Origin of the sequence: Streptomyces sp. NPDC051133 (genome assembly GCF_040682635.1) — a bacterium.
In the GTDB taxonomy this organism is placed as follows: Bacteria; Actinomycetota; Actinomycetes; order Streptomycetales; family Streptomycetaceae; genus Streptomyces.
Genome location: NZ_JBFBBK010000037.1, coordinates 1 through 83,117, shown reverse-complemented (window position 1 = coordinate 83,117; position 83,117 = coordinate 1). Strand labels below are relative to the sequence as shown.

General features: G+C 71.2%; 65 protein-coding genes, 1 tRNA gene and 3 pseudogenes. 34 read left to right on the top strand and 35 right to left on the bottom strand.

Features of this window, described 5'->3' with window-relative positions:
* From AB0N17_RS31685 to AB0N17_RS31665, 5 genes and pseudogenes are all read right to left on the bottom strand, one after another.
* A pseudogene (locus AB0N17_RS31685) lies at positions 1-100 on the bottom strand (diacylglycerol kinase family lipid kinase); the annotation flags it as partial.
* A gap of 213 nt (positions 101-313) precedes the next feature.
* A complete protein-coding gene (locus AB0N17_RS31680) occupies positions 314-1,453 on the bottom strand; it encodes an alpha/beta fold hydrolase (RefSeq protein ID WP_366015010.1) in 1,140 nt (379 codons plus the stop codon).
* Complete coding sequence (locus tag AB0N17_RS31675) at positions 1,450-3,948, bottom strand: thioester reductase domain-containing protein (protein ID WP_366015009.1); 2,499 nt, start codon at positions 3,946-3,948, stop codon at positions 1,450-1,452. Before AB0N17_RS31675 ends, AB0N17_RS31680 begins: the two co-directional genes overlap by 4 nt.
* A gap of 66 nt (positions 3,949-4,014) precedes the next feature.
* On the bottom strand, positions 4,015-17,718 hold the full coding sequence (locus AB0N17_RS31670) for an SDR family NAD(P)-dependent oxidoreductase (RefSeq protein ID WP_366015008.1): 13,704 nt from the start codon (positions 17,716-17,718) through the stop codon (positions 4,015-4,017).
* A 186-nt stretch (positions 17,719-17,904) separates the two neighbouring features.
* On the bottom strand, positions 17,905-19,632 hold the full coding sequence (locus tag AB0N17_RS31665) for a fatty acyl-AMP ligase (RefSeq protein WP_366015007.1): 1,728 nt from the start codon (positions 19,630-19,632) through the stop codon (positions 17,905-17,907).
* 728 nt (positions 19,633-20,360) lie between these two features.
* Between AB0N17_RS31665 and AB0N17_RS31660 the strand changes: the two genes are divergently transcribed.
* The 6 genes from AB0N17_RS31660 to AB0N17_RS31635 are packed head-to-tail and all read left to right on the top strand — an operon-like array spanning position 20,361 to position 29,792.
* Positions 20,361-21,977 (top strand): amino acid permease, encoded by a 1,617-nt coding sequence (locus AB0N17_RS31660; protein ID WP_366015006.1) that lies wholly within the window; start codon positions 20,361-20,363, stop codon positions 21,975-21,977.
* 50 nt (positions 21,978-22,027) lie between these two features.
* Complete coding sequence (locus tag AB0N17_RS31655; RefSeq protein ID WP_366015005.1) at positions 22,028-22,939, top strand: urea amidolyase associated protein UAAP1; 912 nt, start codon at positions 22,028-22,030, stop codon at positions 22,937-22,939.
* 1 nt (position 22,940) lies between these two features.
* Entirely contained in the window at positions 22,941-23,744 is an 804-nt protein-coding gene (locus tag AB0N17_RS31650; protein WP_366015004.1) for an urea amidolyase associated protein UAAP2, read from the top strand.
* Positions 23,741-27,334 (top strand): urea carboxylase, encoded by a 3,594-nt coding sequence (gene uca / locus AB0N17_RS31645; RefSeq protein ID WP_366015003.1) that lies wholly within the window; start codon positions 23,741-23,743, stop codon positions 27,332-27,334. The genes AB0N17_RS31650 and uca overlap by 4 nt, the downstream gene beginning before the upstream one ends.
* Positions 27,335-27,339: 5 nt before the next feature.
* Positions 27,340-29,043 (top strand): allophanate hydrolase, encoded by a 1,704-nt coding sequence (locus tag AB0N17_RS31640; protein ID WP_366015014.1) that lies wholly within the window; start codon positions 27,340-27,342, stop codon positions 29,041-29,043.
* A gap of 41 nt (positions 29,044-29,084) precedes the next feature.
* Positions 29,085-29,792, top strand: a complete 708-nt coding sequence (locus tag AB0N17_RS31635) for a helix-turn-helix domain-containing protein (RefSeq protein ID WP_366015002.1) — start codon at positions 29,085-29,087, stop codon at positions 29,790-29,792.
* Between the two features lie 210 nt (positions 29,793-30,002).
* Here AB0N17_RS31635 and AB0N17_RS31630 read toward each other — a convergent pair whose 3' ends face one another.
* The 5 genes from AB0N17_RS31630 to AB0N17_RS31610 all read right to left on the bottom strand — a co-directional run bounded on the left by AB0N17_RS31630 (position 30,003) and on the right by AB0N17_RS31610 (position 33,506).
* Positions 30,003-30,617 carry a GAF domain-containing protein gene (locus tag AB0N17_RS31630; RefSeq protein WP_366015001.1) on the bottom strand — a complete coding sequence of 205 codons (615 nt, stop codon included), beginning with the start codon at positions 30,615-30,617 and terminating at the stop codon, positions 30,003-30,005.
* On the bottom strand, positions 30,580-31,203 hold the full coding sequence (locus tag AB0N17_RS31625) for an ATP/GTP-binding protein (RefSeq protein WP_366015000.1): 624 nt from the start codon (positions 31,201-31,203) through the stop codon (positions 30,580-30,582). The genes AB0N17_RS31630 and AB0N17_RS31625 overlap by 38 nt, the downstream gene beginning before the upstream one ends.
* Positions 31,181-31,567 carry a DUF742 domain-containing protein gene (locus tag AB0N17_RS31620; protein WP_366014999.1) on the bottom strand — a complete coding sequence of 129 codons (387 nt, stop codon included), beginning with the start codon at positions 31,565-31,567 and terminating at the stop codon, positions 31,181-31,183. Before AB0N17_RS31620 ends, AB0N17_RS31625 begins: the two co-directional genes overlap by 23 nt.
* A 3-nt stretch (positions 31,568-31,570) precedes the next feature.
* Positions 31,571-31,963 (bottom strand): roadblock/LC7 domain-containing protein, encoded by a 393-nt coding sequence (locus AB0N17_RS31615; protein WP_366014998.1) that lies wholly within the window; start codon positions 31,961-31,963, stop codon positions 31,571-31,573.
* A 76-nt stretch (positions 31,964-32,039) separates the two neighbouring features.
* Positions 32,040-33,506, bottom strand: a complete 1,467-nt coding sequence (locus AB0N17_RS31610) for an ATP-binding protein (protein ID WP_366014997.1) — start codon at positions 33,504-33,506, stop codon at positions 32,040-32,042.
* 562 nt (positions 33,507-34,068) lie between these two features.
* On the opposite strand from AB0N17_RS31610, the gene AB0N17_RS31605 reads away from it, so the two are divergent.
* From AB0N17_RS31605 to AB0N17_RS31545, 13 genes are all read left to right on the top strand, one after another.
* Positions 34,069-35,160: a lytic transglycosylase domain-containing protein gene (locus AB0N17_RS31605; RefSeq protein ID WP_366014996.1), complete on the top strand. Its 1,092-nt coding sequence runs from the start codon at positions 34,069-34,071 to the stop codon at positions 35,158-35,160.
* A gap of 53 nt (positions 35,161-35,213) precedes the next feature.
* Complete coding sequence (locus AB0N17_RS31600; protein WP_366014995.1) at positions 35,214-36,257, top strand: sigma-70 family RNA polymerase sigma factor; 1,044 nt, start codon at positions 35,214-35,216, stop codon at positions 36,255-36,257.
* 108 nt (positions 36,258-36,365) lie between these two features.
* On the top strand, positions 36,366-37,295 hold the full coding sequence (locus AB0N17_RS31595; RefSeq protein ID WP_366014994.1) for an ABC transporter ATP-binding protein: 930 nt from the start codon (positions 36,366-36,368) through the stop codon (positions 37,293-37,295).
* Complete coding sequence (locus AB0N17_RS31590; RefSeq protein ID WP_366014993.1) at positions 37,292-38,062, top strand: ABC transporter permease; 771 nt, start codon at positions 37,292-37,294, stop codon at positions 38,060-38,062. Before AB0N17_RS31595 ends, AB0N17_RS31590 begins: the two co-directional genes overlap by 4 nt.
* Before the next feature lie 3 nt (positions 38,063-38,065).
* Positions 38,066-38,890: an ABC transporter permease gene (locus AB0N17_RS31585; protein WP_366014991.1), complete on the top strand. Its 825-nt coding sequence runs from the start codon at positions 38,066-38,068 to the stop codon at positions 38,888-38,890.
* Positions 38,891-38,895: 5 nt separating this feature from the next.
* Positions 38,896-40,158, top strand: coding sequence for an MCE family protein (locus tag AB0N17_RS31580; protein WP_366014990.1), 1,263 nt, complete (start codon positions 38,896-38,898; stop codon positions 40,156-40,158).
* A complete protein-coding gene (locus AB0N17_RS31575; RefSeq protein WP_366014989.1) occupies positions 40,155-41,195 on the top strand; it encodes an MCE family protein in 1,041 nt (346 codons plus the stop codon). The genes AB0N17_RS31580 and AB0N17_RS31575 overlap by 4 nt, the downstream gene beginning before the upstream one ends.
* A 260-nt stretch (positions 41,196-41,455) precedes the next feature.
* Positions 41,456-42,436 (top strand): MCE family protein, encoded by a 981-nt coding sequence (locus AB0N17_RS31570; RefSeq protein ID WP_366015013.1) that lies wholly within the window; start codon positions 41,456-41,458, stop codon positions 42,434-42,436.
* Entirely contained in the window at positions 42,433-43,542 is a 1,110-nt protein-coding gene (locus AB0N17_RS31565; RefSeq protein WP_366014988.1) for an MCE family protein, read from the top strand. The genes AB0N17_RS31570 and AB0N17_RS31565 overlap by 4 nt, the downstream gene beginning before the upstream one ends.
* Complete coding sequence (locus tag AB0N17_RS31560) at positions 43,539-44,822, top strand: MCE family protein (RefSeq protein WP_366014987.1); 1,284 nt, start codon at positions 43,539-43,541, stop codon at positions 44,820-44,822. Before AB0N17_RS31565 ends, AB0N17_RS31560 begins: the two co-directional genes overlap by 4 nt.
* Positions 44,819-46,093 (top strand): MlaD family protein, encoded by a 1,275-nt coding sequence (locus tag AB0N17_RS31555; RefSeq protein WP_366014986.1) that lies wholly within the window; start codon positions 44,819-44,821, stop codon positions 46,091-46,093. The genes AB0N17_RS31560 and AB0N17_RS31555 overlap by 4 nt, the downstream gene beginning before the upstream one ends.
* On the top strand, positions 46,066-46,578 hold the full coding sequence (locus AB0N17_RS31550; protein WP_366014985.1) for a hypothetical protein: 513 nt from the start codon (positions 46,066-46,068) through the stop codon (positions 46,576-46,578). Before AB0N17_RS31555 ends, AB0N17_RS31550 begins: the two co-directional genes overlap by 28 nt.
* A gap of 34 nt (positions 46,579-46,612) precedes the next feature.
* The gene (locus AB0N17_RS31545) at positions 46,613-47,368 is read left to right on the top strand and encodes a hypothetical protein (protein ID WP_366014984.1); all 756 of its coding nucleotides are present in this window, start codon (positions 46,613-46,615) and stop codon (positions 47,366-47,368) included.
* 633 nt (positions 47,369-48,001) lie between these two features.
* On the opposite strand, the gene AB0N17_RS31540 is transcribed toward AB0N17_RS31545, so the two are convergent.
* Genes AB0N17_RS31540 through AB0N17_RS31525 form a run of 4 tightly spaced genes read right to left on the bottom strand, consistent with a single transcriptional unit; the run spans position 48,002 to position 49,964 of the window.
* A complete protein-coding gene (locus AB0N17_RS31540) occupies positions 48,002-48,187 on the bottom strand; it encodes a DUF397 domain-containing protein (protein ID WP_366014983.1) in 186 nt (61 codons plus the stop codon).
* Positions 48,188-48,198: 11 nt separating this feature from the next.
* Positions 48,199-49,053 carry a helix-turn-helix transcriptional regulator gene (locus AB0N17_RS31535; protein ID WP_366014982.1) on the bottom strand — a complete coding sequence of 285 codons (855 nt, stop codon included), beginning with the start codon at positions 49,051-49,053 and terminating at the stop codon, positions 48,199-48,201.
* A gap of 7 nt (positions 49,054-49,060) precedes the next feature.
* A complete protein-coding gene (locus AB0N17_RS31530; protein WP_366014980.1) occupies positions 49,061-49,585 on the bottom strand; it encodes a DUF6879 family protein in 525 nt (174 codons plus the stop codon).
* On the bottom strand, positions 49,557-49,964 hold the full coding sequence (locus AB0N17_RS31525; RefSeq protein WP_366014979.1) for a hypothetical protein: 408 nt from the start codon (positions 49,962-49,964) through the stop codon (positions 49,557-49,559). Before AB0N17_RS31525 ends, AB0N17_RS31530 begins: the two co-directional genes overlap by 29 nt.
* Before the next feature lie 182 nt (positions 49,965-50,146).
* On the opposite strand from AB0N17_RS31525, the gene AB0N17_RS31520 reads away from it, so the two are divergent.
* From AB0N17_RS31520 to AB0N17_RS31505, 4 genes are all read left to right on the top strand, one after another.
* Entirely contained in the window at positions 50,147-50,509 is a 363-nt protein-coding gene (locus AB0N17_RS31520) for a hypothetical protein (protein WP_366014978.1), read from the top strand.
* Complete coding sequence (locus AB0N17_RS31515; RefSeq protein ID WP_366014977.1) at positions 50,506-50,745, top strand: hypothetical protein; 240 nt, start codon at positions 50,506-50,508, stop codon at positions 50,743-50,745. The genes AB0N17_RS31520 and AB0N17_RS31515 overlap by 4 nt, the downstream gene beginning before the upstream one ends.
* Positions 50,746-51,072: 327 nt before the next feature.
* Positions 51,073-51,510 (top strand): hypothetical protein, encoded by a 438-nt coding sequence (locus AB0N17_RS31510; RefSeq protein WP_366014976.1) that lies wholly within the window; start codon positions 51,073-51,075, stop codon positions 51,508-51,510.
* Positions 51,511-51,587: 77 nt separating this feature from the next.
* Positions 51,588-52,016, top strand: coding sequence for a hypothetical protein (locus tag AB0N17_RS31505; protein WP_366014975.1), 429 nt, complete (start codon positions 51,588-51,590; stop codon positions 52,014-52,016).
* Positions 52,017-52,352: 336 nt separating this feature from the next.
* Here AB0N17_RS31505 and AB0N17_RS31500 read toward each other — a convergent pair whose 3' ends face one another.
* From AB0N17_RS31500 to AB0N17_RS31465, 8 genes are all read right to left on the bottom strand, one after another.
* A complete protein-coding gene (locus AB0N17_RS31500; protein WP_366014974.1) occupies positions 52,353-53,762 on the bottom strand; it encodes a DUF3987 domain-containing protein in 1,410 nt (469 codons plus the stop codon).
* A gap of 397 nt (positions 53,763-54,159) precedes the next feature.
* Positions 54,160-54,924: a histone-like nucleoid-structuring protein Lsr2 gene (locus AB0N17_RS31495; protein ID WP_366014973.1), complete on the bottom strand. Its 765-nt coding sequence runs from the start codon at positions 54,922-54,924 to the stop codon at positions 54,160-54,162.
* Between the two features lie 553 nt (positions 54,925-55,477).
* A complete protein-coding gene (locus AB0N17_RS31490; RefSeq protein ID WP_366014972.1) occupies positions 55,478-55,810 on the bottom strand; it encodes a hypothetical protein in 333 nt (110 codons plus the stop codon).
* Between the two features lie 150 nt (positions 55,811-55,960).
* Complete coding sequence (locus AB0N17_RS31485; protein WP_366014971.1) at positions 55,961-56,671, bottom strand: hypothetical protein; 711 nt, start codon at positions 56,669-56,671, stop codon at positions 55,961-55,963.
* Positions 56,672-56,686: 15 nt separating this feature from the next.
* Positions 56,687-56,857, bottom strand: coding sequence for a hypothetical protein (locus tag AB0N17_RS31480; RefSeq protein WP_366014970.1), 171 nt, complete (start codon positions 56,855-56,857; stop codon positions 56,687-56,689).
* Positions 56,850-57,122 (bottom strand): helix-turn-helix transcriptional regulator, encoded by a 273-nt coding sequence (locus AB0N17_RS31475; RefSeq protein ID WP_366014969.1) that lies wholly within the window; start codon positions 57,120-57,122, stop codon positions 56,850-56,852. Before AB0N17_RS31475 ends, AB0N17_RS31480 begins: the two co-directional genes overlap by 8 nt.
* Before the next feature lie 447 nt (positions 57,123-57,569).
* Complete coding sequence (locus tag AB0N17_RS31470) at positions 57,570-58,199, bottom strand: hypothetical protein (RefSeq protein WP_366014968.1); 630 nt, start codon at positions 58,197-58,199, stop codon at positions 57,570-57,572.
* A gap of 489 nt (positions 58,200-58,688) precedes the next feature.
* Positions 58,689-58,847, bottom strand: coding sequence for a helix-turn-helix domain-containing protein (locus AB0N17_RS31465; protein WP_366015012.1), 159 nt, complete (start codon positions 58,845-58,847; stop codon positions 58,689-58,691).
* Between the two features lie 181 nt (positions 58,848-59,028).
* Between AB0N17_RS31465 and AB0N17_RS31460 the strand changes: the two genes are divergently transcribed.
* The gene (locus AB0N17_RS31460) at positions 59,029-59,598 is read left to right on the top strand and encodes a hypothetical protein (protein WP_366014967.1); all 570 of its coding nucleotides are present in this window, start codon (positions 59,029-59,031) and stop codon (positions 59,596-59,598) included.
* A gap of 5 nt (positions 59,599-59,603) precedes the next feature.
* Entirely contained in the window at positions 59,604-60,875 is a 1,272-nt protein-coding gene (locus tag AB0N17_RS31455; RefSeq protein ID WP_366014966.1) for a tyrosine-type recombinase/integrase, read from the top strand.
* 88 nt (positions 60,876-60,963) lie between these two features.
* Here AB0N17_RS31455 and AB0N17_RS31450 read toward each other — a convergent pair.
* From AB0N17_RS31450 to AB0N17_RS31440, 3 genes and pseudogenes are all read right to left on the bottom strand, one after another.
* A tRNA-Leu gene (locus AB0N17_RS31450) sits at positions 60,964-61,051 on the bottom strand.
* Positions 61,052-61,232: 181 nt separating this feature from the next.
* A complete protein-coding gene (locus AB0N17_RS31445) occupies positions 61,233-62,774 on the bottom strand; it encodes an aldehyde dehydrogenase family protein (RefSeq protein WP_366014965.1) in 1,542 nt (513 codons plus the stop codon).
* Between the two features lie 176 nt (positions 62,775-62,950).
* Positions 62,951-63,473: pseudogene (locus tag AB0N17_RS31440) on the bottom strand (succinate--CoA ligase subunit alpha); the annotation flags it as partial.
* 154 nt (positions 63,474-63,627) lie between these two features.
* Between AB0N17_RS31440 and AB0N17_RS31435 the strand changes: the two are divergent.
* Positions 63,628-64,827 (top strand): low temperature requirement protein A, encoded by a 1,200-nt coding sequence (locus tag AB0N17_RS31435; protein WP_366014964.1) that lies wholly within the window; start codon positions 63,628-63,630, stop codon positions 64,825-64,827.
* A gap of 55 nt (positions 64,828-64,882) precedes the next feature.
* Here the strand turns inward: AB0N17_RS31435 and AB0N17_RS31430 are convergent, their stop codons facing one another.
* Both AB0N17_RS31430 and AB0N17_RS31425 read right to left on the bottom strand, forming a co-directional pair.
* Positions 64,883-65,560, bottom strand: coding sequence for a GntR family transcriptional regulator (locus AB0N17_RS31430; RefSeq protein ID WP_366015011.1), 678 nt, complete (start codon positions 65,558-65,560; stop codon positions 64,883-64,885).
* Positions 65,561-65,770: 210 nt separating this feature from the next.
* Positions 65,771-66,718, bottom strand: coding sequence for a beta-ketoacyl-ACP synthase III (locus AB0N17_RS31425; RefSeq protein WP_366014963.1), 948 nt, complete (start codon positions 66,716-66,718; stop codon positions 65,771-65,773).
* Positions 66,719-67,007: 289 nt separating this feature from the next.
* On the opposite strand from AB0N17_RS31425, the pseudogene AB0N17_RS31420 reads away from it, so the two are divergent.
* Positions 67,008-67,153: pseudogene (locus AB0N17_RS31420) on the top strand (Fe-S-binding domain-containing protein); the annotation flags it as partial.
* A gap of 7 nt (positions 67,154-67,160) precedes the next feature.
* Positions 67,161-68,009: a formate dehydrogenase accessory sulfurtransferase FdhD gene (fdhD, locus tag AB0N17_RS31415; protein ID WP_366014962.1), complete on the top strand. Its 849-nt coding sequence runs from the start codon at positions 67,161-67,163 to the stop codon at positions 68,007-68,009.
* A gap of 69 nt (positions 68,010-68,078) precedes the next feature.
* Here fdhD and AB0N17_RS31410 read toward each other — a convergent pair whose 3' ends face one another.
* Together AB0N17_RS31410 and AB0N17_RS31405 are read right to left on the bottom strand one after the other, a co-directional pair.
* Positions 68,079-68,603, bottom strand: a complete 525-nt coding sequence (locus AB0N17_RS31410; RefSeq protein ID WP_366014961.1) for an isochorismatase family protein — start codon at positions 68,601-68,603, stop codon at positions 68,079-68,081.
* Positions 68,604-68,622: 19 nt separating this feature from the next.
* Positions 68,623-69,060, bottom strand: a complete 438-nt coding sequence (locus AB0N17_RS31405) for a MarR family winged helix-turn-helix transcriptional regulator (protein WP_366014960.1) — start codon at positions 69,058-69,060, stop codon at positions 68,623-68,625.
* A 139-nt stretch (positions 69,061-69,199) separates the two neighbouring features.
* Here AB0N17_RS31405 and AB0N17_RS31400 point away from each other — a divergent pair, with 139 nt between their 5' ends.
* Complete coding sequence (locus AB0N17_RS31400; protein WP_366014959.1) at positions 69,200-70,117, top strand: zinc-binding dehydrogenase; 918 nt, start codon at positions 69,200-69,202, stop codon at positions 70,115-70,117.
* A 115-nt stretch (positions 70,118-70,232) separates the two neighbouring features.
* Complete coding sequence (locus AB0N17_RS31395; protein ID WP_366014958.1) at positions 70,233-72,215, top strand: exo-alpha-sialidase; 1,983 nt, start codon at positions 70,233-70,235, stop codon at positions 72,213-72,215.
* Here AB0N17_RS31395 and AB0N17_RS31390 read toward each other — a convergent pair.
* Complete coding sequence (locus tag AB0N17_RS31390; RefSeq protein ID WP_366014957.1) at positions 72,165-73,181, bottom strand: bile acid:sodium symporter family protein; 1,017 nt, start codon at positions 73,179-73,181, stop codon at positions 72,165-72,167. The two genes, AB0N17_RS31395 and AB0N17_RS31390, sit on opposite strands and share 51 nt — an antisense overlap.
* A gap of 259 nt (positions 73,182-73,440) precedes the next feature.
* Between AB0N17_RS31390 and AB0N17_RS31385 the strand changes: the two genes are divergently transcribed.
* The 3 genes from AB0N17_RS31385 (at position 73,441) to AB0N17_RS31375 (ending at position 77,718) form a co-directional block, all read left to right on the top strand.
* Positions 73,441-74,310: a LysR substrate-binding domain-containing protein gene (locus AB0N17_RS31385; protein ID WP_366014956.1), complete on the top strand. Its 870-nt coding sequence runs from the start codon at positions 73,441-73,443 to the stop codon at positions 74,308-74,310.
* A 614-nt stretch (positions 74,311-74,924) separates the two neighbouring features.
* Complete coding sequence (locus tag AB0N17_RS31380) at positions 74,925-76,751, top strand: AMP-dependent synthetase/ligase (protein ID WP_366014955.1); 1,827 nt, start codon at positions 74,925-74,927, stop codon at positions 76,749-76,751.
* Between the two features lie 130 nt (positions 76,752-76,881).
* On the top strand, positions 76,882-77,718 hold the full coding sequence (locus tag AB0N17_RS31375; protein WP_366014954.1) for an aldo/keto reductase: 837 nt from the start codon (positions 76,882-76,884) through the stop codon (positions 77,716-77,718).
* Positions 77,719-77,945: 227 nt separating this feature from the next.
* On the opposite strand, the gene AB0N17_RS31370 is transcribed toward AB0N17_RS31375, so the two are convergent.
* The gene (locus AB0N17_RS31370; RefSeq protein WP_366014953.1) at positions 77,946-78,557 is read right to left on the bottom strand and encodes a hypothetical protein; all 612 of its coding nucleotides are present in this window, start codon (positions 78,555-78,557) and stop codon (positions 77,946-77,948) included.
* 179 nt (positions 78,558-78,736) lie between these two features.
* Between AB0N17_RS31370 and AB0N17_RS31365 the strand changes: the two genes are divergently transcribed.
* Positions 78,737-79,432, top strand: a complete 696-nt coding sequence (locus AB0N17_RS31365; RefSeq protein WP_366014952.1) for a glycoside hydrolase family 75 protein — start codon at positions 78,737-78,739, stop codon at positions 79,430-79,432.
* A 164-nt stretch (positions 79,433-79,596) separates the two neighbouring features.
* Here AB0N17_RS31365 and AB0N17_RS31360 read toward each other — a convergent pair whose 3' ends face one another.
* The 4 genes from AB0N17_RS31360 to AB0N17_RS31345 all read right to left on the bottom strand — a co-directional run bounded on the left by AB0N17_RS31360 (position 79,597) and on the right by AB0N17_RS31345 (position 83,029).
* On the bottom strand, positions 79,597-80,520 hold the full coding sequence (locus AB0N17_RS31360) for a class I SAM-dependent methyltransferase (protein WP_366014951.1): 924 nt from the start codon (positions 80,518-80,520) through the stop codon (positions 79,597-79,599).
* Between the two features lie 123 nt (positions 80,521-80,643).
* Complete coding sequence (locus AB0N17_RS31355) at positions 80,644-81,411, bottom strand: class I SAM-dependent methyltransferase (protein ID WP_366014950.1); 768 nt, start codon at positions 81,409-81,411, stop codon at positions 80,644-80,646.
* Between the two features lie 5 nt (positions 81,412-81,416).
* Complete coding sequence (locus AB0N17_RS31350) at positions 81,417-81,722, bottom strand: 4a-hydroxytetrahydrobiopterin dehydratase (RefSeq protein ID WP_366014949.1); 306 nt, start codon at positions 81,720-81,722, stop codon at positions 81,417-81,419.
* A gap of 137 nt (positions 81,723-81,859) precedes the next feature.
* Complete coding sequence (locus tag AB0N17_RS31345; RefSeq protein ID WP_366014948.1) at positions 81,860-83,029, bottom strand: ADP-ribosylglycohydrolase family protein; 1,170 nt, start codon at positions 83,027-83,029, stop codon at positions 81,860-81,862.
* Positions 83,030-83,117: the final 88 nt, after the last annotated feature.

The window sequence follows — 83,117 nt, the reverse complement described above, 5'->3', positions numbered from 1 at the left end:
TGCGCAGCTCCCGGCCCCGCAGGACGCGGACTTCCGGACGGCGGACGTGCGCGCCGGTCTTCAGTTCGTTCATGAGGGCGAAGAACAGCCGGCGGCCCGCCGATGCGAGGTTCATGCCGGTTCCACTCCTCAGCAGTTCCGGTCCCGGGGGGAACACGCGTCACGGCTGCTCGCCGAGGTCAGCTTCGGGCGCGGGGGCGGGGGCCACGTCGTACGTCGTCGCGCACCCTCGGCGGCGAGCTGCGGCATGCGGCGCTTCCCGGAGCGTGGTTCGTTCACCGGCGGGTTCGGTGGTCGGCCGACCAGCCGTCCGTCACCGCCGTCCGTCGAGAAAATCGAGGATGTGCCCGAAGACGTCCACGGCGGCGCCCCGGCCGAGGAATGTGTCCAGGTGGCCGTAGCCGGGGATCTCGGTGTAGGACACGTCCAACTGGGGCTGGCGGTCGGCGAGTACGTCGTGGCAGAGCCGCTGGGAGTCCAGCCACAGCCCGTTGTCGCTGCCGGCGAGCAGCAGCACGGGGGTGTCGATGCGGCCGGCCGCGTCCAGCGCATTGGGCGGCAGGTCACGGTAGCGGTGGTCGGTTTCGTGCCAGCGGACCACGCTGCGGGCCAGCTCGATGCGGCGCAGGTGGGGCAGGATCCACAGCGGCGCGGGGCCGAGGAGGTCGGCGAGGCGGTCGTGGGTGGCCCCGGACAGGTTCTCGTGCACGAAGAGCGAGGCGCCCGTGCCCCAGGCGGAGTTGTGCAGGATCTGGCAGGTCGGGTCCGGGCAGCTCGCCTTCCGTGACGCCAGTGCGAACAGGGGGGTGTACTTCGACCACAGGCCCACCTTGCGGAAGTCGACCGGGATGTGGTCGATCCGTGTCTTCAGCAGCTCCCCCGCCAGCGACATCCGCAGCGATGTCCGGCCGGCGAGCTTCGGCGTCAGGAACACACCCTGGGACACCACGCCGGCGAGGCCCGGCACCAGTCCCGCCGCCATGCTCAGGGACAGCGTGAGCGAGCCGATGCAGTGGGCGACCACGAACAGCGGGCGGTCGCCCGTGCGCTCGCGGACGTACTTGACGGCCGCGGGGACGTCGTACAGGGCCACGTCGTCGTACGTGTACCTCTGGCCGGTCTCGTTGTACGGCAACCGGCAGCTGCCCCGCCAGTCCAGCAGCCAGGGCTCGTAACCGTCGTCGAGGAGGACGTCGACCAGATTGCGGGTCTCCGGCAGCAGGAACATGTCGGCGGACGCGGTGTGTCCGTGCAGGAGCAGCACGGCGGGACGGTCCGCGGCACCGGTGTGGATGCGGGTCAGGCCGAGGCGGACGCCGTCGTCCGCCCGGAAGGGGATCTCCTCGACGCGGGCCGGGTCGAGGCGGTGGCGGAGCGGGCGCAGGGCCGCGGTGGTCCTGACCCGGCGCGGTGCCGGCCCGCCGGCGCGGGAGGTGGTCGTCCTGAAGATCATCGGTGGTGCTCCGTGAGGGTCGGGGTGCGGCGCAGGTCGAGCAGGTCCGCGGCGGCGCGGGCGAAGGGGCCGAGCAGGCCGCGGCCCATCTCCAGGCCGAACCAGGCGAGCCAGGTCAGCTTGGCGGCCCGCTTCTCCTGACCGGTCAGACGCGGGTCGACCTTGATGCCGTCGATCTGGTCGCGGACGTAGGAGTCCGCGGGCACGACGACCTCGCCGGCCACACTCGCCGGTTCGCCCTCGCGGCCGATCCGCACGGTCAGCGTGCGGGTCTGCCGCCACAGGTCGCGGCGGGCCCGGGCGTACTTGTGGCCCTCCAGCCACCAGTGGCCGCCTTCGGCGTCACGCAACCGCAACCGGTAGCGCAGCAGCTGGTGCCTGAGCCCGTGCTGCTGCGGGATCCCTTCCTCGGGGCGGATCCACAGGTCGCCGCGCTCGACGGTCAGCGGCTCGGGATGTACGGCGGCACAGACGACCTCGCCGGTCACGTCCACCCGGCGCTCCTTCACCAGCTGGTACATGCTCGCGATGGAGAGGGTCAGCGCCATGGAGCAGGGGCTGTCGGCGGGGGCGCCGACCGGTCCCACGCTGCCCTGTGTCGTTTCCGGGAACCACAGATAGGGCTGATCGTCCTTGTGCGGCAGCCGGGCGAGGCCGTCCTGGGCGAGCCGCTCGAAGGTCCTCAGCTGGGCCTGCGCGTCGTAGCGGGCCGCTGGCGGCAGCCCGAGAGCCTCGGCCAGCGCGGCGGTGCGTGCGCCTTCGGCCGCCGGACCCTTCAGCGTCGCCTCGCACAGCTTGAGAGCCGTGGGGCTCTGCAGCACGCGCGTGAGGAAGGCCAGTTCGGGCACGGGGTCGGCCGCCAGGCGGGCCAGGGCGTGGGTGCGCCACTCGTCCCAGTCCTGGACGCGCACGTGCATGCCGCCGAGCGCCATGTCACGGACGACGTCGTCGAGGGTGTTGGGCACGCCGGTGAGGTTGTAGTCGTAGCCCCAGGCGTCGGGCTCGCAGATCGCGGCGACGGCGACCCGGCTCACCCAGTCCACCGGAGCCGCGTTGAGGTAGCGGAAGGCGGGTACGGTGCGGAGGCGGCCGAAGGCCGAGATCAGGCCGCTGCTGAGGTCCTGCGGGTTGCAGGCGCCGGTCTTCGTGTGGCCGCCGATGCCGCCGGGGCGCAGCGCGGTGACGACCAGGCCGTGGTCGCGGGCACGGCGCAGGGCGACCTCGGCGGCCCACTTGGACTGGTCGTAGCCCGACACGAGCCGGTCGACGTGGGCGAGTGGGTCGTCCTCGCCCATGGAGGTGATGCCGACCTCGTTGAAGACGGCGATCGAGGAGATGTGGTGCAGCGGCTTGGGCCGCCCGGTGGCCGCGAGTTCGGCGAGGGTGAGCGCGCCGAGGACGTTGCTCGCCCGCAGCGACTGGTAGCCGCGCAGGAAGTCCACGGCCGCGGCGACGCCGACGACGCAGTCCAGTTCGTGGGCGAGCGTGTGCCACAGTTCGTCGGACAGGCCGAGCCGCGGCCGCCGGATGTCGCCGGGCAGCACGGTCACCCGGCGCCGCACCTCCGACGACCAGGGCAGCCGGTGACTCTTCAGCGCCTCGCCGAGCCGGGCGACGGCCGCCTCCTGGTCGGCCGCGCGCACCAGGCAATGGATGTGCGCGTCGCTGTGCCGGAGCAGGTCGAGCAGCATGTGGCTGCCGAGGAAGCCGGTGGCGCCGGTCAGCAGGATACGGCGGGGCGGCAGCGGCTCGGGCACGTCGGTGAACGGCAGGCGGTCGGCGAGGCTCAGATCGGCGAGGATCTGCCCGAGGTCGTCGTGGCGGGCCCTGGTGTACCGTTCGTCGCCACTGCCGACACGGGGGCGAGGTGCCGGCAGCGTGCCGGAGGCCGGAACCCGTACAGCATCCGCATCGCGAAGCGCCGGCGTGTCAACGGCCAAGGCCGGAGCAGCGTGCGCGGCGGAAGGCGGCAGCATGCCGGCGGCGGGAACCGCGACAGCATCCGCGCCGGAGGCCGGCAGTGTACCGGCGGCCGGGGCCTGCGAAGTGGCCTGGGCGGTGGGCGCCGGGGTGCCTGCGTGCACGGTCGGCGGGGCGGCCTCGCTCGACGCTTCGGCCCCGGTCGCCCGCAGCCAGCGCCGGGCGAGGCTGATCGGACGGGCGTCGGCGAACACCTCGTCCAGGTCCAAGTCGATGCCCAGCTCGCCCTCCAGCTCCGCGACGAGTTCCACGGCGTGCACGGACGTTCCCCCCGCGTCGAAGAAGTCGGCGTCGGGCGACAGGTCTCCCGCGGGCAGGTAGCCGCCCGCCGCGGCGGCGATGGCGGCGGCCACGTCGTCCACGTTCCGGGGCGGGGCGGGGGCGGCAGCGCAGTCCGCACCGGGGGGAGCCTGCATCACCCTGGTCAGCAGTTCGTCCACGCCCAGCCCGCCGCCACCGCGCTCGATCGCCTCGGCGGTCGCCCGCTGCCCGGAGTCCTTGGTCACGTCACGCATGAGAGCCCTTCATCGATGTGCGCGTCTTTCCGTTGCCTTTGACAAGGTCCGTGCCGCGGGACGTCCTCACCGCTGCTCCCAGGACCGGAACGCCCTCAGGTGGTCCGGTGTGACCACGGCCTCCAGGCGCTCGTCGTCCTGGTCACCGCCGCCGAGCGCGGCCACCAGTCGCCGTGCCGGTACGTTGCGCTCCGTGCGCTCCGCCGTCAGCCGGACCTTCGCGCAGCCCAGTTCCCCGGCACGGTCGGCCAGCCACTGCAACAAGCGTTCCTCGACCCCTCGGCCGAGCGCCCGGCAGCTCATCAGCCAGCCCAGGACGTCCAGTTGATCGCCGTCAGCGCACAGCGCGAGAAGCGCGATCTGGCCGTAGTCGCCGAACCGATCCCGGGCCGCCGCCGTCCACACCTCGCCCCGCTGCCGCCACCGGGCGACGTCGCCGCCGTCGGCCGACCGGTGGCGGAGCGTGAACTGGTTGGTGCGGCGGACGAGTTGTTCGGCCCGCCGCACGTCCGCTTCGGACAACGCCCGGATGTCGACCTCCAACTGCAGTTGCCCGAGGAACTCCTCGAATCCGGCGGCTTCGCGGACGGCCTCCCGCTCCCGCTCGTGCGCGTAGAACCGGGATCGCAGCGCGTCCTCGGCGGTCGCCGCGGCGGGGACCAGCGGCCACAACCGGCCGAGGAACTCCTCCAGTTCGTCCGCGGACGGGCAGGTCACCGACAGCACCTGCGGCAGCGCGGAGCGCACCTTGGCGATCTCGGCCGGGTTGTCGTCCAGGAACAGGAAGCTGTCCAGGCCGAGGTCGAGCGTGCGTGCGGCCTCGGCCAGGCGGCCCGGCTTCGGTCCCCAGGCGGCCGACAGGACGCTGAAGTGCTCCGCCTTCAGGAGGCTGTCCGGGCGGTCCAGGACGGCGCGGACCACGGCCTCGTCGTTGTTGCTGACGAGCGTCAGCAGCGCGCCCGCCTCGCGCCACTGCAGCAGCCTGCGCGCGAGCAGAGCACGTGGACCGGTCAGGTCCACGGCCTCGGGGCCGATCTCGCCGGCGACCCCGCCCCACAGGGTCTCGTCGCCGTCCACCGCGATCACCTTGGGCGCGGGGCGCAGCACCGCCGTGACGACCTCGGCGAGCCGCAGTGCCACAGCCGCCTGGAAGGGCGGGGTGAAGGGCAGGTGGGCCAGCCGCTCGGTCCGCTCGTCGAAGCGTTCCCCGACGGGATGGCGCCGGGTCCACTCGTCGGGGCCGAGCACCGCGATGCCCGGCAGGAGGTCCAGGCCGGCGGCGACCTCGTGCTCCCACCGCCGCAGACGGTCGTCCTGACGGGCGGCGGGGAGGAAACCGACGATCAGCGGCTTGCCGGTGCGTTCGGACAGGTCCTTCAGTGCGGCCGGGTAGGCGGTGCGCAGCTCGGCGAGCAGTGCGTCGTCGACCGGGCCGAAGCGCTCCAGGTCCACCGCCCGTAGCAGCACCGCACCCACCACCGTCGAGGGGTCGGCGAAGACGCCCGAGGGGTCCTGGAGGCTCGCGAGCACGTGGTGGTACGGCGCCTGGGTGATCGCCGGTCCGCCGCCCTCGGCCCCGTTCTCGACAGCCGCCTCGCACATCAGCGGGAGGTTGCCGAGGGCGAAGGTGGCGGCGAGGGCCAGGGACCGGCGAGGTGCGGGCCCCGTACCGGCGGGAGACCGGGTGCCGGCGCGCGCCGGCACCGCCGGATCCTCAGCCGCCTCCCCCAGCAACCGCAGGAACTCCTCCCCCAGTTCGGCGGTCGTCGCGGCGTCCAGGATGTCCAGGTTGTGGTCGAGCCGGACGCGTGCCGCGTCCGGTGTCATGGTGATCATCAGGTCGAGGTCGGAGTAGCCGGTGCCGGCCGGCAGCACCTCCAGCCGGGTGAGACGACGCGAGGACCGTACGTAGTTGAAGTAGACCTCGACGAGCGGCGCGTTCTCCCGGTGCAGGCCCTGCCGGGCCAGGGTGGCCAGGACGTCGGAGAACACGGCGCCCTTGGCCAGGACCCGCTGCAGGTGCGCGTCGGTGCGGCGCACCACCTCGGCCACCTGTTCGCCCGCGCGGGCCTCGGCCGGGAACGGCACCGGCACACCGAAGAAGCCCACCGCGTCGTACGCGTCGGCGTGGATGCGGGTGTCCACGGGCACGGCGAGCACGAACCGCTCCCGTTGCCGCTTTCTCGCCAGCATCACCGTCAGGGTGCCGAGGCAGAAGGCGGCGGGAGTGACGGCCAGCCTGCTCGCGGCCGCGGCGACCCGTTCCATCAGCCCGTCGGGAATCGTCACGGTCACGCTGCCGGCCCGGTACGACCGGGTCGCCGGGCGCGGCCGGGCCGGCTCCAGGTCGAGCCGTTCGCTGCCGTGGAAGTGCTCGCGCCACTCGGCGCCCGCCCCCTCACCGCCCTGCTGGGCCTCGATGAGCAGGGCGATGTCGCGGTTGGTGACGGCGGCGTCGAGGGGGGTGCCGGACAGTTCCGCGTCGATCTCCCCGGCCACGAGCAGCAGCGACTGCAGGTCGCTGACCGCGTGGTGGGCGCCGAACACCAGAATCTGGCCGTGTGCACCGCCGTCCAGCAGCTCGAACCGCCACAGTGGTGTCGTCGCCAGGTCGAACGGCGGCTCCAGCAGGGTGCGCAGGCGCTCGGCGGCGTCGAGTGGGCCTTCGACGGCCGTGCAGCGCAGCACCGGCTCCGCCGGCTCCCGGTCCACGCGCAGCTGCCGGAGGCCTTCCTCACCGGTGACGATGGCGGTGCGCAGGGCCGCGTGTCGCGCGACGAGTCGGGCGAGGATGCCGGTGAGCGTCTCCGGGGTGGTCGGGGCGGTCAGCCGTACGGCGAGGCCGATGCCGTGTGCCGCGGGCGGCATGCCGGGCCGGGCGCTGCGCAGCAGTCGTATGACGTCGCGCGTCGCGGGCCGCCGTTCGGTCTCCGGGACCTCCCCGGCGAGGTCGCCGGAGTGCTGCTGCGCCACGGCGACCTCGCCGGGGAGGCCCTCGGTCAGGGCCTGGGCGAGGCCACGGATGTCGGGCGCCGCGAACACGTCCGCGGCCGGGAGCTCCACGCCCAGATCGCGGACGAAGGCGTTGCGCAGCCGCACCAGCATCAGGGAGTCCAGGCCCAGTTCCTTCAGGGCCGTGGTGGCCGGCACGACGACCGTTCCTCCGGAGACCTCGCCGACCCGGGCTCGCACGTACGCCTCCAGCCAGGTGGCGCGGTCCTGGTCGGTCGTCGCCGCGAAGACCTTCTTGACGAGGTCGTCCGAGGCGGCCGTGCCCGTCGGGACGGTGACCAGGTCGCCCAGGATCGGGCGGGTGCGCGCGGCGTCGGGGACGAGCGTCAGCATCTCCCGGTCCAGGGCGATCGGCGCGAGCTGGCGACGGGCGGTGGCCAGGACACGCTCGAACAGCTCGCCCCCCTCCTGCGGCGAGAAGGCGACCAGGCCCGAGCGGCTGGTCTCGGCGGCCCGGGTGCCCGACCCGGCGACCATGCCGACTCCGGCCCAGGCACCCCAGTCCAGGCTCAGCGCCCGGCGGCCGGAGCGGGAGAGGTGGTGTGCCCAGGCGTCGAGGAAGGCGTTCGCCGCCGAGTACGGGCTCTGCCCGGCCGACCCGAGGAGCCCGGCCGCGGAGGCGAACAGGACCAGGTTCCGGGCCTCCGGGATCAGCTCGGTGAGGAGAGTGGTGCCCAGGACCTTCGGGGCGAGGACACGCAGGACTCGTTCGTCGGTCAGGTTCGCCACCGTGGCGTCGTCGAGCACACCGGCGGCGTGCACGACCGTGGCGATCGGGCCAGAGGTGTGCCGTACGGCGTCCAGGGCGGCCGTGAGACTCTCCCGGTCGGCGACGTCGGCGCGGGCCAGGTGCACGGTGACGCCCCGTTCTTCCAGACCTGTGATCCAGTTGCGGGCCTCCGCGTCGGGCGTGCCCCGGCTCATGAGGGCCAGCCGGCGGGCCCCGCGGCCGACCAGCCGCTCGGCGACGACGCGGCCGAGGCCGCCCAGACCGCCGGTGATCAGATGCACACCGTCCACGGAGGTCTCGCCGGCGTCGTCGTCCGGGCGGGTGCGGGCGAGGCGTGGCACCAGGCGGCCGGTCCCGCGCAGCGCGACGAGCCGTTCGTCGTCGGCGTGCCTGAGCTGGGTCCACAGGGCGTCGACGCCGCCGGTGGGCGGCAGGTCGACCAGCGTGGTCGACAGCTCCGGGTACTCCTGCGCCACTGCCAGCCCGAAGCCCCAGGCGAGCGCCTGCTGCGGGTTGGTCACCCCGGTGCTGTCACCGGCGGCCTGGCTGCCGCGTAGGACCACGAACAGGCGCGGAGCCCGGCCCTGCGGACGGCCGGCGAGGGCGCGCACCAGGTGCAGGGTGGTCAGGCAGCACAGCCGCGCCGCCTGCTCGGCCGATCCGGCGTCGCCGATCGGCGGGGCGTCGAGCGCGGTCAGCTGGACCACCCGCTCGGGCTGCCCGCCCGCGAAGGCCTCCTCCAGCAGCCGGGCCAGGTGGTCGGGGTCGGCCGGATCGAGGACGTAGTGGCCGGGCCCTTCGGCGGCGAAGGCGCTGCCCGGGCGGGCGATGACGTGCGGCACCGAGGAGCCGAGCCGCTCGCCGAGCGCGTCCGCCATCCCCGTGTCGTCGGCCAGGATCAGCCAGCTGCCCTGGACCGGCGGCTCCTGCGCCACCGGGCGCGGGTGCCAGCGGGTCTCGAAGAGGGCGCCGTCCAGCGGCGAGAGTGCGGCCAGCCTGAACTCTTCGATCTCGAGCAGGAGTTGCTCGTCCTCGTCCCAGATCCTGATGTGCAGGGTGGCGGTGTCGCCGGACACGGAGCGCAGGTCACAGCCGGCCCAGGCAGGCGTGGTGCGCAGGCCGGTGAACCGCAACCGTCCCGCCCCGGCGGGCACGAACGCCCTTCCCTCGGGCGCGTCCCCGGGCAGGGCCGCGGTGTGGAACGCGGCGTCGAGGACCGCGGGGTGCAGCAGGTGACCCGCGGCCGGCCTGGCAGCCAGTCGGGCCAGGGCCGCCGAGCGCCCGCGGCGGCCCTGCTCCAGGCCCCGAAAGGCAGGGCCGTAGTCGATGCCGAGGGCGGTCAGCCCGGCGTACACCGCCGGCAGGTCCACGTCGTCCGCGCACTGCTCACGGACGGCGGCGAGCCGGACAGCGTCGGGCCGCGCGTCGGCCGGGGGCTGCTCGCCGGACACCGCGATGCGTCCGCTGACATGACGCTCCCACCGCGGGCGCCGCTCACCCGCGGCCGCGGAGGCGACGGTGAAGGACCTGAACCCGTCCCGGGCGGGCCGCAGCACCAGCTGCACCCGTACGGGCCGTTCGGGATCCATCCGCAACGGCTGAACGAACTCGACGTCGCTCAGCTGGACTCGGCGACCGTCCTGCACCGCAGTGGCGGCCTCCAGCACCATGGCGAGGAAGGCGGCGCCAGGCAGCCAGACCTCGTTGTCCACCCGGTGGTCGTTCAGATGGGCGAAGCGGCTGTCCCGCAGGTCGATGTCGCTCTCGAAGAGGTGCCGGTCGGGCTCGTCGCTGGACTGGACGTGCGTGCCGAGGAGCGGTGAGGAGCCCCTGACGGTGGCCGGGGCGGGCGTGAGCCAGTGGCGTTCGCGGGCGAAGGCGTACGTCGGCAGATCGACGCGACGGCCCTGGGGGAACAGCGCCGGCCAGTCGGGGGTGTGCCCCGCGACGTACAACTCGCCGACCCCGCGGAGCAGGGCGCCTGGTCCGCCCTGCTGACGGCGCAACGAGCCTACGCCGACCGCGTCGATCCCGGCCTCGGCCGCCACCGCCTCGATGGCCGACAGCAGCGACGGGTGCGGGCTGAGTTCGACGAAGTAGCGGTAGCCGTCGTCCAGCATCCGCCGGACGGTGTCGGCGAAACGGACGGGCTGCCTGAGGTTGGCGTACCAGTAGTCGGCGTCCAGCCGGTCGCCGGAGACGGGTTCGGCCAGCACCGTCGAGTACAGCGGGGTCGACGCCTGGGCGCCTCGGACACCGGAAAAGCGGTCCAGCAGCTTTGTGCGCAGAGGTTCCATCAGCGGGGTGTGCGAGGCGAACGGCGTGGACAGCGGTCGTACGGTGATCCCCCGTTCTTCGAGGTGGCGGCGCAGCTCTGCCAGTGCGTCGGCGGCGCCGGAGACGGCCGTGGCGCCCGCGCTGTTGACCGCGGCCACGAACAGCCGGTCCGCGTAGGGGGCGAGCAGTTCCTCGACCTGCGTCCGCGGCAGCTCCACCGCGGCCATGCCGCCCTGCCCGACCAGCGGGACGACGGCCTGGGCCCGGCCGGTCACCACGGCCACGGCGTCGTCCAGGCCGAGGGCTCCCACGCTGTACGCGGCGGCGATCTCGCCCAGGCTGTGCCCGACCACGGCGTCCGGGGTCACACCGAGGGCCCGCCAGGCGGCGGCCAGTGCCGCGTTGACGGCGAACAGCACCGGTTGCAGGCACTCGGTCCGGTGGAGCGGGGAGAACTCCTCCGGCGCCCGCAGCGCGTTGAGCACCGACCAGCCGACGTGCCGCTGCACCGCCTCGTCGGTCCGGGTCAGCTCCTCGCGGAAGGCCTCCGAACCTGCCAGCAACTCCATTCCCATGCCGGGCCATTGGCCGCCGTGCCCGGAGAAGACGAAGGCCACCTTGCCCATGTCCTCCTCGCGCGGCGGGGTCAGCTGCGCCCGTCCGCTGCCCAGCGCCTCGAGCACGGCGCGCAGTTCGTCCCGGCCGCCCGCGGTGACCGCCGCCCGCCAGGCGAAGTGACTGCGGTGCCGGGCCAGGGTGTGGGCGACGTCCGGCAGCGCGGTGTCCCCGGTCAGGTGCCGGGCCAGCCGTGCGGCCTGGCCGCGCAGCGCGGCCTCGCTCCGCCCGGACAGGACGAACAGTCGCTCGCCCGGCGGTAGTTGCCCTGCGGGCTCGGGTTCGGAATCCGGCGCGGACGGCGGAGCCTCCTCGACGATCACATGGGCGTTGGTCCCGCTGATCCCGAAGGCGCTGACCCCGGCCCGCCGGACCCGCTCCCCCGCCGCCGGCCAGGGCACGGCCTCCTGCAACAGGTGCAGGCCGCTGCCGTCCCAGTCGACGTACCGGCTGGGTGTGCCGGCATGCAGGGTGGCCGGCAGCATCTGGTGGCGCAGCGACTGCACCACCTTGATCAGCCCGGCGACGCCCGAGGCGGCCTGCGTGTGCCCGAGGTTGGACTTGAGCGAGCCCAGGTGCAGCGGGCGGTGCCGGGGGCGGGAGGCACCGAAGACCTGCGCCAGGGCGTTCGCCTCGATCGGGTCGCCCAGCGTCGTACCCGTGCCGTGCGCCTCCACGTAGTCGAGGTCGGCGGGTTCGAGGCCGGACAACTCCAGGGCCCGCCGGATCACCTGTTCCTGCGCCGGGCCGTTGGGCGCGGACAGGCCCTGGCTGCGGCCGTCCTGGTTGACGGCCGTGCCGCGCAGTACCGCAAGCACCTCGTCGCCGTCCCGCCGCGCGTCACTCAGCCGCTTCAGTACGAGCATGCCGGCGCCCTCGGCCCAGACGGCGCCGTCGGCGTCGTCGGAGAAGGAGCGGCAGCGGCCGGTCGGGGACAGGCCCCGCAGCCGGCTGAACTCCACGAAGGTCTGCGGGGTCACCATGAGGGTCACACCGCCGGCCAGCGCCAAGTCGCACTCGCCCGACCGCAGCGCCTGAGCCGCCAGGTGCACCGCGACCAGCGACGACGAACACGCCGTGTCCACCGTCAGCGCCGGGCCGTGCAGTCCGAGCGCGTACGCCAGCCGGCCCGAGGCCACGCTGAGCGCCGACCCGGTTCCGACGTAGCCGTCCAGCTGGTCGAGCCGGGAGCCCGACAGGTAGTCGCTGCCGAACATGCCGACGTACACGCCGGTGGTGCTGCCCGCCAGGTCGGCCGGCACGATCCCGGCACGCTCCAGCGCCTCCCACGCGGTCTCCAGCAGCAGCCGCTGCTGCGGGTCCATGGCGGCGGCCTCTTTCGGGGTGATGCCGAAGAAGCCCGCGTCGAAGGACTCGATGTCGTCCAGGAAGCCGCCTTCCCGGGCGTACGACTTGCCAGGCGCCTCCGGGTCGGGGTCGTACAGCGACTCGACGTCCCAGCGCCCGGCCGGGAACGGGCCGACCGCGTCGCGGCCCGCGGCGACCAGCCGCCACAGTTCCTCCGGGTCGCCCACGCCGCCCGGCAGGCGGCAGGCCATGGCCACCAGGACGACCGGCTCGTCGTGCGCCGCGGTGCGGGTGTGCGGCGCGGTGGCGGGGCGGCGGGCGGCGGGGCCGCTCGTCGCGATCACGGTGGCCAGCAGGTGCTCGGCCAGGCGGGCCGCGGTGGGGTGGTCGAACAGCAGGGTGGCCGGGAGGCGTGTGCCGAGGCGGGCACCGATGCGGTGACGGAGCTCCAGCGCCGTCACCGAGTCCATGCCGAGGTCGCGCAGCGGCCGGTCGTGGCCGACGGACTCGGCCGAGCGCAGGCCGAGGGTGCGGGAGGCCTCCTCGCGGACCAGGGCCAGGACACGGTCGGCGCGCTCGGCCTGCGGCAGCCGGGCCAGCCGGTCCGCCAGGCCGTCCGCGCCGTCCTGCCCGGTGCGGGGCGCGGGCAGCAGCGAGCGCCACAGGGCGGCCGCACCGCCGCCCGCGCCGGCCGTGGTCTCGCGCAGGCGGGGCAGGTCGAGCGCCCAGGCGACCAGGTGCGGGGCGCCCCGGCGCAGGGCGAGTTCGACGAGGTCTCGGCCCTGTTCCGGGGTGAGCGCGCGGTGGCCGAGGCGGCCCATCCGCTCCAGGTCGGCGTGTTCGGCGGCGAGGCCCTCGCCCGCCCAGGCGCCGAAGGAGACCGACACCGCGGTCAGGCCCAGAGCGCGCCGGTGGTGGGCGAGTTGGTCGAGGAAGGCGTTGGCGGCGGCGTAGTTGGCCTGACCCGCGTTGCCGACGACACCGGCGGCGGAGGAGACCAGCAGGAACAGGTCGAGTTGCGCGTCCGCGGTGAGCCGGTGCAGGTGGACGGCGCCGTCGGCCTTGGGGCGCAGCACCCGCGCGAGGCGTTCGGGGCTCAGCTCGGCGACCACCCCGTCGTCCAGGACGCCGGCGCAGTGCACGACGCCGCGCAGTTCGCCGGCGACACCACCGACGATGTCGGCCAGGGCCGCGGCGTCGGCGACGTCGCACGCCGCCACCTCGGCCTCGGCGCCTAGCGCTGCCAGTTCCGCGGTGACCTCGGCCGCGCGCGGATCGTCGGGTCCGCGCCGGGACGTCAGAAGCAGGCGGGGCACGCCCCGTTCGGCGAGGAGCCGGGCGATGTGGCGTCCGACGGCGCCGAGGCCTCCGGTGATCAGTACGGTGCCGTCGACGGGTGTCCGTGCGCGGTCCGTGTCGGCGGCGCGGGCGCGCACGAGCCGGGGTATGAGCAAGGTACCCGTGCGCCCGGCGAATTCGGGCTCGTCGCGGTGGGCGACGGCGGCGAGCAGGGCGGCCGCGGGATCGCCGTCTTCGAGGTCGAGCAGTATCAGCCCGAGGTCCGGATGCTCGGCTCGGGCGCTGCGGGCCAGGCCCCACAGCGCCGACTGGGCGAGGCCCGGCACGGTGTCCCGGTCGTCGGCCGCTACGGCGCCGCGGGTCACCCAGACGGTTCGGGTGGGTGCCTTCTCCTGTGCGGCGAGTGTCTGCAGTTCGGCCAGCGCGGCTTCCGTCACCTCCCGCGCGGCGGCGGCCGTTTCGGCGTCCTCGGCCGGTTGTGGCCAGAACCGTACGAGCACGTCGCCACCCGTGTCGCGGCACCGGATCCCCGCGGCTTTCAGGCCGCGCAGGGCCGCGGCGACGGCGGGGTCGGACGGGTCGCCGACGACGGTCCAGTCACCGGCCGGTGCCTCGACGGGCGGTTCGGGCGCGGCCGTCCACGCCACCTCGTACAGGTGCCGCCCGTTGCCCGAGCCGGCTGCGAGGTCCGCCGGGCTCGCGGCCCGCAGCCGTACTCCCTCCAGCCGGCCGGCGGGGCAGCCGTCGCCGTCCCACAGCGTCACGTCCAGCGTGATGTCGCTGTCGGCGGCGCCGGTGCGGCGCACGGACACGATGAGGTCGTCGCCGCCCGGCCAAAGCGCGGCGCGACCCACGGAGACCGGAAGGAACACCCGGCCGTCGGAGGCGGCACCCCCTTCGAGGGCCGCGGCCACGTGCAGCCCGGCATCCAGCAGCGCGGGGTGGACCGGGTAGGGGCCGGCCAGGTCGTGGGCCGCGGACGGCAACGACAGCCGGGCCAGCAGCTCCCCGGCGCCGGTCGCCACCGCCTCCCGTACGCCCTGGAAGGCCGGACCGTAGCCGAGGCCCAGCCCGGCCAGCCGCTCGTAGGCGTCCGGGCCCCAGGCGGGCTCCGCCGCCCGAGGCCACACCGGCGGCCGCCCCGCCACCGGGGTCGCCCCGGCCGCCGACGCGGTGGCGTGCAGGGTCCAGGCGGTGGCCTCCTGGCCGCGTGGGCGGCTGTGCACGGTGAGCTCGGGTGCCGGGCCGGCGGTGACCACCTCGACGGACACCTCCACCGTGCCGGTGGCGGGCAGCACGAGGGGTGCGAGCAGCAGCAGGTCGGTCACGTCGGCCGGGTCGTCCGGGCGGGCCACGGCGAGGGCGGCCCGGCACAGCTCCAGCAGGGTCGTGCCGGACACCACGGTCCGGCCGAACACGGTGTGGTCGCACAGCCAGTCGGCGGTGGCCGGGGACCACTCGTTGCGGAAGGTCCAGCGGGTCTCGTCGGCCGACTGCAACTGGACGCCGAGCAACGGGTGCGCGGCGCGGTCGAACAGGCCGGCCCCGCCCGAAGCGGACTCGGGTGCGATCCAGTGACGCCGGGTGTCCCAGGCGTAGGTCGGCAGGTCCGTCCAGACGGTGCCGGGGACCAGGCGCCGCCAGTCCATCCGCCGCCCGTGGACGTGCAGTTCGGCGGCGGCGCGGTCCAGGCAGGCGGGTCCGTCCTCGTCGCGGCGCAGGGAGCCGACGGCGACCAGCTCGAGGCCGGATTCCTCGCCGATCGTGTGCAGGGCGGTGAGCAGGGACGGATGGGGGCCGAGTTCGACGAAGTGGCGGTAGCCGTCTGCCGCCATGCGCTCCACCGCGGGCCCGAAGCGGACGGGTTCGCGCAGGTTGGCGTACCAGTAGTCGGCCGCCAGCTCCTCGGTGACCGGCTCACCGGTGACGGTGGAGTACCAGGCGACCGACGTGGGGTACGTGGTCACGCCGTCGAGCTCGTCGAGGATCGTCGCGCGGACCGGCTCGACCCGGGCGCTGTGGGAGGCGTAGTCGACGTCGAGGCGGCGGACGAAGACCTGTTCCCGGTCGAGGTCGGCGAGCAGGCCCTCCAGCGGCTCCACGTCACCGGCGATCACGGTCGCCCGGTCGCTGTTCACGGCGGCGACCGAGACCCGGCCGCCGAGACCCTCGAGGCGGGTGACGACCTCGGAGTGCGGCAGGGCGACCACGGCCATGGCGCCGGTGCCGGACAGCTCGGTCAGGGCGCGGCTGCGCAGGGCAACCACCGCGGCCGCGTCGTTGAGGCTGAGCGCGCCGGCGACGCAGGCCGCGGCCACTTCGCCCTGGCTGTGCCCGATCACGGCGTCCGGCCGGACGCCACGGGCCCGCCATACCGCGGCCAGGGACACCATCACCGCGAAGAGCACCGGCTGGACGACATCCACGCGGTCCAGGGACGGGGCCCCCGCCGCGCCGCGCAGAACCGCCGCCGCGGACCAGACGGTGAACGGCCGCAGGGCGGCGTCGCAGCGGTCGAGTTCGTCGGCGAACACGGGATCGCGTTCGAGCAGGTCACGTGCCATGCCGGTCCACTGGGCGCCCTGGCCGGGGAAAACGAAGGCCACCTTGCCCGCGGGCAGCGTCCGCCGTGGACCGGCGGTCGGGCCGGGGTCGGGCCGGCCCTCCGCGAGGGCCCGCAGCGCGGTCAGCAGTTCGTCCCGGTCGGCCGCCTGGACGACGGCACGGTGCTCGAAGTGGGTGCGGTGGTGGGCGAGCGTCGCGGCCACGGCGGGCAGCGGCGACTCGGGCCGGGCAACGAGACGTGCGTGCAGTCGATCGGCTTGTCCCCGGAGCGCGGGGAGTGTGCGGGCCGAGAGCGGGAAGAGCGTCGGGCCGGGCAGCCCCGCCTCCGCCGGGGCCGGTGCGACGACGTCCCGCGGTGCCTCTTCCAGCACGACGTGGGCGTTGGTGCCGCTGATGCCGAACGCGCTGACCCCGGCCCGCCGCACGCGGTCGCCGTCGCGCGGCCACGCCCGGGCGCTGCCGTGCACGGCCAGGCCGCTGAGCGCCCAGTCGATGTGCTCCGTGAGGGTCTCGGCGTGCAGGGACGGCGGTATGAGCTCGTGCCCGAGGGCGAGCACCGTCTTGATCACGCCGCCGATGCCCGCGGCGGCCTGGGTGTGACCGATGTTGGACTTCAGCGAGCCGAGACCGAGAGGCCGGTCGGCGGGGCGGCCCGGTCCGAAGACGGCGGCCAGTGCGCGGCCCTCGATGGGGTCGCCGAGCCGGGTGCCGGTGCCGTGCGCCTCGACGTGGTCCACGTCGTCCGGTGCGAGTCCGGCGGCGTCGAGGGCGGCACGCAGCACTCGTTCCTGCGCCGGGCCGTTGGGGGCGCTCAGCCCCTGGCTTCGGCCGTCCTGGTTGACGGCCGAGCCCTTGACCACGGCGAGCACCCGGTCGCCGTCGCGGCGGGCGTCGGCGAGCCGCTTGAGCAGCACCACACCGCAGCCCTCGGCCCACACCACGCCGTCCGCGTCGGCCGAGAAGGGGCTGCACCTCCCGGACGGCGAGAGCCCGCGCAGCCTGCTGAACTCCACGTGTGCCCGCGGGGTCACCAGCAGGCTCGCTCCGCCCGCGAGCGCGAGGTCGCACTCCCCTGCCGCCAGCGCGCGGGCCGCCAGGTGCAGGGCGACGAGGGAGGAGGAACAGGCGGTGTCGACGGTGACCGCCGGGCCCTGCAGACCGAGGGTGTAGGCGATGCGCCCGGAGGCGACGCTGGTCGCCGAGCCCGTGCCGACGTGCCCGTCGAGCCGGGCCAGCGAGGCGGAGGCGAGGTATCCGCTGTCGTACAGGCCGATGTAGACGCCTGTGGGGCTGCCGTGCAGGGTCTCGGGGACGATCCCGGCCCGCTCGATCGCCTCCCAGCTGGTCTGCAGCAGCAGCCGCTGCTGCGGGTCCATGGCGTCGGCCTCGCGGGGCGAGATTCCGAAGAAGGCGGCGTCGAAGCGGTCGATGCCGTCGAGGAAGCCGCCGCGCAGCGTGTACGCCTTGCCGGGGGCCTCGGGGTCGGGGTCGTAGAGGTTCTGGGTGTCCCAACGGCTGGCCGGTGCCTCGGAGATGGCGTCCTCGCCGGCGGCGAGCAGCCGCCACAGCCCTTCGGGGTCGTCGGCGCCGCCGGGGAAGCGGCAGGCCATGGAGACGATGGCGATGCCGTCGTCCGCCGCCCGCGGCGGAGCCGCGGCGGAGACCGGGCCGGCCGCCGGGGCGGGCGGCTCGCCGAGGGCCGCTCGGGCCAGCGCGGCGATCGTGGGGTGGTCGAAGACCAGCGATGGCTCCAGTGGCCGGCCGGTCCGTGCGGAGACTTCGGCGGCCAGCGTCACCAACTGGCGTGACCCCAGCCCGAATTCCGCGATCGGCCGGTCCGGGTCGACGGCCAGCGGGTCGAGTCCGGCGGCCTCGGCGACGGCCGACCCCAGCCAGGCCCGTACGTCCTCGGCGGTGGTGAGGGGCGTGATGGCGGACTGCTTCCGGGGCTCGTTCGCAGGCATCTGGGCAGGTGTCCTCAAGCAACGGTGATGCGGGCGGATTCCGCACGACCGCATGCGGCAGCGGCGTACGGCTGACATCGGGTGACGTACGGCCGACGTCGACGGACGTGCGGCCGCGGAGGGGCGGACATGCGGCCCCGGAGGGCGGACGCGGCCGGCGCGGGTGGGCGCGCCGACGGCGGTGGGTCATCCCGTGCGGGGCACGTCCACCAGGGCGAGGGTGCCGTCGAGGTAGGCCGCCCGGGAGTCGCGGCGCTGGATCTTCCCGCTGGACGTCTTCGGGATGGTGCCGGGGCGGACCAGCACCACGTCCCGCACCGACAGGCCATGGGCCTGGCCGATCGCGCTGCGCACCAGGTCGTTGATCTTCTCCGCCTCGCCGGCCGTCTCGGGCGCCACCTCGGCCACCACGACGACCTGTTCGCCCGCCATGCCGTCGGCGTCGACGGAGAACGCCGCGGTGCAGCCGGGCCGCAGTGCAGGGTGGGACAACTCCGCGGACAGCTCCAGGTCCTGTGGGTAGTGGTTGCGCCCGTCGATGACGACGAGGTCCTTCAGGCGGCCGGTGACGAACAGTTCGCCGTCACGCAGGAACCCGAGGTCGCCCGTGCGCAGGAAGCGGCCCTCGCGGCCGGACAGGGTGGCGCGGAAGGTCTCGCGGGTGGCAAGGGTGTTGCGCCAGTAGCCCCGGGCCACGCTCGCGCCGGCGACCCATATCTCGCCGACCTCGCCCTCTGGCAGTTCCTCCTGCTGTTCGGGGTCGGCGATCACCACGGTGATCCCGGTCCCGGGCCGGCCGCAGCCCACGGCGGCCGCGTCGGCCTCGCCGGCGTGCGGGCCGGTCTCGGCGGCCTCCAGCAGGGTGGGCGGGGCGTCCACCGCACCGCCGGTGACCATCAAGGTGGCCTCGGCCAGGCCGTAGCAGGGATAGAACGCCTGATGGCGGAAGCCGGCCGCGCGGAAGGTCTCGCTGAACCGTCGCAGCGTGGCCGCGCGCACCGGTTCGGCGCCGTTGAAGGCGACCTTCCACGCGCTCAGGTCGAGGCTGTCGACCAGGTCGGCGGTGGCGTGCTTCAGACACAGCTCGTAGGCGAAGTTGGGGCCGCCGCTGGTGTGCGGCCGGTAACGGCTGATCGCGGTCAGCCAGCGATCGGGGCTCTGCAGGAAGTGCAGCGGCGAGAAGAGCGTGGCCGTGGCGCCCAGGTACAGCGTGTTCAGCACCGGGCCCATGAGGCCCATGTCGTGGTAGACGGGGAGCCAGCTGAGGATCAGTTCCCGGCCGTGTTCCGCGAGGGCGTCCGGGGTGTGCCCCATCCGCTCGGTGATGATCCGCTCGTTGTCCAGCAGGTTGCCGTGGGTGACCACCACACCGCGCGGGGCGGAGGTGGAGCCGGAGGTGTACTGGAGGAAGGCCACCGAGTCGGCGGTGAGGCCGGGGGCGCGCCAGGAGCCGGCCGCGTCGTCGGGAATGTCCTCGGTGACGACGCGGGTGACCGCGTCCAGTCCGGGCAGGTCCTCGCGCCATGTGTCCAGGGCGCCGATGACGTCCCGGCCGCCGAGGATCACCTCGGCGCCGGAGTCGGCGATCAGACGCTTCATCCGGATCAGTGCGCGGTGGTTCTGCGACCGTCCCTGCGGGGGCACGCCCGGCACGGCGACCACGCCGGCGGCGAGGCAGCCGAGAAAGGCGGAGACGAACTCCAGGCCGGGCGGATGGAGCAGCAGGGCGCGCGAGCCGGCCAGACCGCGGTCCTGGAGCCAGGCGGCGACGGCCCGGGAGCGGTGGGCCAGCTGCCCGTAGGAGATCTCCTGAGTGTCCCCGTCGCAGTCGCCGGTGAGGAGGTACCGGTAGGCGGTACGGTCGGGCTGTTGCTGGGCGTGTACGGTCAGTAATTCGACCAGGGAACGAGCCATGTGTCGAGGTCCCCCCTGTCCGGGTCAGCAGGTGCGGGAACTGGAGTTCGATGGCTGCGTGACGCCCCGCGCCCAGAAGCCGTTGACCCGGCCCCCTTGCCAGGTCGTCCGTCTCGCCACTCGCGCGGCGGCGAGATGGCCACAGGTCGCCCCGTGCCCCCCACTCAGCTTGCTACCAATGAGTAACACCATAACAAGTCCCGCCGGTCGACGGGTCGAACACACGTAAACGCTGCGTGTCCAAACGGAGTTGGCCGTCCGCCGCCCCCCGCCGGGCCGACTCACCCGTCCCGGCTGCACACGTACGGCTTCGACGCCGCCGACCTCGACCACGCACGGGAAACGCCGCGGGCGCCCCGGCGGCGAACCGAACCGACGGCGCTGCGGCACCGGCTCGCTGTGGTCCAACACGGGCTCCGGGACCGGAGTTGGAACCGGCCGTGCGGATCCTGCCGGCGCGGCCCCGTCGTGCCTGCTGCCCAGACAGAGCTGGAGCAGCTTCTTCGTCACCCCAGCGACGCTGCCGCGCCGGCACCGAAAACTGGTCCTGTGTCCCGCGCGGGAGAATCCGCCGCGGGGACACCGCGGATGCCGGCGCGCAGTCATCTCCGAGGCGGCCCGCGGATACAGGAAGTTAACTCCCCGGACTCGGGTGTGAGACCGGTCCGGCCGACGATCGCAATACCTATCAAGCGACAGGTATCTGTCGACCGATCGGAGGTGCGGCGATGAGCCGGCCCGAACTCCCCCTTGCGCAGGACCCTGGCGGCGGTGGCCCGACCGGCCACGCCCCCTTCGGCTACCAGCAGGAACTCCGCCGCGGCGTAGGCAGCTTCGCGTCGTTCGCCGCGGGCTTCTCCTTCGTGTCGATCCTCACCACCGTCTTCCAGCTGTTCGGCTTGGGCTTCGGTCTCGGCGGCGCGGCGTTCTTCTGGACCTGGCCGCTGGTCTTCGCGGGCCAACTCCTCGTCGCACTGTGTTTCGCCGAACTGGCCGCACGCTGGCCGGTATCCGGGGCGATCTACCAGTGGTCGAGCCGGCTGACCGGCACCACGACGGGCTGGTTCGTCGGCTGGATCATGATCATCGGGCAGATACTCACCGTCGCGGCGGCCGCGATCGCGGCTCAGGCGGTGCTGCCGGGTATCTGGTCCGGTTTCCAGATCGTCGGCGGCCCGGGTGCCGATCCGTCGGTCGGCTCCCCGACCGGCGCGCAGAACGCGGTCCTGCTGGGATGCGTCCTGCTGGTGATCACCACGGTGGTGAACATCCTGGGAATCCGCCAGATGGCCGCCGCCACCAGCTTCGGCGTCACGGTCGAGATCATCGGCGTGCTCGCGCTGGTGCTGCTCCTGTTCTTCCTGCCCGAGCGGGGTCCGCGGGTGGTGGCCCACCCCACCGGCTGGGCCGGCCACGGCGGCTACTTCGGGGCCTTCCTCGCGTCCTCACTGATGGCGGCGTACGTGATGGTCGGCTTCGACTCGGCCGGCGAGCTGGCGGAGGAGACCCACAGCCCGCGCCGGACCACTCCCCGGACCATCCTGCGGGCCCTGATCACCTCGGGTGTCGGCGGCGCCTTGCTGATCCTGTCGGGGCTGATGGCGGCCCGCAGCCTGACCGACGGACAGCTGGCCGCCGGTGGTCTGTCCTGGGTGCTCACCGACCGGCTCGGCGGGGTTGTGGGCCGACTGCTGCTGTGCTGCGTGGCAGTCGCGGTGTTCGCCTGCACCCTGGCCGTGCAGACCTCCGGGGCGCGGATGATGTACTCCATGGCGCGCGAAGGCGCCCTGCCCTTCCACCGGCGCCTCGGCAAGGTCTCGGCCCGCACCGGTACGCCGATCACCACGTCGATCGTGGTGGGCGTCGGCGCCGCGCTCGCGCTCGTGGTCGACATCCGCCAGTCGGCGATCTTCACCGCCCTGTCCAGCCTCTGCATCGCCCTGCTGTACCTGGCCTATCTGGGAGTGACGGTGCCCCTGCTGGTCACCCGCATCCGGCGAAGGGACAGCGGCGGGCTGCCGGCGGGCGTCGACGAGACCGGCCGGCCCCTGTTCTCGCTGGGCCGGTGGGGAGTGGCGGTCAACACGCTCGCCGTGCTCTACCAGACCGGCATGACGGTCAATCTGATCTGGCCCCGTGCGGAGATCTACGACCTCACCGGCGGCACCTGGTGGCTGCGGTGGAGCGCCCCGCTGTTCATCGGGCTCAGCCTCGCCGCCGGTGCCGGTTACTTCCTCGCCCGCCGACTGCACCGCCGTATCGAGCTGAGGCACGTACCGCACACGCACATCGAGCCGCCCCTGGACACGCGGGCCGTCGCCGAGCCCGCCCGAGGGCCCGTGTGACGCGAGGGGACGCATCGATGACGTACCGACGAAGCGACGACGGGACATCCATGACCACCACCGAGAGCTCGACGGCCGTACCGCAGCACGGCCGCTACCCGACCGGGCAGGCTCCCGCCCGCACCCGTGATCTGCACCTGACCGACAGCGTCCGAAGCGCCCGCGACGACGCCCGCGCCCAGGGCGGACGGGCCGGCGCCTGGATGCCGTACCTTCCGGCGTCGGACAGCCCCCACTGCCCGCCGGGTGTGGACGCTGCCGCCCTGGTGTGGGCGGAGACGGTGGCGCCCGGCGGCTACACGCACAAAGTCCTTGCCCGCGGCACGCGGCTGCGTTTCGACGACCCGGGCGGTGACGCCTGCGCCCACCTGCTGCTCTTCAACGCCCTGGAGCCGGTGGAGCGGCTGAACGTCGCCGACACCCAGAAGGTGCCGTGGCAGGCGTATCCGGGCCAGGACCATCCGCTGCTCTCCGGCGACGGCCGCGTCCTGGCCGTGGTCAGCGGTGATTCCTCCGGGCGGCACGACGCCTTCTGCGGCACCACCACCGACGCCTGGAACGAGCGCAAGTACGGTGACGCCCGCCCCGAGGGGCCGTCGCCGTCCGGCCGCGGGCTCTTCCTCAAGGCGGCCGCCAAGCACGGTCTGACCCGGCGCGACCTGCCGCCCAGTCTCTCCTTCTTCCAGGGCGTGCGCGTCGAACCGGACGGCACCCTGACCTGGCAGGGCAGCGCGGGGGCGGGCACGCATGTCGAACTCGTCGCGGAGATGCCCCTGCTGGTGCTGGTCGCGAATGTCGCCCACCCACTCGATCCTCGTCCCGGCTATGTGGTCGGCCCACTGCGGGTGCACGCCTGGCGTGGTGCCCCGACCGGCCCCGGCGAGCCGCGGTTCACGGCGACTCCGGAACTGCACCGGGCGTACCTCAACACCGTCGACTACTGCGAAGCCCGGGGGCTGTGACATGGCGACCACACGGACCGAGACCACGCCCGTCAGCTGCCCGACCGCCGCCGGCGGCGGCACGGTGACCTCCACCGTCCCCGTGGGCGCCGTGCATGCGGAGGGCTCCCCCCTGGACCGGGGTGCGAGCCTGGTCGAGGGCGAAGTCGTCCTGGACGAGACGGTGGCCCCCAACGCGCCCTGGTCGGCGGTGGTGCGGACGGGGCACGTCCTGACGATCGTCGACGTCGGCGGCAACCAGTCGGCCGACTGTCTGCTCTACAGCGCCGACGATCCCGAGGAGCGCTACAGCGTCCCCGACACCCTGGCCTGGCAGGGCAACGCCTATGTGCGCACCGGCACCGTGCTGCGCAGCAGCGAGGGCCGCCCGTTGATGACCGTCGTGGCCAACGAGGTCGACCGCCAGGACACCATCGGCGGCGCGTGCGGCAAGGAGTCCAACACCCTGCGCTACGGCCATCATGTGATGTTCCAGCACGGCTGCCGTGAGAACTTCCTCGCCGAGGCCGGGCGGCGTGGCCTCGGGGTGCGGGACATCGTCTCCAACCTCAACTGGTTCATGAACGTGCCCGTCGAGGCGGACGGCGCGCTGGGCATCGTGGACGGCATGTCGGCGCCGGGCCGCCGGGTCGCGGTGCGCGCCGAGACGGACGTGCTGGTGATGGTGTCCAACTGCCCGCAGATGAACAACCCGTGCAACGACTTCAACCCCACCCCGCTGCGGATGATCGTCGTGGAGCCGGCGCCGGCCGACGTCGACGCACGGTCCGCGCAAGCCGCTCGTACCGCGAAGGAGGGCGCGTGATCCGCCCCACCGCCGTTCTCGTCGCCAACCGCGGTGAGATAGCCCGCCGTGTGATCCGCACCGCCAGGAGGATGGGCCTGGGCACCGTCGCCGTCTTCTCCGACGCCGACCGGGCCGCCCCGCACGTCCGCGAGGCCGATCACGCGGTCCGCCTCGGTCCGGCGCCCGCCCGCGCGTCGTATCTGCGCGGGGAGGCGATCATCGAGGCCGCCCTCGCCCATGGCGCGGGCATCATCCACCCCGGCTACGGCTTCCTCTCCGAGAACGCCGTCTTCGCCCGTGCCGTGGAGGAGGCCGGTCTGCGGTTCGCGGGACCGACCGCCGACCAGATCACGGCCTTCGGTGAGAAGCACACCGCGCGCGCCCTGGCCAAGGCCGCCGGAGTGCCGCTGCTGGCCGGGACGGAGTTGCTGGCGAGCGCCGAGGAGGCCGTCACCGCGGCCTCCTCCATCGGGCTGCCCGTGATGGTCAAGGCCACCGGCGGTGGCGGCGGCATCGGCATGCAGGCCTGCGCCACCGCCGATGACGTACGCGGGGCCTTCGCGCGCGTCGCGGCGCTCGCGGAGTCCAGCTTCGGGTCCGCCGGGGTGTTCCTGGAGCGCCTCGTGCGCCCCGCCCGCCATGTCGAGGTGCAGGTCTTCGGCGACGGCACCGGCCGGATCGCCGTCTTCGGCGACCGGGACTGCTCGTTGCAGCGCCGCAACCAGAAGGTGATCGAGGAGGCCCCGGCCCCGGCCCTGCCTCCTCGTGTGCGGGCACTGCTGCACGACTCCTCGCGCCGGCTGCTCGCCTCGGTCGGCTACCGGGGCGCGGGGACCGTGGAGTTCGTCTACGACCCCGCGCGCGAGGAGGCCGCCTTCCTGGAGGTCAACACCCGCCTCCAGGTCGAGCACCCGGTGACCGAGGAGGCGTACGGCGTCGACCTCGTCGAACTGATGCTCGTCCTGGCCCGCGACGGCTGGGTCGAGGACGCGGTGTTCGAGCGGGAGTGGACGCCCACCGGGCATGCCGTGGAGGCCCGCGTCTACGCCGAGGACCCCGGCAAGGACTCGCTGCCGTCCCCGGGCCTGATCACCCGGGCGGCCTTCCCCGGCCAGGGCGCCGACAACATGCCCGGCGTGCGCGTCGACGGCTTTGCGGAAACCGGTCTGGAGGTCTCGCCGTACTACGACCCCATGCTCGCCAAGGTGATCGCGAAGGGCCCCACCCGGCAGGCCGCGTTCGACGTGCTCGGCCAGGCCCTGGCCGCGAGCCGGATCGACGGCATCGTCACCAACCTGGGCCTGCTGCGCGAGCTGGCCGTGCGGGGCGAGGTGCGCGAGGCCGTGCACAGCACCAGCACGCTCGCCACCACCGTCGACCCCGAGCCGCGCATCGACGTCCTGGTGCCGGGCGCGATGACCACCGTCCAGGACCTTCCGGGCCGGCTCGGCCACTGGCACGTGGGCGTGCCGCCGAGCGGCCCCTTCGACGCCGTCTCCTTCGCCGAGGCCAACCTGGCCGTCGCCAACCCGGCGCAGGCCCCTGGCCTGGAGGTCACCGCGGGCGGGCTGAGTCTGCGCTTCTCGGCCGCCACCGTGGTCGCCGTCACCGGCGCTCCCGTCCCGGTCACGGTCGACGGCAGCCCGGCAGCCCTGTGGGAGCCGGTCACGGTCCCGGCCGGCGCCACCCTGCTGCTCGGCGCCTGCCGGGGGCCGGGCCTGCGCAGCTACGTGGCCGTCCGGGGCGGCATCGACGTACCCGAATACCTGGGCAGCGCCTCCACGTTCACCCTCGGCGGCTTCGGCGGGCACGCGGGTCGGACACTGCGCGCCGGAGACGTACTGCGGCCCGGAGCCTCGCCGGCCGCCGGCGGCGGCCCCACCCCGCCCGAGCGCCGGCCGGCGATCACCTCGCACTGGCAGATCGGTGTCACCGAAGGACCGCACGCGGCGCCCGAGTTCTTCACCCGTGAGGACATCGACACCCTCTACGCCACGCATTACAAGGTCCACCACAACTCGGCCCGCACCGGCATCCGCCTGATCGGCCCCAAGCCGCGGTGGGCGCGCCAGGACGGCGGTGAGGCCGGGCTGCACCCCTCCAACATCCACGACACTCCGTACGCGGTGGGTGCCCTTGACTTCACCGGCGACACGCCGATCATCCTGGGCCCCGACGGGCCGTCCCTCGGCGGGTTCGTCTGCCCCGCGGTGGTCGCCAGCGGCGAACTGTGGAAACTCGGCCAGCTCCGCCCCGGCGACACCGTCCACTTCGTACCGGTCAGGGAAGCCGAGGCGGCCGCCCTCGATGCCCGCCGCTCCTCCCCCACGCTGATCAGCACCGGCGGCGACGGCGACGACGGCGTACTCGGCCGTCTGGAGGCCACCGATGCCCGCCCCGCCGTCACCTACCGCCGGGACGGCGACGACAACGTCCTGGTCGAGTACGGCCCCATGGTGCTCGACCTCGGCCTGAGGATGCGGGTCCACGCCCTTCAGGAGACCCTCGCCGGGCACACGCCCGACGGCGTCCTCGACGTCACCCCGGGCATCCGCTCCCTCCAGATCCACACCGACGCCCGCCGGCTGAAGGCCCGTGACCTCACCGCCCTGCTGCGCGAGCTGGAGGACGAGGTCCCGCCCAGCGACGAACTGGTGGTCCCCTCCCGCACGGTGCGGCTGCCGCTCAGCTGGGACGACCCGGCGACCCGGCTCGCCATCGAGCGGTACATGGCCGGGGTGCGCGACGACGCCCCGTGGTGCCCGTGGAACATCGAGTTCATCCGCCGGGTCAACGGCCTTCGGACCGCCGACGACGTCTACCGCACCGTCTTCGACGCCTCCTACCTGGTGCTCGGCCTCGGCGACGTCTATCTCGGCGCCCCCGTCGCCACCCCGCTCGACCCACGGCACCGCCTGGTGACCACCAAGTACAACCCGGCCCGTACCTGGACCGCGGAGAACTCCGTCGGCATCGGCGGCGCCTACTTGTGCGTCTACGGCATGGAAGGCCCCGGCGGCTACCAGTTCGTCGGACGCACCGTGCAGATATGGAACCGGTTCCGCAAGGGCGGCCTGTTCCAGGACTCACCGTGGGCGCTGCGCTTCTTCGACCGCATCGAGTGGTATCCCGTCACCGCGGAGGAACTCCTCGAACTGCGGGCCGAGACCGACGCCGGGCGCGGTGACTTCCCGACCGAGGAGGGCACCTTCTCGATCGCCGAGTACAACGCGTTCCTGGCCGCGGAGGCCGACTCGATCGCCGCGTTCCGCCGGCGGCAGAGCACCGCCTTCGAGGCCGAGAAGCAACGCTGGCGAGCCGCCGGAGAGTTCGACCGTGACCACGATCCCGAACCCGTGACCGCCAGTGCCGCCGTCACCCTGCCGGACGGGGCGGTCCCGGTCACCGCGCCGTACACCGCCACCGTCTGGCAGATCGCCGCCGAGCCGGGCGCCACCATCGCGAGCGGCGATGCGATCCTCTCCCTGGAGGCGATGAAAATGGAGTCCACAGTGAACGCCCCCGCCGCCGGGACACTGCTGGAGATCTACGTCAAGCCCGGTGAGCAGGTCGCCCCCGGCCAGATCCTCGCGGCGGTGCGGGCATGAACGCCATGGCTCCGGCCGCCCGCGTCCAGGCCGCCTACGACCGCATCGACGACGCCGGCCGACCCGAGATCTGGATCAGCCTCAGGCCACGCGAAGAGGTGCTCGCCGAGGCGGCCGGCATCGACCCGGCGCTGCCGCTGGCCGGCCTGGTGGTGGCCGTCAAGGACAACATCGACGTGGCCGGCCTCCCCACCACCGCGGGCGCCCCGTCGTACGCCTACGAGCCGCAGGCCGACGCGCCCGCCGTGGCGCGGGTGCGCGCGGCCGGCGCGGTGGTGCTCGGCAAGACCAACCTGGACCAGTTCGCCACCGGCCTGGTCGGCACCCGCAGCCCCTACGGCGCGGTGCGCAACGCCTGGGACGCGGCCCGCATCTCCGGCGGGTCGTCCTCCGGATCCGCCGTCGCGGTGGCGCTGGGCATCGCCGACATCGCGCTCGGCACCGACACGGCCGGCTCCGGGCGGGTGCCCGCCGCCCTCAACGGGATCGTCGGCGTCAAGCCCACCAAGGGCCTGGTGCCCGTGACCGGGGTGGTCCCCGCCTGCTACACCCTCGACTGCGTGACCGTCTTCGCCCGCGACCTGCAACTCGCCCGCACCGCCGCGGAGTTCGTCGAAGGCGCCGATCCGGCCGATCCTCTCTCCCGCACCGGCACCCAGCTTCCGCCGCCCCCCGCGCGCCCGCGGATCGCCGTACCGGCCGGGGAGCATCTGAACGGCATGGCCGACGGCTGGCACGAAGCCTTCGACGCCGCCGTCGCCCGCATGGCGAGCACCGGGGCGGAGATCGTCGAAACCGACGTCACCCCGCTGCTCCAGGCGGCGGAACTGCTGTACGGCGGCGCGTTCGTCGCCGAGCGGTACGCCGCCGTGGGCGCGCATCTGGAGAAGCACCGCGACCTGATCGGGGCGGGCCTCGATCCGACCGTCGCCGCCATCGTGCTGGCGGGCCGGGAGAAGACCGCCGCCGACTGGGCCACCGACGCCGCCGGGCTCGCCGCGCTCGGCGCCGCCGGACGCGCGGTGCTCGACGGCTGTACAGCTCTCCTGACGCCGACCACCACCTGGCATCCCACCCTCGACGAGGTGGCGGCCGACCCGGTCGGCGCCAACGCCCGGTTGGGACGGTTCACCAACTTCGCCAACCTGCTGGACTGCGCCTCGCTCGCCGTTCCCGCCGGGTTCGTGGGCGGCCTGCCGTTCGGCGTCATGTTCACCGGACCGGCCTTCTCCGACCGCGCCCTGGCCGCGCTGGCCGAGCGGTTCGCCAACCCCGGGGTCGACCTGTTCGTGGTCGGCGCCCACCTCACCGGTCAGCCCCTCAATGCCCAGTTGGTGCAGGCAGGCGGCACTCTGGCCGGCAGGGCCCGCACCGCAGGCGGTTACCGGCTGTACGCCCTGGCCACCGAGGTGCCCAAGCCCGGCTTGCTCCGGGTCACCGAGGGCGGGCGGGACGCCGGCGCCCAGGCGGGGCACGCCACGGCGTCAGGCGGTGACGCCCGGACGGGCGTCGAGGGCGAGATCTGGCGGCTGCCCGCTGCCGGGTTCGGGGCGTTCACCGCCGCCGTGCCCGCGCCGATGACCATCGGCACCGTCGAACTGGCCGACGGGCGCCAAGTCTGCGGATTCCTCGTCGAGCCGTACGCCGTCGAGGGCGCGCCCGACATCACCCGCTTCGGTGGCTGGCGGGCGTACACGGCGTCCGCGTGACCGGAGGCCGCGGGCCGGACACCTGGTGGCAGGATGGGACCATGACGACGACGCGTCCCCGTCAAGGCAGGCCCCGGCACACGCCGCCGTCCGACCCCGGCGCCTCAGCCCGGGAACAGATCCTCGACGCCGCCGGGGCGCTCTTCGTCGACCACGGGATCACCAGCACCAGCACCCGCATGATCGCCGAGCGGGTCGGCATCAGGCAGGCCTCGCTGTACTACCACTTCGCCACCAAGGAGGAGATCCTCGCCGAGCTGCTGGCGACGTCCGTGCGGCCCAGTCTGCAGATGGTGGACCGGATCCGGGCCCTGGTGCCCGAGCGTGCGGATGCGGCCGCCGCGCTCTACGCCGTGGCCGCCATGGACGTACGCACCCTCTCCCGCACTCCGTTCAACATCGGCACGCTCTATCTGCTGCCGGAAGTGCGGGCCGAGCGGTTCGACGCCTTCCGGGCCGAGCGGGGCCGTCTGCAGTCGAGCTACGGCACGCTGGGCGCCCTGGCGGCGACCGAGGACGTCGCGCGCGGCCTGCCCGCCGAGCGGCTCGGCGAACTGCTGATCCAGCTGGTGGAGGTCGTCATCCAGATACGGCGCTCCCGTGAGCCGGATGCGGCTGACACCGAGGCCATCGCGTCGTCGTGCCTGCGCCTGTGCGGGCTCGGAGAGCCGGCGGTGGCCGCCGCCCGGCAGGAGGGCCGCACGCTGCTGAGCAGCCTGGCGGGCATCAGCCCAGTGCTGCCCGCGTGAGCGTCCCTCGGATGGGGCTGTGTGGGTCTCGTCGGCATCCGCCACGGGCTGCCCGAGGCCCGAACCCCCTGCGACAAAGCGGCCGCCTGGTCGCACCAGGCACCCCTACGCCGTCGACATCGAACGGCATGGGTGTCAGACCCGCCCGCCCGCTTGTCGACGGCCCTTCCCCGGTACCCGCAATGGGTTGTGCGAGTCCGGCAGAGCTGGTCAGCTGCGACGGCACGCCGACTCCTCGAGCCGTTCGACCAGTTGCGCGGCCATGGCCTTGATGGTCTCCAGCCCCTCACGCCCCCATGGTTGCGGGTCCTGGTCGACTACGCAGATGGTGCCGAGCACCACGCCGGTGCTGTCTATCAGCGGTGCGCCCAGGTAGGAGTGGACGCCGATCGCGTCGACCACCGGGTTCCCGGCGAACCGCGGGAAATCCCGGATGTCCTCCAGCACCAGCGCCCGGCGACGCTTGACCACGTGCGGGCAGATGCCCATGTCGATGTCGCGGGGCATGACGCGGCCGGGCACCGGGTCCTCCAGCAACAGCGGTCCCACGTGCACCGGAGTGTCCTGTGCGGCGCTGTACAACCCTGCGAAGTACTGGCGGTCGGCGTCGAGGAAGAAGTTGACCCCGGCATAACAGCCACCGGTGCGCCGTGCCAGCTCCCGTGCGAAGGCGTCGAGTTCCGCATCCGGACGGGCTTCGATACCCAGCGCGCGCAGCCGCTCGGATCGGGTGCGCACCTGTGGGTCCTCCGGGGGGAGCAGCAGATGGCGCACGGCGATCCCGGACTCAGGCCCGGAGGAGGGGTGGGGCGGTGTCGCTGCCATGGGAACTCCTTGTCGTGATCAGGTGCTGGATCAGTTCGAGCAGCACGCGGATGCCCGAGCTCTGGACGCGGGCGTCGCACAGCGCCACCGGTACCTCCTGCCTGAGGTCGAGCGCGGTCCGCACCTCCTCCGCGTGGTAGCGGTGCGCGCCGTCGAACTCGTTGACGGCGACGACGAAGGGGATGCCGCGCCGCTCGAAGAAGTCCACCGCCGCGAAGGAGTGCTCCAGCCTGCGGGTGTCGGCGAGGACCACCGCTCCGAGCGCCCCCTCGGAGAGTTCGTCCCACATGAACCAGAAGCGCTCCTGTCCGGGTGTGCCGAACAAGTACAGGACATGCGACGGACTGAGCGTGATCCGGCCGAAGTCCAGGGCCACCGTGGTGGTGGCCTTGTTCTCCACTCCGTCCAGTCGGTCCGTGGCCGCGCTGACGGCGGTCAGCATCTCCTCGGTGCTCAGCGGCTCGATCTCGCTGAGCGCGTTGACGAAGGTGGTCTTTCCCACGCCGAACCCGCCGGCGATGAGCACTTTGATTCCCACCGGCAGGACGTCGGCGGGCAGCGGCTCACAGTCGTTTGAGGAGGGCATCGCGCACCGCTTCCAGGAGGTCTCGATCAGGTCGTGCGTAGTGGCCCGGGGACGGCGGTGGCGCGTCGCCCGCGACCACCGCGCCACCCTCGGCCAGATCGGACAGCAGCACCTTGACCACGGCGGCCGGCACCTGCATGCGGGCCGCGACCTCGGCGACGCTCACAGGGCTCTCGCACAGCGCCAGCACCTGCGCATGCTCCAGGCCGAAGGCACCCTGCGTCTGGACACCCGTGGCCCGCACCACGGTCACGAGCGTGAAGTGGGACGTGGCCCTGGTCCGGCCGTCGCTGGCGGTGTAGGGACGGACCAGCCGCCCGACCGCTTCGCTGATCAGCGGTCCGTCGGGGAGGACCGGCGTCATCGGTTACCCCACCATGTGCCGGGGCGGCGTGGCCAGGTGCGGGCGCACGCTCTTCACCATCATGCCCATCTCGTAGCCCAGCACCGCCGCGTCCGCCTCGCGTCCGGCCAGCACCGCCAGGACCGCGCCGTGCCCGGCGGCCGAGACGAACAGCAGCGAAGTGCTGAGCTCCGTCACTATCTGCCGCACGTCGCCGCCGTCGTCGAAGTGCCGGCCCGCGCTGCGCGCCAACGAGTACAGCCCACTGGCGAGCGCGGCCAACTGGTCAGCGGCGTCCGCGTCGAGCCCCTCCGCCGCCTTCACCAGCCCGTCCGAGGACAGCAACAAGGCGCTTCGGGTGTGCGGCACCCGGTTCACCAGACCTGTCAACAGCCAGGAAAGGTCTTCGCTCGCCACGATCGTGTACTCCTCTTCGGCAGAAGGAAACGGCTTGCTGGACGGGGCCCCGGGCCTTCGGGGCGGCGCTGGGATGTCAGGGCGTCTCCGCTTCCTCGGCCCTGCGCAGTCCGGTCTGGAACGCGGCCATCAGGCCCGGGTCGTGTGCGATGTCCTCGGAAGTACCGGCGCTGGGGACCGGGTGCGGCTGTTCGGCGGTGTGGTCCCGGCGTCGCCGAGGCAGCCGCGGACGGTCGTCGTCGGCGTCGGAGGGCATCGGGGCGATCTGGGGTCCGGAATCGGACACGCGCGGATCCGCGACGGCGGCCACCACTGTCGCCGGGGGGTTGGCCGCCTCGGGCCCCACCGGGTCCTGCGGCACCGCGTCAGGGGTCACGACAGCGGGGTGCTCGGGCGCGGGGGCCGCCGGCTGCGGGCCGAGCAGGGCCGTGGGCAACACCATGACGGCCTGAGTGCCGCCGTACACGTTGCTCTGCAACTGAACGGCGATGTCATGCCGCTGGGCCAGGACGGAGACCACGTACAGGCCGATCCGGCCGTCCTGCAGCAGCTCGCCGAGGGCGACCTTGTCGGGTGCGCCCAGCACCGTGTTCATCTGGTTGCGCTCGGCCGCCGACATGCCCAGGCCCCGGTCTTCGACCTCGATCGCCACCCCGGCGGCGACGGGCTCGACCCGCACGTGCACGGTGGTCTTGGGCGGTGAGAAGACCGTCGCGTTCTCCAGCAGCTCGGCCAGCAAATGGACGACGTCGACCACGGCGTGGCCGCTGACCGTTCCATCGATGGGCGGGACCAGCTTGACCCGGGCGTACTGGTCGATCTCGGCGACGGCGGAACGCAGCACGTCGGTCAGGCCGACGGGACGGGTCCACTGGCGGTGGGTGTTCGCGCCGCCGAGCACGGCCAGGTTCTCGGCGTAGCGGCGGATCCGGGTGGACAGATGGTCCACCCGGAACAGCCCCTTGAGCAGGTCGGGGTCCTCGACCTCGTTCTCCAGGCTGTCGAGCAGTCCGATCTCGCGGTGCACCAGTGACTCGAGTCGACGCGCCAGGTTGGCGAACACCTCGAACTGTTCCAGCCGGGCGCTGTGTTCCGCACCGAGCGCACCGGCGGCGGTCTCCAGCAGGGCTGCCTCCGCCTCGTGCCGGGCCGCAGCGATCTCGAATCCGAGTCGGGCCAGTCCGTCCGGGCCGGTCTGCGGGGGCAGTTCTTGCCGGCGCCGCACAGGGGGCTCCCCGGCCCTCAGCCGGCGGAACAGCGAGTCCAGTTCGGCTCTGCCCTCGGCTGTGGTACGGATCAGCTCGGCCAGCTCGGCACGGTCCCGGTCGGCCGCACGGGACAGCTCCGTCCAGTGCCTGGTGAGTGCTCGTGCCTCCGACGAAGCCCTCACCCCCGCGATTCCTGCCGCCAGGGCGCCGATGAGGACCACACCGCCGAACACCGCCCCCTGGTCCGCCCGGTCCAGGGGGCCGTCACCGACCAGCGCGGTGGCCACCGCACCGGCCACGGCGACCACGCCCGGTGGCAGCACGGACCACAGCAACTGACGCCGCCTCAAGGACCCGGCTCGCGACCCGGCCGTCACACGGGCGGTCACGGGCGCTGCGGGCCGGTCGTCCGGCGGCGTGAAAGGATCGGGCATAACAGTCCCTGGACAGTGCGGTGATCAGGCCGAGCGCGCACGTTACCGCGCTCCAGGACTCCGGTGTCAGCCTCTGGCACGCACAGAGATCGAACCGTTGTCCTTATCTTCGCTTCGATGTGCCCGTCCGGCGTGTGAGTCGGGACACAGCTCGACGCGATGCTCGAAAAGGTCGAGGTGGTGGCCCGGCCGAGCCCGCCGACGTGGCGCTACGGCTGCCCAGGCCGGAGTTCGACGACGACGGCGTCCCGCGTCGCACAGCCGGCGACCACCAGGCCGGCGCGCGTCCTGCCCTGCACACCGGGGCTGCCACGCCGGTGTCCGTGTCCCATGTGCATGCCCACCGACCCCGATCGCCCTCTGACCGCCGAAGCTCGGAAGGGCACCCCCGGTTCCGCGCGACGGACCTGCCCTCCGGCCGCGTAGAGCAGACAACGGATCCATCCACGGAGGGGACTGCACAGTGACAGCGCGTGCACTCAAGGGGGCACTGAGGGGTGCCAGGGGTACGGCGGTCGCGGCGGCGGCGATGGCCGTGCTGACCGCGTCGCAGGCGCCGGGGGCGGTCCCGGCCGAGGCAGCGGAGCCCGCGCGGAAGGCGGCGCCCGCCGGGCACGACCCCAGCGTGTCCGGTGACACCCCGTACCGCATCGGCCTTCCCCCGCTGCGGACACCGAAGAACGGCTCGGCAGCGGGAGCGACGGGCGACGGTGCCCTGCCCGCGAGCGTGTTCACCGCGTACCGGCGTGCCGAGGAGGAGCTGGCGCGCAGCGCGCCCGGCTGCCATCTGCGCCGGCAGCTGCTGGCCGCGATCGGTCAGGTGGAGTCCGGGCAGGCACGGGGCGGCCGGGTGACCCCGGACGGTACGGCGGTGCCGCCCATCCTCGGCCCGCGGCTGACCGGCGGCGCCTTCGCCGTCGTGCCGGACACCGACGGCGGCGCGTACGACGGGGACGCGGCGTACGACCGCGCGGTCGGCCCGATGCAGTTCATCCCGTCCACCTGGGCCCGCTGGGGCGCGGACGGCAACGGCGACGGACGGTCGGACCCGGACAACGTCTACGACGCGGCGCTCGCCGCCGGCCGCTATCTGTGCGCGGGCGGCCGGGACCTGTCGGACCCCGCCGACCTGGACCGGGCGATCCTGGGCTACAACCACTCGGACGCCTACCTGCGCACCGTCGAGGCCTGGTACGCGTACTACCTGACCGGATACCGCGTGGTGCCGGACGCGTCCGCCGGATCCCGGTCGGACCGGCCGGAGCCGTCCCGTCCGAAGAGGCCGAAGCCCTCGCCGTCGAAGCCCTCGGACGAGCGCGAGCCGGGCCCCCGTCCCTCGCGCAAGGCGCCGACGCCGCCTGCCTCACCCTCCCCCGGCCCGTCCGGTACGGCCGGTGTCCCGAACCCGTCGGGGACGTCGCCGGTCCCCGTCCCCGAGCCGGCTCTCACGCCGCCCGGCGGCGGTGTGCTGCCCGACGCGGGGCCGCTGACCATCGGCAACGGCTGGAACACGATGGGCGCCTCCCCCTCCACAACCACCGCTACTCGGCGGTAATGTCGCCACCCGCCGGAAGCACAGGACCGGCGGGTGAGCGCGAAGGGGCCCTCATGGCGACGGACATGCCCACGGACACAGCGACCGCCGAGGAGCGTTGGCAGCGCATGTGGAGCCACCGCGAACAGCTGCTCAAGGTGGCCCGGCGACGTTCCATGAGCCGGGAGGACGCCGAGGACGCCGTGCACGAGGCGATGCTGCGGGCCGCGGAACGCCCGGACCTCGACGACGAGCGGCTCGGCGCCTGGCTGACGAAGGTGACGATGCGGCTCTGCGTCGACCGGTACCGGCAGGTCAACCGGGAGGCGGAGGTGGGCAGCCGCCCCACGCTCGTCGCGCCGGGCCCGGTGCCCGTCGAGGAGGCGGTGTGCGACCGGGCCGAGGCCAAGTGGCTCGCCGTGCGCAGCGGTGAGCTGCCCGCCCGGCAGGCGGAGGCGCTCCGGCTGAAGTCCGAGGACCTGGACGTGAGCCAGGTCGCGGTGCGGATGGGGCTCAGCTACCGGACCGTCGAGTCGCTGCTCGCCCGGGCCCGGCGCACGCTGCGCGCGTCGCTGGCCGGGACGCTCGGGCTGGTGCTGTTCCTGGTCGGGCGCGGCCGGCTGCGCGGCGGTGGCAAGGCCCAGGTGGTCGCGGTGACCTCGACGGCGGCGACCCTGGCGGTGGCGGGGTTCGTGCTGCCGTACGCGCTCGGCACGGGAGGGACCGGGAACGGTCCGGCGCCGCGGCCGGCCGTGTCCGGCGACGCGCCGAGCCGGCACAGCGACGCCGCGGGCCGGAAGCCCACCCTCAGGACGCGTGTCTCCTCGCCCCCGGTGGCCGGGGCCCGGAGCCGGACGCCCGCACCGACCGGCGGAGCGTCGCTGCCGCTGCCCGTGCCGTCGCTGCCGGACGTGTCCTCGTCCCCGCTGCCGGGGCTGTCGGCCCCGCAGGTTCCGCGGGTGTCCGGCGTGCCGGAGGTGCCGGACCTGCCGACGGGGCCGGCCGCCTCGTCGGTCCCGTCGCTTCCCCCGGCCCCGGCGGCACCGGCCGCTGCGTTCTCCTCCCCCGTCCCTGCCCCGAGGACGCCTTCGGGCATCCCGTCGCCGAAGCTGCCGTAACACGCCGCGTACACGGTCGAAAAAAATTCCCGGTCACCGCGACGGACACCCCGCGCCTCCCCGTAGAGCAGATGTCGGAGCTGCTCCACGGGCGAAGGGTGGGACCGGATGGGTGTCGAGATCTGTGTGGAAGGGCTGACCAAGTCCTTCGGCCACCAGGTCATCTGGCAGGACGTCTCGCTGACGCTGCCCGCCGGGGAGGTCTCGGTGATGCTCGGCCCCTCGGGGACGGGCAAGTCGGTGTTCCTCAAGACGCTCGTGGGGCTGCTGAAGCCGGAGCGCGGCTCCATCACGATCCAGGGCCGGGACATCACCGAGCTCCGTGAGAGCGACCTCTACGAGGTGCGGAAGCTTTTCGGCGTGCTGTTCCAGGACGGCGCGCTGTTCGGCTCGATGAACCTGTACGACAACATCGCCTTCCCGCTGCGCGAGCACACCCGCAAGTCCGAGAGCGAGATCCGGCGCATCGTGCTGGAGAAGATGGACATGGTCGGGCTGATCGGCGCCGAGGGGAAGCTGCCCGGCGAGATCTCCGGCGGCATGCGCAAGCGTGCCGGGCTCGCCCGCGCCCTGGTCCTCGACCCGGAGATCATCCTGTTCGACGAGCCGGACTCGGGCCTGGACCCGGTCCGCGTGGCCTACCTCAACCAGCTCATCGTCGACCTGAACGCGCAGATCGACGCGACCTTCCTGATCGTCACCCACGACATCGCCTCGGCCCGCCAGGTCCCGGACAACATCGGGCTGCTGTTCCGGCGCGAGCTGGTGATGTTCGGGCCCCGCGAGGAGCTGCTGAGCAGCGACGAGCCCGTCGTACGGCAGTTCCTGAACGGCCGGATGCAGGGGCCGATCGGCATGGCGGAGGAGAAGGACGCGGCCCAGGTCGAGCAGGAGCTGGCCCAGATCGACGAGGGTCCGCGCGTCCGGGCCCTGTCTCCCCGCCTGCTGCCCGGCCCCGGCATCCCGCGCCCGCCCCGCTGGGAGGCGATCGCGAGACGCGAGGCGGAGCTGCACGGGACGGCGGTGAGCAGCGCATGAGGCTCTCCCCGACAGGTGCGCTCCGGCATTCGGGCAACCTCTTCGCGATGGCGCTGGACGTCGTCCGGACCCTGCCCCGACGGCCCTTTCAGGCCCGGGAGTTCATCCAGCAGGCGTGGTTCGTCGCGAGCGTCACCATTCTGCCGACGGCGCTGGTCTCGATCCCCTTCGGGGCGGTCATCGCGCTGCAGATCGGCAGCCTGACCCGGCAGTTGGGCGCGCAGTCCTTCTCCGGTGCCGCGTCCGTGCTCGCGGTGCTGCGCGAGGCCTCGCCGATCGTCACCGCGCTGCTGATCGCGGGCGCGGGCGGCACGGCGATCTGCGCGGACCTGGGGGCGCGCAAGATCCGGGACGAGATCGACGCGATGCAGGTGCTCGGCATCGACCCGGTCCACCGGCTCGTCGTACCGCGCGTGCTGGCGTCGATGGTCGTGGCCGTCCTGCTCAACGGCCTCGTCTCGGTCGTCGGTGTCGCGGGCGGCTACTTCTTCAACGTCGTCCTCCAGCACGGCACTCCCGGCGCCTACCTGGCGTCCTTCACCACCCTCGCCCAGCTGTCCGACCTGTGGGCGGCGGAGATCAAGGCGCTCGTGTTCGGGGCCATCGCGGCGATCGTCGCCTCGTACAAGGGGCTGACGGCGAAGGGCGGTCCGAAGGGTGTGGGCGATGCCGTCAACCAGTCCGTGGTGATCACCTTCATGCTGCTGTTCGTGACCAACTTCGTGATGACCGCGGTGTACTTCCAGGTCGTCCCGCAGAGGGGTTAGCCGATGAGACCGCAAAGAGTCCTCGACCGCCCCTTGCGCTCCCTCGAGGAGCTGGGCACCCAACTGTCCTTCTACGGGCGCTCGCTCGCGTGGACGGGCCGCACCCTGCGCCGCTACAAGAAGGAGATCCTGCGGCTGCTCGCCGAGGTCAGCTTCGGGCGCGGCGCGCTCGCCGTCGTCGGCGGCACGGTCGGCGTGATCGCCTTCCTGTCCTTCTTCACCGGCACCGAGGTCGGCCTCCAGGGCTACGCGGCCCTCAACCAGCTGGGCACCTCCAACTTCGTGGCGTTCCTGTCGGCGTACTTCAACACCCGGGAGATCGCCCCGCTGGTGGCCGGGCTCGCCCTGTCCGCGACGGTCGGCGCCGGGTTCACCGCGCAGCTCGGCGCGATGCGGATCAGCGAGGAGACCGACGCGCTGGAGGTGATGGGCGTCCCGTCGCTGCCGTTCCTGGTGACGACGAGGATGATCGCCGGCTTCGTCGCGGTGATCCCGCTGTACGTGATCGGGCTGCTGTCCTCGTACCTGGCCGCGCGCACCATCACCACCGGCTACTACGGGCAGTCCACGGGCACGTACGACCACTACTTCCACCAGTACCTGCCGCCCGTCGACGTGTTCTGGTCCTTCGGCAAGGTGATCGTCTTCGCCGTGCTGATCATCCTGGTGCACTGCTACTACGGCTATCACGCGAGCGGCGGCCCGGCGGGCGTCGGCGTCGCGGTGGGCCGTGCGGTGCGGACCTCGATCGTCGCCGTCAACGTCCTGGACTTCTTCCTGAGCCTCGCGATCTGGGGCGCCACCACGACCGTACGGATAGCGGGGTGAGAGCGGTGCACAGGCACACAACGAGACTCAGGCTGTACGGCGTCGCCTTCCTCGCCGTGCTCGCGCTGCTGCTGTCGCTCGCGGTGGCGGTCTACCAGCAGGCGTTCACGCCTGTCGTGCCCATCACCCTCCAGGCCGGCACCCTCGGCAACCAGCTCGACCCACGCGCCGACGTCAAGCTGCGCGGGCTGCTGGTCGGCGAGGTGCGCGAGGTGCACGCGGACGGCACGAAGGCCACGCTCGACATCGCCCTCGATCCCCGGTACGTCCCCCGCATCCCCTCGGACGTGCAGGCCCGCCTCCTGCCCAAGACGCTGTTCGGCGAGAAGTACGTCGACCTGGTCGAGCCCCCGCGTTCCGCGCGGTCGTCGGCCCGGCCCATCCGCGCCGGAGACGTCATCACCCAGGACCGCACGAAGGCCGGCATCGAGGTGCAGCAGCTGATGAACGACCTGCTGCCGCTGCTGCGCACGGTCCGGCCGGGTGAGCTCGACGCCGCGCTCTCGGCGTTCGCCACGGCGCTGGAGGGCCGCGGCAACCGGATCGGCGCCAACCTCACCCGGGTCGAGGGGTATCTGCGCCGTCTCAACCCGCACCTGCCCTCCCTGGAGCAGGACATCTCGCGGTTCGCGGACGTCGCCGAGGTGTACGGCGACGCCGCACCCGACCTGATGCGGATCCTGCGCAACACGGTCACCACCAGCCGCACCATCGTCGACAAGAGGGACCAGCTGGCCGCCGCGTTCCGCTCGACCGCTTCCGTGGCGGACACGGCGGACGGCTTCCTGTCCGACAACGGCGACCGGCTGATCACCCTGGGCCGGATCTCCCGTCCCACTCTGGAGCTGTTCGCCCGCTACTCCCCCGAGTACCCGTGCCTGCTGACGGGACTGGCCCGGCAGGAGAAGGCCTCGGAGGACGCGTTCCGGGGCGGCGAGATGCGGATCACCCTCGAAGCCGTCCGCCCGCAGGGGGCGTACCGGCCCGGTGAGGAGCCGGTGTACGGCGAGCGGTCCGGCCCCGACTGCCGTGGCCTGCCGCATCCTCAGGTGCCCGGCCCCAAACCCCGTCTCGACGACGGTACGTCGGCCGGAGGTTCCGGCCGCGCACTGCCCGGAGGTGTCGACGTGTCCGCCACCCGGGCCGAGCAGCGGGCCGTCGGCTCGCTGGTGGCCCCCGTCATGGGCGTCCCCGCCGACCAGGTGCCGCCCGTCGCGACCCTGCTGTTCGGTCCGCTCGCGCGCGGAACGGCGGTGAGTGTCGCATGAGCAGGTCAGGAGCCCGGCGGACCGCCGCCCCGCTGGTCAAGTTCAGCCTCTTCGCACTGGTCACCATCGTGGCGACGGCGCTGCTCGCCGCCACCGTCGTCAACCTCTCCTTCACCGCGAAGGACACCTACCACGCCGTGTTCACCGACGTCACCGGGCTGGAGACCGGCGACGACATCCGCGTGGCCGGAGTGCGGGTGGGAGACGTCGAGGACATCCGGATCAAGGACCGGACCCTGGCGGAGGTCACGTTCACGGTCAGCGCCGGCCGGCCGCTGCTCGCGGGGACCCACGCGGTGGTCCGCTACCGCAACCTGGTCGGGCAGCGGTACATCGCGCTCACCGAGGGCCCCGGCGACGCGACCGCCCGGCTGCGGCCGGGCGGCACCATCCCGCTGTCCCGGACCCGGCCGGCGCTGGACCTCAACGCCCTGCTGAACGGTTTCAAGCCGCTGTTCGCCGCGCTCAGCCCGAGCGACGTCAACCAGCTCGCCACCGAGATCGTCCAGACCCTCCAGGGCGAGGGCGGCACGGTGAACAGCCTCCTCGCGCACACGGCCTCGCTCACCACCACCCTCGCCGACCGCGACAAGCTGATCGGCTCGGTCGTCGACAACCTCAACACCGTCCTGGACACGCTCGACAAGCGCGGCTCCCGCTTCTCGGGGCTGCTGACACAGCTGCGCCGGGTGGTCTCGGGGCTGGCCGCCGACCGCAAGCCCATCGGGGAGTCGCTGGTGAGCATCGGCGACCTCACCGACGTCACCTCGGGGCTGCTGAAGGACGCGCGCCCGCCGCTGAAGGACGACATCGCCGGGCTCGGCGATCTCACCGGAACGCTGAACAAGAACGAGAACACCGTGGAGGGCGTCCTGAAGCGGCTGCCGAACAAGCTCAACGCGCTGACCGGGACGGCGTCGTACGGCTCCTGGTTCAACTTCTATCTCTGCGACTTCGACGGCCGGATCGTGCTGCCGAAGACCCGGCAGGTGATCAACCCGGACCTGCACGTGGCGCGGGCGAGGTGTGGCGGATGAGACTGCGTGTCCCACGGCAGCGCCGTCCCGAGCCGCTGGTGAAGGTACGGGTGCTGCCTCCGAAGCTGCCGAGACCGCCCCGGCTGCTGCCCAGGCGCAGGCGCCGACCCGAGCCACTGTTCCAGGTGCGCGTCCTGGCACCGAAGCCGCCCAGGATCCGGCTCCGGCTGCTGCCGAAGCGCAAGCCCCGACCCCAGCCGCTGTTCAAGGTGCGCGTCCTGCCACCGAAGCTGCCCAGGATCCGGCTCCGGCGCCCACGCCTGAAGCCCTTCCGCGAGCGCAACCCGGTCGTCGTCGGCGCCGTCGGCCTCACCGTCCTCGCGCTGCTCACGTTCGCCGCCTTCAACGCCGGCAGCCTGCCGCTGATCGGCGGCGGCGACACCTACCGCGCGGCCTTCTCCGAGGCCGGCGGGCTCAAGCCGGGCGACGAGGTACGGATCGCCGGGGTCAAGGTCGGCAAGGTCGAGGGCGTCGACCTGGACGGCGACCACGTCGAGGTCACCTTCAAGGTGAAGGGCGATCCCGGGCTCGGCACCGCCACGGGCGCGGCGATCCGCGTCAAGACGATCCTCGGCGCGAAGTACCTGGCCCTGTACCCGAAGGGGCCCGGCCGGTTGAAGCCGGGCAGCGAGATCCCGCTCGGCCGGACCGTGTCGGCGTACGACGTCGTCCAGGCCTTCAGCGACCTGACGACCACCACCGAGGAGGTCGACACGGACCGGCTCGCGAAGGCACTGGACACGCTCTCCGTCACCTTCCAGGACTCTCCCGCGGAGGTAAGGGCGTCGATCAGGGGACTGTCGCGGATCTCCCGGACCGTCGCCTCCCGCGACAAGGCGCTGCGCGGGCTCCTCGACCACACGAACGCAGTCACCAAGGTGCTGGCCGGCCACACCAAGGACTTCTCCGCGCTGGTGCAGGACGGAGACACCCTGTTCAAGGAGATCGACAAGCGACGCGCGGCGATCCACACGCTGCTCAAGAGCTCCGCGCTGCTGGGCATCGAGCTGTCCGGCCTGGTGGACGACAACAGCAAGGAGATCGGACCCGCGCTGAAGAACCTCAACACCTTCCTGAAGATGCTCGGACGCAACCAGGCGAGCCTCGACCGCAGCGTCCACCTCCTCGCCCCCTACGTACGGCTCTTCACCAACACCCTCGGCAACGGCCGCTGGTTCGACTCCTACGTCCAGAACCTGGTCGCCGCCCCGGTCACGCCACGGGCGGGAGGCACCCGATGACCCGCAGGCTCCTGGCCCTGTTCACCGCGCTCGCGATCGTCGCCGGCCTCGCCGTCGTCCTCTGGCCGGGCCCCGGCCCCGTCCGTGTCACGGCGTACTTCCCGCGCACCGTCGGCATCTACCCCGGCTCCGACGTCCGCGTCCTCGGCGTCCGCATCGGCGAGGTCAGGAAGATCACGCCGCAGGGCGACCGGGTACGGGTGGAGCTGGAGTACGACCGGGACCGCAAGGTCCCCGCCGGCGCACAGGCCGCCATCGTCAACTCCTCCGTCGTCAGCGACCGCTACGTGCAGCTGCTGCCGGTGTACCGCAGGGGCGCGGTCATGCGGGACGGGGACGTCATCCCCGAGTCCCGTACGGCCGTCCCCGTCGAGCTGGACCGGATCTTCGACAGCCTGCACACCACCGCCGAGGCACTCGGCCCGAACGGCGCCGACAAGCAGGGCTCGCTGTCCCGGCTGCTCGGGGTGAGCGCGGACAACCTCCGGGGGCAGGGCCAGAACCTCAACCGGACGGTGGACGACCTGTCCCAGGCGGTCACCACGCTGTCCGACGGGCGCGGCGACCTGTTCGGCACCGTACGCAACCTCCAGGTGTTCACGGCCGCGCTGGCGGCGGACGACACCGGCGTGCGGTCGTTCGACACCGACCTCGCCGACGTGGCCGGGCAACTCGCCGGGGAGCGCAAGGATCTCGCCGCCGCGCTGAAGTACCTGGCCGCCGCGCTCGGCGACGTCGCCGGCTTCGTGAAGGGCAACAAGAAGGCACTGACCTCGGACGTGCAGGGCCTGGCCAAGGTCACCAAGGTCCTCGTCTCCCAACGGGCCGCACTGGAGGAACTGTTGACCGTCGCCCCCACGGGCCTGTCGAACCTGCAGAACGCCTACAACCCCGCCGCCGGCACCCTCGACACCCGCAACAATGCGCAGACCAAGCAGGATCCGGCATCCGTTCTCTGCTCGATCCTGAAGACGACCGGCGACGACCACGACGACTGCACCCGGCTGAAGAAGCTCTTCGACTCCCTGCCCGAGGTGCCGCCGGCCCCCGCGTCGGCGGGCACGGTCGACAAGACCCTCGGCGGGATCCTGGGGGCATCGGCATGAGCCTGAAGCACAAGGGGCGCGTGGCCGCCTGGACGACGATCGGCTCGCTGCTGCTGACCGGCTGCGAGTTCAACGGCTGGTACGACATCCCGCTCCCCGGCGGCGCCGCCTCGGACGGCCACGCCTACCACGTCACCGTCGAGTTCAGGGACGTCCTGGACCTGGTGCCGCAGTCGGCAGTCAAGGTCGACGACGTCACCGTGGGCACGGTCGAGAAGGTGGAACTGGACGGCTGGCACGCGCGGGTACGGCTGCGCATCGCCGACTCGGTGAAGCTGCCCGGCAACGCGGTCGCCGACCTGAGGCAGACCAGCATGCTCGGCGAGAAGTACGTCGCCCTGTCCGCGCCGGCCGGCACGCGCCCCGTCGGACGGCTCCGCGACGGCGACCGCATCCCGCTGTCCCGCAGCGGCCGCAACCCGGAGGTCGAGGAGGTGCTGTCGGCCCTGTCCGCGCTCCTCAACGGCGGCGGGGTGGCCCAGCTGAAGACGATCACCGTCGAGCTGAACAAGGCCCTCGGCGGCCGCGAGGACCGGGTCAGGTCCCTGCTGAAGCAGCTCGATACGTTCCTCGGCGGCCTCGACGGCCAGCGGGCGGACATCGTGCGCGCGCTCAAGGGCGTCGACCGGCTCGCGAAGCGGCTGAGGAAGGAGAAGAAGACGATCGCCCTCGCCGTCGACACCCTGCCGCCCGCCCTGAAGGCCCTCGCCGACCAGCGCAAGGACCTGACGAAGATGCTCACCGCCCTGTCGGCGCTCGGCAAGACCGGCACCAAGGTGGTGAACGCCTCCCACGACGACACCGTCGCCGACCTGAAGCAGCTCCGGCCCATTCTGCAGGAGCTGGACAAGGCGGGCGACGACCTGCCCGACTCCCTGGAGATCCTGACCACTTACCCGTTCCCGCGCAACGCGACGGACGCTGTCAAGGGCGACTACGTCAACCTGAAGATCACCGCCGACCTCGACCTGGCGGACCTGTACGGCAACGTCACCGGCAAGCCCGGCAAGGGCGGGAAGTCCCCCGCCCCCAAGGCCCCGCACCTTCCCGGCCTCCCCACTCCCACCCCTCTGCCGTCCGTCCCGTCCCTGCCGGGCACCCCCTCCGTGCCCCCCGTGCCCTCGACGCCCGCCGTGCCCTCGACGCCCTCCGACGGGAGCACCCTGCTGTGCCCGCCGGTGTGCACCGCTGCCTACGGCACCGGGGGCGGCTCGCGTCGCCTCCCGCCGGGGGTCGATCCCGGCCTCGCCGAGCTGATGCTGAAGGGGATACTGCCGTGATCACACGTACGGTCAGGGCCCAGCTGCTCGCCTTCGCGACCGTCACCGCCCTCGGCGTGTCGTACGTCGGCGCCCGGTACACGGGCCTGGTGGACGACGTCCTGCACCGCGGGTACCCCGTGCGCGCCGACTTCGCCGAGTCCGGGGGCGTCTTCCCCGGCGCCGAGGTCACCTACCGGGGCGTGCCGGTGGGCCGCGTGGGAGGTCTGCGGCTGACCGGGTCCGGGGTCTCGGTGGCACTGAAGATCGAGGACGGCGCCCCCAGGATCCCGGCCGACACACTCGCGGTGGTCGCCGACCGTTCGGCCGTGGGCGAGCAGTACGTCGACCTCCAGCCGCGGCGGTCGGGCGGGCCGTACCTCGTGGACGGCAGCCCGATCCCGCGCAGCCGCACCCGGACCCCGCTGCCGGTCACCGACCTGGTCCTCAGCCTCGACCGGCTGGTCAACTCGGTCGGCAAGGACGATCTGCGGGTCACCGTGGACGAGTTGGGCAAGGCCTTCGCCGGCACCGGACCGAACCTGAGCCGGCTGGTGGACTCCGGCAACGCGCTGGTGGAATCGGCGTCCGCGTCGCTCCCCCGGACCGTCTCGCTGATCGAGGACGCGCGCAAGGTGCTCAAGACGCAGGCCGACCAGGGCTCGGCCATCAAGTCGTTCTCCCGCGACCTGGCCACGCTCACCGAGCAGCTGAAGTCGAGCGACGGCGATCTGCGCAGGCTGATCGGCAACACCACGCCGGCTACCCAGCAGTTGGACTCCCTGCTGAAGGCCACCCGGCCGCACGTACCGGTCCTGCTCGCCAACCTCATCAGCGGCGGCCAGGTCACCGTGGCCCGGCTGCCCGGCGTCGAACAGGCCCTCGTCACACTGCCGCTCACGGTCGCGGGCAGCTACACGGTCGTCCCCGGCGACGGCACCCTCCACTTCGGGCTGACCGTGAACGCCGACGACCCGCCCGCGTGCACCCAGGGCTACGGCACCCAGCGGCGCGACCCCGCCGACACCGGCGCGCGCCCGGCGAACACCGGCGCACGCTGCACCGCACCGCGCGGCAGCAAGACCTCGGTGCGCGGTGCCCAGAACGCGCCCGGCCCGGCCACCGGCCGGTACGGCGCCGACCGGGCCGCGTTCGTGGCCCCGTACGACCCGGAGACCGGCACCGTGACCGGCCCGGACGGCACGCCCGTCGAGATCGGCTCGACGGGCGGCGAACAGACCGTGTTCGGAAAGGAGTCGTGGCAATGGCTGCTCGTGGGACCGATGGCGTGACCGGGGGCCGGGTGAGGCTGGTGTCGGCGGGGCTCGTCGCCGCGACCGCGCTGACGACCGTGCTGTGTGTCTGGCTGGGCCTGAAGCTGGACGACCAGCGCGCGGCGGAGCAGCGCCGCCAGGACGTTCTGGCGGCGGCTCGCCAGTCGGCGCTGAACTTCACGTCGCTCGACTACCGGCACTACGACCGGGACAGCCGCACCGTGCTGCGGGGCGCCACCGGCGACTTCAGGAAGCAGTTCGCCGCGCAGACCGCGCAGCTGACGAAGCTCGTCGCCCAGAACAAGTCGGTGTCCGAGGGGCAGGTCCTGGAAGCGGGAATCGTGCGGTCCGACGCGCGCTCAGCCCGTGTCCTGGTCGTGGCCGACAGCAAGGTGACCAACACCGCGGCGCCCGAGGGCCAAGCGCGCACCTACCGGCTTCAGCTCGACCTCGTGCGCGTGGCCGGCCACTGGCTGACCTCCGACGTCACGTTCGTGGGCTGACCCGACCATGAGGCCGTCAATGAGGAGAGACACCGTGGCGAACCCGACCTCCCGCACCCGCGGCACCGGCTCCCCGGCCCGCCGCACCATGACCGCGGCCGCCCGCGCGGCGGCCAAGCGCGCCGGGCGGCCGGCGCGCCCCGACCACGCTGCCCGCCAGGACGAGGAAGCCGCCCCCGGGCGCACCCTGCTCGTCGAGCCCCCGGCGGACGGCTGGGAGGACCCGCCGGAGCCCGCACCCGAGCCCTTCGAGGATGCACCGGAGGAGAGCACGCCCTCGCGCAGGACCGGACGGCGCGTACGCACCGCGGTGCTGGGCCTCGTCCTCGTGGCTGCCCTGGTGGTGACGGCCGTCCTCGGGTGGCAGTACCGGCAAGGGTGCCAGGCGGAGCAGGCCCGGGGCGAGGCCCTCGCGGCCGCGCGGAAGGCGGCGCCGGTCGTGCTGTCGTACGACTACCGGCACCTGGACCGGGATTTCACCCGGGCCCGCGCCCTGCTGACCGGGCACTTCCGTGAACGGTACGGCAGGACGACGAAGACGGTGGTCGCGCCGACGGCGACGAAGTACCACGGCGTGGTGACGGCGACGGTGGCCACACCCTCGGACGGCGGCACCCCTGCCGCGTCCGTCGTGTCGGCCACACCGGACAAGGCCGTCGTCCTGCTCTTCGTCGACCAGATCACCCGGAGCACCCAGGTCCCGCAGCCCCGCCTGGACCTGAACCGGGTGCGACTGACGCTCACGCGCACGTCCGACGGCTGGAAGGTGAGCGGCGTCGACGCCCTCTGACCAGGCGTACGCATGCGCGGTGATGCGGTGGAGGACATGGTGTGGCGAACACGTTCGCCGAGCGGTGGTCACGCCACAGTCGCGTTGCGCGCGGTGCCGAAGAGCCACGGACGCGGGTCCTCCGGCAGCTCGCGCCGAAGAATTCTTGTGCCGGCCCCCAGCAGCTCGGACAGGGGAAGCGGCAGTGGTGAACGACAGAGGTCACCGAAGGTCGCTCACCTGACCTTCCCGGCTCCAGGGCTCAGCGGCGGACCGGGCTCGACGACTCCAGGAACGACGAAAAACCGGTGAGTCATATGACTCGACCGGTTTTTCGTGGACGCTTCGGGACGGTCTCGCGAAGGTCCCAGCTGGTGTCCGAGGGGGGACTTGAACTCTCCACTCGGGCACCAGCCCATTTGTTGGCTGACCTGCGGAAACGCACCCCCTGAGCCCCCTTCGAGGCTATGAGGGTTGGTCATCCTCACCTGCTGTTTCTGCCCGTTCCTGGCCGCTGTTGGTCATGCGTTGGTCACGTGTCCAACCGGTCAGACTCTCAGGGCAGCCTGACACCGACATCCTCCGTGGAAGGGTTGTAAGCCCTCGCTCAGAGGGACTGCTCTGGGGCCGGATCCCACAGGTGACGGTGCAGTGCTACTGAGAGACCTGCTTCGTAGCCTCGATGAACCGGCTCCAGGAAGCCGGATTGAGGCTCAGGTGACCAAATTCCCGGTGCTTGGTGTCTCGCACCATGACACGAGAGACGTCATTGTCTGCGACTTCGACACAGCTGTCGGATTTCGTGTAGGAACTCGTGCGCCAATTCGGGTTCGTGGCCAAGGTCCCGCCTCCTAATCGGTCGGCATCCTGTCGTAGTGATGGATTGCAGCGAAAATGAGGTCTCGTACAGCGGTTCCGTATACCGCCGACTGCTTCAAGAGGGCGAACGCTTTAGCGTACAGCTCGATTTCTCGGGGCTGAGTTACGGAAAACTCTGCTGAGAAGGTCTCAACTAGTACGAGCTTGTCATCGAACATCGAGAATGAGTTACCGGGCCAGATGCAGAGGGGTGCCGACCTGGGGACGATGCCCAGGCTCAGCCTGGCCAGCCCCATGACCGACAAGAGGCGGTCGAGCTGCCCCTTCATCACCTCTTTCCCTCCAAAGTTGCTGTACAGTGCCTGCTCGCCGAGCAAGACGTTAAAGATTCGATCGCCTCGGTATAGGTACTGCTGACGTTCAAGCCGCTTAGCCGTGGCGGCTTCGGTATCGTCGGGAATCTCGTAATAGTCGACGACCTGCTTGAAGGTCTCTGCGGCGTACTCGGAGGTTTGGAGCGTCCCCCATACGAGCGTCGGATGCCAGATTCGAAATACCTTAGTTTTTGAGTAGACCGGTATTGCGGCCTGCTGTCTCTTTTCTGCCCCAGTCGCCAACTGCCGGCGCCACTCAAGCCACAGTTCGTCAATGTGTCGGACCGTGGCAATCAGGTCTTCGATCTGCTCGGATCTGTTAGTCGTCGTGCACCAGACGCGGATGTCGTCCTCGCTGGCGTTCTGCTTCCCGTTCTCGATCCGGGAGACCTTCGACTCCTGCCATCCCGTGGCCAGCGCGAATGCCCGGCCGCTCACGAAGCCCGCATCCTTGCGGAACCCGCGAAGCCGGGCACCCAACGCCTCTCGTGCTTCTTGTGCTTGGTTGCTCACTGATGGGTCAGGGCTTGTACTCGGCGTGAGGGATGGCGACGGCCCAGAGCAGGTCTCGCAGACGGATGCACTCGGCCACGGTGTCAGGGTCTTCCACGATCTCTGATCCGAGAACTCGGCCTTCAGGATCGAAGTGCCCCACGGCAAGAAGGCGGTCGTCGTACAGCCACCAGTCGTTCCCTCCCACGGGGAAGGCAACCCCTTCCGGCAGCCGGTGCCTCGGAAGCCATCGGATGTCCTCGCCCATCTCGATGTTGAGGTGGGTGAGCGAGTGCTCCCAAGTGACGTACTGGCTGTGGGGCTCTGTGACCACGCGAACGCGACGGACCGTCTTGCCCTCACCCGTGACGCGCTTCATCAACGTCGTCCAGTCATCGAGCCATGAGTAGTCGTCGGGTTCACCACGCTTCCATCGGGCGTACGGCGTGTCCTCGATGGGAGACCCGTAGTCGTCTCGCAGCTCCAGATGGAAGGCATCGCGCTCGAACTGGTTGAACAGCTCGTCACGCTGAGCGGGGCTGATCAGGTCCACTGTCTTCCTCCAGGAGGGCCGTGATCGAGGACTTGGGGACCTCGATGCAGGTCTCATAGTCGGGCATGCGCATCTGGCTCAGGGCTTCAGCGTCGTGCATTTCCGGGCCTTGAAGGACGCAGGTCCCCTGTTCAGTGACGATCTTGATCGGGTCGTTGTACTTCTTGATCTCGCCTGTGGGGAGTCCGTCCTTGGTCAGGTGCTCGAACAGCTCGGTCGGCACCTCGATGACGGTCTGTCCTTCCGGCACGTCGAGCTGCATGAGGAGTTCGTTCGCATACACCTTCCAGCCTTGGATGACGTAGGTGTCCTGGTCGCTGGCGTACAGGGTGGGGCTGTCTCCTGGGGTGGAGTTCTTCCCAAGGAACCGTAGCTGCATGGTTGCTCTCCCGTCCGCTTCCTTGCGCCGGATTGCGCGACATGACGATGGTCGCGAGGTCGTTCGAGCCCGTCAATCGGCTTGCTGCAAACTGGAGCAATCTCCTTGGGACTTGGACGCCAGCCCCTCTACGTTCGTCTTCGGACCCAACCTGCTGAGGCAGCACCGAGGGGAGAATCGTGGTGGCCAGCGTGATCCGAGAGCCTGAGACGACCAGAGAACACCTCGAAGTTGACTGGTTCAGGGACACCATCACCGTGATTCAGCTCATGGACCTCTCCCGGTCGACCCGAGCGGACATCGACGCCAGGACGACCGAGTGCATCGGGCACCTGGAAGAACTGTTGGGCGTAGACCTGGGCGCGGACCAGGACGACGAGGTGATGGCGCTGTTCCGTCGGGCGTACAGGCACCTGGACCTGTCCAGCCGCCCGACGCCGGCCACCCCCGCCTACGACGCATTTGCCTATATGCGAGACACGGCGACTGTCACCTTCGAACTGCTGAAGGTCTACGTGATGAAGAACGAGGACCAGGACCAGTGAGCGTCAAAGCCGTACTCCGCTTCGTGAACTACAAGATCACCCGAGACCCCGACGGAGAGAAGACTTGGCGGGCTCGCTGTGTCTCCGGGGACGAGGAGGAGTGCGGAGCCGAGTCCATGGTGTTCGGAAGCGACGACCCCCCTGCTGACTGGATGGCCGAGCACACCGCTACGACTGGGCACCAGCGCTTCCAGCGGATCTACGAGGACTACGCCCTGGTGGAGAAGGCGGAGTAATGGCGAGCCGACCTAGCAGGCCGTTGAGTTGGGGCTGGTGCGTCCTCGGTCGGCACTGGGCGATGGTCGTCTTCATAGGCCCGGTCGAGTCCGACGGTATGAAGGCTCCCGTACACGCCTGTGAAGGCTGCTGCGCGTACATGCGGAACTTCGTCCGCAACTACAACAGGCGCCTAGACAGGCAGCCTGCCTAGAAGCTCCCGCCCATCTGCCTCCCCCGACGGATGGGCGGGGTTCAAGGCCCACCCCCGGCCCTGGGACGTCACGGTCGTGGCCTGGGGTGGGTCAGCAAGTGCGCATCAGATCAGAGGAAGAGAGGACTTCCGAATGACTGTGGCACCCGAAAGGCCCGTCTCCCTGCTTCAGGGCAGCGACTTGGTGTCGCCCGAACTGTTCGTCCGCCTGGTGGACTTCTGCGCCGAGGAGTACGGACACGAGCGCTCGATGGCCGAGCGCATCATGAACGAGGCCCTGGCGTTCATCGACGTCATGGGCAAGACCGGTCACGGCATGTCGCCCTCACAGGTCGTCGATCCCGGCTGGCACACGTTCATGCTCCACACGGAGGAGTACGCCGCCTTCTGCACGGAGCGGTACGGCCGGTTCATCCACCACGCCCCCAAGAGCCGCTACCGGGACAAGGCCACGATGGTCGACGTCGTGTCCAAGATCCGCGCCCACGGCTACGCGGTGGACGAGTCCCTGTGGGGCACCAAGGCCGACTGCAACGAGCCGACGTGCTGCGGCGACGGCCCTTGCTGCTGACGCGGGCCGCTGTCAGTGGCAGTCGCTAGAGTCCGGCCCCGCACAATCCAGGACTCTAAGTAAAAAAGGGAGTTTTCATGGCAACTGCCGAAGCAACCAAGGGCCGGGGACGGGTAACCGTCTTTTCCATGTTCGGGCCCGTCTTCGGCTACGCGAGCACTCTTGTGGATGACCAACAGGTCGCCTACATCGGTCCGCTCACTCCGGCCGTCAATTGGCGGAAGCTCTGGCAGATGGCCGAGCGCTGCCACAATGACGGAGCCTCGGAGACCAGGAAGGCCCAGTGGATCGTCTCGCAGGCGTCCCGTGCGTTCATCTGCGGCAGTGACGTCGTCGTGAAGCTCCCCGACGCCGATTGGGAGATGGAGCCTGGTGGTTGGCTCGTGGAGCTTGGCGACTCCTGGTGCAACCAGGACGTTTTGGTCACCGGCAATCTCACGGTGCCGGACCTCACCGCCGAGCAGATCGCCCCGAAGTTCACCTACTACCCGCAGTACGCGGGATGACGCCCCGACCACTCACGCTCTCGCAAAGGTCAAGCGGCCGAGGCGCCTGGCTCCCGACCACCATTAGATGAAGGGAACTCACCTATGAGGGTAGACCTTCCGACGACAACATCGGGGCCTGATCCGCCGGGCGGTCCTCCACCGGCCCGCCCGCAAGGTGCCCAGCACAAACCCCGCTGAGGCGCCCTCTGGGCATCAGCCTCTGAAGGAGTGAATTAGGCTCCATGACTGCCAATGGGACGCCGCCGTGTCCCGGAGGCCAGAAACCCCCCGCAGTTCGGATGCGGGGGGTTTCTGCATTGTGACGCCTGCCAGAAGTCAGGAAGGCTTTGTTTGCTAGAGCAGTGCGCGGAACGGGTTCTCTTCGAGGGGTTCGGGCTGCTCGGTCACGGAAACCGACGGCCGAACCGACCGCTTCGGTTCCGGCGCAGGCTCCGGACGATAAGCGTCCAGACGCACAACTGTTGCGCGGTTCTGTTCACGCTCCGCGCTGGCCGGCTGCGGCTCAGCGAGACGGGAAGTGTCCCGGTTCCTGTTGCTGTCCGTGCTGGCCGGCTGCGGCACAGAGTCACCGCGGAGTGAGAAAACGGTGGCCGGTCGGCCCGTCTTCCCCGACCGCTCCACAGTCACGACGATTCCGGGCAGCGCCTTGACCTCAGCGGCCGTTGCCCCGACGAACGGGAGAACCTGAGAGGACGTGGCCCGACCGCCGTGCATCTCGATTCGGGCCCGGACCTTGTCCGCCAGACTGAGCGGTTGCCGCTTCACCTTCGGGGAGGTCGCCCCCTTGGTGATGCTTACGGCGTCCTGCACCGATCGGCGAACCAGGGTGAAGGCGGCCGACAGCATCTCTTCCGTGATCTGTTCGGAGCACTCGGACGCTGCCAGGCAGGCAGCCACCCTCAGCGTCTGTTCTGCCGTCCGTTCGATGAATGCGGCCTGTTCTTCCGGCAGTGCCTCACCGAGGATCCGGGCGTACCGCCGTACGATCCGCCACAACGGCCGGGCGTCCTCCCCGAGCGTGATCACACGCGGCCGGGCCGTCGCCCACCCGTAAGCGTCAGCCACGTCTCGGCCATCCACTTCCGGCAGGGTCACCCGGTCGTCATCAAGCATCGGCACGGAAGCGAGCAGGAACGGCAGGATGCGGTTATAGGAGCCGCCCAGAGCATCACTGGCCGCAACGTACTTGGTCCAGTCGGAAGGCGTGATGTGAGCGTGCAGGACCATGGCCGGGTCGCGGACTTCCTGGGGCTCATCCTTGGTGGTGTTGCGGAGAGTTGTGCCGTCCCAAGCAGCGCGGAGCTTGGTCGTGAACGAGGGGTCGCGCTTGACCCGCTTCAGAATCTCGGTCCACTCCTCCTCGCAAACGAACGTCCTCACGTCCCGACCGTGTTCAGTCTCGGAAGTGGCTTCCTGCTGGTCCCACAGGTGTTGCACGAGACTCGCCCCGGAAGTGATCCCGCTGGTTGTGTGGGTGGCCAGGAAACGGCCCAGTGCCTTGTCTACGACGTGATGCGCGGCCCGCAGCGCAGTTCCCTTACCCCTGCCCGTCCCGGCCACCAGGGCGGACCAGATCAGCACAGGGCGAGCGTTTCCACGGGATGACACCTTGACTGAGCCACCGATGGCGGCCGACCAAAACGACAGGGCGGCCACGTACACCCCCACGGGGTCCGCTTCCAGGAACGGGGCGATCCTGCGAACCGCGCGACCGATCGGACCGTAGAGAACGGGGGTGCTCATGCTGCCTGCGCTTTCTGGGAGTTGGTTTGGTTGCGGAGGGAGACGACGGCTCGCCACCGGCCCCCGTCCTTGGTCTGAAAGTTCGGTTCCTTGGCTGACTTCCGCAGCAGGGGGAGCGCGTCTCCCCCGTCCGCCGGAACGATCACAGCGGTACAGCGGGAGACCTTGTCCATCGGGACATGTCGGCGGACAGCGGCCACCGATAGCGGGTCGTTGCTCACGACGCCGGTACGGCGCTTGCCCTTGGGCGTGGTCCAGGTGACCCAGGAACCGGGCGTGCAGTCGCCCTTGGAAGGCTTGCTCCCTGCCCCGTAACCCGTGGCGCTCTTCCAGGCGCTCAGGTCAGTAGGCCGGGGGTGACGGCCGCAGTCAGCGGCCGTCACAGTGGGCGCGGCACTCAGGCCGCTACCGCTTTTCCCTCCGACACTTCCTTGTGCGTCAGTTCGTAGGCGTGCCGCACATGCATCGGGATGCGTCCCTTCGTAGGGACTGTGTAGCCGTTCTCTCGTGCCCACGCGCGTACGGCACGGTTCCGCTCACGCTCGCTCATCCCGGAACGGTCCACCTTGGCAGGTTCCGGAAGCGGGTCACCACCGACCAACTCACCGGACCGAATCGCGTCACGGAACCGGCCGGGCTTCCGCACGTCCATCACAGCAATGGAGCGCTCGGAAGCGCCGCGCAGCTTCGTACCGTTCCGGTCGCCTCCCTCTCCAAGAATCAGCAGAACCGTAGAACTGTCCGCGCGTCCGACTACCTCATAGCCAGCGTTCCGTACCGCGTCACGGGCCGACTCCCAGTCATAGCCAGGCACTTCCCCCGCGATCATCACGGATCGAACCGACGCAGGGTCGGACTCAGCCACGGGGGCCGCTTCCGGCTCCGGCTCCGGCTCCGGCTCCGGCTCCGGCTCCGGCTCCGGCTCCGAGACAGGTTCAACGACCGGTGCGGATTCAGGCTCAGTCGGTGTGACCTCATTCTCAGACGGAGCACCCAACGCATCGCAGAGGTAGCGACCGAATGTGACGTCATGCTCCAAGCACAGGTGCCATGTGTCCTTCCCTAGCGTCAGCGATGACGTGGCCTCTACCTCAGAACCGTCCCGCGCAATGTGAGCATCGCAAAAGGTGTACTCGACCGGGACAAGAACCGTTTTGCGCATGGCGAATAGCCCCCAGGAATAGATAAGGCCGGACAGTAGAAGTCAGTCCGCTGGAATAAGCTCATCAGCGCGACCACCGCTCCACATTTCGTTCCCTGTGAAGCGATGTATCCACCTTATCAAATACGGGCGCGAATTCCGGGAATACCAATAACGTTCCGATAACTTGAATTCCGAGTGACGAGAGAAATCGGAGAGTAATGGAAAGCACATCGTCGCAGGTCAGAGGTATATCTGACGGCCAGTCAGCACCTGGGGGTAATACCTTGAATTCCTTTATGCGGACCCGCCGGGGGCGGGTTTCTGCCACCGCGTTCGCCAATCAAATCCCCAAGCACAGCAGTTCACATCTGGTGGCACACATGACACTTCTTCGGCTGGTGCTCCAGTTCGTCATCCCATGGCTTCACTTTTCCGGTCGCCTGCCAACCGATGTGAATAGCGAACTCCTCGATGCAGGCCGAGCACTGCGGCTCAGACCATGGGCACTCATGACCGGGGCGGTGTATACCGTCGTGGGCTCCAGCCGCTCCCGCCTTGGCCGCTCGTCTGCTCACTCGTCTCCCTCAAAGGCCCAGCCCAGCCGCTTCATGCCGTCAGCGGTCAGGCCAAGGGATGTAGCCAATTGCCGGTATTCGGTCAGATGGTCGCGGGTGGCAGTGCCATCTAGGATCTTGCCGTAATAGGTCAGCATGACCGCCACAGTCGGGACGTAGGACTCATCCCAGCGCGCGGACTGCGGACAGCTCCACCATTGCTGCCATTGCTCGCGTTCGGCCTCAGACCATTCCCGTGCCGAGGGCAGGTCAGGAACAGGAAGCCCGTGGTCGTTCGGCAGCACGTCCAGGCCCTTGTATCGGGAGTGCGGTGAGTTCGGGTTACGCATTTTCGGCATGCTTCCTCCGGGAAAAACGGACAGTCACGGCCGGCTGAGCCGTGTGATCGACAGGTGGTGAGGAAAACCGGGCTCCCGCTGACGAGGGCCCGAACAAATCCAGGATCAGGAACCGGGAAACCGCCGATTCAGCAGCAATTGTCAGGCGGCATCTTCCTCGGGTGGTGCGACGAAGTCTCCGAACTCAGCCCGGTTGCCTCGGTACTGGTCGATCAGGCCCAGATCCTTGGCGCTGTCGAAAGTGAGCCGACCATCCGAAGTGGTCCGCCAGGCGTTCACCTCTTCGCCCAGGGCGCCAGAGAATCCACGCCACTTGGGCCGAGTCAACTCTCCGCCAGTTGTAGCCCACAGAAAGCGGCTGACGCTGCCTGCCAACTGTGCGCGTGCCGCTTCCGCCTTGGCGATTGCGGCCCGGTACTGCTTCAGCGCCCGCTCAGACTGCTCGAACCCCTGGTGAGCCAGCTCCGGCAGTTCCTTCACAATGGCATCCGTTACTGCGGACTCGGCCTGCTCCACAGCACGGGCCAGGGCAGGCTCTACCCGCTCATACTCCTTGATCCTGGAACGGACCTCGGCCAGATACTCATCCCGATCAGGAAGCGGTCGGCCATCGGCTACGGCCTGCATCTCCTGCTCCCTGAGTTCCTTATCAGCCTTCCGCAAGGCGGGAACGTAGTAATCACGTGACGCGCGGCCGTGGCTGTCGTCGATGTACTGGCGAGCACAGTCCGCATTCTCCATTCTGTTCTTGCGGTGGCGTTCCTCCAGCGAGTCGCGCTTGCGGATCAGTTCCAGAGTCTCGTCAGAGAGCTGGAATGCCGACAGGTTAAATCCTCGGTGAATGATGGGCATGGGTCTCCTTGGGTTTCAGTTATGGCCGAACATCAGGTCGTCAAAATGCCCCGCGCGTCGGGCCTGGGCAATCTGCTCCGGCGTCATGCGAGAGAGATCGTCCCGCGTGTATTGTGCGGGCCTGGCCTCCTGCATCGCCTTCAGGATTTCGTCTCGGATCATTGCGCGCATCGGGTCATCATTCATGGTTCTTCTCCTTGGCTATGCGGTGAATCTCGGCAAGCTGAATCGCTCGCGCTGAGTTTTCATCCCCTCCGGCCTGTTCGACCAGGGAAGCAATCGGAATCCTGAGGTGATGAGCAATGACCACAAACGTAGTCAGGCTCGGCTTACGCTCGCCACGTTCCCACTGGTAGACAGCCTGGGTGCTGCAACCGATTCGATCGGCCAGCTCCTTGACGGTGATTCCCAGACTCAGACGTCGAGATTTTCCCTTCTCGGGGTCATACATGATTCCTCCAAGCATTCGAGTGAGTAACAAGAAGAGCAAAATGCCGGGCCCTGGCCGGTTGAGAAGTGACAAAATCCAGTGCCGTCACGCAGGTGACTATCACTCCACTTGGTCTGAATTCTCCTTACTGACTGAGAATCCTTCAGTGAAGAGGGCCGCTTTTGGGGCGGCCCTACACCTCACAAGAGGACAACGCAAGAGAAGACACTGCCCCCCTTACCCCCCACTGTGAATGAGACCAGCAGGAAGCAAGGGAGGAGTGTTTCTCTACGTTGTCCCCCTCACAGGGAGGTATCCGCAGAGCCCCGTAACGACTTGGGAACTGCCCGGCCGCTAAGCCGTGCCAGAGGCACACCGCCGAGTGTGCATGGCCCCAGAGGATCGCTCCTCCACTGCTCTGAATAAATGCGACACAGACAGGGGCCGCCCTGAAGCGGCCCGCTGCTGTCACCTCCCGGTGGTGTTGATCTGGCCCCACAGCTCCCGGTAACCGGATAGGTCCTGCTCCTCCAGGCCCTCGAAGTCATAGACCAGGTTGCGGTTCCTGCCGACCAGCACCCCCCGGCGCTGATCAGCCTTCCTGCGCGTCTTAGCGGCCTTTTGGTGGGCCTGGCAGTGCTTACGTGGGCGCCCGCGCTTTCGTGGCGCCTGAGAGGCGTACAGCGGCTCTCGGCATCCGGGCCATTGGCAGGAATCTGGGGGAGAGCTTCGGCGCTCCACTGTGAAGCCGGACCCGTATTGCTCGCCGGACTCCTCTGCTTGGAGAAGAAGGGAGAGTAGTTCGCCGTAATGATCGGGGCGCTCCCTGCCGGGGCGCTCCTGCATGAGGGATTCCAGGTCTCGACGGTTCAAGTCCGGGTCGAAGCTGGGCAGTGCCGCCACGATGGGAACCCAGCTCAAAGGAACCATTCCGGTATGCGCCGCCGCTATTCGATCAAGTTCCGTCTCTTCCCTCTCCGGCCAGGGGCCCGGCCATGTCTCCCATGTCTCTTCGTCAGCGGCCCCTAGCAGTGCATTCGCACGCCGCTCCAACTCCACCTGTTCGCCTTCGCATAGCGGCAGGATCGTCTTGGTCACGCAGTCCTCTCAGGAAACAAAAAGCCCCCGATTGCCTCGGGGGCGTTCACTTCTCACAGTTCTTCAGTTCTGGCAGTGGGAATGATGATCAGTCCGGATGGCGGTTGTCTGTGCCCGCAGCGCGGGCAGACACGCTGCTTGTCGGGTCGTCATGTTCTCCCAGTTCTCCTCACGCTCCGCGCTGGCCGGCGGAGACGAAGGGTGAGCGGAAGTGTCCGCGACCTCCCTCGAACGCTCCTCCGCTTCTCTGCGCCTCTACACCTCCCAGGGAGGTTCCCAGTCGAAAGGGTCGAAGGGGTCCTCAGTCCCGCGACACCCACTGAACGGCCGCAGCCAAAGTCACTTCGAGCGCAACGAGATTCCGCTGATGGTCCTTGTTGCAGAACGCTGGGTTGCAGCCCGGCACGGAGTGATGGAAAACGCCCCGGCCTGCGTCGGCGTCGGCGTCCGCTCGGGCGATCTCTGCGGGGCTAAGCACTGGCAGCTTCATCAGTTCGCCCCCTGCTCGTCCAGCCAGCGGTCAAGGTCGGTGGGACGACACCGGAGGGACTGACCCACCTTGCGGAAGGGGATGCCCTCCTGGCGCCAGTTGCTGTACACCCACGATCGCGGCTTACGCAGATGCGCCGCCACGTCATCGACCGTCATGAGCTGTCGAATCAATTCATTCACTCCTCTTGGCCGGTGGGTCGCCGTTTCTACCCGTTGCCGTCCGGCCTGCTCTCAGTATGGCTTGAAGCGAACCGTTTGCAGCAAGTTCGGAACGCGTGATGTGTGGCACGCCTCCGAACCTGGTGCAGCATGTTCGGTCTCGGCTATCGTCGACGTTGTGACTACACGAACAGAGGAGAACAGCCCACCGCCGCAGTGGCAGCGCGAGGGCTCAGAGCTGGTCTGGAAGCGCACCTACGGACCATGGCTGGTCATTGCACGTTGCCCGGTCCATGCGCCCTTCAACGGGCCCTCACAGCTGTCCATCCGGCTGGCCGTTGGCGGGGACGCTGAAGAGATCGAACGCGGCATGAACCAGGCCCTGGAAACGGACGGCATCCCGGCATCCCTGCTCCGGCAGATCCCCCTTGCGGAGATCAAGGCTCAGGCCCGCGCGGCTCTGGCCAGTCAGGAGGATCGAGCGATGAACGAGCCGTGGCCTGTTCCGGCGCGTTGTCGCACTGAACAGGACTACACGCTTCTCGTCGCCGAACTGGACCGGATGAGGGCCACAGGGACGACAGCCCCACAGGGGGAGTTGGCGGCACGCCTGGGCGTCGGCAAGGCCACCTTGTCTGAGCGCGTCAAGCGCGCCAAGGAATTGGATCTGTGGGATGGAAAGCAGCTCACGGACAAGGCGATGTCGATCCTCAACGACTGGTTGACCAGTAACAGGAAGGAGCAGTAACGCCGGTGGCGAAGCGCGGTAACGGGCTCGGGGGGACTCCGGTGGAGATCCCGCGCAAGGGTAGACCGAACACCTGGGGCGTGCGCACCCCGCTCCATTTCAACAAGGCGACAGGGCAGAAGGAGCGCTACTGGATCGGTCGGGAGTACCCGACCAAGACCGCAGCAGAGAAGGCGCTGCGGGAGTGGCACAGCAACTACGAGGCGGGCAAGATCGCGGCCCGCTCTGACATGAAGCTGGGTGACTGGCTCGACAAGTGGCTGTCGAATCTCAGGAAGGAGGGGACGACCGTGGCCGGGTACGAGACGAAGATCCGTCTGCACATCAAGCCGCACATCGGCAGCGTCAAGCTGTGTGAGGTCACCGACGACACGCTTGATGATCTGTACCGGCTGCTGGAGACGGCCCCGTGCCCGACCAACAAGGGCAAGCCGCTCGGTGCAAAGAGCGTCCGGCACGTCCACAACATCCTGTCCGGCGCTCTTGGGGCTGCTGTGCCCAAGCTGATCCCCGCCAACCCGGCAGCGACTGCGCACCCGCCCACGTCGCGGGAGATACGGGCGCAGGAACAGAAGTACCCCACCGTGGACGACGGCCAGACGGCCCGCTTTCTGGCAACCGTCTGGGAGCCCTGCGGGAACCGGGCCTGTGACGGTGGTCTGGCCCATCACTGCCTCCGGGACGCTCCGCTGTGGACCGTCTACGCCGCGACCGGTGTGCGGCGCAGTGAGGCACTGGGGATGAAGTGGTCCCTCGTCCACTGGGAAGAGGGGGCCATCGAACTGGGCTGGGTCGTGGTCGAGGAGGGCAACACCTACCGCCTCCGGAAGCTGACCAAGGATGGTGACGACAACGCGCTGATCTACGTGGACCAGAGCGTCATGAACGTTCTGAAGTGGCAGAAGGAGCGGCAGGACGCCGAGCGTGCACGTCTCGGCTCCGCCTGGGTCGATCATGACCTTGTGTTCGCCCGTGACGGCTTCAAGCTCTACCGGGGCGAGGCCGGAGGCCCCCAGGACCCGGAGAAGGTATCCGCCCGCTGGCGGACCCTGCGAACGCGGCTGAAGCTCCCCGAGGAGTTCCGTATCCACGACTGGAGGCACAGCAAGGTCACGAACGATCTGGAGGCCGGAGAGAACCCGGTAGAGGTCTCCGCGAACGTCCGGCACCACTCGCCGGGCTACACCATGGCCAAGTACGGCCACTCTCGTAAGGACGGAGCGCGGAAGCTCGCCGCCTCCGGTGCTGGCCGACTCGGCCTGTCATCCCTGGTCTGACCTGGGAAGTCTCCAGGCTGTTGGTCACGTGGTTGGTCACGCCACAGTCGGAGAAACAGAAAAACCCCAGGTGAACTGGGGTCTCTGCTGGTGTCCGAGGGGGGACTTGAACCCCCACGCCCGATAAAGGGCACTAGCACCTCAAGCTAGCGCGTCTGCCATTCCGCCACCCGGACAAGGTGTCTGCCGCCTTGCGCGGGGCGTTCCCCGCGGCGACATGGACAACAATACCAAGGTTTCGGAGTGCGTTTCACCTGCGTATTCCGTCCCCGGGCGGCGACCGGGGCGCCGCGGGGCACCCCGGCCGGGGCTCGTACGAACGGTGACGGAACGATCGCGGTGTGCCGTGTGCGCGGGTCAGGGCATGAGCTGGTACTCCGGGAAGTTGCCGGGCAGGCGCTCCCCCGCCGGGCCCTGGGTGACGGCCCGCACCAGCAGCTCCCCGCCCACGAAGGCCCCGCGCCACGAGGCGCCGAAGCCGCCGAACAGTTCGTCGCGGTCGCCGCGGGAGCGGGGCTTGCCGTGACCGGTCTTGAAGGCGCGGATCTGCGGTGCCAGCCGCTCGAACGTGGCTCTGTCGTCCGTCGAGAGGGTGGCGACGAGAGCGCCGTTCGACGCGTTCATGGCGGCCAGCAGTTCCGCCTCCGTGTCGACCAGGACGATGGTGTCGACCGGGCCGAAGGGTTCCGCGTGGTGGAGCGGGGAGGAGCGGGGCGGGTCGAGAAGGGTGACGGGCTGGACGTAGGCCGACGTGTCCTGGCCGGGCAGAAAGCGGGCGTCGGCCGGGTCGCCGCGGTGGAGGGGGACGGCGCCTCGGTCGACGGCCTCGGCCACCTGGTCGCGCAGTTCCTTCGCCTTGGCCGCGTTGATCAGCGGACCGAAGTCCAGCACCGGGCACGGGTCGTCCTCGTGCTCCACCGCCAGGGGGTGGCCGACCCGGACCGCACGTACCGCCGGCAGGTAGGCCGCGAGGAACGCGTCGAAGAGGCCGCGCTGGACCACGAAGCGGGGGTAGGCCGTGCAGCGCTGTTTGCCGTAGTCGAAGAGCTTGGGGACGACCGCGGTGAGCGCGTCCCAGTCCGAGTACTTCCAGATGCCCCAGGTGTTCAGGCCCTCCTGTTCCAGGACGTGCCGCTTGCCGAGGTCGGCGACGGCCGTGGCCACCGCCGCGCCGGTGTCACGACCGCCGACGAAGGAGACGCAGCCGATCTCGGGCGCCCGCACCAGTGCCGGGGACAGCTCGCCGCCGCTGCCGCTTAACAGGGTGACGGGCACCCCCTCGCGGGCGGCGAGCGCGCAGGCGAGGGTCAGGCAGGCGACACCGCCGTCGGTCGGGGTCTTCGCGATGACCGCGTTGCCCGCGAGCGCCTGCACCAGCAGCGCGTGCGCGAGGACGCTCATCGGGTAGTTCCAGCTCGCGATGTTGGACACCGGGCCGTCCAGCGGCGCCCGGCCGGCGATCATCGGCTCGATGCCGTCCACGTACCAGCGGACCCCGTCGATGGCCCGGTCGACGTCCGCCTGGGCGAGCCGCCAGGGCTTGCCGATCTCCCAGACGAGCAGCAGCGCCAGGAGTTCACGGTGTTCGGTGAGGGCGTCGAGGGTGGCGGCGACCCGCGCCCGGCGCTCGGCCAGCGGGACGTGCCGCCAGGCGCGGTGCTGGTCGAGCGAGGCCCGTACGGCCTGCCGGGCGACGGCCCGGTCCAGCCGGGGCGGGCCCGCGACCGGGCTGCCGTCGACCGGGCTGGTCGCGGGCAGCACCCGGCCGTCCGCGTGCCAGGCGGCGTCCCAGAGGTTGAGGACACGGTCGTCCCGGAAGGCTTCGGGCGCGGCGGCGAGACAGCGCTGCCAGGCCTGGGACCAGGACGTTTTGGCTTTGAGGGTGAGGGTGGATGCCATTCGGTTGCTCCGCTCTCGGTGCACGGACGAGAGAAACGAGGGAAGGCAAGGGGCCCCGGGGGGCCTTGCCCTGGCAGGTGGGATGCCTCCTCGGTGGGGCGAGGTGCTTGCGGGGTGGTGAAGTTACCGACGGGTCACGAAAGCCGACAGTCACCGTGCGCCGACTATGAGTGAAGTCACTGTGTGCGGGCCAGGTGGGCGAGGACGAGTTCCGCCGTCTCGGTCGGGGTCCTGCCGACCGACACCGGCCGCCTCCAGCGCCCCCTGCTTCGCCCGCGCCGTACCGTACGAGCCGGAGACGATCGCGCCCGCGTGCCCCATGGTCCGGCCCTCGGGAGCGGTGAAGCCGGCGATGTAGCCGACGACCGGCTTGGTGACGTGGTCGCGGATGTAGGCGGCGGCCCGCTCCTCCGCGTCGCCGCCGATCTCCCCGATGAGGACGACGAGTTCGGTGTCGGGGTCGTCCTCGAAGGCGGCCAGGCAGTCGATGTGGGACGTTCCGACGACCGGGTCCCCGCCGATGCCGACGCATGTCGAGAAGCCGATGTCGCGCAGCTCGTACCTGAGTTGGTACGTGAGCGTGCCCGACTTGGAGACCAGGCCGACGGAGCCGGGTTTGGTGATGTCGGCGGGGATGATGCCGGCGACGGCCTGGCCGGGGGTGATCAGGCCGGGGCAGTTCGGGCCGATGATCCGGGTGGCCCCGCCGCCTCGCGTAGGCGGTGAAGGCGACCGTGACCGGGACGGCGGAGGGCGGTCCGCGACGACGGCGCAGCCGCGGCCGACGCCCTGACCGGTGCCCCGGGTACCCCCTCTACGATCGGCTCACCGATCACCGGAGGGGGAACACCGCATGCACACCACGCCGTCGGCCACGGCGGCCGAGGAGCCGGGACGCCGGGTCACCACCCTGGAACTCTTCTTCGACCTGGTCTTCGTCTTCGTGCTCACCCAGCTGACCGTGCTGCTCGCGCACGACCTGACCCTTGCCACCGCCGGCCGGGTGACGCTGATCCTCGTCGTGCTGTTCTGGATGTACGGCGCCTACGCCTATCTCACCAACCAGGTGCCGCCCGACCGCCCTTCGCGGCGGCTGCTGCTGATGCTCGGCATGGGCGCCTTCCTGGTGTGCGCGCTGGCGATTCCGCGGGTGTTCGAGGACACCGGCGTGGTCTTCGGGCTGGGCTTCCTGGGTGCCGTGGTGGTGCACACCGCGCTGTACACGCGCAGCCACGGCTGGGACTCCCTCTGGTACGGCGTCACCAACGCGCTGGCCGCCCTGGCGGTGACCGGGGCCGGCCTGGTGAACGGGCTCGCCGCGGACGGGCTGTGGCTGCTCGCGATCGTCCTGCAGGTGGTCACGCCGGTCGTGGCCGAGCACGGGCCGGGCCGCAGGGACGGTCGGAGTCCCGCGACGCTGCGGATGCAGCTGGGCGCCCTGGACCCGGCCCACTTCGTGGAGCGGCACGGGCTGTTGCTGATCATCGCGTTCGGCGAGTCCGTGATCTCCATCGGCGTCGGCATCGGGGACCTGCCGCTCACCCCGGGTCTGTCCGCCGGCGCGTTCCTGGCGCTGGCGCTGGCGGTCGCGCTGTGGTGGACGTACTTCGTGCGGGACGAGGAGGCGGCCGAGGCCGCGTTCCGGGCGACGCCGCCGCACGCACGCTGGCGCCTGGCGATGAACGCCTACTACTACGCCTTCCTGCCGATGCTGCTGGGCATCGCCTTCCTCGCGGCGGGCATCAAGACGACCCTCGGTCATCTCGCAGAACACCCCGGCCCGGGGCCCGCGTTGACGCTGGCGGGCGGAGTGGCGCTGTTCCTGGCGGGTGACGTGGCGTTCCGGTCGGCGCTGGCGCTGCGTCCGGTCCGCCACCGGGCGGTCGGCGCCGCGCTCGCCCTGGCCACGGCCGCCCCCGCGGTGCGCCTGCCCGCCTACGGTGAACTGCTGCTCCTGGTCGCGGTGTTGGTGGGGATGCTGACGGTGGAGTCCCGGGCGTGCGTAACGGCAATGGCACCGGCACCGGCGGAGGCCGAAACGTCCGCCGGCTGAGGGAGGGCCGGACCCGACGGGGACTTGAGGGGGCCGCTGCCGGGGGCCGCCGCCGTCAGGACGCCTTGCGGTGGTGGTAGGAGTGGCGGGTGTGCTCGGTGTGCTCGCGCATCAACCGGGAGGCCAACTGCTCGTCGTGGTCACTGATCGCCTGGACCAGGTCCGCGTGCTCGGTCCAGGCGGTCCCGCCCCGCAGACGTGCCACAGGGGTGTAGTACCAACGGACCCGACGGTCGACCTGGGCGGCCAGTTCGGCGAGAACCGCGTTGCCGGCCAGCTCCATGACCTTGGCGTGGAAGGCGGCGTTCAGCGCGACGGCCCGGGTGACGTCGTCGGCGGCCACGGCCAGCCGGCCCTGCTCCACGATGTCGTAGAGCGCGTCGACACCCTCCTTGCCCGTGTGCAGCGCCGCCAGCCGGGCCGCCTCCGCCTCCAGCAGGGTGCGCACCGTGAGCAGCTGGTCGGCCTCCTCCTCGGTCGGCTCGTGCACGAACGCGCCCTGCGCGGGCCGCAGATCGACCCAGCCCTCGGTGTTGAGCCGCTGCAACGCCTCGCGCACCGGCTGCCGGGAGACGCCGAGATGCCCGGCGAGTTCACTCTCGACCAGGTGCTGGCCCGGCTGCAGGGCGCGGGTGGTGATGAGTTCGAGGAGCGCCTCGTAGACGCGTTCGCGCAGCGGCCCGGGGCGTTCCAGCTTCGGCACCGCCCCCTGCGGCAGTCCGGTCGACAACATCACGGTCCCCCTCCTGGACAGGTGTGGCGCGTGGACGCCGGACACCGCCCAGTATCGATTGTTTTTCGTCTACAGCCTACGGTGCACAGAATCCACGCTACCGGTATGCAGAATCCGGTCTGCGGTACACGGAATGCAGGCTGGTCGTACACAGGATCCGGTCGGTCGGATCCTGTCGGCCCGAGCCGCCGGCCGATCCGCTGAGCAGCCTCAGGGGCACCGTACGACCTGCCCGGCGTACGACAGATTGCCGCCGAACCCGAACAGCAGCACCGGATCGCCGCCGGAGAGCGCTCCCTGCTCCAGAAGCTTGGAGAAGGCGAGCGGGATGCTCGCGGCGGAGGTGTTGCCGGATCGGGTGACATCGCGGGCGACCACGGCGTTGACGGCACCGAGCTTCTGCGCCAGCGGCTCGATGATGCGCAGGTTGGCCTGGTGCAGGACGACCCCGGCGAGTTCCTCGGGGGCCACGCCGGCCTTCTCGCAGACGCGGCGGGCGATGGCCGGCAGCCGGGTGGTGGCCCAGCGGTAGACGCTCTGCCCCTCCTGCGCGAACCGCGGCGGCGTGCCCTCGATCCGCACGGCGTTCCCCATCTCCGGCACCGACCCCCACAGCACCGGCCCGATCCCGGCTTCCTGCCCCGGCGGGCAGGCCTCGACGACGGCGGCCCCGGCGCCGTCGCCGACCAGGACGCAGGTGGAGCGGTCGGTCCAGTCGGTGACGTCGGACATCTTGTCGGCGCCGATGACCAAGGCCCGGGTGGCCGCTCCGGCGCGGACGGTGTGGTCGGCGGTGGCCAGCGCGTGGGTGAACCCGGCGCACACCACGTTGATGTCCATGGCGGCCGGCTGCGGGATGCCGAGGCGTGCCGCGACGCGGGCGGCGGTGTTCGGGGAGCGGTCGATCGCGGTGGAGGTGGCGACGAGGACCAGGTCGATGTCCGCGGGGGTCAGTCCGGCGGCGGCGAGGGCCTTGGCGGCGGCGTGCGCGGCCAGCTCGTCGACCGGTTCGTCGGGTCCGGCGATGTGCCGGGTGTGGATGCCGACGCGGCTGCGGATCCACTCGTCGCTCGTGTCGACCATGTCCGCCAGGTCTTCGTTGGTGAGCACTCTGGCGGGCTGGTAGTGACCGATGGCGGCGATGCGCGAGCCGTTCATGTCGGGAGATCCCCCTCGTGGCCGTGGGTAGCGGGATCCATCAGTCTGATCAGTGACTCGCGGGTACGACGGCAGGCGATGCCACAGGAATCGGGTGCCGGGATTGTCGGCTCCGGTCAGATACGGGGAGCGTGGTTCGGTTCGGACCCCTTGAGGGTCGACTGCATACTGCAGACAATATTTCGTCGACGGGATTCAGCCGACCGTCTCGCCAGTCGCACCGGCCCCTCCCCCACCTCCCCGGTGTCCCTCCAACCGAACGGAGCAGAACCGGGTGGGCGCGTGCCGCGGAGTGGGCTGCAGCCTCACGCTCCATGTGCAGGACAATGAGATCGTGAAGGTCGGTCACCTCGCCGCACGACAAACCGGTGACCACACGGCAATCTCTGCATCAAGGGCCGTTTCGGCTACCAGCACGTACAGAACCGGGGCTGATCAGAACATGGGACGAGTCACGGAACGCCGTAAGGTCCTGCGCATCCGGGACGGGGCGGTCTCCACCCGGCCGGACACGCTCGTCGCCGAGGAACCCCTCGAGATCCGGCTGAACGGCAAGCCTCTCGCGATCACCATGCGCACACCGGGGGACGACTTCGCGCTGGCGGCGGGGTTCCTGGTGAGTGAGGGTGTCCTGGCCACCGCATCCGATCTGCAGAATATTGTCTACTGTGCGGGGGCGACCGTAGACGGTTCCAACACCTACAACGTGGTCGACGTGAAGACCGCGCCGGACGTCAGCCTGCCGGACTTCACCCTGGAGCGGAACGTCTACACGTCCTCCTCGTGCGGGCTGTGCGGAAAGGCCAGCCTGGACGCCGTCCGTACCACCACGCGCTGGCCGATCGCCGACACGCCCGCTCTCCGGGTCACGCCCGAGCTGCTGGCGAGCCTTCCGGACCGGCTGCGGGCGGCCCAGCGGGTGTTCGACCGGACCGGGGGCCTGCATGCGGCGGCCCTGTTCACCGAGGACGGGGAGCTGGTGGACATACGGGAGGACGTGGGCCGGCACAACGCGGTGGACAAGCTGGTCGGCCGGGCGCTGCAGAGCGACGGCCTGCCGCTGTCGCGGGCGATCCTGCTCGTCTCCGGCCGCGCCTCGTTCGAGCTGGCGCAGAAGGCGGTGATGGCCGGGATACCGGTGCTGGCGGCGGTGTCGGCGCCGTCGTCGCTGGCCGTGGACCTGGCGGCGGAGACCGGTCTGACGCTGGTGGGTTTCCTGCGGGGCGGGTCGATGAACGTGTACGCGGGCGAGGACCGTATCGCCCTGCGGGAGGCGGTCGCCGAGGGCTGACCGCTCCCCCGCGGCGCGGCGGCGGGGTCCCGGCCGGCGGGAGCGCCCCCTGCGCGGCGGGGCCCCGCGTCAGCTCGCGAACCGCACCTCTTTCGCCGCCAGCACCGTTCCGAGCCGGGGGAAGTCCAGCCGGACGGACGCCTCGTGCTCGGCCGCGGTGAGCGCGGCCATGGCGTCCTCGGCGAAGACCAGGTCGTAGCCGAGGTCGGCGGCGGCGCGGGCGGTGGACTCCACTCCGAGGTTGGTGGCGATGCCGCCGAACACCAGGGTGGTGACGCCGCGTTCGCGCAGGTGCGCGTCCAGCCCGGTGCCGTGGAAGCCGCCGATGGTGCGCTTGACGACCTCGAGGTCCCCGCCGTGGAGCAGCCCCGGCACGAGTCCGCTGCCGGGCGGCTGTTCGGCGACCGAGGGCCGCTCGACCCGCACGAGCACGACCGGTGCCCCGGCGGCGCGGAAGACGGACGCCAATTCCTCGGCGGCCGCCAGGACTTCGGTTCCGTCGCGGGGTTCCAGTGGCAGCGCGACGATGCGTTCCATCAGGTCGACGAGGATCAGGGCGGTGTGCTGCGGATCGAGCACGGGAGCTGCGGTCATGACGGAACGTTAACCGCCGTCAGCCGTCCGTGCCGGAAATCCGGATCAACAGGGCCATGAATTGGTCGCGTTCGGCGTTCGTGAGGGGGGCGAGCAGTTCGTCGTTGGCCGCACGGGCCGCCGTCTCGCAGCGGGCAAGGAGGCGGGTGCCGTCGCCGGTGAGGGAGACCGCGTTCTTGCGCCGGTCGCGGGGGTCGGGGGCGCGGACGACGAGGCCCGCGGCCTGCAGGTCGTTGAGGATGCCGACCACGTCCTTGGGGTCGAGGCTCACGCTGCGGCCGAGGTCGGCCTGGGCGACGGGGGCGAGGTCGCGGACGGCGGAGAGCACCACGTGGTGCCACATCTTCAGCCCTTCGACGGCGAGAGCGTCGGCGACCAGGGCGCGGCCTCGTGCGGCGGCCCGGCCGAGGAGCCAGCTGGGCAGGGTGCGGATCGCGGGCAGGGGTGCTTCGGCCATGACGGCAGCCTAGCCGAGAACCATTGGACTTCCCCACGATCATCTTCTATCGTTGGGACTCCCAACGAATTGGCCGACGAATTCGTCGGGATTCCCCATGACTGGCTCCCGGGGCATGGTCCCCGGTCAGGAGGTTGCGATGCGTCGTGTCCGGTACGAGTCCACCGGCGGGCCGCTGTTCATGGAAGAGGCACCGGTCCCCGAGCCCGGCCCGGGCGAGCTGCTGGTGCGCTGTGCCGCGGCCGGGGTCACCCTGCCCGTGGTCCGCAAGGTCACCGAGGCCGCCGAGCCGATCGCGCTGGGCGGTGAACTCGCGGGGGAGGTGGTCGCGGTGGGCGAGGGGGTGAGCCGGTTCCGGGCCGGCGACCTGGTGACCGGGATGTGCTTCGGGCACGGATACGCCGACTTCGCCGTACTGAACGAGGCCATGACCTCCCCCGTACCCGAGGGCGCCGATGCCCTCGACGCGGTCGCGCTGGTGCGCAGCGGGCTGGTCGCGTACGGCGCGCTGGAGGCGGCCCGGCTCGCGCCGGGCGAGTCCGTGCTGGTCACGGCGGCGGCCAGCGGTGTCGGGCATCTCGCGGTGCAGCTGGCGCGGGCGCGGGGTGCGCGGCGGGTGATCGGGGCGGTGTCGGATCCGGCGAAGGCGGATTTCGTCCGCTCTCTGGGCGCGGACGACTGCATACAGTATGGCGACGACAGCTGGGGAGATCCCGTCGACTGTGTACTGGATGCCGTCGGCGGTGATCTGCTCACCCCCGCCCTCGCCGCCCTCGCCCCCCACGGCCGGCTCGTCGCCTACAGCTCGGGCGGCGGCACGATCCAGGCGTACGACCTGCTGGTCGGCGCCAAGTCGGTGATCGGTTTCCAGATGGCGCTCATCGCCCGCGGCCGGCCGGAGCTGTACGAGCAGTGGCGGCAGGAGCTGTGGCGGCTGTTCGCCGAGGGTGCCGTGAAGCCCGCCGTGCACGGGGAGTTCGCCCTGGAGGAGGCGGCGCAGGCGCACGCGGTGATCGAGACGCGCGCCAACCTCGGCAAGGTCGTCCTGCGCCCGTAAGTGCCTGCACGGTCCTTGTGAGGCGCCGGTGGTCCAACTACCTTCGATGGAGCGCACGTTGGACGTGGGATGTCCGGATGTCCAGATGTCCGGCCGACGAAGGGCAGGTCGCACCGTGCCGTCAGGTCTTCGCGCCCGTCTCAGATCCGCACGCACCGCCGCCGCCCTCCTCGGGGCCGCGCTGCTCGCCCCGTTCGTCCCCGCCCATCCAGCGCACGCCCAGCCGGTGCACGCCCAGCCGGTGCACGCCCAGCCGGTGCACGCCCAGCCGGTGCAGGCCCCTCCGGCGCCGACTCGATCGGCACCCGCCCGGTCGACGCACGACCCATCGGCGGCGGGCTCCGCCGAGTTCGAGCAGCAGGTCCTCTTCAAGGCCTCCCAGGACCCCGGCTACGCCTGCTTCCGCATCCCAGCCGTCGTACGCACGACCGACGGCACACTGCTGGCGTTCGCCGAGGGCCGGGTCCTCAACTGCGGGGACGCCGCCGACATCGACATCGTGCTCAAGCGCTCCACCGACGGCGGCCGCACCTGGGGCCCGTTGCAGGTGGTCAACGAGGGCGACGGCGACACGCACGGCAACCCGGCACCGATCGTGGACCGCGTCACCGGCCGGATCTGGCTGGCCGAGACGTACAACACGGGCCGCACCGACAGCGCCAGTTGCTCGGTCCCCTGCGACCGCACCCCGCATCTGCAGTACAGCGACGACGACGGTACGACCTGGTCCGAGCCGCGCGACCTGAGCCCGGAGATCCTGCCCGCCGACTGGAACTCCTGGTACGCGACCGGGCCGGTGCACGGTATCCAGCTCACCCGTGGCCGGTACGCGGGGCGGCTGGTCTTCGGCGTCAACACCGAGAAGTGGGACGGCAGTCGGGTCACCGCCAACCACGCGGCGCTCATCGTGAGCGACGACCACGGCGGCCACTGGCGGATCGGCGCCACCGACACCTGGCCCATCGCCGCCGACGGCACCTTCCGCCAGAAGCCCTCCGAACTCACCCTCGCCGAGCGGACCGACGGTTCGGTCCTGGTCAGCGGCCGGGAGCAGGACGGCACCGACCTCGGCCACCGCACCCAGGCCGTCAGCCGCGACGGCGGCAGCAGCTTCACCGCGCCCTTCCACGACCTGCCCGGCCTGTACGCCCCGATGGTGCAGGGCTCGATGCTGCGCCTCGGCGACCGCATCCTGCTCGCCTGCCCCGGCGACCCCGACCGGCGGCGCACGATGATGATCCGCTCCTCCTACGACGGGGGCCGCACCTGGGACAGCGTGGACCGGGGCACGGTCGTCACCACGGACTGGTCCGGCTATTCCGACCTGGTGCGCGCCGACGGGGACACGATCGGCCTGATGTACGAGGGCGGCGCGGTGGACGCGCGCGACGAGATCCGGTTCGCCCGCTTCACCGAGGACTGGCTCGCCCCGCGCCGCGGCCCCGATCCGGTCACCGCGGACCTGGCCCCGCACGCCCGCCCGGCCGCGGTGCTGGGCGACGCACAGGAGACGGACGGCGTCTTCGGCGGGGCGCTGGAGTTCGACGGCACCGACGACGCCGTACGCCTGCCGTACCGCGACGAGCTGCCCCTCGGCACGAAGGACTTCACGGCGTCCCTCTGGTTCCGGTACAGCGCCACGACCGGGGAGCAGCCGCTGCTGTGGATGGGCGGGATCGGTACCAGCCAGCCGCAGGTGTGGGTGCGTGGCGAGCCGGCGAACAACCGGATACAGGGGCTGATCACCGTACGCAACGGTGCGGCGGCCCCGCAGACCGCATACGTTCGTACGGATACCGCATACAACGACGGCCAGTGGCACCACCTGGTCCTGCGCCGTGGTGACGGCCGGCTGTCGTTGACCGTCGACGGTATGCAGTCGTCCGTCGCCGATGTGCCGGGCTCCGTCAGCCGCAACTCCCCCTTCGGGGTCCACGTCGGTCAGCGCATGGACAGCCGTGCCTTCTTCACCGGCGCCCTCGACGAGGTGCACGTGTGGGACCGGGCACTGAGCGACGCGGAGCTGGCGGACCCGAAGGCGCTGCGGTCACCGAAGGACACGGTTGTGTGGCTGCCCCTGGACCGGGTGAGCGGCTGACTCCCCGGCGCTGCCGGCGGTCTCCTCGAGATCGTGGGAGCGGCGCTTGGCGATGACCGCGCAGACCATCAGCTGCATCTGGTGGAAGAGCATCAGCGGCAGCACGGCGAGGGAGGCGTGGGCGCCGAACAGGACGCTCGCCATGGGCAGCCCGGAGGCGAGGGACTTCTTCGACCCGGCGAACTGGATGGCGATCCGGTCCTCCCGGTTGAAGCCGAGCCCCTTGCCGCCGTACCAGGTCAGCAGGAGCATCACGGCGAGCAGGACGGCCTCGACGGCGAGCAGCCCGGCGAGCCGTACGGGGCTGACCTGGTGCCAGATGCCCTGGTTCATGCCCTCGCTGAAGGCGGTGTAGACGACCAGCAGGATCGAGCCGCGGTCGACCAGTCCGAGCACTTTCTTGTGCCGGGCGACGAAGCCGCCGATCCAGCGGCGCAGTACCTGACCGGCGAGGAAGGGCACGAGCAGCTGGAGCACGATCTTGACCAGGGAGTCGGCGGAGAATCCGCCCCCGCTGCCGCCGAGCAGCCCGGCCGCGAGCAGCGGGGTGACGACGATGCCGACCAGGGAGGAGAAGGAGCCCGCACAGATCGCCGCAGGCACGTTTCCGCGGGCGATCGAGGTGAAGGCGATGGACGACTGGATCGTCGACGGCACCAGCGTCAGGAACAGCAGGCCTTGGTAGAGCGGCTGGGTCAGCAGCACCGGCACCAGCCCGCGGGCGGCCAGCCCGAACACCGGGAACAGCACGAAGGTGCAGGCCAGCACGGTGACGTGGAGCCGCCAGTGGCGCAGGCCGTCCAACGCCTCCCGGGTGGAGAGACGAGCGCCGTAGAGGAAGAAGAGGAAGGCGATCGCGGCCGTGGAGGCGCCCGAGGCGACGTCGGCGGCGGCGCCCTGGGCCGGGAGGAGTGCCGCGAGGCCCACCGTCCCGAGCAGCAGGACGATGTACGGGTCGATCGGCATCCAACTCGGCCAGCGCAGGCGTTTCACGGTGCTCCGTTTGCTGTGCGGGGTCTGTGCGGGTGTCTGTGGGTAGTGGGGTGCGTGCGGGGCTTCCGCGTCCGCAGGTGGTTCTCCGGGGGCTCTGCGAGGGCCGTGCGGCCTCGCTCACCAGGCCCGCAGGGCCCCTGTCCATCGTCCTCCACCACCCGCCGATCGGGAATCCCGCATACCACTCTGACTGTCATCACGTTCTACGATGACCGGCGCTAGGCTGGCAGCCGTGTACGACCCGACGCACTTGCGCACCTTCCTCGCGGTGGCCCAGACGCTCAGCTTCACGCAGGCGGCCCGGCGGCTCGGCCTGCGCCAGTCCACGGTGAGCCAGCACGTGCGCCGGCTGGAGGACGCGGCCGGCCGGCAGCTCTTCTCGCGGGACACCCACTCGGTGGAGCTGACCGAGGACGGCGAGGCGATGCTGGGCTTCGCCCGCCGGATCCTGGAGGTGCACGAGCAGGCGACGGCCTTCTTCACCGGCACGCGCGTGCGGGGACGGCTGCGCTTCGGCGCCTCGGAGGACTTCGTCCTCACCCGGCTGCCGGAGATCCTGGAGGGCTTCCGCTACGACCATCCGGAGGTCGATCTGGAGCTGACGGTGGAGCTGTCCGGCACCCTGCACGAGCAGCTGGCCGCCGGAAAGCTCGACCTGGTGCTCGCGAAGCGGCGCCCGGAGGATCCGCGTGGCGCGCTGGTCTGGCGCGACGACCTGGTGTGGATCGGTGCGGAACGGCTGCGCCTGGACGCCGACCGGCCCGTGCCGCTGATCGTGTATCCGCCGCCGGGCATCACCCGGGCGCGCGCCCTGGAGGCGCTGGAGAGCGAGGGCCGTGACTGGCGGATCGTGTGCACGAGCGGCAGCCTCAACGGCCTGATCGCGGCGGCTCGCGCGGGGCTCGGCGTGATGGCCCACGCGCGCCGGCTGATCCCGCCCGGCCTGTTCCGTCTCCCGGACCGTTCCGGCCTGCCCGAACTGGGCAAGGTCGACTTCGTCCTCGTCCACGGCCGCCGCCGCGGCGCGGCGGAGGGCGCCGCGAACGCGCTGGCGGCGGCGATCCTGGCGGGCGGGGAGCGGCTGCAGCGACGGGGCGGCTGAAGGACGCCCGGTCCGGCCGTCGGCAGGGCACCGGTCGGACCGGCCGTGCGGTCCGCCGTCACGGGAGCGGGATGGTCTCCGCGCTCCCCGCTCCCCAGCCCCGCACGGGCACGGGCACGGGCACAAGCACGGGCACGGCCGGGGCGGTCACGGCCGTGACGGGCACGGCCGCCCCGAGCGAGGTCCTCGTGCGCATCGGCCGGGTCACGCCGGACGAGGCCCTCCGGCCGGTGCAGGGCCGGTGCACGACCGGTGCAGGAGGAAGTCGTGCCGCCCCCGGCCGAGCGGTCCGCCGTCAAGGCGCGTGTCCGGGGGCGGGGGCGGGGCCCTAAGGGCCGGTCCGCGCGGGCCTTCCGGTGCGTGGCCGAGGGGTCTCGGGCGGTAATCGGCCCGTACAGATTCGGTGGAGATTACGGCCCCGAAACTTACTGACCCGTCAGTATTGTGTCCGGCCCTTCCCCATGTGCGGGCATTTTCCGGTCACGGTCCGCGAGAAACGTGAGGTTTGCTCGGTTTCCTACCCCCTCCCGCCCGGAGACGGCGTGGGGTAGCTTTCACCGCGCTGTGCCGAGCATCACGGGCGTGACCATGCAGCGAGGATCCGGGAGCGAGGTTTGCGCGAGTTCACCAACCCGCCGTTGGCGTCGGGGCCGCCGGTGGGCGGTCTGGCCGACTCCGTCTTCGAGCATGCCCGGGCGGACCCCACACACGTCGCACTCGGCCGCAAGGACGCGTCCGGGCAGTGGCGGGACGTGACGGCCGCCGAGTTCCGCGACGAGGTGACGGCCCTCGCCAAGGGCCTGCTCGCCCAGGGCGTCCGCTTCGGCGACCGCGTCGCCATCATGTCCCGCACCCGTTACGAGTGGACGCTCTTCGACTTCGCGCTGTGGACGATCGGCGCCCAGGTGGTGCCCGTCTACCCCACGTCCTCGGCGGAGCAGTGCTTCTGGATGCTGTACGACGCCGAGGTGACGGCGGCCGTCGTGGAGCACGAGGACCACGCGATGACCATCGCCACGGTCATCGACCGGCTGCCGCAGCTGCGCCGGCTGTGGCAGCTGGACGCGGGCTGCGTCCAGGAGCTGTACGACGCCGGGGCGCACCTGGACGACGAGGTGGTGCACCGGCACCGGCAGGCCGTCACCCCGGACTCGGTCGCCACGATCATCTACACCTCGGGCACCACGGGCCGCCCCAAGGGCTGTGTCCTCTCGCACGCGAACTTCATGTACGAGGCGGACACGATGATCCAGCGGTGGCAGCCGGTGTTCCACACCAAGAAGGACGACGAGGCGTCCACGCTGCTGTTCCTGCCGCTGGCGCATGTCTTCGGGCGGATGGTGGAGGTCGCCGCGATCCGCGGCCGGGTGCGCTTCGGGCACCAGCCCCAGCTGCACGCCGCCGCGCTGCTGCCCGACCTGGCCGCGTTCAGGCCGACGTTCATCCTGGCGGTGCCGTACATCTTCGAGAAGGTGTTCAATGCCGCGCGCCGGAAGGCGGAGAAGGAGGGCAAGTCCGGGCCGTTCGAGAAGGCGGTCGACATCGCGGTGAAGTACGCGGAGGCCGTGGAGGCGAAGGCCTGGGGCATCGGGCCGGGCCCGTCGGCGGGGCTGCGCATGCAGCACCAGCTCTTCGACAAGCTCGTGTATACGAAAGTCCGCGCCGCGATGGGCGGTCGTATACGGAATGCGATGTCCGGTGGTTCGGGGATGGACCGCCGGCTGGGGCTGTTCTTCGCCGGTGCGGGCGTGCAGATCTACGAGGGGTACGGCCTGACCGAGTCGACGGCCGCGGCGACCGCCAACCCGCCCGAGCGCACCCGCTACGGCACCGTCGGCCAGGCCATCCCGGGCGTCACCGTGCACATCGCGGACGACGGGGAGATCTGGCTGCACGGCGGGAACGTCTTCCAGGGCTATCTCAACAACCCGAAGGCCACCGACGAGACCCTGCACGAGGGCTGGCTGGCCACCGGCGACCTCGGCGTGCTGGACGCGGACGGCTATCTGACCATCACCGGCCGCAAGAAGGAGATCCTGGTGACCTCCGGCGGCAAGAGCGTCTCCCCCGGCGTGCTGGAGGAGCGGGTGCGTGAGCACCCGCTGGTCAACCAATGCATCGTCGTCGGCAACGACCGCCCCTACATCGCCGCCCTGGTCACCCTCGACACGGAGGCCGTCGAGCACTGGCTGCAGATGCGCGGCAAGCCGAGGATGACCCCGGCCCAGCTGGTGCGCGACCCCGACCTGGAGACGGAGGTGCGGCGCGCGGTGGTGGCCGCCAACACCCTCGTCTCCCAGGCCGAGTCGATCCGCACCTTCCGCATCCTCGCGCAGCCCTTCACCGAGGAGCACGGCCTGCTGACCCCGTCGTTGAAGCTGAAACGGAAGGCGATCGAAAAGGCCTACGGCAACGAGGTCGACGCCCTCTACCGGAGCTGACGCGCGACCGGCTCACCGGTCGGCCGCCACCGGTCGGGCGGCTCGGATCGCGCGGTCAGGAATGCACGGCGGCGCGTGATCGTTGACGATGGGAGTACCACCTGTCCACAACCGAAGGATCAAGAAGCTCGTGAGCAGCAAGGTCCCCCCGATCATCCTCAACAACGGCGTCGAGATGCCCCAGCTGGGCTACGGCGTCTGGCAGGTACCGGACGACGAGGCCGAGCAGGCCGTCGCCACGGCACTGGAGGCCGGGTACCGCAGCATCGACACAGCGGCGATCTACGGCAACGAAGAGGGCACCGGCAAGGCCGTCGCGGCCTCCGGCCTGCCCCGCGAGGACATCTTCGTCACCACCAAGCTCTGGAACAGCGACCAGGGGTACGACGCCACGCTGCGCGCCTTCGACGCGTCCCTCCAGAAGCTGCGGCTCGACTACGTCGACCTGTACCTGATCCACTGGCCGCTCCCCTCCCGGGACCGGTACGTGGACACCTACCGGGCGTTCGAGAAGCTGCACGCCGACGGCCGCGTCCGCGCCATCGGCGTCTCCAACTTCCTCCCCGAGCACCTGCAGCGGCTGATCTCCGAGACCTCGGTCGTCCCGGCGGTCAACCAGATCGAGCTGCACCCGCACCTGCAGCAGCACGCCACCCGCGAGCTGCACGCGGAGCAGGGCATCGCGACAGAGGCCTGGTCGCCGCTCGGCCAGGGCAAGGGCCTGCTGGAGGTGCCGGCGATCGTCGCGATCGCGCAGAAGCACAATCGCACCCCGGCCCAGGTCGTGCTGCGCTGGCACCTCCAGCTCGGCAACATCGTGATCCCGAAGTCAGTGACCCCGTCCCGGATCAAGGAGAACATCGCGGTGTTCGACTTCAGTCTGGACGACGAGGACCTGGCCGCGATCAGCGCGCTCAACGAGGACCGGCGCCTGGGCCCCGACCCGGCCACCTTCGACATGGGCTGACACCGGTCCGACATGGGCTGACACCGGTCCGGCCCCTCGGCCGGCGGCACCTGGCCCGGCCCGCATCACGCCGTACGGCCGTCCTCCCGCCCGAGCGGCGGGGCGGACGGCCGTACGGCGTGCGGCCCGGCTGCCCCGCAGGGGCGGAACTCCTCGACCGGCACCCGCACTGCACCGCACTCAGCCGGAAGAGAAGGCGGAAGCCCGGAGCCCGGAGCGGGAGGCCGTCAGTCGGCCCGTACATCGGCGTGCAGGACCTCGAACTCCTCCAGGCCGATCACCGTCACGTGCGCCTTGGCCGCGCCCTCGCGGCGAACCGTCGCCTGCCCCGACCGGGACGCGGCGAGTGAACGGGGGTCGGTGAACAGGACACCGGTCATGCCGCGGCCGCGCTCACGGTCCAGGAACAGGGCCGTCCCGGCGAATCCGGGCAGCAACTCCAGCCGGGGCAGCACGCCGGCGTGGAACGTCTCGACGGCCAGGTCCGCGTCCGCCGGCACGAACTCGAGCCTGGTGACCCGCAGTCCCCCACCGGTGACGGGACGGTGCCCGGGATGGAAGACGGCGGCTTCGTAGTTCTCGACCGCGGTGGTGCCCGCGAAGGGCTGCAGCAGTGCCGGCCGCCGCTCGCGCATCACCTCGTCGCTGTTGTGCCGCGCCTCCTCCGACTCCCACCAGCTCACCGTGAGCAGCTTGCCGAGTTCGCGGTCGACGAAGACGCCCGCGCCCCGGTAGCCGGGCCGTTCCTCGAGCAGATCGTGCCCCTCGGTGTTCAGCGCCCGGACGGCCGTACTCAGGAGCGCCGGATCACCGGTCGCGTACACCGCACGTACGAACATGCGCCTCGCCTCCGGATATCCGCAATATCCGCTTCTTACAGTCTTGCCGCGGACGCAAATCACCGCAATCCGCGCCGGATTCAGGAGTTCACCACCGGAGGGTTGACGGGGACATGCAAACAGCGCCACCTTGTACGGCACCCGGTAAGGAAAGTTTCCTAACAGAAGGGTCCCCCACAGTGCGCCTTCGAACACTGACCCTCGCCGCGGCCTCCGGGGCCGCCCTGCTCGGCGCCGGACTCCTGCCCGCGCACGCTTCCGCCACCCCGTCCCCCAGGTCCGCCCAGGAGGGCACGGTCAGCGCGGCCGACCTGCTCGCCAAGGTGACGTCCTGTTCGCAGATCTCCAACGGCAAGTACAAGACCGACGACGAGACCTCGGCCACGGTCCCCGTGTGCGGCAAGAACGGCGCGGTCTTCTGGAAGGCCGACATGGACATCGACTGCGACGGCCAGCGCACCACCAACTGCAACGAGGACCGCGACCCCTGGTACCAGGACGACACCGCCTTCCACCAGTCCGACGGCAAGCCGCTGAAGGCCGAGTCACTGCCCTACGTCGTGGTCCCCAGCTCCAGCAGCATCTGGAACTACTCGGGTGCCGGCATCAAGGGCGGCGGCGTGGTCGCCGTCATCTACAACAACAAGGTGGAGTACGCCGTCGTCGGCGACACCGGCCCCACGAAGATCATCGGCGAGGCGTCGTACGCCACCGCCAAGGCGCTCGGCATCGACCCCGATCCGGCCACCGGCGGCGCCGACTCGGGCGTGACCTACATCCTGTTCAAGAACTCCAAGGTCTCCCCGATCGAGAGTCACAGCGCCGCGGTCTCCCTCGGGAACCAACTGGCCCAGCAGTTCCTGGCGAACAACTGAGCGACGCTGTAGGTCGGTTGGGCTGACCGATCGGTCGTACGACCACGGCGCTGACGCCGAGGGCCCCGGCCCGGAACCGGGAGCCGTACCGAGCCCCACCCGTCACCGGCCCCGCCCGCCCCCGGCCCCGTCCCGCTCTCCCGGCCCGTGCCGCCCCGTCCGGGTCACACCGGTCGTACCGCCCGGTGCACCGTGTGGGCGGCCAGGACGAAGACGTCGGGGCGCCGGTGGAGGCTGTGCGGGTCGGCGGGGTCGAGGAGCCGGTCGAGGGTGGCGCGGTCCTCGGCGTCCAGGGCGTCGGCGTGGACGTCGCGGGCCCGGGTCAGGGCGCCGACGACGAAGGCGCGGGCCCGGTCCGGGAGGGGCGCGGGCACGTCGAGCAGGAAGCTGCGGCTGCCCGTGTGCTTCAGGCCCGCCGCGGCCAGCAGGGCCGGCCAGTCCTCCGTCTCGGCGACGGCGTCGGGCAGTTCGGCGCGCATCCGGGCGAACCGCTCCTCCTGGGCCGCGTCGAGGCGGGCCTGCAGGCCGGGGCGGCCGAAGCCGATGTCGCGGGGCAGACAGCGGGACGGCAGGCCGCCCTCCAGGATGGCCAGGGTGCCGCCGGGCGCGAGCCGGGCGCCGAACGCGGCGAGGGCGGCTTTCTGGTCGCCGAGGTGGTGCAGGCTGCGGCTGGCCCACAGCAGGTCCGCCGGACAGTCCACCTTGTCCAGTGCCTCGGGGAGTTCACCGGCGAGGGTGTCGAGGCGGTCGGCGAAGCCCTGGCGGGCGGCCCGGGCACGGGCACGTTCGAGCAGCGGCTCGGAGCCGTCGACGGCGACCACCCGGGCGCCGGGGAAGGTCTCCGCGATCAGGCAGGAGATCACCCCGGGCCCGCTGCCCGCGTCGACGACGAGCCCGGGCTCGGTGATGTCCGTGCGCAGCCAGGACAGCGCCCGCGCGTACGCCGGGGTGAACAGCTCCGCCTCCGCCTCCAGCATCTCCGCCATGGCGGCCCAGTCGAAGTCGTCACCGCGGTCGTGGCCGTGCCGGTGGCCGTGGGGGTGGCCGTGCCCGTGCTGCGGGTCGGGGGTGTGGTGGTCGGATGCCATCGCGTCTGCCTCTCGCTCGGATGCGGTCAGCTTGCGGCGACGGGCGCGCAGCGGGCAATTCCCGTTGCCGGTATCGCAAAAAGGCAGAGGGCCGCGGGTCACGGCCGCCACGGCGGAGACCGCCTACGCCGTGCCGTCCCCCTCGCCCGTCGCCGGTCTGCGGAACGCGCGGATCGCGAACACCGGGTCCGGGCGGGGGCGGTCCTGGTCCGGGAGCCGGGAGAGGTGTGCGGCGAACTCCTCCGTGCGCGGCTCGCCCGGCGGCAGTTGGGTGAACCAGCCGCGGCGCAGGTCCGCGATGGTGGTGCGGGGGCTGCGGCCCTGGCCGACGCCCCGGAACGAGGTGTGGCCGGCGGGCCGGAGCCCGACCCCTACGGCGTGCGCGGTGACCGTGCCGGCGGCGTCCGGGGCGGGGCGGCGCGGGCGGGCGGCGAGGACGGCGTCGATGTCGCTGCCGGCGTCGTGCGCGGCGGCCTTGTCGACGGTGGTGACGTACACCCCGCCGGGCCGCAGGACTCGGGCGCACTCGGCGACGACCGCCCGGACGTCCGCGGGGTCGTCCAGCAGGTGCAGCAGCCAGATGCTGGTGACCGCGTCGAAGCTGCCGCTGCGGAACGGCAGGCGGCGGCTGTCGGCGCGGACGACCGCGCCCGGCAGGCGGGCCCCCGCCATGCGGACCATGGCGGGGGTGAGGTCCGCGCCCGTCACCCGCAGCCCGGGGCGGCCGGCGGCGAGCCGGCGCGTGACGATGCCGGTGCCGCAGGCGACGTCGAGAAGTCGGCCCGGGCGCTGCGGTATCAGGCCGAGGACCGCCTCGGTGGCCGCTGCGGCCCGGGCTTCGCCGCCCCGCGAGGCGTCGTAGGCGTCAGCTTCGTCGTCGTAGTCGAGCACGCCTCTCAGTGTGCGCCGTGACCTGCGGCGATGTCCTCCACCCTACGGGCGAGGGAGAAGTCGTTCTCCGTGACGACGCCGCCCGCGCTGTGCGTGTTCACGCTGAGCTGGACGGTGTTGTAGCCGAGGGTCAGGTCGGAGTGGTGGTTCAGCTCGTCCTGGATGCCGGCGATGTGCATGACCAGCGCCGCGGCAGCGAAGTGCGAGCCGAGCCGGTAGGAGCGGGTGAGCCGGTCTCCGTCCGCCGACCAGCCGGGCAGTTCGGCCAGCCGGTCCTCGATCTCCTTCTGCGACAGCGGTTCGGCGGCCATGGCCGGTCTCCCTTCAGGAAGGCGGAAAGGTGTTGGTCGTGCGGAGGTGGGTCATGTGGGGATGGGTCGTGCGGAGGTGGGTCGCCGGACGCGGGTTCCCGGAACGTCGAATACAGCTTCAGCTTCAGCCTGCCACGTCACGCGCGTGCGTACTCCGCGGCGAGGTCGTCGGCGAGGGCGGCGATCCGGGCCCGGCCCTCCACGTGTGCCACCCAGGAGTGCGGCAGCCCGACGTCACCGTGTACGGCGCCGAGCAGATTGCCGCAGATCGAACCGGTGGAGTCGCTGTCGCCCGAGTGGTTGACGGACAGCAGCAGCGCCTGCTCGACGCGCGGTTCGGCGAGCGCGCCGTAGACACCGATGGCGAGGGCCTCCTCGGCGACCCAGCCGGCGCCGAGGGTCTCGGCCTTCTCGGCGGTCGGCACGCCCTCGGCCGCGAGGTCCAGGGCCTCGCGCAGCGCGGCGCTGGTCTCTTCATGGCCGGGATGACGCGCCAGCAGCCGCAGGGTGCGCAGCACCGCGCCTTCCAGGGAGTCCCCGGCGACCAGGTGCGCCACGATCGCGGCGAACGCCCCGGCCGCGTAGTAGCCGGTGGGGTGGCCGTGGGTGATCTGCGCGCCGCGGGCGGCCATGGCGAAGGCGGTCTCGGCGGGGTGGACCAGGCCGAAGGGGGCCGAGCGCATGACCGCGCCGCAGCCCTTGGAGTCGGGGTTGACCTCGCCCGGCCGGCCGTCGAGCGGAAGCGCGGGGTCCGGGTGGTACATCCGGGCGACGCCGGACAGGCAGGCGTTGCCCGGGGCCCGGCGGGCGTACAGCCAGGGCTCGGTGACCAGCCCGCCGGGCGCGGCGGTTCCGGCCTGCGGGGGAACGGGATGCTGCGGATCCGGATGCTGCGGCACCGGATGCTGCGACACCGGATGCTGTGGCACCGAGTGCTGCGGGGGCGGCTGCTGCGGGCCCGGCTTCGACTGGGTCTCCAGCCAGCGCTCGTACGCCCGGCGCAGCAGCAGGGGCCAGCCGTCCGCGCTGCCCTGTTCACCTGTCCGTGCGCGTGCCTGGATCAGGGCCTCGGCGGTGAACAGGGTCATCTGGGTGTCGTCGCTGACCAGGCCGACCGCGCCGTGGGCGCCGGGCACGAGACCGGTCACCCCGCGCGCGCCGTGGGAGGCGCGGATCCGGTCCAGGGAGGAGAACTCCACGGGATAGCCGAGGGCGTCACCGAGCGCGCCGCCGAGCAGGCAGCCGCGGACTCTGGCCCGGTACGCGACCGCGGCCTCCCAGGAGGGCTTCCGCCACTGCTCGTTCATCGGGATTCCTTCGTGGATACCCCCGGCTTCAGCCGGGGGAGGAAACGAAGCTCCTGCGGAGCAGGGCAGGGAAAGCCGGTTCGCCCTC

Excerpts from the sequence above, each read along its gene's own strand:
- AB0N17_RS31585 (WP_366014991.1), top strand. The coding sequence starts at position 38,066 with ATGAGACCGCAAAGAGTCCTCGACCGCCCCTTGCGCTCCCTCGAGGAG.
- AB0N17_RS31525 (WP_366014979.1), bottom strand. The coding sequence starts at position 49,964 with ATGCAGCTACGGTTCCTTGGGAAGAACTCCACCCCAGGAGACAGCCCC.
- AB0N17_RS31405 (WP_366014960.1), bottom strand. The coding sequence starts at position 69,060 with ATGGCCGAAGCACCCCTGCCCGCGATCCGCACCCTGCCCAGCTGGCTC.
- AB0N17_RS31595 (WP_366014994.1), top strand. The coding sequence starts at position 36,366 with ATGGGTGTCGAGATCTGTGTGGAAGGGCTGACCAAGTCCTTCGGCCAC.
- AB0N17_RS31680 (WP_366015010.1), bottom strand. The coding sequence starts at position 1,453 with ATGATCTTCAGGACGACCACCTCCCGCGCCGGCGGGCCGGCACCGCGC.
- AB0N17_RS31485 (WP_366014971.1), bottom strand. The coding sequence starts at position 56,671 with ATGCCCATCATTCACCGAGGATTTAACCTGTCGGCATTCCAGCTCTCT.
- AB0N17_RS31350 (WP_366014949.1), bottom strand. The coding sequence starts at position 81,722 with ATGGCCGCCGAACCGCTGTCGCAGAAGGAGATCGAGGACCGGCTGGCC.
- AB0N17_RS31620 (WP_366014999.1), bottom strand. The coding sequence starts at position 31,567 with ATGACGCCGGTCCTCCCCGACGGACCGCTGATCAGCGAAGCGGTCGGG.
- AB0N17_RS31660 (WP_366015006.1), top strand. The coding sequence starts at position 20,361 with ATGAGCCGGCCCGAACTCCCCCTTGCGCAGGACCCTGGCGGCGGTGGC.
- AB0N17_RS31400 (WP_366014959.1), top strand. The coding sequence starts at position 69,200 with ATGCGTCGTGTCCGGTACGAGTCCACCGGCGGGCCGCTGTTCATGGAA.
- AB0N17_RS31480 (WP_366014970.1), bottom strand. The coding sequence starts at position 56,857 with ATGAATGATGACCCGATGCGCGCAATGATCCGAGACGAAATCCTGAAG.
- AB0N17_RS31495 (WP_366014973.1), bottom strand. The coding sequence starts at position 54,924 with ATGCGCAAAACGGTTCTTGTCCCGGTCGAGTACACCTTTTGCGATGCT.
- AB0N17_RS31505 (WP_366014975.1), top strand. The coding sequence starts at position 51,588 with ATGGCAACTGCCGAAGCAACCAAGGGCCGGGGACGGGTAACCGTCTTT.
- AB0N17_RS31490 (WP_366014972.1), bottom strand. The coding sequence starts at position 55,810 with ATGCGTAACCCGAACTCACCGCACTCCCGATACAAGGGCCTGGACGTG.
- AB0N17_RS31565 (WP_366014988.1), top strand. The coding sequence starts at position 42,433 with ATGACCCGCAGGCTCCTGGCCCTGTTCACCGCGCTCGCGATCGTCGCC.
- AB0N17_RS31625 (WP_366015000.1), bottom strand. The coding sequence starts at position 31,203 with ATGCCCTCCTCAAACGACTGTGAGCCGCTGCCCGCCGACGTCCTGCCG.
- AB0N17_RS31665 (WP_366015007.1), bottom strand. The coding sequence starts at position 19,632 with ATGGCTCGTTCCCTGGTCGAATTACTGACCGTACACGCCCAGCAACAG.
- AB0N17_RS31670 (WP_366015008.1), bottom strand. The coding sequence starts at position 17,718 with ATGCCTGCGAACGAGCCCCGGAAGCAGTCCGCCATCACGCCCCTCACC.
- AB0N17_RS31510 (WP_366014976.1), top strand. The coding sequence starts at position 51,073 with ATGACTGTGGCACCCGAAAGGCCCGTCTCCCTGCTTCAGGGCAGCGAC.
- AB0N17_RS31445 (WP_366014965.1), bottom strand. The coding sequence starts at position 62,774 with ATGGCATCCACCCTCACCCTCAAAGCCAAAACGTCCTGGTCCCAGGCC.
- AB0N17_RS31575 (WP_366014989.1), top strand. The coding sequence starts at position 40,155 with ATGAGCAGGTCAGGAGCCCGGCGGACCGCCGCCCCGCTGGTCAAGTTC.
- AB0N17_RS31655 (WP_366015005.1), top strand. The coding sequence starts at position 22,028 with ATGACCACCACCGAGAGCTCGACGGCCGTACCGCAGCACGGCCGCTAC.
- AB0N17_RS31640 (WP_366015014.1), top strand. The coding sequence starts at position 27,340 with ATGGCTCCGGCCGCCCGCGTCCAGGCCGCCTACGACCGCATCGACGAC.
- AB0N17_RS31675 (WP_366015009.1), bottom strand. The coding sequence starts at position 3,948 with ATGCGTGACGTGACCAAGGACTCCGGGCAGCGGGCGACCGCCGAGGCG.
- AB0N17_RS31630 (WP_366015001.1), bottom strand. The coding sequence starts at position 30,617 with ATGGCAGCGACACCGCCCCACCCCTCCTCCGGGCCTGAGTCCGGGATC.
- AB0N17_RS31465 (WP_366015012.1), bottom strand. The coding sequence starts at position 58,847 with ATGACGGTCGATGACGTGGCGGCGCATCTGCGTAAGCCGCGATCGTGG.
- AB0N17_RS31370 (WP_366014953.1), bottom strand. The coding sequence starts at position 78,557 with ATGTTCGTACGTGCGGTGTACGCGACCGGTGATCCGGCGCTCCTGAGT.
- AB0N17_RS31435 (WP_366014964.1), top strand. The coding sequence starts at position 63,628 with ATGCACACCACGCCGTCGGCCACGGCGGCCGAGGAGCCGGGACGCCGG.
- AB0N17_RS31560 (WP_366014987.1), top strand. The coding sequence starts at position 43,539 with ATGAGCCTGAAGCACAAGGGGCGCGTGGCCGCCTGGACGACGATCGGC.
- AB0N17_RS31590 (WP_366014993.1), top strand. The coding sequence starts at position 37,292 with ATGAGGCTCTCCCCGACAGGTGCGCTCCGGCATTCGGGCAACCTCTTC.
- AB0N17_RS31500 (WP_366014974.1), bottom strand. The coding sequence starts at position 53,762 with ATGAGCACCCCCGTTCTCTACGGTCCGATCGGTCGCGCGGTTCGCAGG.
- AB0N17_RS31635 (WP_366015002.1), top strand. The coding sequence starts at position 29,085 with ATGACGACGACGCGTCCCCGTCAAGGCAGGCCCCGGCACACGCCGCCG.
- AB0N17_RS31475 (WP_366014969.1), bottom strand. The coding sequence starts at position 57,122 with ATGTATGACCCCGAGAAGGGAAAATCTCGACGTCTGAGTCTGGGAATC.
- AB0N17_RS31345 (WP_366014948.1), bottom strand. The coding sequence starts at position 83,029 with ATGAACGAGCAGTGGCGGAAGCCCTCCTGGGAGGCCGCGGTCGCGTAC.
- AB0N17_RS31390 (WP_366014957.1), bottom strand. The coding sequence starts at position 73,181 with ATGCCGATCGACCCGTACATCGTCCTGCTGCTCGGGACGGTGGGCCTC.
- AB0N17_RS31650 (WP_366015004.1), top strand. The coding sequence starts at position 22,941 with ATGGCGACCACACGGACCGAGACCACGCCCGTCAGCTGCCCGACCGCC.
- AB0N17_RS31430 (WP_366015011.1), bottom strand. The coding sequence starts at position 65,560 with ATGTTGTCGACCGGACTGCCGCAGGGGGCGGTGCCGAAGCTGGAACGC.
- AB0N17_RS31425 (WP_366014963.1), bottom strand. The coding sequence starts at position 66,718 with ATGAACGGCTCGCGCATCGCCGCCATCGGTCACTACCAGCCCGCCAGA.
- fdhD (WP_366014962.1), top strand. The coding sequence starts at position 67,161 with ATGGGACGAGTCACGGAACGCCGTAAGGTCCTGCGCATCCGGGACGGG.
- AB0N17_RS31360 (WP_366014951.1), bottom strand. The coding sequence starts at position 80,520 with ATGGCATCCGACCACCACACCCCCGACCCGCAGCACGGGCACGGCCAC.
- AB0N17_RS31550 (WP_366014985.1), top strand. The coding sequence starts at position 46,066 with ATGGCTGCTCGTGGGACCGATGGCGTGACCGGGGGCCGGGTGAGGCTG.
- AB0N17_RS31600 (WP_366014995.1), top strand. The coding sequence starts at position 35,214 with ATGGCGACGGACATGCCCACGGACACAGCGACCGCCGAGGAGCGTTGG.
- AB0N17_RS31410 (WP_366014961.1), bottom strand. The coding sequence starts at position 68,603 with ATGACCGCAGCTCCCGTGCTCGATCCGCAGCACACCGCCCTGATCCTC.